Raw genomic sequence first — 113,160 nt, 5'->3', positions numbered from 1 at the left:
ACGCCGGGGGCCCGGCGGGGCGCACGCCGCCGAGCCGGGCGTCCGCACCGCGCGGTCCGGGCGCCCCTCTCAGTAGTTCAGCCGCTCGCTCCCGCTCAGCGGTTCAGTCGCTCGCTCACACCGCTCGCTCAGTCGCTCAGTCGCTCAGTCGCTCAGCGCCGGAATGATCTGCTCCCCGTACGCGTCGATGACGGCCTCCTTCGCGTCGTGCATGGCGTACAGCGCGAACTGGTCGACGCCCAGCTCCCGCAGCCGTTGCAGCTTCTCGATGTGGGCCTCGGCCGGTCCGAGCAGGCAGAAGCGGTCGACGACGGCGTCCGGCACGAACGCGGTGTCGGGGTTGCCGGTCCGGCCGTGGTGGGAGTAGTCGTAGCCGGCGCGCTTCTCGATGTACGCGGTCAGCTCCTCCGGTACGGCGCCGGAGTGCGCGCCGTACCGCTCGACGAGGTCGGCGACGTGGTTGCCGACCATGCCGCCGAACCAGCGGCACTGCTCCCGGGCGTGCGCGAGGTCGTCGCCGACGTAGGCGGGCGCGGCCACACAGACCGTCACCTCGGCCGGGTCCCGGCCCGCGTCCGCCGCCGCGTCGCGCACCGCCTTGACCATCCACTCGGTGAGGTAGGGGTCGGCGAGCTGGAGGATGAAGCCGTCGGCCAGCCGCCCGGCCATGGCCAGCGCCTTGGGGCCGTACGCGCCCATCCAGACGGGCAGCCGGCCGTCACGGACCCAGGGGATGCGCAGCCGGTGGCCGCCGATGTCGGCCTCGCGGCCCTCGGCGAGGTCGCGGATCACGCCGATCGCCTCGCCCAGCCGGGCCAGGGTGTTGGGCGGCCGCCCCGCGACCCGCATCGCGGAGTCGCCCCGGCCGATGCCGCAGACGGTGCGGTTGCCGTACATGTCGTTGAGGGTGGCGAAGGTGGAGGCGGTGACCTCCGGGGTACGGGTCGAGGGATTGGTGACCATGGGACCCACGATGAGCCGATCGGTGTGTTCCAGGATGCGGCTGTGGATGACGAACGGCTCCTGCCACAGGACGGCGGAGTCGAAGGTCCAGCCGTAGCGGAACCCCCTCCGCTCGGCCCGGCGCATCAGCCCCACCACGGACGATGCGGGCGGATCGGTCTGCAGAACGACTCCGAAGTCCACGCTGCGCTCCTTCTGTTCGGCGTACGGGCGGGCCCGGGAGCACCGGCCGGGCGGGGCCCGGCGGCCGTGCCACGACGGCACCGTCCGGAGCGGGTCCGCCGGGGCCGCCCGACGCGGACGGTGCCGGAATCCTTCCACACCGGGGCGTTTCGAACCCCGTACGACGCCACCCGCCGACGCCGGTCCACGGACCTCCGGGAGCGCGGCGAACCCCTGCCAAAAGCCGTGCGGAGCAAGGACGTTGGACCTCCGGTGCGGGTTGTCCACAGGCCTTGCGGCGCTCGGCGCGGGTGTGGGGTAGTGGGCCCATGAACGGGAACACCGATACCCCGTCCGAGCGGCCCTTCCCGCCGCTCGGCACCCCGCTGCGCCGGCAGCACCGGCTGTGGGGCCTGCTGCTGCGCCTGATCGGCGCGGCGCTGAACGCCGTCGCCGTGCTCGGGTTCATCGCGGGCGTCTCCCAGCTGGGCCGGGCGCGTTTCCCCGAGGACCTGCTCGGCACGCCGGGGTGGCAGCGGCTGCTCATCGCCGCCGTGGCCTTCCTCGCGAGCACCGGCGCCACGGTGGCCGGGCCCCGGCTGCGGCGCCACGGCCGGCGCCACTGCGCCCGCGTGCTGCGGACGCTGGACGAGGCCCGCGGGGCGCCGTTCGTGCTGTATCTGCGGCCGTTCGCGGCGGACCGGCCCGCGGCGTCCCTGCCGCCCCCGGCCGCCTGGCCGCACTTCGTCGACCGCCGCGGTGAGCAGCTGACGACGGAGGAGAACCTCGCCCGGATGTTCCGGGCGTTCGGCCGGGTGATAGCCGTCGGCCGGCCGGAGGAGCGGCTGCCGCAGCCCGGCGCCGACCGCCTCTACCTCCCGTGGGACGACTGGCAGCCGGTGGTCGCGCAGCTCATCGACGACGCCCGGATCGTCGTGCTGGGCACCGGCGTCGCCGAGGGCACGCTCTGGGAGCTGGAGCAGCTGATCCGGCGCCGCGCCCCGCACCACGTCCTGCTGCTGGTCTACTCGGACGAGGAGGAGTACGCCGCCTTCCGGGTCCGGGGCGACGCGATCCTCGCCCGGGCCGCGCACGGTACGAAGGGGACGCGGGCCGACAGCGGCGGGGAAGGTACGGCCATCGCAGGCGCAGACTCGGCGGGCGCGGGCACGACCACCGCGGGCACCGGCTCAGCCGACACGGGTACGGGTACGGGTACCGGCGCCGAGGCCCCCGACCCGCCGTCACCCGTCTTCCCCGACTGTCCGCCGCTGCGCCGTCCCGAGCAGGCCGGGGCGCCGCTGCTGCAAGGCGTCATCCACTTCGGCCCCGGCTGGATGCCGCACTTCACCCGGATCGACCCGACCGCGTTCGACGGCAGGCGCAAGCAGCGGGTCAGGCAGGCGGTCAGGACCCAGTGGATGCCCGCCTACCGGCACGTTCTCGACGGCGTCCGCGCCGAGGAGGAGGCCGCCGACCGCCGTGACGCGACCGGCTGCCCCACCCTCGCCGACCTGGAGGAGCTGCTGCGGACGGCGGAGCGGGAGGGAGCCGCGAGCAGGACGGCGGGCGCGGGTGCCGCGGACGGGACGCCGGACGGCCGGGACGGGGCCAGCGCGACAGGAAGCGCCGCGCCGGGCCCGGAAGGCACCCTGTTCCGGGTCGAGTTCACGCCCGGCGCCCGGATCCGGGCCGTCTCCCCCGCCGGGCCCAACGAACCGGCACTCGATCCGCACGGCCGCCTGGTCTCCCTCGCCGGGGCGGTCCGCACCCCCGGGCAGGAGCGGCCGGAGGGCCCGGAGACCGCGGGTGAGGGACCGTTCGCGCTGGACATCCCGTACGAATGGCTGAGCGCGCGGCTGCGCGCGGTGCGCGGGCGGGGCGCGGCCGATACGGACACCGTCCGCCTCGATCTCGGCCCGGCGGGCCGGCTGCACGGACTGGCCGGCACCCCGGCGGCGGACGCCCCGGCGCCCGGCGCGGAGATACGGACCGAGCCCTGAGCGCGCGCCCGCGGTCGGGCGGCCGGTACGGAACTCTCCCTTCCAGGGCGGGAGTTCGGCCACCATGACTCCGTGACAGGCATCGATGAGAACCTCTGGAACGCGGACATCGGCCCGTCGGACTACTCCGGCAGCGAGGAGACCTATCAAGGCGCGGTACTGGAGCAGTACAAGCTGTGCGTGGAGATGGCCGACCGGGTCAGTTCCCGGCGCAATCTCACCAACACCTTCTTCCTGACGCTCAACACCGCGGTGGTCGCCGCCGCGGCGGCGGGCGGCGGTGTCCACGGCTCGGTGTGGATCCGGCTGGCGGGGCTGGCGATCCTGCTGACGCAGTGCCTGGCGTGGTTCGTGACCATGCGTTCCTACCGCCAGCTCAACGCCGCCAAGTACGCGGTGATCGGCGCGCTGGAGCGAAGGCTCCCGGCGCTGGCCTACTCCGACGCCGAGTGGGGCGCGCTGGGCGAGGGCCGTGACTGGCGGCGGTATCTGCCGCTGACCTACGTGGAGCAGTGGGTGCCGCTGATCTTCGCCGCGGCCTACGTTGTAGGGTTCCTGGCCACCGTGGCGTAACGCCGGGAGGGGGCGAGGCGGAGATGCGGAGGGTCGCCGTGACCGGCCACATGGATCTGGCCGGGGGGACGGAGCAGTTGCTGCGGGACGCGCTGCCCGGGTTGCTGACCGAACTGGCCGCCGGCGCGGACGGTCTGACGGGGCTCTCCTGTCTGGCTCCCGGGGCCGATGCGGTCTTCGCGGAGGCGGTGCTCGCCGCCGGGGGCACCCTGGAGGTGGTCCTGCCGTTCCACGACTACCGGAGTTCCCTCGCCGCCCCGGCCGTACGGGGGCGGTTCGACCGGCTGGTGGCAGCGGCGTCCGAGGTGACGGTGCTGCCCTACCCCGAGGCGTGCCTGGCGGCGTTCGAGGCCGCCAACTCCGCGCTGCTGAAGCGGGCGGACGCCCTGGTCGCGGTCTGGGACGGGCGGCCGCCCGCGCGGGGCGGCGGCACGGCCACCACCGTCGCCGAGGCGCGCGAGGCGGGACTGCCGGTCCATGTGCTCTGGCCCAAGGGCGCTCGGCGGGACGGCGGGCGGTAGCCGGAGCAGAGCGCGACAGCCGAGGCGCCGGACGAAGGCCGAGGCGGCGGACGACAGCCGGGGCCCTGCGCGGCAGCCGGAGCGGCGGTCCGTGCCGCGCCCGCCCGCCCGTGGCGGCGGCGCCCGGCCCGGCGGCGGCCACGGAAGCCCGGTGCCTGCCGGCCCCGGTGCCGGGAAGCCCGGCCCGGCGCCGGCGCGCCACCCGGTTCACCCGCCGCGGCCAACGCCATCCGGTTCACACCGCCCCGGCGCGCAGCCCGGTACACGCCGCCACGGCCGACGCCACCCAGCTCGTGCCCCGCGCCCGACACCGCCCCGTTCACGCCCCGTCGCCCGGCGGGCGACCCGGCGCAGCAGCAGGGTCACGCCCGTGGTCGGCAGCAGCCCGGACCCGCCGGGACCCGGTGCCGGCCCGCACGCGGCCGAGGCCGGCGCGAAGAGCACCGTGGCCGGGCTCGGGGCACTGCTGCCGACCGCCCGGAACGCCCCGCTGATCAGCCCATGCGGGGTCGTCACCCGCCCGGTGCGGGACATCTCCCCCAGCCGCTTCGCGCCGGCCCGGCGCGTCGGCGACCGCAGCCTGCCGACCGCCGACCGCCGACCGCTGGTACGGGACTACGTACGCGCAGGTGAACCGGCGACCGGCGCACGGGGCTGAGCGGGGGCCCGGTGGGTCCGGTGTCCGGCGGGGCGCCGGGCGCCGGACCCATCGGGGTGTCAGCTCAGCCGTGCCGCGGCGTACACCTCCATCGCGTCGCGCTGGTAGGCGGCCAGCCCTTCCGCGATCCGGTCGAAGTTGGCGCGGAAGCGGGGGTCGTCGGCGTAGGTCGCCGCCAGCCCCCGGTACGCCTCGGCGTTCGGGGTCCAGAAGCGGCAGACGCCGCGGTAGTGGACATCGGTCTCGTCCTGGACCGCGGGGTCGGTGACGGGCGTGCCGGCCACCATGAACTCCGCCATGCGGACCATCTGCGCCGTGGCCTCCCGCTGCCACCGCTCGCTCTCCTCCTCGGTCATCGCGGCGGTGGCGCGCCGCGACTCCTCCCACGCCTGCGGCCAGCGCTCGCGGACCTCGGCGTCGGTCTCCGGGTCGTGCTCGAAGCCCTCGAAGAGGTTCTCGGGCCGGTTGATGCCGTTCATGTCGGGGTGTTCCCTGCCTTCCTCCAGTGCGGCGAGGGTGCGGCCGACCGTTGTGGCCAGTGTCGTCAGCCGGTCCCGCTCCGCCAGCAGCCGGGTGTGGTGCTCGCGGAGCACCGCGGCCCGGTCGGCGGGGCGCTCCAGCACCGCCGCGATCTCGCGGAGCGTAAGGCCCAGCTCCCGCATCAGCAGGATCTGCTGGAGCCGCAGCAGCTCGGCGGCGCCGTAGCGGCGGTGGCCGTTGCTCCCCGTGCCGGCCGGGGGCAGCAGGCCGATGCCGTCGTAGTGCCGCAGCGTCCGGGACGTCACCCCGCTCATCCGGGCGACCTCGGCGATCGACCAGGTCATGGCGGTATCCCTTCCTCGCCGGGCCGGTCTCTCCGGCCCTGGTGACGACCGTAGAAGTTGACGCAACGGCAACCGCAAGCGGCGATCAGCGCGCGTGGGGGCCGAGCCCCCGGGGCACGTAGACGCCGTGTCCGGCGCGGCCCGTGTGGCGGCGGTTCTCGATCACGACGGTGCCGCGGGAGAGCACCGTCTCGACCCGGCCGGTGATCCGCCGCCCCTCGTAGGCGGAGTAGTCGACGTTCATGTGGTGGGTGCGGGCGGAGAGGGTCTGCTCGGCGTGCGGGTCGTAGATGACGAGGTCGGCGTCGGAGCCGGGGGCGATGGTGCCCTTCTTGGGGTGGAGGCCGAACATCCGGGCCGGGGCGGTGCAGGCGATCTCGATCCAGCGGCGGCGGTCGAGGTGTCCGTCGACGACGGCCTGGTGGAGCAGGTCCATGCGGTTCTCGACGCCGGGCATGCCGTTGGGGATCTTCGAGAAGTCGCCGCGGCCCAGCTCCTTCTGGCCCCTGAAGCAGAACGGGCAGTGGTCGGTGGAGACCACCTGGAGGTCGTTGGTGCGCAGGGCGCGCCAGAGGGTCTCTTGGTGTTCGGCCGGGCGCAGCGGGGTGGAGCAGACGTACTTGGCGCCCTCGAAGTCCGGTTCGGCGAGGTTGTCGGCCGACAGGAAGAGGTACTGCGGACAGGTCTCGCCGTAGACCGGCAGCCCCTCGTCGCGGGCACGCATCAGCTCGGCGACGGCCTCGCGCGCCGAGACGTGCACGACGTAGACGGGGGCGCCCGCCACCTGCGCGAGCTTGATGACGCGGTGGGTCGCCTCGGCCTCCAGGAGCGCCTTGCGGACCTCGCCGTGGTGGCGCGGGTCCCGTTCGCCGCGGGCCAGGGCCTGTTCGACGAGGACGTCGATGGCGAGGCCGTTCTCGGCGTGGGTCATCACCAGTGCGCCGTTGTCCGCGGCGCGCTGCATGGTGCGCAGGATCTGCCCGTCGTCGGAGAGGAACACCCCGGGGTAGGCGGTGAAGAGCTTGACGGAGCTGACGCCGGCTTCGACGAGGTGGTCCATCTCCTTCAGGGAGGCGGCGTTCACATCGGACATGATCATGTGGAAGGCGTAGTCGATCGCGCAGACACCGTCGGCCTTGGCGTGCCAGGTGTCGAGCCCCTCCTGGAGGGAGCCGCCCTTGGGCTGGATGGCGAAGTCGACGACGGTCGTGGTGCCGCCCCAGGCGGCGGCGAGGGTGCCGGTCTCGAAGGTGTCGGACGCCTGGGTGCCGCCGAACGGCATCTCCATGTGGGTGTGGGCGTCGACGCCGCCGGGGATGACGTACTTCTGCGCGGCGTCGATGACGCGGTCGGCCTGCCAGTCGTGGCTGCCGTGCGTGGCGAGGGCCACCACCCGGCCGCCCTCGACGAGGACATCGGCGTGGAGTTCGTCGGAAGCGGTGATCACCAGGCCGCCGGTAATGAGAGTGCGTGTCACGTCCGGTCTCCCTCACTGCGCCACGGATGCGTGCCGTGCGGCGGGCGGCCCGGCGCGGACGGCCGCCCGTGCCGCGGACGGTGACCCGCGCCGGGCCGCCGTCCGCTTCCTTCCGCACGGGTGCCCGCGCGCGGCGGGCGGGCCCGTGCGGCGCCGGTTCCCGGGCGGGAAGGAGACCGTAGAAGCATGGCAGGGGCGGGGGCAATACCGTGTCCGCCGCCCGCGCGGGGCCGCTGTGTGGCGCCGCCGGTCATCCGGCCGGTTGAACGGTGCGGCGGGCGGGGCGCGCGGGGAGGTATGGACCAAGAGGGGTGCGGGGTGCGCGGAATGGGCAGGTAACCGACGCCGCCGGGGGACGCCCCTCACCGTCCAAGGGGAGCGGGGAGCAGGGCCGCCGGGGAGGCGTGGGCGCCACACGGCACGGGCGGCAGCAGCGGACCGACACCGGGCAGAGAGGCGACACGTCATGCAGCGGAGCACGCCGTGGGAGTTCTCCGACGACCGCGGACGTCTGGCGGTGGCCGGCGAACGGCCGTCGCGGATCATCGCGTACATCCAGGCCGGGGCGACGCTGTGGGATCACGGCGTACGCCCCGTGGGGCTCTTCGGGTCGCAGCACGACGGGGCGGTCCCGGACCGGACGAAGAGCGGGGAGCTGCCCCGGGAGGGCATCCCGTATCTCGGTGCGGGGGCGGCGCTGCATCCGGACACCGTGCTGGGGGCGGCACCGGATCTGGTGGTGGCCGTCACCTACGACGGCGAGGCGGTGTACGGCCTGGAGGCGAAGACGGCGCGGGAGTTGGAGGCACACGTGCCGGTGGTGGCGCTGGGCGTGGGGCCGGGCCGGGGGCTGGCCGTGGTGCGGGAGCGATTCGCGGCGCTCGCCGGGTCGCTGGGCGCGGGCGAGACGGCGGGCGCCGCCCTCGCGCTGGACGACGCGGAGGACGCGCTGCGCACGGCGGCGGGCGACGGGCCGCGGCCCCGGGTGCTCGCGGTGTCGGCGGCCGGTCCCGAGCACGCGTATCTGGCGCGGCCGGGGGCCTGGCCGGATCTGCGGACGCTGCGGGAGCACGGCGTGGCGCTGCTGGAGCCGGCCGCCGGGCCGGGCGCCAACTGGGCGACGGCCACCTGGGCCGAGGTCGCGGCGCTCCGCCCGGACATCGTGCTGAGCGACGTCCGGGCCAACGCCGCGCCGCCGCGGACGCTGCGCGGCGGCGCGCACTGGCGGACGGTGGCGGCGACGGCCCGGCTGGTCGGCTGGAATCCGGAGGCGCCGTGCAGCCGCCGGGCGCACGCACGGTTCTTCCGCGAGGTGGCGGCGGCGATCCGCGGCGCGGCCGGGCGGTGACCCGGCGCGGGCCGCGGGCGCCGGGCCGGGGGTGTCCGTGAGGTCCCGCCGTCCGCCCGGAGGGCGGGGCGCGCGGCGCGCGAGGGCACGTGCCGAGCGTCGTGCGCCGGGCGGGACGTCACGGATGCGCCCTACTCCGGCGGGGTCGGGGTGTCGTGGCTGCGGTACATCGCCTGGACGTCCAGCTCCAGCTTGACGGTGGGGCCGACGACGGCGATGCCGCGGGCGAGCATGGTGCGCCAGTTCAGCGTGTAGTCCTCGCGGTGCAGTTCGGCCTTGGCGAGGGCCGCGCAGCGCAGCTCCTGGCCGTAGCCGCCGTTGACGACGCCGAGGTAGGAGGTGTCGAGGGCGACGGTGCGGCTGACGCCGTGCATGCTCAGCGAGCCCTGGAGCTGCCACTGCGAACCGCCGCGGTGCACGAAGCGGTTGCTGGTGAAGTGGATGTACGGGTAGTTCTCGACGTCCAGGAAGTCCGCGGAGCGCAGATGGTTGTCGCGGGTCCGGTTGCCGGTGGTGATGCTCGATGCGTCGATGCGCACCTCGACGTGGGAGTGGGCCATGTCGGCGCCGACGCGGATGCCGCCCTCGAAGCGGGTGAACCGGCCGTGCACGTTGGCCATGCCGACGTGGCGGGCGATGAAGCGGATCGCGGTGTGCGGCGGGTCGAAGAGCCAGGTGCCGGCGGTGGGCAGCTCCAGGGCGCGGGCCTCGGTGAGCCGCACCGGCTCGGCCTGCGCGCCGTGTCCGGCGATGACCTCGACGGTCTCCTGGTGGGGCTGGAGGTGGCCGACCGAGATCATCAGGCTGTAGCGGCCGGGCGGCAGCGCCGCGGCGAACAGGCCGAACGGGTCGGTGGTGCCCTTGAGGACGACCTTGCGGCTGGAGACCGCGGTGACCGTGACCTCCGCGCCGTCGACCGGCCCTCCCGAGGGGTCGGTGACCGTACGGGCGAGACCGCCGGCGCCGACCGGCAGGGCCAGCCGGATGCCCGCTCCGCCGCGGGCGCGGTCGGACCGGCCACGCCGGAGGAAAGCGAGAGCCATGGGGTGTGCAACCTTTCATCGGCATGCGGGGGCATGGCGCCGGCGGCGCGGCCGGGCCCAAAAGGGCGGCGGAACGCGCCGCGCGGGGGCGGCACCGGCATCCATGATCTTGGAAGGTCCGGCGGGTGTCCGGGTGTCTCATTTCGAGACACCGGGCGCGGGAGCGGCCGGTGGTGCGGGGGCGCGGGCGGCCGCCGCCGTGGGCGGCTCAGTACGGTGGAGCGGTTGTGAGCCGTTCAGATTCCTTCCGTCCCGTTCCCGAACCGGCGCTGATCCGCGAGGCGCGGGCGCGGTTCCTCGCCGGGCGTCCGCTGCCCGACGGCGCGCCCGAGCCCCTGGTGTCCGCCTGGCGCCGGGCCGCGTTCTTCGGCGTTCCGCACGACCTGGGAGCGGCCGCGGCCTCGCGCGCGCCGGCTGACGGGCCGCTGGCCGCGGCCGCCCGGCCGGTGCTGGAGCGGCTGGCCGGGGCGCTGGACGACGGGGAGCGGCGGGTGATCGTCGCCGATGAGCGGTGCCGGGTGGTCTGCCGGGGCGGCGTGCCGTCGCCGGGCACGGTCCGCGACGATCTGTCGGAGGAGGTCGTGGGGCACAACAGCGCGGCGCTGGCGCTGCGCTACGGGCAGCGGTTCGAGACACACGGGCCGGAGCACTACCTCGACCTGTGGCAGGAGGTGTCGTCGGTCAGCGTGCCGGTGCGGCGGCCGGGCGCGGCGCGGGCGCTGGGCACCGTGACGCTCGCGCGCGGGCTGTGCGCCGGGGGCGGCGGGCATCCGGACACGGCGCTGGCGGAGGCGGTGGCCGCGGCGGTCGAGGCGGGGTGGGCGGCGCGGGGGCCGCGGGAGCCGGAGCGGCGGCTGCTGGCGGCGTTCGCGCGGGAGCGGGCGGCCGGGCGGGCGGTGCTCGCGTTCGACGGCCACAGCCGCCTGGTGAGCGAGGCGGCGGCCGGGCTGCTGTCGCCGGAGGCGGTGGACGGCCTGGAGCGGCAGACGGTGGCGCTGCTCGGGGCGGACGGTCCGGCAGGCCGCTGGGACGGGGAGCCGGCGGTGCGGTGGGGCGCCGCGGTCGCAGCCCGGCTGCTGCCGGTGCGGGAGGCGGGGGCGGTGACCGGGGCGCTCGCGGTGGTCGAGGAGGCGGACGGTGCGGGGCCGGAGCCCGGCGCGGGCGCCGCGTCCTGTGCGCCGCCGGGGAGTTCGGCGGTCTGGCGGCGGACCGTGGACCGGGCCGTGGAGCTGTTCGCCTGCCCGCGTCCGCTGCTGCTGACCGGGGAGCGCGGGACGGGCAAGACGACGCTGGGCCGGGCGCTGCTGCGCGGCCCGGACGGCGCCGCGGAGCCGCTGACCGTCGATGCGGCGTGCGCGCCGGACGGTGAGCTGGCGGCGCTGTGGCCCGCTCCGCCGGCGGACGGCGAGGGGCCGGCGCCGCTGCTGCTGCGGCACGCCGAGCGGCTCGGGCAGCGGGACGTGGCGGCGCTGGTGGCGCTGCTGGCGGAGCGGCCGCTGCTGCCGCTGGTGGTGACCCACACCCCGGGCACCGAGGTCGGGCCGTGTCTCGCCCGGCTGCTCGACACCCTCGGGGCGCGGTCGGTGACGCTCCCTCCGCTGCGGGAGCGCCCGGAGGACCTGCACACCCTGCTGACCCGGCTGGCCCCGCCGCCGTCGCCCGGCCGTCCGCCGCTGACCTGGACGCTGGAGGCGGTACGGGCGCTGGAGGCGCATCCCTGGCCGGGGAACGTCACCGAACTCGCCGCGCTGGTACGGGAGATGGCGCGGGGGCGGCGGTCGGCGGGGCCGGTGCGCCGCGAGGAGCTGCCGCGCGCCGTGCGCCTGCGGGTCACGGCGCCGCGGCCGGGGACCATCGAGCGCGCCGAGCGGGAGACGATCCTGGCGGCGCTGCGCGCCCACGGCGGCAACAAGGCCCGGGCCGCGGAGTCGCTGGGCATCGCGCGGGCGACCCTGTACCGCAAGCTGCGCGGGTACGGGTGAGGGCGGTGCCCCCGCCCGGCGGCGGGCCGTGCGCGCGCCCGGCGGTCCGCCGCACCGCCCCCGGCGCAGCCGCCGCGCGCCGCCGCCACGCCCCTTGACGATTACTGGCAACAAACCTAACTTTCACGCGTTCCTCCCACCCCCACACCGGGAGATCCCATGAGACGCGCCTCAACCCGCCCGCTGCGCCGGTCGGTTGCCCTATTGGCCGGCCTCGGCCTGATCGGCCTGATCGGCCTGTGGGCCGTCGCGAACGCCGCGGGCAGCACACCCCCGAGCGCCCCCGGCTCCACGGCCGCCGCCCCACCGGCCGCCCCCTCGCCCCGGCCGCCCGTCCACCGCGCCGCGCCCCTGTGGCGGGCCGATCCTGCGGTCGGCATCAAGGCGTTCGAGGGTGTGGAGACCAAGCCCGGGCAGGTCAGCGTCGTCGACGATCCGGCCGGGCGGTACGGGAAGACGTATGCGCTGCACACCTCGGGGCGCAAGGTCGACGACGCCACGCGGGTGCGGGTCGAGACGCGCGGACAGCGCACCTCGGGCGGACCGCTGCGCTTCGCGAAGGAGGGCGACGTCTTCTACGTCGGCTGGCGCTCGATGTGGGGCCCGCTGCCCACCCGGAAGGGCGAGTGGGTGACGCTCTGGCAGCTCAAGGACTACGGCTCCGGCGCCGCCACCCCGCCGCTGTCGCTGCGCGCCCGCGGCGACGGCACCGTCGACCTGGAGTACAGCGACCCGGAGCTGAAGACCACCCAGCTCTGGCACACCGGTCTGAAGCCGGGCTCCTGGCACTCGTTCGTCGTCGGTCTGAAGATCTCCAAGGACCCGGCGAAGGGCTGGGTGAAGCTGTGGCACAACGGCGCCGCCCAGAAACTGGCGGGCGGCGCCGCGCAGTACCGGGCGGCCACGCTGCGGGCCGGCTGGGTCACCGACAAGTGGGGCGTCTACCGCTCCGACGGCGTCACCGGCGCGGCCACCGCGTATCTCAACGATGCCGCGGTGGGCCGCGCGTACGGCGACGTGGCGCCCTGACGCCGTATCAGGCGGGGAGGCGGGCGCGCGCGTCGGCCAGCGCCCCGGCCAGCAGCTGCGCGCCCTCCTCCGCCTCGGCGACGTTCAGCGTCATCGGCGGGGCGATGCGCAGGCACGCGCCGCCCCGTCCGCCCTTGCCGACGAGCAGTCCGCGCTCCCGGGCCGCCTCCACGACCAGCGAGGCGGCCTCGGCGGACGGCTCGTCGGTGCCGGGCGCGACCAGCTCCACGCCGATCATCAGGCCCCGCCCGCGCACCTCGCGGACGAGGTCGCTGCCGGCGGCGACGGCCCGCAGCCGCTCGATGAGCAGTCCGCCGACGCGCCGGGCGTTGCCCTGGAGGTCGTGGTCGACGAGGTAGGTGAGGTTGGCGAGACCGGCGGCGACGGTGACCGGGCTGCCGCCGAAGGTCGAGATGGAGTGGGCGCTCATCGCGTCCATCACCTCGGCGCGGGCGACGACCCCGCCCAGCGACATGCCGTTGCCGATGCCCTTGGCGAAGGTCAGCAGGTCGGGCGGGCCGTTCCCGGCGTGCGCCTGCCAGCCCCAGAAGTGGTCGCCGGTGCGGCCCCAGCCGGTCTGCACCTCGTCGCTGATCCAGAGGATGCCGTGTTCGTCGAGGACCTCGCGGAACGCGGCGTAGAGCCCGTCGGGCGGGGAGGTGAAGCCGCCGACGCCCTGGACCGGTTCGGCGATCAGCGCGGCGACGCCGCCGGCGGTCTGCGCCAGCACGTCCTTCAGGTCGGCGACGCACGCCGCGATGTAGTCGGCGTCGCCGAGATGGGCGTACGGGCCGCGGCTGCGGACGCCGCCGTGGACGTAGAGCGTCTGGAGCGGCGAGAGGCTCGTCGGGGACCAGCTCGCGTTGCCGGTGACGGCGACGGTGGAGAAGGAGCGGCCGTGGTAGCTGTTGCGCATCGCCAGGACCTGGTTGGAGCGGCGGTACGCGGTGGCGAGCAACAGCGCGGCGTCGTTGGCCTCGGTGCCCGAGGTGGTGAAGAAGACCCGGGCGTCGGGGATGCCGGAGAGCGCGGCGATGCGCTCCGCCAGCTCCACCATGGGGCGCGAGAGGTAGAGCGTCGAGGTGTGGATGATGCGGCCCGCCTGCGCGGTGACGGCGGCGGTGACCTCCGGCAGGGCGTGCGCCGTCATGGTGGTGAGGATGCCGCCGAAGAAGTCGAGGTAGCGCTTGCCCTCGGCGTCCCAGACGTGGCGGCCCGCGCCGTGGGTCAGTTCGATCGGCCGCTCGTAGTAGAGGTCGAGCCAGGAGGGCAGCACCGCGCGGTGGCGGGCGAGCAGCGCCCCGGGGGCGCCGTCGGCCGTCACGGGCGCACCAGCCCCTCGTACGCGTCGGGGCGGCGGTCGCGGTAGAACGCCCACTGCTGGCGGACCTCGTCGATCAGAGCGAAGTCGAGGTCGCGGACGAGGAGTTCCTCCTTGCCGTCGTCGGCGACGTCCCCGACGAACTGGCCGCGCGGGTCGACGAAGTAGCTGCTGCCGTAGAAGTCGTTGTCGCCGTACTCCTCGGTGCCGACGCGGTTGATGGCGGCGACGAAGTACTCGTTGGCGACGGCGGCGGCGGGTTGCTCCAGCTTCCAGAGGTAGGCGGAGAGACCGCGGGAGGTGGCGGAGGGGTTGTAGACCAGCTGTGCGCCGCCGAGCCCGAGCTGACGCCAGCCCTCGGGGAAGTGGCGGTCGTAGCAGATGTAGACGCCGACCTTGCCGACGGCGGTGTCGAAGACCGGCCATCCGGCGTTGCCCGGCTTGAAGTAGTACTTCTCCCAGAACCCCTTGACCTGCGGGATGTGGTGTTTGCGGTAGATGCCGAGCACGGTGCCGTCGGCGTCGATGACGGCCGCGGTGTTGTAGTACACGCCGGACTGCTCGACCTCGAAGACGGGCGCGACGACGACCATGCCGGTCTCCCGGGCGAGGGCCCGCATCCGGGTGATGGTCGGGCCGTCGGGGACCGGCTCGGCCCAGCGGTAGTGCTCGGGCTCCTGTACCTGGCAGAAGTACGGGGCGTTGAAGACCTCCTGGAAGCCGATGATCTTCGCGCCCTGCCCGGCCGCCTCGCGGGCGTGGGCCTCATGCTTCGCGATCATCGATTCGGTGTCGCCCGTCCAGGTCGCCTGGACCAGTGCGGCTCGCACAACATCGGCCATGAACAGCTCCTTTGTCGGCGCGTCAGGCTGCGGGCCACGCGGTCTCGGGCGGGCCCTGCGCGCGTGGAGGCGACCGTAGGCCCCGCCGCGCACCGGGGCAAGCCCCTCTCCGGTGCGTCGCCGGGCGCGCCCGCCACGGACGCGGCCGCACCGCCTCACCCTCCGGCATATCGACAGGGAAACTTGCAAGTTTTCCTGTCGTCCTTCTACGGTGGCGCCATGGACGACGCGCAGAACCCGGAGCCCGGACCGCTCGCCTCCGATCTCGCGGCGGCGGTCGGTCTGCTCATGCGCCAGCTGCGGGCCGCGGCGCCGCTCGGCGGGGTGACCCCGACCCAGCGCGCGGTCCTGGCCCGCCTCGACCGGGACGGCCCGGCGACCACCGCCGCGCTGGCCCGCGCGGAGCTGGTCCGCCCGCAGTCGATGCGGCTGACGCTCGTGGCGCTGGAGGAGCACGGCGTCGTGGCGCGCAGCCCGCACCCGACCGACGGGCGGCAGGTCGTCCTCTCCCTCACCGACGAGGGCCGGCGGCTGATCGGCGAGGCGCGGCAGGCCAAGCGGGACTGGCTGACCGATGCGCTCACCGAGCGGCTGACCGCCGAGGAGCGCCGCACCCTCGCCGAGGCGACGGCGCTGCTGCGCCGGGTGACCGGCCCCTGAGCCGCCCCGCGACACCTCCCGACTCCCCCACGGCGCCCGCCCGTTGACGCCGCCGCATCCCCTTCCCCTGGAGACCTCATGTCCGCAACGACGCTCGACCCCACCTCCGCCCTCGTCGTGATCGACCTGCAGAAGGGCATCGCCGGGCTGCCCACCGTGCATCCGTCGGACGAGGTCATCGCCCGCTCCGCCCGGCTGGCCGCCGCGTTCCGCGCGCGGCGGCTGCCCGTGGTGCTGGTGAACGTCACCGGCGGCGCACCGGGCCGCACCGAGACCTCCCGCGCCGGCGGCACGCCGCCCGCCGACTGGGCGGAGCTGGTGCCCGAGCTGGACCGGCAGCCCGGCGACATCCTCGTCACCAAGCAGGTGTGGGGCGCCTTCCACGCCACCAACCTCGACCTGGAGCTGCGCCGCCGCGGCGTGACGCAGGTGGTGCTCACCGGCATCGCCACCAGCATCGGCGTGGAGTCCACCGCCCGCGCCGCGTACGAGCACGGCTACCACGTCACCGTCGCCACCGACGCGGTGACCGACCTGGACGAGGCGGCGCACCGCAACAGCCTGGAGAAGATCTTCCCGCGGCTCGGCGAGAGCGGCACCACGGCCGAGATCCTGGCCCTGCTGGGCTGAGGCCTCCGGGCGGCGTCGTTCCGGTTCAGGGCCGCTGCGCCGCTCCCGTTCCGGAGTCCTCCGTGAAGTAGCTGTCGTGCCGGATGCGGAACTCCTTGAGCTTCTCGGGGCCGCGCTGCGACATCTCCGCGACCCGCTCGAAGTACTCCTCGCGCGGTCCGCCCGGGGCGAAGAGCATCAGCATGGACACCGGGTCGTCGGTGGCGTTCTTGAAGGCGTGCAGACCGCCCGCCGGTACGTACAGGAAATCTCCCTCGCGGCCCGTGACCCACTTCTCGCCGTCGAAGAGCTCCAGTTCGCCGGAGAGGATGTAGAAGGACTCCGACATCGCCCGGTGGAAGTGGGTCTTCGCCCCGGCGGACCGCGGGCCCAGCACCCCTTTGTAGAGGCCGAATTCGCCGCCGGTCGACTCCTGCGTGGCGAGGTAGCTGGTGGACCCGCCGGGCGAGGAGACCTCCGGCGGGGTGCCGGCCGCACGGAAGGACGCGCTCACCTCGCCCTCGGCACCGTGGTAACGGGGCTGCGGGTACTGCATGTTCTCTACGTACGACATCGTGCGCTCCTTGTCGGCAGATCCACCACAAGGGTGCCCGTGGCGGCCGGGCACGGTATCGGGCCGGCGAAGGATCACCGCGGGCCCCGGGACGAGGTCCAGCGGCCTAAGCCCTGCCACCGCGTGCGCGAGCGGCGCCGTGGGAGCGGGGCCGTCCAGGTGTGGCTACGCACGCCCCGGCCGCGGCCCCGCCGCATCCACGGCCGGGCGGCGCTCGTGCCAGCGCAGGGTGTCCTGGAGCTGCGCGGTCAGCGACAGCAGCCGGGCGTCGCCGCGCGCGGGGCCGAGCAGTTGGGCGCCGAGCGGCAGACCGCCCGCGGTGAACCCGGCGGGGACGTTCACCGCCGGCCAGCCCAGGACGTTCCACGGCCAGGCGTACGGGCAGGCCGCGATCATGGCCTGATCGGTACGGCGGCCGCCGAGCCCGGCGAGGGCGCCGATCCGGAGCGGCGGGGTGGCGGTGGTGGGCGTCAGCAGCACGTCGTAGCGGCCGAACAGCGCACCGATCCGGCGCTGTTGGCGGGGCTCGGCGGCGCGCGCCCGGCGCAGCACCGGGCCGCTCAGCAGCCGCCCCAGGCGGGCCGCGCCGCGGGTGCGCCGGTCCAGCAGCGCCGGGTCGGGCACCCGGGCAGCCCACTCCCGCACCCCGTTGGTGGCGCGCGGCACGAACGCCAGGCCGATCAGCCCGTAGTCCGGGTCGGCCTCCTCGACGAAGTGGCCGAGCCCGGCGAGGGCGCGGGCCACCGCGGTCACCGCGCGCCGTACGTCCGGGTGGAGCGGGGTGGCGGTGGCGGTGAACGGCGGCTTGAAGGACAGGGCGATGCGCAGCCGGCCGGGGTCGCGGCGGACGGCCTCGCGGGCGGCGAGCGGCGGCGGCCGGTGCAGATCGCCGGGGTGGCTGCCGCTCGCCGCGTCCAGCAGCAGCGCCGCGTCCTCGACGGTGCGGGTCAGCGGGCCGATGCCGGTGATGCCCTGGAACGACTCGGCGTCCGGCCAGGTGGAGAAGGTGCCGCGGCGCGGTTTGACGCCGACCAGATGCGTCCAGGCGGCGGGGATGCGGACCGAGCCCGCGCCGTCGGTGCCGAGGGCCGCGGGGACCAGGCCCGCGGCGACGGCGGCGGCCGACCCGCCGGAGGAGCCGCCCGGGGTGTGGTCGAGATGCCAGGGGTTGCGGGTGTCCCCGAAGGCCGGGCCCTCGGTGAACGGCCACTGGCCCAGCTCGCAGGCGTTGGTCTTGCCGACGACGATCGCCCCGGCCGCCCGCAGCCGCCGCACCACCTCGGCGTCGTGCGCCTTGACCGGGAACTCCCCGGCGCAGCCGAACGCGGTGGGCTCGCCCGCGACGTCCATGTCGTCCTTGACCGCCACCGGCACGCCGAGCAGCGGCAGCCGCTCCCCGGCCGCGAGCCTGCGGTCGGCCTGTGCCGCCTCCTCCTCGGCGGCCCCGGCGCGCAGCCGGCGGAAGGCGTTGACGGTGGGCGCGGAGGCGGCGATGCGGTCCAGGCAGCGGCGGACGAGCGCGGCGGAGGTGGTCTCGCCGCGGGCCAGCGCTCCGGCCTGCTCGGCGAGCCCTTCCGGCGGCTCCCCGGCGCCGGGCGGGGCGGAGCGCCCCTCGCCGTCCTCGCGCCGCACGCCGTCCTCGTGACTCTCGTGGCTCTCGTCGATGCTCACGGCGTGCGCCTCCCGGGGCTGCGGCGGACCGGTGGTCCCCGGGAGGCTATGCGGCAGGCGCCCGCCCGGCAACGACGCACCGTGGCGGGGCGCGTCGTCGCCGGGCGGGCGCGGAGGGTCCGGACGGCGGGGCCCGGACCGGCTACAGGCAGGCCGGACCGGCTATGGGCAGGCCGGTCCGGCTACTTCGCGTCGACGACCATCGCCGAGCCGCCGCCGCGCCGTGCCTTCTCGGCCGCGGCCAGCCAGCGGCCGCCGGGCAGCGGCTGCACGCCGGTCGCCGCGCCGATCTCCTCGACCTGCGAGAACCGGTGGCCTATGCCCTCCAGCTCGCTGCGGAGCGGGCTGTTCCACAGCGCCGGTTCCAGCTCCGTCCTCGCCGCGTTGCGCTGGCTGGCGCGGGGCGCGGCGATGGCGTCGACCAGCGGCATCCCGCGGTCTAGGTGGTTGACGAGGGATTGGAGCACGGTGGTGATGATGGTCGCGCCGCCGGGTGAGCCGAGCGCCACCACGGGCTTGCCGTGCTTCAGCACGATCGTCGGCGAGATCGACGACCGCGGCCGCTTGCCCGGACCGGGCAGGTTCGGGTCGTGCACACCCGGGGTGATCGGCGTGAACGAGAAGTCGGTCAGCTCGTTGTTGAGCAGGAAGCCGCGCCCGGGGACGACGATGCCGCTGCCGCCGGTCTGCTCGATGGTGAGGGTGTAGGCGACGATGTTGCCCCACTTGTCGGCGACGGTGAGGTGGGTGGTGTTCTCCCCCTCGTACGTCGTCGGGGACGCCTTGCCGGAGCTGCCGCAGGGCTCGGGGTGGCGCGGGTCACCGGGCGCGAGGGGGCTGGTGAGGACCGCGTCGTCCTTGATGAGGCAGCCGCGGGCGTCGGCGAAGCGCTGCGAGGTCAGGCCGCGGACCGGCACGTTCTCGAACTTCGGGTCGCCGACCCAGCGGCCCCGGTCGGCGAAGGCGACCCGGCTGGCCTCGATGTAGCGGTGCAGGTACTGCGCCTCGCTCAGGTGCTTGACGTCGCTGCGCTCCAGGATGTTGAGCGCCTCGCCGACGGTGGTGCCGCCGGAGGAGGAGGGGCCCATGCCGTACACGTCGAGCCCGCGGTAGCGGGTACGGGTCGGGGCCTCGCCGAGCGCCTTGTAGTCCGCCAGGTCGCCCATGGTGAGGTCACCGGCGCGGACCTTGCGGTCGGCTCCGGCGCGCACCGGGGGCTTGCGGACGGTGTTGACGACATCGCGGCCCAGGTCGCCGTGGTAGAGCGCGTCGACGCCGCGGCGGCTCAACTCGTCGTAGGTGCGGGCGAGATCGGGGTTCTTCATGGTGGAGCCGACGACCGGCAGCTTGCCGCCGGGCAGGTAGAGGCCGGCGGTGGCGGGGAAGTCCCGGAACCGCGCCTCGTTCTGGGCGGTCTGCTTGCGGAACGTTTCGTCAACGGTGAATCCGCGCGCCGCGAGGTCGCGGGCGGGGCGCAGCACCTGACCCAGCGACCGACTGCCCCACTTGCGCAGCGCGGTGTCCCAGGTGGCGGGCGTGCCGGGGGTGCCGATGCTGAGGCCGCTGGTGACGACCTCGTCGAACGGCAGCGGTTTGCCGTTCTCCTGGAAGAGGCCTGCTCCGGCGGTGCGCGGGGCGGTCTCGCGGCCGTCCAGGGTGCGCACGGTGCGGGACTTGGCGTCGTAGTAGACGAAGTAGCCGCCACCGCCGACACCGGCGGAGTACGGCTCGGTGACACCGAGGGCGGCGGCGGTGGCGACGGCGGCGTCGACCGCGTTGCCGCCCTTCTTCAGCACCGCGATACCGGCGGCCGAGGCGTCCTGGTCGACGCTGGAGACGGCGCCGCCGGAGCCGACGGCGACCGGTGTCTTGGCCGGAACGGGCGCGGGCCGCGGGGCGCCGGAGCCCGCGGTGGCGGGTTGGGCGACGGCCGGAACCGCCACCAGTGAACCGGCCAGGGCGGCCACGGCCCCCAGGACGGTGAGACGTCGGGCACGGGACATAGGGGGACTTCCTCCAAGCGCAGGGAACGCAGGTGGCGGGAGCCTACTCGTGGTATTCGCGTCGTGACAGAGGGGTCCACCTGCTGATCTTCCCCGGCTTTCCCGTCGCACCGGCCGCCGGGAGCCGTGGCGTCCTCCGCCGGGAACGCGCCGGAACGCCGACCGCTCGTCATGGCGTCCACCGGGCCGCGCCGCCGCCCGCTCACGTCCGTTTCCGGCCACCGCCCCGCACCGGGTGACGGCACGCCGAAGGCGCACCCCGGGCGCCGCCGCGCCCCGGACCCACGGCATCGGATACCGGCCAACCACGCCGTACGAACCGGGACGAGCGCTCCCATCCCGCCCGCCCCGCTCGAACACACACCCGGACAGGGGTTACGCTCCCCCGCCATGAACGACTCCCTGCTCCTCCTGATCGTCGCCGCCGGTGCGCTCGTCGTCGGGGCGGCGGCCGGCTGGGCCGCCTCCACGGCGGCCGCCCGCCGGACGCTGCACCGCACCCAGCGCTTCTTCGGCCTCCCGGAGGGCTCGGAGTGCGTCCTGGTCACCCACCGGGACAGCGCCTCGGCCCACGGCAGCATCCCGCGCCACGACGCACTGGCGCTGCTCGGCCTCGCCGCGGTGGTCGAGAACTGCGGTGCCCACCCGGAGGTCGCGCCGCACGACACCGGGCTCCAGGGTTTCGGCGCCCGTACGGAGTTCTGCGTCGGCGATCCGACGGCCCACCGCCGTCTCGCCGCACACCTCACCTCGCTGCTGCCTGGTGTCGCGGTGCATCCGGGCGATGCGACCGGCGCGGACCGCGGGACGTTCACCATCGGCTCGACCGCGTACCGCATGGAGCCGGGCGCCGTCGAGTACGTCCTGCTGGCCCGGCTGACGGCCGGTGAGGGCGGCCGTCCGGTCTTCCTGGCGGCCGGCCAGCGCCCGGTCACCCACCGGGCCGCGGTCCGCCATCTGGTCCGCAACCATCCGCAGCTGGCCCGCAAGCACGGCGCCGACGGGCAGTTCTGCCTGCTGCTGAAGGTGGTCAATTCGCAGGCGTACGGGCCGGACGTGGTCGAGGTCGTCGCGGACGTGACCCGCACGGCGACCGCCCCCGCCGAGCCCCGGGGACACCGCGCCACGGCCTGAGCGAGGCGGGGGCGCGCCCGGAGCGGTACGGCGTCCGGCCGCGGGAACGGTGTGCGGCCGGCGCGATCCGAAGGGGCGCCCGGTGCCCCGTTCGCGACGGTCCCTCAGGGCGCGGGCCCGGCACCCGGCGGGCGGTCGCCGGCGCGCGCACCCGGGTGGGATCTGCCAAGCTCGTCAACATGATCGCCCGGATCCGTTCGACCGCCCAGCACTGGACCCGGGCGGTGCCCGTACTCGCCGTCGTCCTGCTGATCCTGGTCTGGGGCCGGTCCCTGCCGGGCGCGCTGGTCGCCGTGGTGACGCTCTTCCTGGCGGGGTCGGTGCTGGCCGCCGTGCACCATGCGGAGGTGATCGCCCACCGGGTCGGGGAGCCGTTCGGCTCGCTGGTGCTCGCGGTCGCGGTGACCATCATCGAGGTGGCGCTGATCGTCACCCTGATGGCCGACGGCGGCGACAAGAGCGCCGCGCTGGCCCGGGACACCGTGTTCGCCGCCGTCATGATCACCTGCAACGGGATCGTCGGGCTGTGTCTGCTGGTCGGTGCGTTGCGGCGGCGGGTGGCGATCTTCAATCCGGAGGGCACCGGCGCGGCGCTGGCCACCGTCTCGACCCTGGCCGGTCTCAGCCTCGTCCTCCCGAGCTTCACCACCAGCGGCACCGGCGCGCAGTTCTCCACCCCACAGCTGATCTTCGCCGCGCTGGCCTCCCTGGTGCTGTACGGCCTGTTCGTGACGACGCAGACGGTGCGCCACCGCGACTACTTCCTCGCCCCGGTGACGGCGACGGGCGATGTGCTCGACACCGACCACGCCGAGCCGCCGTCGCGGCGGACCGCGCTGATCAGCCTGGGCCATCTGGGGCTGGCCCTGGTCGCGGTGGTGGGGCTGGCGAAGGCGGTGTCGCCCGCGATCGAGTCGGGGGTGGCCGCGGCGGGGCTGCCGTCGTCCGTCGTCGGCGTGGTGATCGCGCTGCTGGTGCTGTTGCCGGAGACCATCGCGGCGGTCCGCGCGGCCCGCCGCGGCCGCATCCAGACCAGCCTCAACCTCGGTCTCGGCTCGGCGATGGCCAGCATCGGCCTGACCATCCCGGCGGTCGCCGCCGCGTCCGTCTGGCTGGCGGGCCCGCTGGAGCTGGGGCTCGGCCCGACCCATATGGTGCTGCTCGCCCTGACGGTCGCCGCGGGCACCCTGACCGTCATCCCCGGCCGCGCCACCCCGCTCCAGGGCGGCGTCCACCTCGCCCTCTTCGCCGGGTACATCGTCCTGGCCCTGAGCCCCTGACCGGCGACGACGGCACTGCGGCCACCGATCCGAAGGGCCCGGGCGCCCCGGGGATCCGGGCCTCGCCCGCCCGTCGGGCCCACCCGCTTCGACGGGATCAACGCACCGATCGCGCCCCAGGGGGCGTCACGGCCCCGCGAAGACGGACAAGACACCCCCCAGGTGATCGACTTCGGTCGCCGACCGTGAGACGCGCCACGTTGCGCCCCTTTGGGCCCCTTTTCGGGCGGATGTCCCCACCCAGTGGTTTATCGTTCAAGCGGAAGCGGGTGTCACTGCGCCGCCCGGGCCGCCGTCCCCCCGGTTGCCCGGAAGATCCGGCCGACGACGCCCGCGGGCCGGACGCCATGCGCGTACCAGGCCGCCCCGGCCGGATTCCCCCGTCCGGCCGGGGCTTCCCCTCCACTTCACGGCCCCGGCGCGGGCCCTTCCCCGGCGCGGATCCGGGGCCGCCCCTCACCGCAGATACGACGCCCCGTTCACGTCCAGCACCGTGCCCGAACTCCAGACGGCCTCCGGTGAGGCGAGATGGAGGACGGCGGCGGCGATCTCCGCGGGCTCGGCGACCCGCCCGAAGGGGCTCTGGTGCCGTACGTCCTCGGCGAGCCGGTCGGCGACCCGTTCGGTGGCGACGAAGCCCGGTGCGACCGAGGCGACCGCGATGCCGTAGGGCGCCAGATGGAGCGCGAGCGACTGCCCGAGCGCGTGCAGCGCCGCTTTCGACGCGCCGTACGCCGGGTGGTCCGGCTCGCCCCGGTAGGCGCCGCGGGAGCCGATGTTGACGATGCGGCCGGGGACCGCCCGGTCGATCATGTTCCGCGCGGCACGGTGGCTGACGTGCGCGGCGCCGAGCAGATTCACGTCCACGATCTCCCGCCAGGCGCCCTGCCACTCGTCGAACGAGGTGGTGGCCGCCGGGTGCGGACGGTTCACCGCCGCGTTGTTGACCAGGACGTCGACGCCGCCGAGCCCGTCGACGGCGGCGGCGACCACCGCGGCGGCGCCCTCCGGGGTGGCGAGGTCGCCGCGGACCAGGACATGGCCGCTGCCGTGCAGCCCGGCCAGGGCCTCGCGGGCCGCCTCCTCCCGCGCGCGGTAGTGCAGCGCGACCCGGTCGCCGTGTGCGGCGAACCGCTCGGCGACCGCCCGTCCGATACCGCGCGAGGCGCCGGTCACCAGCACCGCGCGGCTCATCGGGCACCTCCCGCGACCACGCCGGGACGGAACGCCCGGGCAGGGGCCGCGTGCCCCCGCCGCAAAGGCCGATCGGACAGCTGCACGGACACGCTCCACCTCGCCCCTCGCCCCGCCACGACCGCGGGATCGACCGTCAGTGATCGTAAAGGATCACCGTTGGCCGAAGCGGGGCGGGCCGGGGTCGTGACGAGGAAGGACATGGCCTTGACGGCTCCGCCGGGAGGCGGCCGCCGCCGGGCCCGCATGCGTCAACGGGCCCGGCGGTGCGGCCGGTTCAGCGCGCCTGCTGCACCAGCTTCTCCAGGTCCGCGGCGACCTGACCGACCTCCGGCAGGGCGAGCGCCGCGCGGTGCGCCCGGCGGACGCGGTGGGCGACGTCCCGGTCCGCCAGCAGCTCCTCACAGGCGGTGGCGACGGCGTCCGCCGTGTTCTCGGTGACGTGCCGGCCCAGGCCCAGTTCGGCCACGCGTGCGGCGTTGTGCGGCTGGTCGCCGAAGTTCGGCAGCACCGCCATCGGCGTGCCCGTCCGGATCGCCTCGCGGACGCTGTTGTAGCCGCCGTGGGTCACGAGCAGGTCGGCGCACTCCAGCAGCAGCGGCTGGGCGAGGCGCTCGACGAGCCGGACGTGCGGGGCGGGCTCGACGCCGTCGAGCGGTATGCCGCCGGTCGCCACGATCGCCGAGCAGTGCAGCCGCGACAGCCCCTCGACGGTCGCCCGCAGCATCTCCGCCGGGTGCGTCATCCCGGGCGGCAGCTGCAGACCGTGCTCCTGCATGCCGACGATCATGGGCAGCGCGGTGCCGGTGGCCGCGAACACCAGCGGCCGGTCCACCGGGAGTTCGGACACCCACGACGGCAGCCCGTCCGTGCGGTCCACCAGCGTGGTCTGCCGGTAGGCCCGCACGGGCGCGGGGAAGCGGGCGAACGCGTACTCCTGCGGCAGGTAGTCGAACCTGCCGTACGGGGTGAACGACCCGGCGTCCTCCTGCTCGGGCACGCCCACCTCCCGGCGCAGCCGGTTGAGGTCCGGCAGCAGCTGCGCCGGGTCGACCATGTTGACCAGTCCGGACGGGATCGGCAGCTGCGGAATGCCGAGCCGCTCGGCGAGCACGATCCCGGCCATGTCCATCCCGTCCCGGATGATCACATCGGGCCGGACCCGGTCCGCCAGCTCCGCCAGCACGTCGTACATCTCGCGGGCGTGATCGCCGGTGAGCAGGGACAGCACCAGCCGGACGTGCGCCTCCCCGGTGGGGTCGGCCTCCAGCTGCGCGTCGGATCCGGCGAGCGGATCGGTCATGGGCAGCCTCGCCAGGACGGGTTCGAGGGTGACGGCGTCGGCGTGGAAGACGGGCGCCAGCTCGGGGGTCGCGGCGACGGTGACCGTGTGTCCGGCCCCGGCCAGCGCGCGGGCCAGGGGGAGCATGGCCCGGCCGTGGGACGGCGAGCCGGTCGAGGTGCACAGAACACGCATGCGGGGATCCTCATTCTCTGGAGAGTGGCCACGAGCACCGCCGGTCGCCGTGGCCGCCGTACCGCCGGGCACCGCCGTGAACCGCGTCACGCGCACTCCCCCGCCGCGGTCCGCACCCCCACCGACCGACGCATGATCGAACGGTAAGGAGGCCCTGTTCACAGCGTCAAAGCAGTTCAGCGCGGGCCCACCCGGATTGAGCCACCCTTCTCCGGGCACCCTGTTCGAAATTGGAATTGGAGATGCCATTTATGTACGGTGAGGAACGTGCGACTCACCAAGAGCACCGACATCGCCCTTCGCATCGCCATGCGCCTGGCGGTCATCGGCGACGGCGGCGACGCGCCGACCACCCGGGAGGTGGCCGCCGCGGTCGACGTCCCGTACACCCACGCGGCCAAGGTCGTCAGCAAGCTCCAGCACCTCGGCGCGGTCGAGGCGCGCCGGGGGCGCGGCGGCGGCCTGACGCTGACCGATGCGGGACGCACCACCTCGCTCGGGCGCCTGGTCCGGGAGCTGGAGGGCGTCCACGACGTCGTCGGCTGCGAGGACGGAGCGGGCTGCCCGCTGCGCGGCGGCTGCCGCCTGCGCGGCGCCCTGCGCACGGCCCAGGAGGCGTTCTACGCCTCACTGGACCCCCTCACCATCGACGATCTGATCAAGGCCCCGACCGGCCCCTTGCTGATCAGCCTCTCCCCGCGACCACCGGACTGAGAACGGCCGGCACACGGAAGGCCGGGCGAGCGGGGCGTACGAATCCGGGGCGACCCACCGGCTCGACGACTCCCCGCGCCCGGCCGGACGTTGACCATGCCACGGCCCAACTCAGGCCCCAGCAACCAGACTTGACCACTCCTCCCTCATGCGCCACCACCCCCGCAGGCATCTTCACTTGGTCGAAAATATGCATCTCACATGCCTATTTGAGGTCCGTGAAGCCGCCCACCGACCATCCCTCCTCCTCTCCCGTCCCCTTCCTCCTCGCGGTTCCCCTCTGTCCCGCCCTCCCGAAAAGCAGGAGTCCTCCATGTTGTCGCCGAAATCGGCTGAGACCGTCCGCATCACCCTCCCCGCCGTGGCCGCCGCCATCGGCGAGGTGACCCCGCTCTTCTACGAGAAGCTGTTCGCCGCCCACCCGGAGCTGCTGCGCGATCTGTTCAACCGCGCCCACCAGGCCGACGGCAGCCAGCGCGAGGCGCTCGCCGGATCCATCGCGGCGTTCGCCACGCATCTCCTCGACCACCCCGACGAGCGGCCGGACGCCCTCCTCAACCGGATCGCGCACAAGCACGCCTCCCTCGGCGTCCGCGAGAACCAGTACCCGATCGTCCAGCGGCACCTCTTCGCCGCGCTGGCCGAGGTGCTGGGCGACGCGGTGACCGAGGGGGTCGCCGCCGCCTGGGACGAGGTGTACTGGCTGATGGCGAACGGTCTGATGGCCGCCGAACGACGGCTGTACGCGGCGGCCGGCGCAGCGGACGGCGACACCTGGCGGACCTATCGGGTCGCCGGACGGGTGGCGGAGACCGAGGACGTCGCGACCTTCTTCGTCCGGCCCGCCGACGACCGGCCCATGCCGCCGTCCCTGCCCGGGCAGTACGTCTCCGTCCAGGTCGAACTGGCCGACGGGGCCCACCAGATACGCCAGTACAGCCTCTCCGGGCAGCCGGACGGCGGGCTCCAGTTCTCGGTGAAGCGGGTACCCGGCGGTTCGGACGCGGCAGCCGGAACCGCGCACCCCGCGGGCGAGGTCTCCGGCCATCTGCACGACCACGTCCACGAGGGCGACACCCTGCGGGTGAGCGCGCCCTTCGGTGAGGTGGTCCTGGACGAGGGCGACCGGCCGCTGCTGTTCGCGACCGCGGGCATCGGCTGCACCCCGGCCATCGGCATGCTCTCCCACCTCGCCGCCGCCGGCTCCCCGCGCCGCATCATCGCCGCACACGCCGACCGCACCCCCGCCACCCACGCCTTCCGCGACGACCTCCGTCAGCTCACCGGCAAGCTGCCGAACGCCACGGCGGAGGTCTGGTACGAGCAGCCGGGGCCCGAGGCGACCGGCGCCCGGGCGGATGCCGCCGGCTCCGGTGACGAGCCGGCGCCGACCGTCCGGCAGGGGCGGATGGATCTCGGCGCGCTGGAGATCCCGCCCGGCACCGTCGCGTACCTGTGCGGGCCGGTGCCGTTCATGAAGGCGGCCCGTGCCCAGCTGCTGGCCGCGGGGGTGCGCCCGGCCGATCTGCACTACGAGGTCTTCGGCCCCGACCTGGGACTCTGACCGGACCACGGGCCCGGCCCGCTCCGTCTACCCCGGCACCACCCCCAGCGCCAGCAACGCACGGTGCGGAAGGACGAGTTGCCCGTCCGGGCCGGTGAACGAGGCCGCCAGACGCCGGAAATGACGGGCGATCCGGTCGGTGACCTCGGGGCCCTGGCTGATCACGGTCTGCCCGATGGCGGCGACCCCGGCGGCCGGGCCCCGCCACCACTCCTCCGGGGTGGCGCGGTGGTTCCAGGTGACGGGGCGGCAGGCCACCCCGGTGAGCCCGGCGCCCCGCAACAGCCCGGCCAGTCCCGGCACATCCCGCGGGAAGTCGTCCTCCGGCGCCAGGGCCGGCAGGCCGGCCGGGCGGGCTACCCCGGCCGCGGCGACGGCCCGGCCGAGGAGCGCCTGCCCGGGCGCGGCGGGCACCGCCCAGACGGTCAGGGCGATACGGCCCCCGGGCCGCACCACCCGGCTCAGCTCGGCGAGGGCCGCCCGGGGGCGCCCGACGTGGTTGAGGACGAAGTTGCCCGCCGCCGCATCGAACGCCCCGTCGGGGAAGGGCAGTCGGGGCAGCGCGGCCCGGTGCACCTCGGCGCCACCGGCGGACCCGGCGACCGCCTCGGTCCGGCGGACCATGTCGGACTCCGCGTCGACGGCGGTCACCCGCGCCCCGCGCGCGAGCGCCGCGAGCGTCACCGCGCCCGTACCGCAGCCGGCGTCCAGCAGCTCGGTCCCCGACCGCACCCCTGCCGCATCGAGCAGCAGCGGCACGGTATGCGCACAGAGCCGCCCGAACCCGGCCTCGTACGCCGCCGCCCGCCCCGCCCAGGCCCGACGCTCCCCCAGGTCGAAGGGGGTTTGGCCACCGCATGCGCTTTCGTGGCGACCGTCACCTTCACCGCGGCCACCACCTTCGCGGCGGCCTTCACCTCCCCAACGACCGTCAGCTTCACGGCGGCCTTCGCCTTTACGACGGTCGTCAGCTTCACGGAGGCCTTCGCCTTCACGTCGGCCGTCGGCTTCACGGCGGCTGCCGTCCTTCGCCTTCGCGGCGGCCGTCGTCCCGGGCGTCGTCGCCCCCGCCCCCTCGATGCCCCGCTCCATCGCCATGCCTTCCCGCCCTCTCGCTCGTCACCGCTCTCTCGGCCCACCTCGGACGTTACCCACACGTAACCTACCGGTGAGTTACCACCGGTAAGCCGCGCACCGTACGCTCCTGTTCACCTCGCACGCCGGGTGTCGCGTCGTGTCGGCAGGCGCTCGCGGGCCGCCCGCTCCTCCCCGTCGGAGGCGTCCGGGCCCCGCCGGACGGGCCGCGTCCGGCGGCACACCTCACGCTCTGGAGCAGAAGATGACCCCCTCCCGCACGGCGCTGCGCGCCGCGACCGCCGCCGTCTGCGCCGCGGTGCTCGCCACCACCGGTCTCACCGCGGCCCCGGCGGCGGGCGCGGCCACCGCCGGGCACGGGCGCGCCGCGGCGCCCGCCGTGCGGTTCGTCGACATCACCGGCGACGGCGGCGTCACGCTGAAGGCCCATGTCACCACCCCGGCACACGCCGACGGCTCCCGCCGGTATCCGCTCGTGGTGCTGCCGACGAGCTGGGCGATGCCGCGGGTGGAGTATCTGGCGCAGGCGGCGAAGCTGGCGGCGGAGGGCTATGTCGTCATCGGCTACAACGTGCGCGGCTTCTGGCGGTCCGGCGGGGAGATCGAGACGGCCGGGCCGCGCGATGTGGCCGACGCCTCCAAGGTGATCGACTGGGCCCTCGCGCACACCCCCGCCGATCCGGCGAAGGTCGGCATGGGCGGGGTGTCCTACGGCGCCGGCATCAGCCTGCTGACCGCGGCGCAGGACAGGCGGGTCCGGGCGGTCACGGCGCTCAGCGGCTGGGGCGACCTCATCGACTCCATCTACAGCGGACGCACCCAGCACCTCCAGGCGACCGCGCTGCTCGGCGCCGCCGGTGCGCTCGCCGGCCGGCCCGGCCCCGAACTCCGCGCCGTCCTCCAGGACTTCCTCGGCTCGAACCTCGCCAAGGAGAAAGACATGATCGCCTGGGGGAAGAAGCGCTCCCCCGCCTCCTACGTCGACCGCATCAACGCCAACGGCGCGGCGATCATGCTCGGCAACGCCTGGGGCGACTCCCTCTTCCCGCCCAACCAGTACGCCGACTTCTTCGAGAAGCTGAAGGGACCCAAGCGGCTGGAGTTCCGCCCCGGCGACCACGCCACGGCCGAGGGACTCGGGCTCTTCGGTCTGCCGAACGACACCTGGTCGCACGCCCGGGAGTGGTTCGACCACTACCTCAAGGGCGCGGACAACGGCGTCGACCGCGCGGCGCCGGTGCAGCTCAAGCCCCGCTCCACGGGCACGTACGAGGGCTACCACAGCTGGCGGGAGGTGGCGTCCGGGCAGCGGCGGATCGCGCTGGACGGCACCCGTACGCTGCGCACCGGCCTCGACTCCGGCGCCGACGGCGGCCTCGTCTTCCTCTCCAGCATGCTGGATCAGCTCCTCCATCTGCCGCCCACCGCCTCGATCCCGCTGCTGCCCCGCTCGCTCGCCGCCGTCTGGCAGTCCGAGCCCTACCGCACCGCCCAGCGCATCCGCGGCACGGCGAGCCTGCACACCACGCTGACCGGCACCGCGGAGAGCGGCACCGCCGTCGCCTACCTCTACGACGTCGACGCGCTCGGCATCGGCCGGCTCGTCACGCACGCGCCGTACACCTTCCACGACCGGACGCCTGGCGCCCCCTTCGGCGTGGACCTGGACCTCTTCTCCACCGCGTACGACGTGCCCGCCGGGCACCGGCTCGCGGTGGTCGTGGACACCGCCGATCCGCTCTACATCGCACACAATCCGCGCGGCGCGAAGCTCACCCTCTCCTCCCCGGCGTCCGCTCCCTCGTCCCTCACCGTGCCGGTCCGCGACTGATCCGCCCACCGCTCCGCTCCCCCCGTGGATCCCGGCCGCGCCCTTCCGACGCGGTCACTACAGAACGTTACAAGCGACCACTGACAGCACCCTCCGCGCGCTGCAACATGCCTGGTATGGCCGGAAGTTGGCTGTGCGGGCGGGGAAGGCCGCCGTACCTTTGACCCCGTGACCAGATGAGAAATCTGGTCACGACGGGGGACGGAGGTGCGGCGATGGAGCAGCCGGGGCGCGGGGAGCGGATTCTCCGGGTGGCGGGGGAGCTCCTGGTGGCCTGGGGCTACCGCAGGGTGACCATCGACGAGATCGCCCGTCACGCCGGGGTCGGCAAGGGCACCGTCTACCTGCACTGGAAGACCAAGGACGCGCTGCTGCTCGCGGTCCTCCTGGACAGCAAGAACGCCGCCCTCGCCGGGCAGTTGGCGCGGCAGCGGAAATGTCCGCTGGAGGTGCTGCCGAGCCGGATGGCGCGCGGCTATTTCCAGGACTTCCTGACGAGTCCCGTGCTGCGCGCCCTGCACACCGACGACACCAACATCCTGGGCCGCCTCAACGACATCGCCGCCACGGAACTCTCCGACCTGATGGACCGCACCAACCGGGCCGTTCTCCGTCACCTGGAGATCCTGCGCGGCCACGGTCTGGTCCGCGAGGATCTGGCCACCACCGACCAGATGTACACGTACACGGCGGTCATCAGCGGCTTCTTCACCACCGAGGTGCTGCTCGACAACCGCATCCCGGAGCCCGCCGAGAACCGCGCCGATCTTCTCGCCCGCACCCTGCGAGCCGCGCTGGAGACCCCGGCCGGCTCCGTCACCGACCCGGGCGACCTGCCCGGCGTCCGCGCAGCCGCGACCCTGGCCGCACCCGCGGTCATCGCGCTGTACGAACACATCGCCCGGCTCAGCGCCGAGGAAATGCGCCGTCAACTGCGCGATTGACTCCCGACCGGAGGAGAACACGATGTCTGCGAAGCCGTCCACCGACCCGAACGCGGTGCCCGCCGCCTTCTCCGTGCACGTCGGCAAGCACCCGGGCGAGCCCAACGTCATGGACCCCGCGCTGCTGACGGACCCGTTCGGCGGCTACGGCGCACTGCGCGAGAAGGGCCCGGTCGTCCGTGGCCGCTTCATCGACGACTCGCCGCTCTGGTTCATCACCCGCTTCGACGAGGTCCGCGAGGTGCTGCGGGACCCGCGGTTCGCCAACGACCGCATGCACGCCCGCGGCAACGCCGAGGGCGAGGACCCGCTGTCCAATGTGCTGGAGACGTTCGGCATCGCCGAGGAGATGAACAAGTACTTCACGGACTCCATCCTCAACAAGGACGCGCCGGACCACACCCGGCTGCGCCGGCTGGTCTCGCGCGCCTTCACCGCGCGCCGGATCAACGCGCTGCGGCCGCGGGTGGAGGAGATCACGGACGAGCTGCTGCGCCGGCTGCCCGAGCACGCCGAGGACGGCGTCGTCGACCTCATCGAGCACTTCGCCTACCCGCTGCCGATCACCGTGATCTGCGAACTGGTCGGCATACCGGAGGAGGACCGGCCGCAGTGGCGCGCCTGGGGCGCCGATCTGGTCTCGATGGATCCGGAGCGGCTGGGGCGCTCGGTGCCGCCGATGGTCGGGCACATCCACGAGCTGATCGGGCGCCGCCGCGCGGCGCTCACCGACGATCTGCTCAGTGATCTGATCCGGGCGCACGACGAGGACGGCGGCAAGCTCAGCGACGTCGAGATGATCACCATGGTGTTCACGCTGGTCCTGGCCGGCCACGAGACCACCGCCCATCTCATCGGCAACGGCACCGCCGCTCTGCTCACCCACCCCGACCAGCTGCGGCTGCTGCGGGAGGACCCGGAGCTGGCGCCGCGCGCGGTGCACGAGCTGATGCGCTGGTGCGGCCCCGTCCAGGGCACCCAGCTGCGGTACGCCACCGAGGACGTCGAGCTGGCCGGCGTCCGGATCGCCAAGGGGGACGCGGTCCAGGTCATCCTGGTCGCCGCCAACTATGACCCGCGCCACTACGACGACCCCGAGCGGCTGGACCTCACCCGCCACCCGGCGGGCCAGGCCGAGAACCACGTCGGCTTCGGCCACGGCATGCACTACTGCCTCGGCGCCACGCTGGCCCGGCAGGAGGGCGAGGTGGCGTTCGGCAAGCTGCTGGCGCACTACCCGGACCTGGCGCTGGCCGTCGCGCCCGAGGAGCTGGTGCGCCTGCCGCGGCCCGGCAACTGGCGGCTGACGACGCTCCCGCTCCGCCTGCGCTGAGGCGCCGCCCGGCGCCGTCGCGGTCACCCCCGCGGCGGCGCCGGGTGCTGTCCGGCGCCGGGCAGCAGCGTGCCCGGCTCCGGCGGCCCGACCTCGGCCGCCTCCACCTTGGGGTTGCGCCGCTGCCGCCGGGAGACCCAGGTGGCGAGCGCGGAGAGCAGCATGCACAGGCCGATGTAGATCGGCGAGATGATCATGACGACGGGGATGAACGGCAGGTCGTAGTCGAGGTTGGACGCGATGAGCTTGCCCGCGTGCAGGAACTCCTCGTAGGTGATGAGGAAGCCGAGCGAGGTGTCCTTGAGCGCGACCACCAGCTGGCTGATGATCGTCGGCAGCATCGCCCGGACCGCCTGCGGGACGAGCACATGCGTCATGACCTGCGTCTTGCGCATCCCGAGCGCATGCGCCGCCTCGCCCTGGCCGCGTTCGACGGCGTTCACGCCCGTACGGAAGACCTCGGCGAGCACCGAGCCGTTGTAGAGCGTGAGCCCGCTGACCAGCGCGACCAGCGGCTCGGCCTTCAGCGCCACGTACACGAAGAAGATCATGACGAGGACGGGCATGGCGCGGAAGAACTCCACCAGCAGGGTGGCGACCCAGCGCACCGCGCGGTGGTCGGAGAGCCGTCCGGACGCCAGCACCGCGCCGAGCACCAGGGAGAGCACCGCCGCGTACGCGAACGCCTTGAGGGTGTTGCCCAGGCCCGTCAGCAGCAGTTCCTGGATTCCCTGGTAGAGGAAGGGCGTCCACTTCGCGGCGGTGAACTGGCCGGTGTCGAAGAGGAGGTAGAGCACCCAGCCGATCAGCGCCAGCAGGACGGCGGTGGCGGCGATGCCGTAGGTGCGGTGGCGGCGCCGGGTGTGCGGGCCGGGGACGTCGTAGAGGGCGGTGGTCATCGGTGGACTCCCCAGCGCTTCTCCAGCACGTTGAAGAGCGCGCTGATGGTCAAGGTCACGAGCAGATAGCCGACGGCGATCCAGACGAACGACCAGACGATGCTGTAGCCCAGCTCGTTGAGGGTCTTGTAGGTGCCGAGCAGTTCGACGACGCTGAACGATCCGGCGATGGCGGAGTTCTTGGCCAGCGCGATCAGGGTGGAGCCGATCGGCGGGATCACCGAGCGGAACGCCTGCGGCAGCACCACGTCGCCGAGGGTCTGCGGGAAGGTCATGCCCAGGCTGCGGGCCGCCTCGCCCTGGCCCTTGGGCACGGTGTTGATGCCCGCGCGGACCGCCTCGCAGATGAACGCCGAGGTGTAGCAGCCCAGTGCGAGGACGGCGAAGAGCTGGAACGGCAGCACCAGCCCGAAGCGGGGCAGGCCCAGCACCACCGCGAAGAACAGCAGGGTCAGCGGGGTGTTGCGCAGCACCGTCACCCAGACCGTGCCGAAGACGCGGAGCGAGGCGACCGGCGCGACCCGGAAACCGGCCATCACCAGGCCGAGGGCGAGCGCCAGCAGCGAGGCGTAGACGGTGAGTTCGACGGTGCCGAGGAGGCCCTTGCCGTAGAGCGAGAAGTTGTCGAGGAGCACGTTCATCGGTCGGTTCCTTCTCAGCCCGGGTAGCGGTCGATCGGCGGCGGCTTCGGCGCCGGCACGCCGGAGAGGCCCAAGGTCGCCTCGAACGCCCTCTTCCAGTCGCCGTTGCGCTGCCGGGCGGCGAGCGCGTCGTTGAGCGCCATCCGCAGCGCGGTGTCCTCGCGCGGCACGCCGATCCCGTAGGGCTCCTTCGAGAAGGGCTTGCCGACGACCTTCAGTTCGTCGGGCGCCTTCGCCGCGTAGCCCAGCAGGATCGCGTCGTCCGTGGTGACCGCGTCGACCTGGTAGGTGAGGAGGTTGTCGACGCAGATCGAGTAGGTGTCGTACGCGACGAGGACCGCCTCGGGGTAGTCGGCCTTGATGCGCTGGTAGGGCGTGGAGCCGGCGGCCGAGCAGACGCGCTTTCCGGCCAGGTCCTGCGGTCCGTGGATGTTCTCCTCGTCGGCGCGGACCAGCAGCCCCTGCCCGGCCATGTAGTACGGCCCGGCGAAGCCGACCTGCTTCTTGCGCATCGCGTTGATGGTGTACGTGCCGACGTACAGGTCGATCTGGCCGTTCTGCAGGGCGGTCTCGCGGTTGGCGGAGGCGATGGTCCGGAAGTCGATGGTGGCGGGGGCGAAGCCCAGGGAGGCGGACATCATCTTGGCGATCTCGATGTCGAAGCCGGAGTAGACGCCGCTGGAGGGGTCGCGTTCGCCCAGGTAGGGCTGGTCCTCCTTGACACCGATGACGAGGTGGCCGCGGCGCTCGGCCCGTCGCCAGGTGGGCGACTCGGGCAGCTCGAAGCCGGTGTTCACGGCGTAGTGCGGCAGTTGCTCGGCGCTCGGGCCCTTGGCGGGCGGGCTGCCCTCGCGGCCGCAGGCGGCAGTGGCCAGGGCGAGGACGGCGAGGAGCAGCAGAGCAGTGACGGTGCGGCGTGGGCGCCGCCGGTGGGAATTCGGCATCTTCGCGCCCCCGTTCAGTGCTTGAGGATCTTGGAGAGGAAGTCGCGGGCCCGTTCGCTGCGCGGCGCGGTGAAGAAGTCCTCGGGCGTGCGGTCCTCGACGATGCGGCCGTCGGCCATGAACACCACGCGGTTGGCGGCGGAGCGGGCGAAGCCCATCTCGTGGGTGACGACGACCATCGTCATGCCGTCCCGGGCGAGCTGCTGCATGACCTCCAGGACCTCGTTGATCATCTCCGGGTCCAGCGCCGACGTCGGCTCGTCGAAGAGGAGCGCCTTGGGGTCCATGGCCAGGGCGCGGGCGATGGCGACGCGCTGCTGCTGGCCGCCGGAGAGCTGGGCGGGATATTTGTCGGCGTGTGCGGCGAGGCCGACGCGGTCCAGGAGTTCACGGGCGCGCCGGGCGGCGTCGTCCTTCTTCTGCTTGCGGACCTTGACCGGAGCCAGCGTGATGTTGTCGAGGACGGTCTTGTGCGCGAAGAGGTTGAAGGACTGGAAGACCATGCCGACTTCGGCGCGGAGCCCGGCGAGCGCCCGTCCCTCCTCGGGCAGCGGGGTGCCGTCCAGGGTGATGGTGCCCGACTCGATGGTCTCCAGGCGGTTGATGGTCCGGCAGAGCGTGGACTTCCCGGAGCCCGAGGGGCCGATGACGACCACCACCTCGCCGCGGCCGACGGTGAGGTCGATGTCCTGGAGGACATGGAGTTTTCCGTAGTGCTTGTTGACCCCGCGCAGTTCGATCAGCGCCTCACCGGCCATGCAGTCTGCTCACTCTCATCCGTACAGCGGAGAATGTGCAACTTACCGGGACATATCCGACAGCTCTCCGCTGACACGCACGGGGGTGGCGAGGAGAGTGGAATCGGCGGGGCGGGCGCGGGCGCCACGCGGGCGGGGCCCGTCGCCGGACGGCGACCCGGGCCGGGGCGCGCTCGCCGGCGGGGCCGCCGGACGGTCGCCGCGCGCCGGGCCGCCGGACCGCCGGGGCGAGGCCGCGGGTGGCGCCGGGCCCGGGGCGGTCAGCTCTCCGCGACCTCCGCGTAGACCTGGGACAGTTCCGGCGCCCCGTCGTCGGCCCATTCGTGCCCGGCGGCCGCCACATCGATCTCCCGGCCGGACGCCAGGCACACCACCGGCTGCCCGTCCGGCCACACCCGCCACCGCGCGCCGGGGACCGTGCGGACCAGGACCGTGCCGAGGTAGAGCCCGGCGTCGTTGCCGAGCCAGGGCAGCACCTCCGGATCGTCCCGCCACACCGGCTGGAGCTGGTCGAGCGCCTCCAACGAGGCGGCGGAATCGTCCAGTTCGACGCCGGCGTTCCCGGCCTCGGCCCGCAGCAGCTCGCACTCGGACAGCAGCTCGGTGATGGCCCCGGGATCCTCGCGCACCGCGTCCGCGAGCGGCGTCGCCGTCCGGTGCGCGCCCGAACCCTTGCGCCACTTGTCCAGAAAATGCATGTTCATGGGGTGCAGGGTCCCACCCGTCCGCCGGGCCCGGCCACAGGCGCGCGGCAACCGCCGACCGCCGTTCGTCATCCCGACGCCCCCTTCCCTTCTCCTCCCGTTCCCGACGCTCCGGTCCGATCTCCCGGAGCCGGCGCCGCCGCTTCCCGCCGGAACGACCGTTTCCGCAGGGGAAGTCCGCACCGCCGTGCCGCCCACCGCCGTACCGGGCGGGCGGCGCGGGCACCTCTCGCACCCATGCCTCACGGAGGGAACGACCGATGCGCATACGACATCTGTGCACCGCCCTGGCGCTGCTCACCACCGCGGCGACACTGCCCACGGCCACGGCGAGCGCGGCCGCGACGGACCCGGACGCCGCCCAACGGGCCCGGCGCGCCCAGCCGTTGACGCACCTCTACGACAACACCGCGATCGGCGGCGGCGCCAGACCCGGCGCCGCCGACTTCGACGGTGCGGGCAACGCCCTGGCCGCAGCCGATCTGTCGGCGGCCGGCTGGACGCCGGGCCGCGCCCTGGACCTCGACGCCACCTCCCTGACCTGGCCGCGCGCCACCGCGGGACGGCCCGACAACGTGGTGGCCGACGGGCAGACCATCGCGGTGCGCGGCACGGGCGGCGCGCTGACCTTTCTGACCGCCGCGACCGGGACCGGCGCCCCCGCCACCGGGAACGGCACCGTCCGCTACCGCGACGGCTCGGTGAGCGGCTACCGGCTGACCGCCCCCGACTGGCGCTCCGGCCCGACAGCCACCAAGGCGGTGACGCTGCCGCACCTCGTCACCCCGCACGGCACCGCCGCCGGACCGGCCCGGCTGTACGCGGTGACCGTGCCGCTGCGGCCGGGCCGCGCCGTCGCCTCCGTGCGGCTGCCGCGGGCCACCGCCTCCGGCGCGGCGCTGCACGTCTTCGCGCTGGGGGTGCGGCGCGACGACCGCGGCTGGACGGGGAGTTGGGCGACCGCCAGCTCCGGCTACGCGGCGGTCGGGCCGTGGCGGGACCGGACGCTGCGGCTGGTGGTGCACGCCGGTGCGGGCGGGCAGCGGGTCCGGGTGCGGTTCGCCAACACCTTCGCCGACGCGCCCGTCACCCTCGGCGCCGCGAGCATCGCCGTCCGCGGGGACGGGGCGGCGGCCGGCGGCGCGCCGCGGCGGCTGACCTTCCGGCACGGACAGCGCGGGGTGCGCGTGCCGGCCGGGGCCGAGGTGGTCAGCGATCCGCTCGGCTTCGCCGTGCCCGCCGGACGGGATCTGCTGGTCAGCATCCATCTGCCGGGGACGGTCACGGCGGCGCCGGTGCACCGGAACGCGGCCCAGACGTCGTACCTCAGCGCGTCCGGCGCCGGTGACCGCACCGCCGACACGGGTGGCGGCGCCTTCCCCGAAACCCTCACCACCTGGCCGTTCCTGACCGGGGTGGACGTCACGGGCGGGCCCGGGTCGATCGTCACGCTGGGCGATTCGATCACCGACGGGGACGGCTCCACCAGCGGCGCCAACCGCCGCTGGCCCGACGTCCTCACCCGCCGCTTCCAGCAGCAGCACGCCCTGCCCCGCTACGGCGTCCTCAACCAGGGCATCTCCGCCAACCGCGTGGTCAGCGACCGCTACACCGGCGAGGGCGTCAGCACCGACCTGGCCGGGGTGAGCGCCGGGCACCGGCTGCAGCGCGATGTCCTGGCGCAGACCTCGGTCCATACCGTCGTGGTCTTCGAGGGCATCAACGATGTGCGGTGGGGCACCTCGGCGACGGAGGTGGTGGACGGGCTGCGGGCGCTCGCCCGGCGGGCGCACGCCCAGGGGCTGCGGGTCGTCGCGGCGACGCTCGCGCCCTGCGAGGGCTACCGGGACTGCACCGCGGAGGTCGAGGCGCGGCGGCAGGCGGTCAACGCGGCGCTGCGCGAGCACGGCGAGGCGTTCGACGCGGTGCTGGACTTCGACGCCGTGCTCCGCGACCCGGCCCGTCCGCAGCGGATGCTCCCCGCCTACGACAGCGGCGACCATCTCCACCCGGGCGACGCGGGCCTCGCGGCGCTCGCCGCCTCGGTGGACCTGCGGAAACTGGTACCGGAACAGGGGTGAGGCGTATGGGGCGGGGGCGCGCGCTCCCGCCCCGGGCCGCTCCCACCCCGGGCCGCTCCGGGGCCGGGCCCGGTCAGAGATCCAGATCGACCACGACCGGCGCGTGGTCGGACGCGCCCTTCCCCTTGCGCTCCTCGCGGTCCACATAGGCGTCCGACACCGCGGCCGCGAACGGGGCGTTGCCGTAGACCAGGTCGATACGCATACCGCGGTTCTTCGGGAAGCCGAGGGCGCGGTAGTCCCAGAAGGTGAAGGGGCGGTCGTACTTGAGGGCGCGGGGCAGCACATCGCTCAGGCCCGTCTCCCGCAGGGCGGCCAGCGCCGCGCGCTCGGCGGGGGTGATGTGCGTCTGGCCGACGAAGGCCGCCGGGTCCCACAGGTCGTCGTCGGTCGGCGCGACGTTGAAGTCGCCGAGGACGGCGAACGGGCGGCCGCCCGCCGCGTCCTCGGCGACCGCCGTCCGCAGCGCCGCCAGCCACTCCAGCTTGTAGGCGTAGTGCGCGTGGTCGACCTCGCGGCCGTTGGGGACGTAGACCGACCAGGCGCGGACCGGGCCGCAGGTGGCGGAGACGGCGCGGGGCTCCTGGGCGCCGTCGTACGCCGGGCCGCCGGGCAGCCCGGAGACGACGTCATCCAGGCCGACCCGGGAGATCAGCGCCACGCCGTTCCACCGGCCGGTGGCGGTGACCGCGGACTCGTATCCCAGCTCCCGCAGCTGGTCGGTGGGGAACTGCTCCGGGGAGCACTTGGTCTCCTGGACGCACAGCACGTCCGTGCCGGTGCTCTCCAGCCAGGCCAGCAGCCTCGGGAGGCGGGCGGTGATCGAGTTGACGTTCCAGGTCGCGATGCGCATGCCGGTAAACCTACAGCGCACCACCGACAACGGCCGCGGAGCGTCAGAGCGGCCCGGTGGCGGTGCCGGGTGTCATCCGGCCGTGGTCGGTGGTGGTGAGGTTGCCGATCAGCCCGTCGTAGATCGGCCGGGCGTGATCGCGCAGCAGGCTGTCGTGGATGTCGACGGCCCGGCGGGGTGCGACCGCACGGACGTAGTCGATGACCTCGGACACCTTGTTCCAGGGGGCGTGCACCGGCAGCAGCAGCGTGTCGACCTGCCGCCCCTCGGGGACGGTGAGCGCGTCGCCGGGGTGGAAGACCGTACCGTCGACGAGGTAGCCGACGTTGGTGATCCGCGGGATGTCGGGGTGGATGACGGCGTGCAGCTGGCCGTGGACCTCGATGTCGAAACCGGCGGCGGAGAAGACGTCGCCCTCGCCGACGGTGTGCACCCGGCCAGGGAACGCCGCCGACAACTGCTCGGCGACGGCCGCCAGCGTCCAGATCTCGGCGGCCGGATTCGCCTCCAGGCCCGCGCGCAGCCGCCCCTCGTCGAAGTGGTCGGGGTGCTCATGGGTGACCAGCAGGGCGTCGGCCCCTACGGCCGCGTCCTGTTCGCTGAAGCCTCCGGGATCGATGACGAGCACCCGCCCGTCCTTCTCCAGCCGGACACAGGAATGGGTCTTCTTCGTCAGTTGCATGACGCCATCCTGCCGCTCCGGCCCCGCCCGCGCCCGGCTCAGCCCTCCGGCGTGGTCTCCTCGCGGATCACCCGCTGGGCGACGGTGAAGGCGGCGTTCGCCGCGGGGATGCCGCAGTAGACGGCGGTGTGCAGCAGGATGTCCTTGATCTCGGTGGGCGTCAGGCCGTTGCGGAGGGCGGCGCGGGTGTGCGCGGCGATGTCGCCGTGGTGGCCGCCCGCGACCAGCGCGGTGAGCGTGATGATGCTGCGGGTGCGGCGGTCCAGGCCCGGCCGCGTCCAGGTCTCGCCCCATTCGTAGCGGGTCACCAGGTCCTGGAACTCACCGGAGAACGCGTCGGTGGCCTCCTCGACCGCGTCGACGTGCGCATCGCCCAGCACCTCGCGGCGGACCTTCGCACCGCGCTCGTACGCGCTGCCGCGGACCGCCTCCGGCTGGGCGAGCCCCGCCTCGATGGCGGCGGGCGCGGCCTGGGCTGCGGCGGCCAGCTGCGGCTTGGGCGCCGCGGCGCCGATGGCCGGCTGACCGCCCGCGGACGGCTTGTCATGCCAGGCGCTGCTGAAGTGCCGGATGAGGAGTTCGGTGACGGCCGCGGGCTGCTCGACGGGGGCGAGGTGGGAGGTGCCGGGCACCAGCGCCAGGCTCGCGTCCGGGATGCCGGCGACCAGACTGCGGGCGTCGGTGGTCGGCGTCGTCTGGTCGTCCGAGCCGACGACGACGAGCGTCGGCACCCCGACTCTGCCCAGCGACGATCTGACGTCGTACGAGGCCAGCGCCTCGCAGGCGGCGATGTAGCAGCCCGGATCGGTGGTGCGCACCATCTGTACGGCCCATTCGACGATGGCGGGCTGGGCGGCGGCGAACCCCGGGGTGAACCAGCGCTCGGGCGCGGTGCGGGCGATCGGGTCGAGGCCGTTGGTGCGGATGACCACCCCGCGCTGACGCCAGGAGTCGGCGGTGCCGTACCGCGGTGAGGAGGAGACCAGGGCGAGCGAGGTGACGCGCTGCGGGCGGGTGAGCGCCAGTTGGGTGCCGATGGCGCCGCCGAGGGAGCAGCCGCCGTAGCCGAACCGGTCCACGCCGAGCGCGTCGAGGGTGGCGGCGACCCGGTCGGCCAGCTCGGCGACCGAGGAGGCGGGGTAGGCGGGCGAACCGCCGTGACCGGGCAGATCGAAGCGGATGACCCGCCACTGCCGGGTCAGCTCCGGGATCTGCCTGTCCCACATGTGCCATGTGGTACCCAACGAGGCACCAAGGACCAGGGCGGGGGCGTCTTCTGGCCCGTCAACGCGGTATTGGAGCATCTGCGTCCGTGTCTCACTCACGCCCGCACCGTCTCACATCTCACGTTTTCTCACGCGCTCGGGTGGGATCTCCATGCAATCCAGTCCAGGTTTCGGCGGCTTCGCGAAGGTCCTCCACATCAGGCTTGACGTACCACCTCTTGGTGGTACTCACGTTCTTGTGCCCGGCCCAACGCGCAAGGATGTGATCGGGAACACCGTTGTTGGCCAGGTATGTAAAGCACGAGGCCCGAGAGTCATAGAGCCGAACGCGCCGTAGCTTCAAGATCTCCATCAACCGGTACGCGTGGCGACGAAGCTGCTTCACCGTGTACGCGAGCCCCGTCTCGTGCACCACAACATATCCGGAGTCCACGTACCCATCTCCTCGCGCCAGCTTGTCTCTAGCCTGTAGCGCCTTGAGCTGTTTCAGTGCGGCATGGACAGGGGCAGGCAATGGCAAGTCCCGTTCGCCAGCTAGAGACTTGGTGTCCTTCTCCACCACATACCTGTTTCCCATCATCGTGCGCGTGTTAGCGATGACGATCGTAGATTTCTCCAAGTCGACGTCCCTCCACCGAAGTCCACATACTTCAGCCGGACGAAGCCCCATGAGAGATAGCAGGAGCGGAGCATAGAGCCTTTCACCCTCAATCCCACTTATGAATGTTCGAACCTCACGAATGTTCCAGGGAACGACTTCCTCTTTCCTTTTCCGCTCCTCCTTTCGCGCCTTACGAGGAATGACCACATGCTCGGCGACATTCATGGAGACCAATCGACGTGTCACAGCTCGACCGAGCGCCTCTTTCAGACGCGCCAGACTCATTTCCACACTGGTAACACCCAGCGGAGCCCCCGCCTTGCGGCCATGGCCGGACCGAAGGGCCCAGCGCACCCACTCTTCCACTTCCTGTTCAGTCAACTCCTGAAGGCGAATCCTCCCCAGCCTCCCCCGCACACGATCCAAGGTGATCCGGTAGCTGTAAATGGTAGTTTCCTCCAGATCTTCAGCCTTCAGGGCAAGCCACCGATCAAGCCACTCATTCACCGTGATCTTATTGGGTGGCACGAACGTCCCTTCGTGGCGCTGATTGGCGATACGCGCATACTCAACCCTGGCCTCTTTCAAGGTGTCGCATGTTCGCGTTACCTGTTTACGCTTCCCGGTTTCCGGATCAACTCCAACATCAATCACAAACCGGTATCGAATCTCTCCCTTCAAATTCGGCGGAAGCTTCTTTATCGGGGCAACCATTACCCTTACCACCTTTCCTTAGGCAGGACCCCAAAGGGGCACCCAGATTTTCATCATTTCGAGATGACAGTCAACACCAAAGCGGAATTTTAAAGATTCATCCCCTAGCGGCAATCGAATATGAAAACACGAAAGGATCCCGCAGAATCACCAGCTCGATTGGCCGGCGCATGATGGGATTCCTTGCTGAGGGGCGAAGAGGAGGTAAGGAATCGGCAGCATCACTCACTCAATCCGCGCCAGGAAGGCCGCCCGCCGGCGGCACACACTGCCTACGGCTGAAACGTCGCTGCAGAACCACCTCACTCTTTCTCATGCCGGGAGGCTGCCTACATCCGTCAAGGCTCCACCGCCAAGCGCAGCCGAAAGGCGAACACCTCAATGGTCGCGATAACCGGCGGTTGGCCCAACCGTCGATCGTCGGCTATGTTGCGCGCGGCATCGCATGGAACGAGCCTCTCTGCGTCTGCCCCTCTCAGGGAGCCAGGCCATACGAGCACTCGGCCGACGTCACCCCTTCCCCAATGAGCACCAAGAGGCCGTCCTCTACGAGAAGGTCAAGGTTTCGGGCGACGACTCGCTCGGATACCCAGATACTGGTGGCAACAGATCGAGACGAGGTCCCCGGGTGTGCCGCGACGAAAGCGAGAACTGTGCGGTCACGCCGGTACTCACGTTGCGGCAGAGTCTTACGGAAAAGACCCGCCGCGCAAACACATACGCATAGCCCCGTGGAAACTGCGGCGTAGTCGCCCTCCACGCCCCCGTGCCAGGAATTCAGCGCTCCGAGAGCAAAGAGGATGGGGGATGTGAAGCAGGCAGTAGTCGCGGAACCCGACAGGAAGACCTCCAAAGTAGAAACCATGCCAGCCTGACAGCATCACGTGTCTGACTTTCCGGGGTGCTGTACATTGACATGCCTTCGGCGAAGGTTTCCACTCTTCGGGAGTTCTTTCTCGTCTGCCGTGAGCGAATCCCCCATCCTCACGCCCAAACCGCATCTGAACGCGCGAAGAGCGCAACCCCGGTCGTCCTCGAAAACCAAGAGTCCTCGCGGCTGGGTGAGGCTGCGGCGATCACCGCAGACCCGGGTAGCAGCACGGCGAGAGCCAGCCGGGTGCAGGAACCGCCCAGCTCCTTCGCGATGGTGAGCCTGCTACCGGGCCGCCCCCGCACAACGCAGTCACCGTTCCGGCTCGCCTAGCCGTTGAGGATTCCCCCCACGCTCGCGCAGGTTCGCGACCACCCGTTCAGCCACCTCTGGGAAGCCAGCAGTCCATCTCGCCGTAGATTCCGCCGCGCACGTACCGTCCGAGCTGAATACGGCGGCCGCGACACGGAGCGCATCTCCCTCAATTTCGGCGTGCACAGAGCAAGCGGCACGGCAATGAAGCGCTAAGAGCGCTGAGGACTGCACGCTCGATGTGCAGGAGCTGTGCCGCGACCGGACCGTTGACGGATGCGAGGAGCCGGGCCACGATTGCGTCTCCGGCGCGATGTTCAGCGATCACGAATCCGGCGCCCGCGGCAGGGCGGAAGGCGTCGGTGGGAATATTTCTGCGGCACGATGGGCCTGCCCGATGCCCTGCAATCCCGCGTACGCGACCCCGGGGGCGTCCAAGCGGGGGGGGCGACGCCGTGATAGCCAAGGTGGGCGAGGCGCGCCGCAAGGTCGCCATGGGCCTGGGTGATGCTCAGTTCCGCGCGGAGGGCCTGGAGCTGGGCGGCTCGTCGCGGAGCGCTAATGCCGACGACGGCGCCCGATGGCAGGGACGCAAGGTTTATCGGCGGCGCGCCGGCCAGGAGCACCAGGGCATCGCGGCGAGCGAATACGGAGCCGATCTCGATGAGGCGGCCGCGTTCGTGGGAGCCGGGAGGTCCTTGGCGTAGGAGACGGTGATATCGGTGTCCCCCGAGGGGGAGCTTGGTCGAGTTCGCGGGCCGCGGCGGATTTGCCGCCGTGGGATTCGTCGCCCCCGGTACCGGTGGCCGGGGGCGCGACCTCAAGGAAGTGGGTGGCAAGCCCTGAGTTCGCGCGCCGGAGGATGCTGGCAACGTGGGCGGCCTGAGCGGGTTCGGTCGAGCGGGTGCGCTTCTTCACGGCAGGCCGCGAGCCGCGCCCGCAGCCTATGGCTGCGGGGCGCCGGAACTCGTTTCTGACAGAGGCCAGCCGTACCCCGCGCCTCGCTCAGGTCACGGGCACGGCACCATCACGCCGCGCGGGCAGCGGGCCCTGCTCGCTCACCGCCCGTCGGTCCCTCGGCCGACCAGCGACCTGGCAAGTTTCGTCAATTTTTCGCATTCTAGGCCTCTCGCCACATAACACCCCTAAATGCATCGGATGCCCTCCTGTCGGCACCCGTGGTGAGAAGGGGGTCCGGTGAGGTAGGAAGAACTGCTCGCCGCCAAGGCGCTCTCCCATCGATCGCGGCCAGCCTATGAGCGCACCCCGCGCCGGCACTTCGTCCTGCTCGCCCGCGCGGACGACGTTGGGCTGATCGACTGGCGGGTGGCGGGTGGCGGTGGACTCCACCATCACCCGGGCCCATCACCACGCCACCAACACCCGCCGCCCCGAGAAGTGCCCCGCAGCCCGGGGGCAGGGACTCTACGCCCACCGAGAGCCCACCGGGCACGCGATCGGCCGTTCCCGCGGCGGGCTGACCACGAAGATCCACCCCGCCGTGGACGGTCAGGGCCGACCGCCGGCCGCCGTCGTGACGCCCGGGCAGGCGCACGACAGCCAGTCCTTGCCGTTGCTGCCGGACGAGCGCGGCGTTCCCGGATGCCGTCATCGGGCCCGTGCCACCATTGGGCCATGGGGGACTACAACGACGGTGAATCGAAGAAGCCACCCGCGGCTACACACAACGACGTCAGCGGCCGGGTATACGGATCGGTGGTGCAGGCCGGCTCGATCACCGGCGGTGTCAACATCACCCCCGGGCCCGCTCCCCGGCAACGCCGGTGGGGTACGCGAGGCTCATCGCCCCGCGGTGGGCCGTCCGATCTAGACGAGTGGGCCGAGGGCCTGGCCGAAGGCGTCAGGACGTTGTGGGAGAGGGAAGAGGAGCAGCGGCGGGTACACGATCCAGTGGCATTGCCGGTGCGCTGGCACCCGGCTGCCGAGCTGGCCGATCACCCCGCCAACATCCGTCGTCTTCAGGCCGGTGACGCCGGCGAACCCTTGGCGCTGGCCGGGCGCATCGAGCAACTGAGTGAGATCTATCGGTCCGTCCCCTCCGGCCGGCTGGTCATCCTCGGCCCCGCCGGCGCCGGGAAGACCGTGCTGGTCGGCCGCCTGGCGCTGGGCCTGCTGGAGAAGCACCGGCCGGGACGGCGGGTGCCGGTCGTCGTCAACATCGGGGCCTGGGACCCAACGGCCAGATCGCTGCAGGTCTGGCTGGTTGAGCAACTCACGCGTGACCACCCCGGCCTGGCCGCTCCCGCCGGACGGGGCGGACCGAGCCGGGCCCGCGCGCTCATCGAGGCCGGCCGGGTGCTGCCCATCCTGGACGGTTTCGACGAGATCCATACCGGGCTGCACAAAGACGCACTGCGCGAGCTCAACGCTGCCCCGGACACCCCGATGGTGATCACAAGCCGGGCACCGGAATTCACCGCGGCGGTACACGACGTGGACGTGCTGACCGCGGCTGCCGTAGTGGAAATCGACGATCTGACGGTGGAGGATCTGGCCGACTACCTGCCCCGCACCGTGGCCGGGCGCCGCACCGGAGTCTGGGACCCGGTCCTGGAGAAGATGAACACCGCACCGGTCGAGCCGGGCCCAGCCGCGCTGCGCCGCGTGCTGACCAACCCTCTGATGGTCTTCCTGGCCCGCACTATCTACAGCGACAACCCCCGCCAGGAGCCCACCGAGCTGCTCGACACCAACCGCTTCCCCACCAGGACGGCCCTACAGGACCATCTGCTGAAAGAGTTCCTGCCCGCCGTCTACCGGTCCGGCCGGCCGGACCGCCCACCGCGCTGGCCCGAAGACCGCGCACGCCGCTACCTCACCCACCTCGCCGGCCACCTCCGCCAGGCAGGCACAGTCGATCTGGCCTGGTGGCAGCTGCGTGACACCATCCCGCGGTGGAAACGCACCCTCATCCTCGCCATGGTGGACGGACTGCTGGTGACTGTGGCGCTCGGGCTCATGGATACGCCCACAGGGCTGGTGCCGGCCTTCACCAGATGGGGGTCGGCCCCGGATTGGCCGGTGTACGCGCAAGAGCGGGTGCTCGCGCTTGTGCGAGGGGCGATGAACGGGCTTCTGGTCATGCTGAGCAGCGGGGTCGCAGTCGCCCTGACGGCCGGACTCGGCAGATGGCTCCACATAAAACGTCTGCGTAGGTTCACCGTTGCCCTCGGGGCCGGGCTCGGGACCGCAGTCGCTAGTGGGCTCGCGTTCACGCTTGTGGCCGGGGAGGTGAGGGAGGGGCTCAGTGCGGGTCCGATTCTTGGGCTCATAGCCGGTCTTGTGGCGGGACTCGTCGGATTGCGCGGCGCGGGCCCTCAACCGACCGGCACGCGCCTTCAGATCCGTGGCCGGGTCCGGTTCATCTCCGGCAGGTTCGTGGCGGGGATGCTCTTCGGGCTGCTGCTGGGGCTTGTGAACGGGTTCGCCAACGGGATATTCAGCTTTGGGCGCGGCACCGCTGCCCGGGTAGCGGAGGGGCTCTCTCTCGGGGGAACGGATGTGCTCGGAGACGCGTTCGTGATCTTGTCCGTGGTGGGGCTCGTGCTTGCTCTCGTAGCCGCGCTCGCGTTCGGGCTTGAGGCACCCGCCCATCCGGCCGATGTGGTCGGTGCGGCGGAATCGCTGGCCCGGGACCGGCGAAACGCCATCCGTAAAGGGCTCGTGGTAGGACTGGCGGTCGGCCTTATGGTTTCTGCCATGTACAGCCTCCCGTTCGGGATCGCGGCCGCGGTGCTGGCGGGATTCGTGAGTGTGCGTGCCACGAGCGCCTGGGTTCACTGGCTGGTGCTGGTACGTGGATGGCTGCCGGTCACCGGCCACCTGCCGTGGCGTGTCCAGGCGTTCCTCACCGATGCCTACCGCCGCGGCGTGCTCCGGCAGACCGGGGCGGTCTACCAATTCCGCCATGCCCGCCTTCAACAGCACCTCCTGACCACCTGCCGCGGGCCTGAACCGGACGCGGCCACCGAGCAGCCGCGCCCGGTAAAGCGCAGTTGTTGATCGTCGACCGGCACCTTCGCCGTGTGGCGGCTTGTCCGGCGCTCACGGTGCTCGGTGCCGTCCTCTTGGTGGAAAATCAGGCCTTCCTCTACTTCCGGCAACAGGTCGGTTGCGAGCGGGAGTCGATCCAGGAAGCGACCAGGTCCAAGACGTCCTACGCGTGTGGTCTCGAGCGACTTTCCGCACCTCCAGGAAGAACGAGCTCAGCGGTTCTGCCGGACGCATGTCGAGATCCAGGAAGGGGGGCGTGTCCTCCTTCCTACCCACCGTTTCCTCACCCGACAGCCATAGACGCCCCCGTCACTGGCCCCCTTCAACCGAGCGAGACGGCTCAGCGCCGGCGCCGCGGGGGGGGCTTTGTGCCTTCTGGAGGACCGACGTGCCGACCTATCGCCTGTCTGTCCTCCCCACCCGCCGTTACACCTGCAGGAGAGGGACGTCCGGCACGTCCGCGAACACGTCCCCCCTTGTGTTGAGCGGATACGAGCGCGGCTGATGTCCCGTCTCAGCGAAGTTAGTCGGACGGAAGTCGCTGCCCTGGAGGGACTCGATTGGTGGAGACAGGAGTCTGTTGGCATCAGTCCATCAGCGGCTGGTCGTGGACATAACGTCTGATGATGCCGTAGGAGATCGAGGTGTCGTGTTCGTCCATGAGCTACGCCCAGATCTGCGTGGGACCGTGACCGGCCTCGATCACGGAGTCGATGAGTGGCTGAACGGGATCGATGGCGGCCGGCCGGCGAGGAAGTGGCTTGCGGGGGCGGGCATCGTGACCGTCCAACGCGGCCCGGACGGTTCGCCAGGTGACGCCGTGGCGTCTCTCCAGTGCCCGTGCCGAGAGAGCTTCCGTTTCAGCGTCGTGGCGGATGCTCTGGTAGAGCTCCTTCTTGTCGACCTTCTTCGTCGGCGTGGAAGGTGGACCTGGCTTGCGACGTCGGCGGGATTCTCGACGACGGCCGAAGTCTGCCCCTCTGACGGCACGTGAGTTCTAGGGCTTGTCTGGCAAAGGATCTTGGGTGGCTCGGAGCCAGAGGATGAGTGAGGCCAGGTGGACTCCGGCCCGGTAGCGGTGGGCAAGTTTGTCGAAGCGGGTGGCTATCGCGCGGAACTGCTTGAGACGGCCGAAGCAGCGTTCGACGACGTTGCGGGCCTTGTAAAGCTCGCGGTCGAAGGCTGGCGCAGGGCCTGGCGGATCGCCCGTGACGAGTACGCCGTGTCCGCGAGCACCACGTCCGGTCTGCAGCGGGGACGTCCGGCACCGGTCCGGGGCACTCGCAGCTCGCCCATGACGGTGTCGAAGACGGTGGAGTCGTTGATATTGCCCGGCGTGACGACGACGGCCAGGGGAAGGCCCCTGCCGTCGCAGGCGAGATGAACCTTGGTGGTCAGCCCCCCGCGGGACCGGCCGAGCGCCTGGCGAGCTGCCGAGCGTGCCGGATATTCCAGTTCGCCCGACACCGCCCCCCTTTTCCCGGGCACCGGCGGCGTGCTGGTGGGCTCGGTTGACTGTGGAGTCGACCGACACGGTCCACTCCACGGCCCCGACGGCGTCGTCCCGGACCTGAACCTGCTGCAGCAAACGGGCCCAAGTGCCGGCCGCCTCCCAGCGGGCGAACCGCTCATAGACCGTCTTCCACGGCCCATAGCGTTCCGGCACGTCACGCCACGGAGCACCGGTCCGCAACCGCCACAACACCCTGTTGATCACCTGACGATGATCCCGCCACGGCCGCCCACGGCCATCAACACCAGGCAGCAGCGGCACTATCCGCTCTCACGCCGAATCCGTCAGCTCACCACGACCCACCACAAGATCAATTATCAGACAGAACCTAGCCCGTTCCCGCCACACCTCCGCCCGCTCCCTGGAGCGATACGCACGGCCCGGCGTCGACTCGGTCGCCCGACACATCGCCGAACACGACCCCGCCGCACGTAGAGCCGAGCGGATCAGGGCTTCAAGATCGTCCCCTTGCCCCTTTGGCGCGTATCTCGGTCACATCCTTTCCGGGGGCGCTGGTCTAACGCCTTCAGGAGGACGAGAAGCGAACAGGTCGAGCTCGATCTGGATCATTTCTCTCGCGGACCGAGGTTGGCACGACCTGGGCCTTCTCGGCGGCGGTACATCAGATCGAGGCCAGCCGTCAACGGCGGGCCTCCATCTATGGACGGCCTCACCCCGCCAGGCGTTACATCGAGAACTTATGGAGCCCGCATCAGGTCCGATCGGTTCTGCCTCGGTCCCGTTAAGTGGGCGTTGAGGTGGCGCGGCGCCCGAGGGAGTTCCTAGTGTGCGCCCGCAGATGAGTGGTCATCGGTGACTGCTCTGCGGCGAGGGGAGAGCCTTGAACGGCTACAGCACGGTCGGCAAGCTGGTACGGGACCGCATCCCGCAGATCATCCGGGCGGACGGGGCCGAGCCGATCGTCCGGACCGCGGGCCCGGAGGAGTACCGCAGGCGTCTGCGGGACAAGCTCGGCGAGGAGATCGCCGAGTTCCTCGCAGCGGATGAGACCAGGGCGTTGGAGGAGCTGGCGGACGTGCTGGAGGTGGTACGCGCGCTCGCCGTCGATCTGGGCGTCGGCCCGGGTCAGTTGGAGAAGATCCGCGAGGCCAAGGCACGGGAGCGGGGCGGGTTCGCAGGCAGGATCGTGTGGATGGGCAACCGCCAGCCCCGCGCTGCGGGAGCTCACGACCGACCCGCCTGAGCGAAGAAGCTCTCCAGGAAGGTCGTGCGCCCGCGTACCTGCGTAGGTGGAGCTGCTGTTGTTCGAGTCGGTCAAGATGCTGGAGCGGGTGCTGGCCCGGCTCGACGCGGCGACCGCGAAGCTTCAGGCGGCCTGCCTGAGGAGCGCGCCGGGCCTGCGCTCATGCCCGGGGTGGCTCTGCCGATGACGAAGAGCAGTGTTTCGCGGGCAGTTCGGGAGGCGTGGCCTCGTCGAATATCGATGGCTTCGGACAGCAGCTCGGTGCCGACCGGCAAGACCTCGTGTGCCGCTCGTTCGGGGCCCGGGATAAAAGCGCTGGTTACGGGCGCGGGCGGCGGCCGCCATCTCGGACTCGCTTACCAGGTCAAGCAGGGGTACTGGCTACTCGGTAATGCCGGGCAGCGCACCGGCGGACAGGCCGGCGTCGTGCATCTCCTGGATGCATTTCATCTGCCAGTCCTCGTAGACGCCGAGGTGAGAGGTGTAACCGAAACACAACAGATGCGCCAGCTTGTGCAACTCGTTCACCTGCTCGTAGAAGTTGACGTTCTTCTGTGTGGGGCGGGCTGGAGCACGGTTGGGTACGCGCCCGACGACGGCGTAGCGGAATGTCTCCCCCGTCTTGTCCTCGCTGTCCAGCCAGTTCAACTGCTGCCAGGACTCCGGGTCGATGCGCTGCTCCGGCGCTGGGAGATCCAGCAGTGCAAGGTACCGATTGAGGCAGTCCGCCAGCTTCCTGATGTTGTGCGTGTGCAGGCGGTTGTCCAGCTTCCCGGGGCTCAGGTCCTCGGCACCGTTGTAACCACCACGGATCGCGCAGCGGGCAGCCGTCCGGATCAGCCACTTCAGCGACAGCTCGATGCTGTGCCGGTAGTTGTAGAGGATCGGGATGGGCAGCCGATCATTTGGCCCGTGGTCAATCCAGTGCCGAGCGGCCATCTCAGCTACGTCCAAGTAGCCCCTCGCGATGGCGAGATCGTCTTCGCTGGCGCCTCCCCAGACCGCGATCTCATACTGCGACCACGGAGGACGTGGCAAGCTCAACTGGTCCTTTGCACCTTTCACCGGACCAGGATGGCAAACGTACAGGGCGCTCACTACCGATTTCCCGTGTCTCGTGAGACACGGATCGCAGCCCGTTCTCGTCGACATCGAGACCGGGCTCGGTGAGTGCCTCCCGAGGTCGTCGACAACTGCTGTCTTGTGTCGTGGATAAAGCCACCCGGGGACTGTCCTGTCTGACTCAATCGGGTCGCTTTCTCAGCGAACCTGGTCGCATTGGTGAGGGGACTGGGGTGCTGAATGGCGGTGGCCGGGCGCCGGGCTCGGGGCGGGGCCCAGAACATGCGGGGGTGTCGAGCTAGTCGCCCCGTAGCCAGGACCCTGAATGTGGCGCGGCGCCGCGGCGCTTCATCGTCGGGGGCGAACACGTTGGCGCGAAATGCTGGCCAGCACCTATTGCTGCAGCCGCTACTGTCCGCATATGACGTGGCTATCACTGCTTGGACCGCTTGTGGGGGCCGCCATTGCCCTCGCCTCGGCTCTCCTGGTCGAGCGCCGGCGCGAGCGGAGAGAAGAGCGAGCTGAGCGCCGCACGGCGAGGCAAGAGGTGTATGCGCGCTACCTCGCCGCTCACGCCGAGGTCCGGACGCAACTGAGGGTCCTTTCTGTCGCCACCGGCCTCACCGACGAGGAACGCGGGCACCGGGCATTCACCGCATACGCCGCCTGCTACGCCTCCCGTTATGAACTCGCCGTGCTGGCGCCACAGTCCGTAGTGACACCCGCGAAGAGCCTTGACCGGCACGCTCGGGATCTTCGCGATGTCGTAATCGAAGGTACGCACGTCGAAGTCCCAGGTGGACGAATGAGGGAGTACCTGGACGCCTTGGAAGTCGTGCACGCAGCGATGCGGGCGGATCTGGGCGCTGACATCACCAGCTGATAGAAGTGCATCCCCGCGAGTGCCGTATCAGGCAACGTTTGCCCTCTTGCGAGGAATCCCGGCAACCTTCCCTCGGTGTTCTCCCCCGCCCCGTGCTTGCCGCCCGACTACTGTTGGCGGCCCTCGACCGCCGACCACTGTCGTGTCTCAACGAAGTTGGTCGTTCACGAGGCTCTGATCTGCATGGGCCGAGTTGCGTGCTCCAGCCACGGCTCGAAGCCGACGTGCTGTCGTGCCGTCGCCGCCCAGTACCAGCCCGTTAGGTGACGCTCGCCCCGCGACCAGCGGAACGTACGTACCGGAGCGACATCCTCAAACCGGCTCGTCACACAATCCCGCAGCGGACGCCGATGACGCCCGTGAATCGGATCCACGTACGACAGCTCAACGCGCAGCCCTGCCGGATCTACGCCAGCCGGTACAGTCATTCAGCACCCCAGCCCCCTCACCAATGCGACCAGTTTCGCTGAGACAGAACTCCAGACGACTCGGTTCGCTGAGAAAGCGACCCGATTGAGTGAGACAAGACAGGGACCATCTACTGGCGGCGGTGCCACTTGTGCTCGTCGCCGTGCAGGATTGCCGCCCTGGCTGCCCAGGCCAGGATGCTCTGTCCGCGCATGGACAGTCCGAGCCGGTTCCAGTGGAAGATCACGTGGTAGCTGAGCACCTGCCGCAGCCCGCGGTCGAGGGTTCCGTCTTGGACAGCGTGGTAGAGCGCCTGGCCTGTGTCGTGGAAGGCGGCGGCCCACTCGGCAACGGGCTCCAGCGGACCCCCGGAACGCAGCAGGGCGTCGGTGTCGGCGAGGAGCAGGGGACGGATCTCCTGGGCTCGGGCGTTGAGCCGTTCCACCGGGGCATCGCTGATGGCCGAGCGGTGTTCCTTCGTGATGACGCGGTGCCAGACATCGCCCTGCTCGTACCACTCCAGTCTGGCGGCGCGCATCATGATCGTGCACAGGAGGACGGACAGTTCCCGGGGCCCCACAGCGAGGTCACCGCGCCGCCGCAGCTGCTGGGTCTCCCGGCTGTCGGTGACGAACAGGGCGTGCGCGGCCGTCATGCTGGCCTTCCCTCCGAACGCCGCGGTCTCCGGCTCGTAGATGCCGGGCCACCAGCGTTGGAGGTGGCCCTCAGATACGAGCCGGTCGAAGTCGTTGCCGACAGTCGACTTGGCGTCGGCCGCGGGCTGAAGGCGGATGCGCAGGCGCCAGCAGGGGTGCTTTCTGGTGTACCACCAGCCGTCGATCGCGCCGGTGGTCTCCGCGTTCCGCAGCACGGGAAGGACGTGCGTGGTGAAGGTGGTGTCGGCGTTCGCCCAGTCGGTGAAGTGGAGGTATGTCTGCCACCAGTCGGTGGTGACGGTGTGGCGGTCCAGGGCTTTCCGGCCGGCCTGGTCGTAGACCACGATCGCGTCGGAGAGGACGACGGGGTCCATCTGGTACTGGTGCGCGGCGTCGGCGATCGGCAGGCCGGTCAGTACGGCGAGGACGGCACGCTGGGTCGGGCTCGGCTCGGTTTCCTGAGTCAGTTGATCAAGAGGCATGAGTCCCATCCGGTGGTCGGCGTCTGCTGCGAGGTGATGGTGGTGAGGGCGAGCGCGGTGCCGGCGGCGCCGTTGAGCAGTCCGGGGGGCGGCGGGTCACCGGGCTCGGCGTGCGTGGTGAGGGCGTCACCAAGGCGTTCCGGGAGGGTGCGGAGCCGCGGGTCGAGTGTGTCTGCGGCGGCTCGGTGAGCAGTCTGGTAGATGCCCGCCCATCCGTGGCAGAGGCCGCTGTCGGTGACCTGGGCGAGCTGCGCGGGATCGGTCAGGGCCCGGTACAGGGCGTCCTCGTAGAACTTCTGGAGCGAGGGGGAGCGCAGGGCGATCCCGGCGAGTTGACCGGCGCGTGCGATGCCCGTCGTGCCGTAGCACCAGCTCGGCCGCGCTGGGGCGTGGTGGTGGGGGCGCCCGCGGTCGAGGTCGTGGTGCGCGATGTGCTCGGGCCACCAGGGGCCGGAGTCGCTGTGCTGGCACCAGGCGTCGAGGTGGGCGCAGATGGTGAACATGGCGTCTCGGTGGCCGCTGATGGTGATGCCTCGGCGCAGGGCCTGGGCCAGGAGGAGAAGCGGGCCGGTGATGCCGTGGGCGGCGCCGAAGTTGCCGTGTCCGCCGGGGAAGTAGGGGGATTCGCCGCGGGCGGGGTCGTGGTGGACCCACCAGCCGGGAAGTCCTCGGCCTGCGGGAGCGAGGGGGCGGGTCAGGGCGACGAGGTAGTGCAGAACCCGTTCCAGGGCGGGGCCTTCGGGGTCGGTGCGCAGGAGGTAGGCGCCGATTCCGGTGAGGCCGTAGAAGAGGTCGTACTCCGAGAAGGTGGGCAGGTCGCGTCTGTCGATGCGGGCGAGTGCGGCGTCCACGCGGCGGTGCGCGAGGTCGGTGATGTGCTGGTGCAGGGTCGCGCGTGCCGCGGCGTACAGGTGCTGGTAGGCCGGGGGGACGGTGGTGAGGAGGAAGCCGACGGCCGGGGCCCCCAGGAACAGGCCCGTCTGGTCGGCGGCGCTGACGGTCCCGGAGGCCGCGGCTGTGATCCATCGGTGGGCGGCGCGCCAGGCGCCGCCGTACCGGCTGGCGATCTCGGTGTGCAGCAGAGCGATCCCGGCGGCGCCCTCGGCGAGGGATTGCGCCGCCCAGGGCTCGTTCTCCGACGCCGGGACGGGCTCTGCCAGGTGCGTGGCGTACTGGTCGAGGAGGGCCGATGCCGTGGCGGGCAGGGCGGTCATCGGCTGGCCTTCTGGTGCTGGAGGGCCGCGGTGCGCACGAGCCGCAGCGTGATGTCCTCGGCGGTCGGGCTGACGCCCAGGGCCCGGACGTGGTGCTGATGGAGCAGCGATCGGGCGGCCCGCATCGGGTCGGCGCCGGCCCGGCAGAGCCGGTAGGCATCGAGGGCGGCAGTGCGGGCCTGCCACGCCCGGGTGACGACGTCGCCCCCGGGAAGCGCGCCCAAGGCGTCCCGGCCGCCGGGAGAGGTGAGTTCGAGCATCTGGTCGCGCAGGCGGGGGTCGAGGCGGCCGGTGGTCTGCGGCAGCCGCCGGACCATCCAGTCCGTGGCCTGGGTGGTGGAAGGGGCGAGGTGCTGGACGAGATCGTAGGCGCTTGCGGCGGCGAGGGCCTGCGGGGCGACGGCGTCGGTCTGGTGGGTGAGCCGGATCTGCGCGAGGGCGGCGGCGGAGTCGGCGGCGAACACCCGGTGCGCGGCGTCCATCGCATCGCCCTGCCCGAACCGGCCGGTCTGCGGCCGGTAGTCCCCCAGGGTCAGGCCGGCCGCCAAACCGACGCGATGAAGGGCATCCGCCCAGTCGTGCACGTTCTCGGCTGCCGCGCCGTAGGCGCCGGGAGCAAGGTGGAGGACGAGGTCGAGGTACTGGTCGGCGTCGGGGCGAGCCGTCTGGCGGTGCCGAGTGAACCACCACAAGATCGGGTGTTCACCGAACTCGGTGAACAAGGGATCGAGGTGCTGGGTCAGGATTTCGTCGTACCGGCCGGGGTGGGCGTGCAACCGTGCGTACAGCACGTCGCCGGAACCCGGCAGGTGGAACGGCACCGGTCCGGCTGCGGCCGGGATGGTGCTGCTGTTCTCGGGGTGCTGCGGCGGCGCGGGGTTGCGGAGGGAGACCCACACCTCGTGGGCGCGGCCGATCCAGCCGTGCGCGTCGGCCGGCGGCGCCTCGCGCAGTTCCAGGCGCCGGTTCTGGTCGAGCTGGGATCGGAGCAGACGGCGGTGTACGGGGTGGGTCAGGTCCAGCGGAAGGCGCTGGTCGTACTCGACCATGCTGACCGCGTCCGGCATACGCAGCCGGGTACGCCACGCGTCGAACGCCTTGTCCCAGCAGTCCTGTTCGGCGGTGCGGCGGGGAAGCTCATCGGCGGTGAGCAGCCAGCGGGCGGGGGCCAGGATGGTGCGGCGGTAGCGCACGCGGGGCAGGTACGGCAGGCGGGCCGCGGCTCCGAAGTCGAACGGCTTGTACGCGGCGTACCGGGCGCCGGCGACCTCGGCGAGGAACCGGGCCAGCGCCGGGGTCTGGACGCTGGCTTCGAGGGCGTGCAGGACCCGCACGTCCAGGTGGCGGCCGGTGGAGTGCTGGATCAGGTGGAAGTGGCGGGCGTCGGCGGTGACGGCGATGTCGTCCAGGCTGAGCGTCCCGCCGCTGGTGGCCGGGTTCTCGCCCACGGCGATGACGTGGTCCAGGAGCCGCGCTGTGCGGATGACGTTCTCGTTGCGGCGTTTGCGGGGCGGGAAGCTGAGCTGCGCGGTGAGCGCGTTGGGGTCGGTCCGGTAGCCGGCGGCCAGGTCCTCTTGCTGCTCGGGGGCCAGCAGGTGGGCGAAGCGGCCGGCCATGCTGCTGCCGGGCCGTGGGACGGCGGTCAACACGATCTCGAAGGCGCCGCGCGCAAGGTCCGCCGGGAACGGCGCGCGGATCTCGAAGGCGGTCTCCACCCGAGGGACGAAGTGCGGTTCGGTGCCCGCGGCGGCCGCCAGGGCGCTGATCGTCTTGTCGGTGAGGACGAGTTCGCCGCCGTCCATCAGCACCGGTTGCAGCAGCGCGAGCAGCGCCTCGTCCCGGTCGGTGAGCAGCTTCGGCGGTCGGTCGCGTTCCGATCCGAGGTAGCCCGCGGGCAGGCCGAGCCCGCTGTCGGAGACCAGCTCCAGGACGGGGACTCGGGCGCCGGCGCCGTAGCGGGCGCGGAAGCGGCGGTGGTAGTCGCGCCAGTGCTGGTAGCCGTAGGGCTGGGAGGTGGTGCGGTACAGCGCGGTGACCGCGGCCTGTACTTCCTCCAGGACCGCGGCGGGTATCTGCACGTCGCAGTCAAGGGCGGTGTCGATGACCAGCGGGGTGGGGGTGGCCTCGGACAGTGCGCGCATCCTCGCCGTCAGGCGGCCGGGCGTCGCGCTGGTGGTGGGCTGGGTGCCGGCGATCTCGTCGCGTAACTCGTAGAGCTCGGTGACCAGTTCGTAGAGGTCGGGGATCGAATCGGCGGACACCCGCTCCAGCTCTGTGCACAGGTGGCCGAGGGCGTCCATGGTGGTCATCGGCGCCCACAGGCTGGTCAGCAGGATCTGCTGGGTGATCAGGTCGCCCAGCAGCCGGTCGATCAGGTCGGGCCCGGCCTGCGGGAAGAGCGTGCGCAGCTGTACGTGCAGGTCGTCGTAGACGACTGGTCGGCGCGTGGCCTCGACCGCGGCGGCGACCGGGCAGGCGTGGCGTACGGATACCTCGACCGGCGCCATGAGCTCGGCGTACGCGTCGGCGGGCGGTCCAACGGCGACCAGTCGGCTGCCGCGCTGCCGGGCGGTGTTGTTGGCCACCAGCAGCAGCCGCTTCAGCAGCTCCGGGTTCGCTTGGAGGCGGAGGATGAGGTCGGTGACCCATTCGGCGTCCGCGCGCAGCAGCGCCCGGTGCTTCTCGCGCCACTGGACGTGCGCCGTCTCTGCGACGGTCACGGCGGCGGTGCCGGCGAACAGGCCGTGCGGGGTGGGGCGGTTCTGCCACCGCAGCAGGTAGGAGATCGTGGACAGCGCGATCCGCCGGATCTGGCGGGGCTCGGTCTGGCGCCCGTCCACGGCAGCTTGGACCGCTTCGGTGAGCACCGGGGTGGCCGCGGACAGGGCGGCCTGGAAAGCCGGGTGCTGCCAGGTCCGGTGCAGCCACGCGCGGGTGGCGGCCGCGTCGTCCAGGTCGAGCGTGGCGGGCAGTTCCACGGGGGCCTGGCTGGTGGTGGCCCGCAACAGTGCGGGGCCCTGCCAGCGGTAGCTGACGGCCGAGGGGGTGGCCATGGGGCGTTCCCTTCCGGTACAGGCGCATCGATGGCCGGTGGGCCGAGCGGGACGTACATCACGCCCGGCCCACCGGGTGGAGGAGCCTGGGGATCAGGCGGGGTCCTCGATGAAGGAGCTGCACGCGGAGGCGCCGTTGGCGCAGGTGCTTCCGCAGCCGTCGTTGGTGCCGCACATCAGCTTGCCGTGCGGGTGGGAGGCGACGACGACCTTCACGTCGAGCGGCGCGAAGTCGTCCTCCACGGTCGCCAGCGCGGCCGTCGGCGCGGTCGCCGGGGCCGGAGTGGTGATGCTCATGGTGGTGCCCTTCCTTCCGATATGGATGGTGCGGGAACCCTGGCCTGCGGCTACTGCTTGGCGGGCCAGGAGAGCGAGATCCGGCTGTGGACCTTGTCGATGACCCGGTCACCGGGGACCTGGTCATCGGGGGTGCCGGCCGGATAGACCCGGATGACCGGGCTGGGGCCGCCGCGGTGTTCGCCTGCCCAGTCGCGCAGGTGACCGGCGATGGTCTCGGCGAACGCGGCGGCGTCGGGGCCGAGGGCGTGCACGCCGAACTCGACGTGCTTGTTGTCCTCGGTGCGGCGGGTGGTGAGGTAGGCGAAGGTGCGACCCTCGCTGTCCACGGCGGCCAGGGTGAAGCCCTTGTGGTTCGGGGCGACGATGCCGGAGTCCAGCTCCGGGTCCACGGCCATGATGCAGAAGCCCGGCAGCCGGATGGCCAGGTGCATCTGGAGGGTGTCCAGCAGCTCGCTGACGCCGATGGTCACGCCGGTCCACGTCTCGAACCGCGGGAAGGTGACGGCGTTGTCGAGCAGGCTCGGGTCGGAGGGCAGGCCGTCATCGAACCGCAGCCCGATCTCCGGGGTGCCGTTGACCAGCAGCAGATCCTCGTCGTGTGCGCTGGAGCCCTGCATGGGGACGAACCCGCAGATTTTCGCGGACTCGCTCTCCAGGTGGTCACCGACACGGGTGAACGCAACGGAGCGGGTCAGGCCACGCATCCGCAGCGGCACCACCAGGCGCCCGCCCTCCTTGAGCTGGTCGATCCAGGCCGGCGGAATGTCCCAGGCTCCGACGGTCACGAGCACGACATCGACCTTCCCCAGCCCGGGGATCGGCTCGGCGGCGTCGCCCGTGCAGACGGTGACCCGGCTGTAGCCGTGCTGCTCCAGCAGCCGACTGGCCCGGTCGGTGACGACGGGGTCGATGTCCACCGTGGTGACCTCGCCGTCGGAGCCGACGAGTTCGGCGAGGTAGGCAGCGTTCAGCCCGCCCGACCCGATCTCCAGCACGCGCATCCCCGGGCGGACCTGGGCCTGCTCCAGCATGAGGGCCTGAATCTGCGGCGCCGATACGGAGCTGAGCTGCACCCCGTACTCATCGGTCTTGGTAATCACCGCCGCGTACGGCTCGTACGCCTTCTCCAGGCTCGCTTCGGGGGCGAACCCGTGGCGCGGCACCTTGCGCATGACGGCCTCGATCTCGGCAGAGGAGATCGTGCCGTCCGCGCGCAGCTCGTCCACCACCTTGTTGCGCAGGCGGGTTGCCTCGTCGGGCTCGACGGTCGTGTTCGGCATGAAGTTCCTTCGGTCGTACATGTTCGGGGGATGCCGGCAACAGAGTGCCGGAGGCTATCGGGGACGTACTTCATTCCCGCCAGCTCACGTGGCCAACGGTGTCTGCTGATAGGGGGGAGAGACCCGCCTGTAGGGCCGGTGCCCGGGCTGCCTGTCAGGTCGCGCCATTTCGCAGCTTCAGACGCACGGGGGTGATGCCGTGGAGGGATATGAGGGCTTGGTGGGCGACGACCCACGGGGCCCGGGGGCTGCGGTAGCGGACGGCGGTCAGCCTGTTTGCCGCGAGGTGGAGTCGCAGAGTGGTGGGGTCGTAGAGGGCGCCGGCAACGCCCCAGGGGCGGACTTCGTCGACGACGACGGCGGTGTAGCTGCGCTTGCGGCCGCTGCGGGTGCGTGCGACGTGGGGTGCGCACTGGTGGCACACAGGTGGTGTGGCTGTCACGTACCCCTCGTGTACCTCGGCGGTGTCGAGGAGGAACAACGGCTGTTCGGGGTGGGGTGGGTCGTCGTGGAGCGCGTGTCCGCCCAGGGTGGAGGAGGCATCGGCGTGGCACAGGAGGTAGGCCATTGCGGTCCGTTGCCGGTAGGAGTGGACACGATCTTTCAGGGGGTGCCCGCGGCCGGCGGAAATGGTTTGGCGGCGCCACAGAATGCCGTGGTGGTCGCGGTCGTGGGGCAGTTCGCCGCGGAAGGCAAGGCGGAGGGAACCATCGGGGGTGACGCGGACGGTGACGGAGGGGGTGGCGTCGGTCTCCTGGGACCACGCCACCACGTACAGGGGCTCGGGGAGTGTCACGGGGTGAGGGCTCCCAGGTTGAGGGTGGCGATGTCGGGGAGGTGGTCGCTCACCGTGCAGGCAACTTCCGAGTCGCTAACGCTCCAGCCGGTCAGGACCGGGGCGAGCCCCTCGGAGAGGAGCACGAAGTCGGACCAGTGCGGCCATTGCCGCGGCTCCGACTCGGGCCCGGGAGGAGCGGGCCGGGAGAAGGGGATGCGGTGGGTCACTGTGCCTCCGAGCGGGTTGCGGTCCAGCTGTGGAGCCCGGCGTGGTCGAGATACAGCACGCACGGCTCGCCGTCGGGGGCCGCGTCGGGGCAGTTGCGGCGGACCTCGAACCAGCAGCGCCGCCACCGTCCGTCCTCGTGATCGGTCCAGCGGACCCAGAGGGCGTAGCCGTCGGACAGCTCGGTCAGGCACAGGGCATGGGCGCATTCGGACGATTCCTCGTGGTCCGCGACGAGGATGCAGAAGGCTCGGCGTAAGACAGCTGCGGCCAGGGGCGCGAGTTCGGGCCGGCTGGTGCGGAGCTGGTCTTCCAGGGCCTCCCGGGACGGTGCGAGGACGTAACAGAACTCTGGGGTCACCGTGCCTCCGTGAGGTCGGCGCGGTCGTTCAGGTCGACGACGGCGTACTTCGTCAGCTCACGGACAAGCAGTTGCGCGATGGTCCAGCGCGCGTCGTAGGTGCCGTAGGGCACGGGTACGTCGGTCGGCTGGTCCTGTTGGACGCGGTGGCCGGCCCAGCGGTACGGGGTGCCGATGATGCCGTGGAGGCGGTGGCGGGTGACCAGAAGCGCGGTGTAGCCGTGCTGGAGGGCGGCTGCCTCCCGGACGGCGACGGGAGCGTGGGCCAGGCACACCGGCGGCAGCACCGTCCGCACCGGCTGCGAGGTGTCCACGCCGTCGGGGACGAGGAACAGCGTCCCGGTCCCGAGCCGGGGGCGGCGGGAGCTGCGGACGGGCCGGACGGGCATCTCGCACAGCGCGCACGTCAGGTAGAGCATGGGCTGACGCTGTCCGTCCGGGGCTGTGCGGTCCCACAGGACATCGCGAAGATCCCGGTCGCCGGGGTGCTCGGTGACGTAGCTGAGGCGGAAGTGCCCGGCGGGGCCTCGGCGGACGCACAGCGGCGGTCTGTCGTGCTCCCCGGCCGTCGGAGCGAGAAGAAGCTCTGCGGTGGTCACGCGGCGACCGCCAACCCGGCCGACGGGCGGCGAGGCCCAATGACCTCGCCGTCCGGCAGCAGCTCGCCGGTGTCCTCGAAGAGCAGAACACCGTTGCACAACAGGCTCCAGCCCTGATCAGGGTGGCCGGCCACGGTGTGCGCGGCGTCGCGGTCGGCGGCATCGGCGGAGGGGCACGGCGGGTTGTGAACGCACATGGCAGGGGCAGATTCCTTCCAAAGGGCGGCGGGTCAGAGCGCGACGGGGTGGCGGGAGGGGTGAACCGGGCGGGAGGTGCGGCGGCGGTAGGGGATGCCGAGCTGGCGGGCACGGGTGATGAGGTGCGCGTCCGTCGCGGCGCCGGTGACCTCGCACAGTGCGCGGATATCGCGCTCGACCGCGGGCAAGGACTTGGTGGTGCGGCCGGAGATGGCCCCTGCGGTCATGCCCTGGGACAGCAGCCGTATGAGGGAGACCTGCCCCGGGGAGAGCCGCACGGCGACCTGGCAACGGGGCGCCTCCGGCGGCGGGGCGGGCAGCGCACCGGCGAGGTAGGCACGCTCGACGGCCGCGGCGTCGCTCATGTCACGGTGGCCCAGCCGGTCCTTGGCGCTGGGCAGCAGCCGGTCTCGGACCGTCTTCACCCGCATGGAGGTCTGCGCCGCGATCTCCACCACGGAAAGACCGTGCGCGATGCCCAGCAGGGCCGTTACCTCGGGGCCCGACAGCTCGACCTTCAACATCGAAAACTCCGTGTAGGTGAGGCGGTCAGGGGCGGGTGCTGTCCTGCTTGGGGCGGCGGCGGCTCAAGGCGCCCTTGGCGAAGGGCAGGGACGCGTAGTCGTGGTCGAGCACGGTGAAAGTCCTTTCGAGCTGGGCGAGTTGGTTACGAGAGAGACGGGAGGGGGAGGACTGCGCCGCCGCGGTGCCGCCGAAGCGCAGTGGCAGGCGGCGGCGCGGGTGCAGAGCACCGGCAGGTCAGCGGCAGAGGAACTCCGACGGGAGCGGCTCTCCAGGACCAGCACCCGGACGGCGTCGTCACGGTGAAGTCCACGGGACTCCCCCGCCGGAGGCCGGCCGTGGCCCGGTCGGCGGCGCGGTGATCACCCAGCCACGCCCACGCGGCCCCGAAGCCGGCGTGATCGAGGTCGAGCAGCGCGGCGCGGACCGATTCGCGCAGCCACTCCATGGCCAGGTCAGGGCTCGCCGCGACGAAGCTGTGCAGCACCGGCCGACCGTCGACTTCGAAGCCGACCGGCCGCCCCTTCTCGTCGATGCGGTCCAGGTACGCCCAGTACGCGGACGGCGGGGTCACGCACACCGCAACTCCCGGACCCAGGGGCGAGGTTCGAACGTCGGCAACGGCCCGGCAGCGTCGTCCGGATCGAGCCTGTCGATCAGCTCCTGGGCGGCCATCGCCATCCGACGCACCTGCACGACACCCGCGGTGGCGGCTGCGGCCGGACCGACACGGAGCTTGTCAGCACGCTCGATCGCCACGTCGAACCCCGGCTCCGAACAACGGTGCACGGCGGCACGGGCCCTGTTCACGAGCTGCCCCAGCAAGCGGTCCAACCGCTGCGCACGCAGACCCGGCTCCGAGTCGAGGCCCGGCTCCTGGACGGCAGGGGTGCTGCGGCGACGCATCAGTCCCGACGCTCGGTGGCTCCCGGCGATCCCCTCCGGGCCAGCCGGCGCACCGAGTACCGCATCAAGGTCTTCGTCGAACTCAGCCAAGTACGAGTCGTGAACGCCAGCCAGAACTCGCAGCATCGCGGTGACGCTGGCATCAAAACGCCTCTCGTCCAGAAGCATCTGTTGAGGTGCGGGCTCCTGCGCTTCTGCGGGAAGCCCGGCGGGCTGTGCTGCCCGGAGGTCGGTGGTCGGTTGCACGGGGGACTCCTGATCGTCGTCCGTTGCGCTGCCCTCCGAGACCCCTAACCAGCCTCGAAGGGAAGTGCACCCAGGTAACCGCCCACCCAGGCCTGCTTGACAGGCAATTCGGGCTTGCCTCATGAGGTGTTCAACCGGAAATTTTTACCCTCGTGAGTGTTCAGCGCTCGTGTCGCGGCTATCGTGAGGAGCATGAGCGAGAACCGAGAGCTGGCGGCGTACATAGCACGCGCAGGCTTCACTCAGGCGGGCCTCGCGGACTCTCTAAACATCCGATTGGAAGTTCTGACCGGAAGTCCGGGGAAGTTGACTGATCGCCATGTCCGAAACTGGTTAACCGGGAAGACTCGCTGGCCTCATGCGAAACAACGCCTGGTTCTTGAACAAGAGTTTCGCTGTACGGCAGTTGACCTTGGATTCTCCCCTCCCACTCCCAGCGAGCAAGCCCCCTCGGAGGCTCCTATGTTGCGACGCGATTTCGCGACAGCTACGGCTTCTATCACTGCCGCTTCACTGCTTTCTTCATCGCCCGCCACTGGGCTGTCACGAGTGGGGATGTCAGACGCTGATCGCCTTGAAAGGAACTTCCACGAACTCGTTCGGGCAGATAACGAGGGCGGAAGTGAAGTTCGCCTGGAGACTCGCGCGTTGGCCCACGCGAAACATGCGCTAGATCTCCAGGATGCAGGGCAGGCGTCTACTCGGGTGAGGAATCGGTTGTATTACCTGGCATCTGCTTTCACTGGCACTGCACTCTGGGCGGCAGTGGATGGGCAAGAGCCCAAGCGTGCCCAGAGGCATCTACAACGAGCTATGCAGTTGGCGGGCATGGCTGGTAGCAGTGAAATGCAGATGCGCCTATGGGGCCACGCAACACTTCTCTCTTTTCAGGAGCAACACTTGAGGGATGCGCTTGCCGCAGCTGAGGCTGGGCGGCGATCCCATGCTTGCAGGAAAGACCCTCTTTATCGGGCGCTGGCGAATGCACGACTAGGAGGGATCCAGTCAGCTATCGGCGACGAACGTGCGACTCTGCGGGCTTTCGATAACTCTGTTCAAGCATATGAAATCGCTGACCCGCAGGCAGAACGGCCTTCTTGGATTGGATTCTTTGACCGGGCCGAACTCGAAGGGCTGTCGGCGTTGGCAAAGGCGCGGCTTGGTCGTCACGCTGAGAGTGAAGCCCACCTGTACAGGGCGTTGGGGAAACTGCGGCCGGAGTACAGAAGGAACCGAACTTACTACGGAGTGCACCTGGCGCTCGCGCAGCTAGCGCAAGAAGAAGTCGAGCAAGCTTGCGCTACCATCGCCGCGTTCCTTCCAGGGACAGGGGAGCCGAAGCTCTCCGGGCGCACTTTTCGCTGGGTGAGGAAGTTCGACCTCAAGCTGTCTCGCTTGGCGCCTGGGTCTAAGTTCGCTGCTGAAATGAAGGACCGCCTGACTGAAGGGGAACGGAAATCGTGACGGTCAACGTGAAGCACTTCGTTTCTGAAGATCTCTCGGAGATTCGGCAGCAGATACTCGACATCCATGCCGAGGTGCGGCGCCGAGATTTCGGACTGACTGGCCCATTCTATGACGTTGACCGCTTCGATGAAAGGCTGTCTCGGTACGCTTCTCGCCCAGGCTGGACCGCCGTTTTGGGATATGAAGGTGATCAGCCTGTGGGATTCTGCTTCGGGACTCCCCTCGGGACTGATACTCGATGGTGGAACAGCATGAAGGTGCCGCTTCCAGGGGATATGGCACGGGAAGACGGAAGGCGCACTGTGGCCTTGAACGAGATCGTAGTGAGAAAGGAATGGCGTGGCCGCAGTATTGCGTGGCAGCTTCACGAGGCGTGGCTGACCCATCGACACGAAGAGCGTGTGACGCTGCTGGTAAATCCCGCAAACGGCAATGGGGCTGTGCAGGCCGTTTATGAAGCATGGGGATATAGGAAGGTGGGAGATCAGCAGCCTTTCCCTGATTCTCCTGTATTTGCGGCGATGCTGCGCGCTGTTAAGCAGTAAGCGGTAGACAGCATGTATCCGGTTAGCCGTTGCGGCATTCGTGTGGAGCTGCAAGAACTTGCGTCCCGTGACGTCAATGCGGTATAGGCTCGCGACGGTACTCGCCTACTCCGGGGCGACCTGCGTGGTCGTTCAGCTCAGGGTGTGCTCGGGTAGGGGAACTCTCGGAACGCCTCAGCAAGCGTCATGAGGTACGGCGTGCCCGTACTCAGGATCATTCGGCACCTGGGTTCACGGTCGGGTGCGGGTCAAGCAAAGCTTCATGGGCCGCAAGTTGTTCGGGCGTTCCCACGAATGCCGGGCCGGCGTTGGCCGGCAACTTCGCGACGACCACGGCGATGGCGTCTTCTACGGTTGCGGCCGAGCCGACTGATTCGGTACGTAGCGGGCCTGAAACCCAGTAGCCACCGCCCTTGGCGGGCTGGATGTAGGGGATGTCCCATGTCCAGCTGGGTTCGGTGCAGCGGCTGAAGTGCAGTTCCCCCATGCCCGTCCAGGGGAAGAGCTGCCGAAGGCGAGGCTCCCGGCAGGCGGCGTCGATGAGATCGTCGCGGACTCGCCCGTCTCGGCGAACGGCCTGCCAGCCTGCTTCCGTGATCTCGTGGCCTGTGGAGGGATGGGCATGCGTGCCCTGATCATCGAAGGGCATGAGTGTCTTCCTCTTTCGCCTTCCTCTCCTGTCGCCCAGTCCTGTCGCCCAGCGGTGACCTTCTCCGTTCCGAACGCTGCCACGCTCTCCCCTACGCCGGGCCACCCAGCGCCAAGGCCTTGTTCGCCGAGAAGTCCTCTAGCTGATCACGGCACGTTCCCCTACGTGCCTGATATGCAGAAAATAGACTAGTCGGGCAAGATTTCCACATGGATGGGCGAATATGCGACGGCCTCGATGCAGTAGTAGACGTCGCGTGCCGCCGCCTCGCTCAGGGCGATGTGGACGCTCCGCCCGAGGCCGTACCGAGCGGGCCGGGCGCCGCGCGCGCCGTCATGGCGGCGGTGCGTAGCCGGATCGGAGGCCCGTTGGCCTACGGCGGGGCGGTGCGGGGCCTGTGCGTCCGCTGGGCAATGGATGACCGCGTGCTAGCACTGTCCGGGCCCGCCGGCGACCTGCAGCTGTCGGTGCGGCCTGAGCGGTACCTGGATCGCACCGATCGGATCCCCTTCGATGCCGCGTCGGCGCCGGTCGACTTCGAGCAGCTGCCGTACGTGTGGTTGATCCTTCCGGGCCGGCCTATGTGGCCTCCGCCGCCGCGCGTACCGATCGCGACCAGTTGGTCGGCCTTGGAAACTTCTCTGAGCGCCGTGCTGTATAGCTGTATGACCCAGGCATCGCACCTGCTCTACAGTCAAACCCATTTCGGTTTCAACATCACCGGCGGGCCGCGGGCCGTGGCGGCGGCGTGCGACAGCCAGAGCCTGAGCGTGCTGGTCGATGATCGCGGCCCCTCGGAGCCGACGCCGCCCGAGGAGATGATGCGACGCGGGTGGGATCGACCTCTCGTGGGCTGGTGGGAGCACACCCTCCTCGCGCCCGATCAGGCCGCCGCTGCAGCCACCATGCTCGTCGGGGAACTGCGGGCCGGCGATGCGACTCCGTCGGCGCTGCGGGCCGACGACGTTTCGAGCAACGGCGGAACGCTGCTCCTACCCGGTCTCGCGGTGCGGTGACACCAATGCGCCGCGAGACCGGGTAGACGAGGGGTCCGATCTGCGGTCAGGCCGCGCAGCCCGCCACTCCGGGAAGTTCGTGGTCCGCATCGCAGTTGCCGACGGCCGGAGCGTCATCGTCCTCGACCCACAGCAGGATGACCATGCGGTGCGAGGGCGCCTCCGCGGGGAATAGCGTCACACACTCCAGGGTGACAGGCTGACCGTCATGGATGTTGGGCACTTGGGCGCGGTACCGGAGCGGGCCCCGCCCCTCCGTGACGTCGACCCGCTCTCGCCAGAGCCGGCCAAGGAAGGGGTCGGAGGCCACAACGTCGGAGACCAGCGCGCGCACGGCCGGGTCATCCGGGTACTGGATCATGGTGAAACGCAACATCGCCAGATAGATCTCGGCCTGCGCCTCCCAGTCGAGGAGGACGTCGCGACCTGCGCCGAGACCCCATCGCATGAGGTTCGCCCCGGGCTCCATCACCCAGGGCGACCATTCGGCCATGGCTCGGTTATACCCGACCACGTTCCACGCGTGATCCAGCAGCCAGGCCGGGTGGGGCATCTGCTGGTCCAGCATCATCTGCAGCGATCGGCGGGCATGAACACTGAGCCCCGGGGCGTTGCCCTGCGGAATGGCGCCGCCCATGCCGTAGGCCCGGAGGGCCTGGAGTCCGTCGCGGTCCAGGAGGAGCGTCCGGGCTATCGCCTGGCACTGAAACCCGTCGAGCCGAGCCTTCTGGCCGGCCTCCACGCGGGCGTACCAGCGCCCAGATCGGCCCGCAGCCTCCCCGACCTCCTCCTGGGTGACCGTGCGCCCCAAGCGACGGCTGGCTTCGGCCCGCGAGGCCCGCAGAAACCCGCCTAGCCCCACCGGGTACCCGGGGAGCGCCCCGATGCGATCCACGCACAGGTCTGCGTCCGTGGGGGACGTCATGTTCGTTCCTTCCTGCCGCTGCTACGTCTTCCGCTCCCCCGAGCGGCGGGCCCTATTTCCTGACCCGCCAGTAGCACCACGACCTTACGTAACGAGAATTCGATCTTGAATCGCGCCTCAGGGCCTGGCGCCTACGAACCGCTTCACCTGGAAAGCCGCCCCGAGTTCGGATCAAGCGGCCGCCGAGACGAAGGGTGCACAGGGCCGCGATTCGGGCATTACGTCGGCGTTTTTGTCACACTCGAGAAATCGGCAAAAATGTCAGGTCGCGAATAAACCCGCCCTTCTCTGGGGTGCTCGCAATGAATGTCGAGTCCGCCCGAATTTCAGAGAAGATCAACGCGGCCGTCCTGCTGGGAAATTGACGTGGCATCACATCATCAAGCGCTCCTCATTCAAGGAATCTACGCGCATAGATGAAGCGCCTTTCTCTCGTTGACTTGATACAGCTAATGCGCTTTAAATCTTCCCTACCGGCCGGTTCGATGACCTCCGCGCACCATCCGCCTGCGCGCCCGCGCACCGCTTCGCGGTGAGAGGCATCTCACGCCGAATCACATGTAACGCCCGCCTCGGCGACCTCTGGGGAGGTTGTGAACCAAGTATGGACTTGACGGAGCGGTCGCCATATGTTCTTGGTCCCTCGCCTCGTGATCAGCGCGGCGGGGAGAAAGAAAGGTGCGACGTGCAGCACGACCACGCTTAACGGTTCACGCGACCAGAAAAACGCGGCCGGCACCCGGGAGTTGCAGCTCCCCGGCACCGGCCGCGAAAGAAACACCGGCCCAGAGGGCCGGACCGTCACCACGCCGACCCTTGCGACGGGACATCACGGCGTGGAGCACAGAAGAGAGTTTCGCATGCCCACAGCCCTGCGCATAGGGCCTAAGGTCCCAGTCACCCACCGGAGCGGCCGATGAGCCGCGATGCCCGCGCCTGGGTGTGGGACCACAGCTCCAGCCGAGGCACCGCGCGCCTGGTCCTGCTGTCGATCGCTGACCGGGCAGCCGACGAGCAGTGCATCTCCTGGGCCTCGCTCTCCAGCCTGGCCACCCGTACGAACGCCTCCGTCTCCACGGTGCGCGAAGCCATCGACCGCCTCCTCCGCTCCGGCGAGCTGGAGCAGCTCGATGACCTCACCGGCCCGCAGCGCAGCACGGTCTACCGCCTCCCCCTCGCCGCCAGGGCTGCGGCGGCGAGGGCCGAGGACGAGGAAGACGGCGAACAGGTCTCGGAGATCGGCCCCGAAGCCACCCCGGCACTCCGAATCTCGGCCCTGCGCCGGTACGGCATCCGCCCGCGCGAGGTGCCGGAATCCCCGGCGAGGCCCCGGAAACCGGCAGTACCGAAATCCAGCAGGTCCCGCCGGAAACCGGCACCTCGACGTACCGGAAACCAGCACAGCGATGTACCGGAAACCGGCACACAGAACCGTAGTGAACCTGGTTTGAACCGGAGGTACAGCAGTGGTGCCGCCGTCCTCTCGGCTGCCGAGTGGCAGGTCGACACCGCCACCCGCACCTGGGCCCGCCAGCAGGGGCACCTCGACCGCCTCGGCGAGCAGGGCTTGCAGGAAGCCGACACGAAGTGGCGCGCCCACCGCGCCAACTTCGAGCCGCGGCCGGCGGATGCCTGGGCGGTCGACTGGCGCTCCTGGGTTGCCCGAGAACACGCCCCTGGCCGCCCGAACCTCTACGCCGTGCCCGGCAACGCCCCGGCCACGCCGGGCGGCATGACGCGAGCCGAGGCCCACACCGCCGCCCTGCTCGCCGCTCTCGACGAGTCGACCGGAACGGAGGGCTGACCGTGGACCGCCGCGAAATCGCCGCGCTGCTGGCTTACATCGGCCGACTCGACCCCCGCCTGATCCGGACGACCGAACGCGAGGCGGCCGACCAGCTCGCCCAGTGGCACGAGCTGCTCGACGACGTGCCGATGGCCACCCCGTACGGCTGGGATGCCCGCGTCGCCGCTCGTCGGCACATCCGCACCTCGCCGTTCCAGATCTTGCCCACGGACCTGGCCCGTCCCTGGGAGAGCTACCGGCGCGACCGCCTGGCCCGGCACTCCGACCCCACACCGTCCGTCGACCCGGACGACCAGGCCGCCTGGACCGCCGAACTGGCCGGCGCGCGCCGTGCCGTCGCCAGCGGCGCCGCGCCGCCCGCGCAGGCCAAGGCGATCACTGCCGGCCGTGCCGGGATCGACCCGAAGCTGGAGAGCCGTCTGCGGGAGATCGGCTCCTGCATACCGCCCGCCGCCCGTGCCGCCCTCGCCCCCTACCGGCCGACCCGGGCAGCCCGCGAGGCAGCCGTCGCGCAGGGCCTGCCCGATGCGCTGGGCGTCCGGTGCGAGTGGTGCCTGGCTCAGCCCGACGAGCCATGCCGTCGTCGCCGGATCGGTCCCGACGGCGGAGCCCGCGGAACCGCCCCGCGTGCCACCCCACACCCCTGCCGCCTCGACCTCGCCGCCCAGCAGGTCCGGCATTCCGCCGTGTCCTGACCGGCGCGCCCGGTTCGACCGTCTCGTCCGGGCACCACCAGCCACCACCGTCCCGCCCCGGCTGCGGCGCATGCCCTAGCGCCGCAGCCGGCACCCGACGCCGCATCCGCACGGCCCCGCCCGGGCACGCCGAAGCGGCAGCATCGGAGAGATCCTTGCGCTACATCACCACCCACGACGCGCCCGCCACGGGCCTGCGCGGCATCGGAGACACCAGCTGGCAATCCCGCGGGACGTGCTACGGCATGGACGCCGAGGACGCTGATGCCGTCTTCTTCCCGCTTCCCCGCAACCACGAAGCCATCGCTGAGGCGAAAGAGCTGTGCGGCTGGTGCCCCGTACGCCGCGAGTGCTTGGACTTTGCCTTGGAGAACGCCCTCAAGGAGGGCATCTGGGGCGGTCTCACCGAAGCCGAGCGGCGTCCTCGGCACGACGGCCTGCCTCTACGGGTCGACTACCGACGCGTTGCGGCCTTCTTCCGGGGACGCGACGTGCACCTGACCGAGGCCGAGCGACAGGTCGTCGTCGACCATGCCTACGTCCGGGGTTGGCGGCCCGACCGCCTCGCCGCAGCTCTGCAGTTCAGCCGCAAGCACGCCGGTGACCTGCTCCGGAAGGCTGCCGACAAGGTCTCCGAACGCGACCGCGCCTACGGCATGCCACGGCCCAAGAAGAAGCGAAAGAAGACCGCTCCGGCAGCATCCGCAAAGCCCGGGAGACACCAGCCGGTGGTCCACACGGCGGCGCCGGCTCCGACGCCCGGCCCACTCGGGACGGCTGCATGACCTACTCCCCGCTCCTCCTCGTCATCGGCGTGTCCGGCGTTCTCCTGCCGGTGCTGGTACTGACCGCTTGGATGAGGCGACACCGGGACGCCCGTCCGCAGAAACGTCTCGGCACCCCGGCGGTCAAGGTCGCCGCACTGGCCGCCCTCGGCTGTACCGCTTACAGCGCCGACACCTCGTGGCGCTTCGCGGCCGACTACCTCGACATGGCCGGCACCGCCGAGCGGGCCGGGATGTTCGCCGCCGCCGAGCTCGGCCTCTTCGCGACCGCGCTGATGGCCCGGCAGAACCTGGCCACCCAGAAGTCCCCCGGCCTTCCGGGCACGCTGGTCTGGGTGATCACCGGAGTACAGGTGATCCCTGCCTATGCCGAGAGCGGCCTCGTCGGCGGCACGGTCCGGGCTTTCGTCGGCCCGGTGCTGGCGGCGGTGCTGTGGCACCAGGCCATGGGAATCGAGCTGCGCGTCCGCACTCCGGACGCCGCCTCCCGCGGGCTGATCGCCGTCCTGGGGCGGGAGGCACGCGAACGTCTTCTGTCCCGCCTCGGCATCGCCGCACGAGACCGCGACGCCGCGCAGATCACCCGGGACCGGGCCACCACCCACGCGGTCGCCCTCGCCGATCGCCTCGGCGAAGGCACCCCCGAGCAGCAGCAGAACAGGCGCGGCCGTCGGCTCACACGACGGCTGTCGAGAGCAGTGGACAAAGCCTCGGTCGGTACGGACCCCGACCAGCGTGCGAAGCTGCTCGCCCAGCTCGCCGCTCGTCGGCACGCCCGCGCGCTCGCGACGATCACCCTTCCCTCTCCCTGGTGCCCGGCGCCGGGCACCGCAACGGCTGCCACGGTCCCCTCACCTCCGGCAGAGAGCACGCCGGCCCCCACCCCCGGTCCCCACGAGTCGGCCGCGGGCCTTCGGCCGGGCAAACCGAGGGGACCGGTCTCCGAAAACGCGGCCCCGAAAGCGCCGTCAAGCACGGGGACCGAAGACGGGAAAGAGGGGACCGAGGCAACAGAAGCATGCGTGAAAGCGGGGACCGGTCCCGCTGCTGCGAACACGGGGACCGGCCATGTTGTGCGGGAAACTCCTGCTCAGGGCCCTGGTTCGCATCGGGGACCGGCCTTCGTCGACATGGGGACCGAGACCACCGGGGACCGGGGACCGACCCCCGCCAACACGGGGACCGAGACCACCGGGGACCGGGGACCGACCTCCGCCAACACGGGGACCGAGACCACCGGGGACCGGGGACCGACCCCCGCCAACACGGGGACCGAGACCACCGGGGACCGGGGACCGACCCCCGCCAACACGGGGACCGAGACCACCGGGGACCGGGGACACAAGGCTCCCCTCCGTCGGAAGGCGGCAGCCAAGCCGCGGACGAAGAACAAGGGGAAGCGCAGTCGCCCCCGCACCCCTCAGGCACAGCGCCCGCCGCACGAGCCGGAGCAGTCGGTGGATCAGCTCGTCCAGCAGGTCCTCCCCCATGTCCCCGCGCTGCTCGAACGCGACGGCAACGAGTTCGTCACCCGGGTCCAGCTGCGGGAGATCCTCCGCCGCGAGGACCTCAAGGGCGGACGGAACGAACGGCTGAGCCTCGTCCTCCAGAAGCTGCGGAGCGACGACATCACGAAGACAAGGAGCACCGCCCGATGAAGACCTGCCACCAGTTCGCCACCGTCCGTGCGGAGTACGAACGGGAGATCGGCTACATGCTTGCCCACGCCAGCCGGCACGCGGGCAGGCCGGCGGGGAAGTCCAGCGCGAAGCAGGCGTCTTCGACGAGACAACGGATGGCCCGCGCGCTCAACAGCCACGTCGCCCGCTGTCCCGAGTGCGGCTGAACCGGCAAAAGCCCAGCTCAACGCCCTACCCCCAACGGTGGCCCGGCCATACGCCGGGCCACCGCCCCTTCAGGGGACACGTGGTGATCCCGCGCCCCTTCGCTCATCCGAGCCCGCATCCATCGAGGCCAGCGCCTGGAGGGTGTCCTGGCCCGCCGGCGAACCGCCTTCCGCCTGCCGACCGGCGGTGGCTCCTCCACGTCAGCAGCCCTGCCCGCATCCTCACGCGACCGGCCGTCGTCGCGCCGGCCACGACCGCTCATCCCCGTACCCGCACTATGAGGAGGTCCGAATCCCGATGATGGACCCCGTCCAGAACGACACCACCCCGGAACATGACCTTGACTCCAACTCGGTCTCGGGGCGAGCAAGTTGGGGCGGAAGCGTAGCTTCCGCCGAACCCGTCCCCGAGGGGACGAGAGAGGGCCTGCACCGGGGGGCGCAGGTCCTTCGGGCTTCGACCGGGGGCGGATCGAAGCCCGGGCAGGAAGAGAAGCAGAGCGCGTCGCGCGCCCGCCGACGCCGCGCTCCTCGCGCCCGCCAGCGTCCGCGCCAGTCGCCCGAGAAGAAGCGCCTGCACCAGCCCAACACGCGTTTCAACGAGGATGAGTTCGTCCTGATCAAGTCCGCCGCTGCCCAGTGCAATCTGTCCGTGGCCGGGTTCCTCGCCCGCTCCGCGCTCGCCGCCGCCCGCGACCTCGATCGCACCAGTGTCGAGATCGCCGACGAACGTGAAGTGATCACCGCCCTGTTCGACAGCCGACGTCGGCTCGGCTGGGCCGGCAGCAACCTGAACCAGGCGGTCAAGGCTCTCAACAGCGGCGCGGACGCTCCTCACCTCGAAACAGCGGTTGCCGCTGTGCGACGGGCCGCCGACACCGCTCATGAAGCCGTGGCGCGGCTCATCGAGCACCGCAGCTCGTGATCCCCAGCGTCAACAAGTCCGGTTCCCGGACCATCGGGCTCCTCGTGTACCTCTACGGACCAGGGCGCAGCGAAGAACATGTCGACCCTCATCTCGTTGCCTCCTTCGACGGCATGTCCCCCGACCCCGGCCGCGACCCCAACGCCACCCTCAAGGACCTCCAGCAGCTCCTGGACCAACCTGTGATGGCCCTTGCCGAGCACGCCCGCCCGTCCAAACACGTATGGCACACCTCGGTTCGTGCCGCACCCGGCGACCGGATCCTGTCCGACGAGGAGTGGGCCGACATCGCCCGCCGCATCGTCGCCGCCACCGGGATCGACCCCGGCGGCGGACAGCCCGGCTGCCGCTGGGCCGCCGTACGCCACGCCGCCGACCACATCCACATCGTCGGCACCCTCGTCACCGAGGACGGCCACCGCCCCGACGACTTCCGCTCCGGCGCCCGCGCCCACGCCGAAGCCCGTCTTATCGAGAAGGAACTGGGTCTCCACCAGGTCGCCCCCGGCGACGGCACAGCGGCCAAGCGGCCCACCAGCGCCGAGCGGCACAAGGCCGAACGTCGAGGCCGTGCACTCACGGCCCGCGAGGAGCTGCGCGAAACCGTACGACGCGCGGTGGCCGGTGCGAGGACCGACGAGGAGTTCTTCGACCGGCTCACCGCCAGCGGCCTTGTGGTCCGCAAGCGCGCCGCGCCTTCCGGCGACCTCCTGGGATACAAGGTCGCCCTGCCCGGCGACCTGAATAGGGACGGTGAGCCGGTGTTCTATCCCGGCTCCCGCCTGGCCCCCGACCTGTCGCTGCCGTGCATCCGCGAACGCTGGTCCGGTGACGACCAGGACGCTCCGGCTGCCCGGCGGGAAGAAGCGATCCGTACAGGCCGGGGCAGTCCTGCCGCCGCGCGCCGCGGAACGGCATCGGCGCTGTGGCAGGCCGTGCTCGTCGTCCCACACGGCGAGGATCCGGTCGTCGCAGCCCACATCGCCGCGGCCGGCGAGGTCCTGGACGCCCTCGCCAAGACGTCCGCCGCCCACACCCGCCGCGAACTGCGCGCCGCGGCAACGGCCTTCGAACGAGCCTCGCGCTCTCATGTCCGCGCCGTCCGCGGGCACGACCGAGCCCTGCGGCAGGCCGCCCGCGACCTGGTCCAGGGCGGTCTGGCCCTCGGCCGCGGGGAAGACGGCGCCACCACGGCCATGGCCATCGACATGCTGTTCTTCCTCGTCACCGCCGCCGCGCACTGGCACGCCAGAAAGGGCCACGCCCAGCAAGCCGAGGCCGCCACCCGGGCCGCCGAGCACTTGCGCACCGCCTACCGGGCCGCCGCCGCACAGCCCCTCGGCGTCCTCCAGCAGCGCGGCCGACGTCTGAGCCGGCCCATGCTCCAGCGGCAGACCGTGCTGCTGCGCGAGGCGCTTCCGGAGCTGGCCGAGCAGATCCTCGCCGAACCCGGCTGGCACGCCCTGGCCGCGACCCTCGCGGATACCGAAACCTCCGGTCACGACCCGGCCGCTCTCCTCTCCGACGTTGCTGGGCGCCGCGAACTCGGCAGCGCGGACTCCATCAGCGACGTGCTCGTGTGGCGGATGCGGCGGGCGGCCGACCTGCCCGCCGATGCTTCCCCACTGCCCGAGGCCAGCACCGCGGGGAACCGGTCCGCGACGCGCAGAACGCCGTCCAGGCCCTCCGCAACCGGTCGGCGGCGCAGCGGAGAGGAGACATCGCGTAAGGCCCTGTGATCACGTCGAGCCGACTGTGGACTTTACGAATTGAAACCACCGGAGGCGTAGGGCATGGTCGTGAAGCGCGCAGGACGAGATGACGAGGTAGAGGGGGACGCCAGGGTGTTTCACCGGATACGCCGCCGGACCAAGGGGTCGAACGAAGCTCAGAGGCAGTTCGACGAGCTGCATGCGCAGCTGCAGGGCCAGGTTCCGCCCGGCTTCGGAGTGCCGGCAACCGAGCCGATGCCCATCGAGCCGACCACCGTCGTGGACGACTTCCTTCCGCCCGAGCTGCGCGTGCCGAGCCACGACCAGGTCGACGGCAAGATGATGCCGTGGGGACAGCCCCTCGTCCTCGATGGCGAGATGGTCGCCTGCGCCGAATGCGGCGCGTACCGGGACTGGCTCATCCTCTCCACCCGCGGCCAGATCTGGCTGCGCTGCCGGATCGGCCACCAGCAGCTGGAGACGCGCCTCGACACCGCCTGGTACAACCGCAACAGCGGACCGGCGGACGCGACGTTCGACACGTTCGAGGACTGCCTGCGCCACCTCGGACGCTGACCACCACTCCTACGACCCACCGGGCCCGCGGGCCCGCACTGACCACCCGTCGCCTAACACCAAGGGGTCAGTTCCGCATGCGCGTTCGCGTCGCCACCACCGCACTCGGCATCACCGTCGCTCTCCTCTCCCTGCCCGCCTGCTCCACCGATGCTCCCGGGGCTGAGCACCAGCCTCCTTCCTCCGTGCGGACCGGGAATTCGGTCGATGCCGTCCAGAAGCCGGCCCCGCTCTCCTCGGCCGCGCTCGGCTCCCGCCTGCTTGACCAAAGCGACCTCGGCAGCGGCTACCTGCCCAAGCAGCAACGCCCGGTCCGGCACGACGACGTCACGGTCTTCGGCTGCCCGGAGCTGAGCAAGCTCGGCGGAGAGGCAGCGACCGGCGGCACCCTCGCCTTCCCACACAAAGCCAAAGCCGCCTTCACCTACGGCGGCAGCTCCTCGGAGATCTCCGAGGAGCTGTACAGCGCCAGCGCGGAGAAACTCTCCGACGATGTCGAGCGGATCTTCGGCGCCATGACCGGCTGCCCGACCTATCAGGTCGTCTCCGGCGGTACCCCGGTCGACGTGGCCTCGCAGAAGCTGTCCACTCCCCACGACCTCGGTGACGAGCAGTGGAGCCAGCTCCTCACGCTCACCGCGGGGGGACGGAGCACCGTGGTCAAGCAGACCGCGATCCGCGACGGCAGCCTGCTGCTGATCGTCTCCGGCTCCCCCGCTCTCGTGGACCGCCACCTCGCTCGTGCCCTCGCCAAGGCCACCGCAACGAGCTGACCGACCCGCCCATCGCACTGCTGCCTCCGGCCACCATGGGTCGGAGGCAGCAGTGCGTTCCTGGTCAGTCACCACAGGCAGCAGACCATCCTGGGTGTCGAAGACCGCACGACCAGTTCGCCGGAAATCAAGAAAGTCCGGCCCCCTCCACGGGGAGGGTGCCGGACTGCGGTCGTCGAAAGTTGTGCGGGATGTCAGAAGGCCGGCGTGCGCAGGAGGTACTCCTGCGTGGCCTCGGGCAACACCTTCCGCAAGACCGGTGCGGTCGAGCTGAGGGAGGCGGCGAAGGTGGCGACGAGATCGTGCGGGACGCTGGCCGCGAAGGATGCCGCCCACAGCCACGGTGCGCCGAGCACGGGCTCGGCACCCGCCTGCCACCCGGCCGGTCTCACCTCATCGGCCTCGGCGGCAAAGGAGCGCGGGTCGGCGTCCTGGATGAGAGGCGGCACCTCGCCAAGGCTGATGCGCGAGGTGAACGTCGGGTCCGTCGCCGCCGTCTGGAGCTGGTCGCTGTCGCGGAACCATCCGTGAGCGGCGACAGCGTCGAGAACCAGTTCGGGGCCGGCCAACGGCACGGCGGGCTGATCGCGGGCGTCGAGCGCGACGAGGAAGTCGGCCAGCGCCTCGCCGGGAACCTCGCGGGTGAAGTAGGCCGACCACTGCGCTGGGCTGCTCGCCTCGGCGCGGGCGGATATCTGCCAGGCGACCGGTAGGTCTCCCAGGAGCATCGGCTCGTCCGCCAGGGTCCACTGGGCCCAGCGCAGTGCGTCAGGGCTGATGTGCAGGACGGTGCTGCGCAGCACCTGACGGTTCTCCGGCGCCTCGTCCGGTTCGTGACGTCCGCGGACGATCGTCAGACTCGTCCAGCCCAGGCCGGCGAGTGTGTCCGCGACGACGTCGTAGAGGCGTCCGTCGTCACCGGCCAGATACCGGGGACCGACCCAGAAGGCGGGCGGGCCACCATGCGAGGTGGACGGGTCGGGCGGGGAATCGGGATACAGGAGCGCCTCCAGGGGTTCGGTGCGGGTCTAGGCGCCAGCACGGCGGCGGGGGCGGCGCGGGGGCGCCTGGACGGGGCCCTGCCACGTCAGCTTGATGGCAACCTCCGGCGGCAGGTGGCCGAGTTGCGCGCCCTCGTCCGGTCCTTCGGCGAGGTAGACGACGGTCCGGCCGGTTTCGTCCACCGACTGCAGGACCTGCGCCAAGCGGTGTGCCATCGGGAAGAACGGGTTCATGGCCTGGCGGACCGGAGCGCTCCGGTCGCAGCCGGACAGCAGATCGATGAGATTTTCGACGGTCATCTCCGGGGACGTCACGAACAGCCTCCTGGGGCGGGGAAACGGGCGACGGTGGAACGGGTCGGCCTGCGGTACGGCCAGCGAGTCGCAGGGCAGGCACTACCTGCCGGTGTCCGCTCAGTCAGATGCGGTGTGAGGTCTCCAGCACGCGTGCTACGGCAGCGGCGACGATGTCGGCCGGCGTCTCGGTGTCGAACGACATGTAGTAGCCACGGACTTTGGCAGTGCCGGTGACGGCGATCGTCCATCCCTCACCGTCCGTTCCGGGGCGACCGTTCGGAAACCAGCCGAGGTAGAACCGGCCATCCTTGGAACTGACGTGCACATCCGCACGATCGTCAACGATCAAGTGAAAGTCCTCGGCGGAGAACTGGTCCATGACCAGCGTCGGCTGGCCGGGGCCAAGCAGCCACTCCCGCAGCCGCAACGCTTCGATCGTGGTGGAGAAACCGGGGCCACTAGGGGCTACAGTCACAGGCAATCACCTCTCTGACCTGGGGTTTCTTGCAAGGTCGTCTACGTTGACATGGCCTCGCACCCGTTGGCCAGTCCTTCCGCCGCCTTTCCTGTCTGCCCCCGGCGAACTGTCATCCTTGCCAGCCAATCAAGGTGTTTGACGGCGAACTCAGCCGCTTCGGCCTCAGTGAATCCAGTCGTGAGGAGTGAGTACGCTCCACGCGGTCCGTACGTCGGCCCGTCCACCGAACCAGGCGAGCACCTGCGCCCGTTGTCAGTGCGCCATGCGACCCTCGACCTCGTCTAGGCACTCGCGCAGTCGACGCGCCTGTTGAGATGGGGGACGAAATGAGTGAAGGCATACGGACAGGCGGGGCTTCGCCGGAGGACGCGCTGCGCTCTGTCCGACTGCTTGCCCGTGCTGAGGCGGCCGTCATGTCGCTCTTCGCCACGCGGGCCTACGAGCTGGGCTGGACGGTACGGAGCAAGCCGAGCGGCATCTTGGACCACGTGACCCTGTCCTGCGATGCGGGACATACGACTCAGGTAACTCCCGTGACTGCGCTGCACCCCAAGCTCGGCAGCACGATCGTCCGGGCGCCCGAGGGGAGCACGTTCCTCCTGGATGCAGGGATGAAGCACATGGCACTGCCGGGAGCGACAGACCTGGCAGCCTTCCCCATGGCGCTGGAGGAGTGCGAGCACTGCGCGGAGAAGCGGTGGGAGGAAGCCGCCCGTGCGTCGTTCGCTGCCTACGTCATCGAGGCCGATCTCCGCATCCTGACCGATGCCACATCCCCCAATGGGTACCCAGCGAAAAGGGTTCGCTGCCTCCACGGGCATGAGTTCATCATCACCGCGATGGATCCACGTACTCCTATGCGCGTCCCGGATAGAAAGTTCGGGCCTGGATGGACCTGGCGTGATTTCACCATCTCCGCGATGGATTCGCCCACCCCTGGGCGCTTGCCGGAGGGTGTCTACGGATTCGCAAAGGGTCCAGGCAGTGCGGGCAACCCCTGCGTTACGTGTCACAGCATCTCTCAGAAACCCAAGCTAGTTGAGTTCAGGCGCCGCGCTCGCGAGCAGAACGTGATGCTCCTGGACGTCATGTCGGACCGGGTCATCCAGACTGTGCGCCTGTGCTGCGTTGCCGGTCACCTGACCTCGGTGAGCATCAACATCGGCTTGAAGCGCGAGTTGCTGTGCGCCCGATGCAGCAGAGCGGGCGCTCGCCCCGAACCAACCGTGTACTACGTAGTGGCCAACGGGGCAATGGTCAAGCCCGGAATCTCCTCAGGCGACGGACGAGGGCGGCTTGATACCCACCGCACCCAGCACGGTCTGGGGCAAGTACGCAGGCTCATAACCGACCTGCCCGTCGGCGCAGCTCACGATGTCGAGCGGCACGTCCTGGACTGTCTGGCTGGCCAGGGCATCCGCCCGGTGATGGGCTCCGAATACTTCGATGCCGCGCATATTGACCGCGTCCTGGAGCTGGCTGACGGGTGGTTCGCAGCGAACCTGCCGAACTTCTCGTGGACGGTGAATTCTTAGCCGTCCCTCTGTCCGCTGACTTCCCCGTTTCGCCTGGAGTCCGGCAGAACCACGCCAACTTCGAAGATATCGCCGAACCGAGAACGAGAAGGGGCACCGCCCCACCCCAGGGGTTCACTGGGCTCCTGGAGTGCCCGCCTCACCCACCGGCGAAGCCGGTCATGAAGCGTCGGCCCGCCAGGACGCACCAAGATCGGCAAGATGCCTGCGGAGTGCGCTGCGCTGCTCCTCAAGATCCTCCGAGGCAGGAGACAGGAGATAGACGTTATCTCGGAAGGGTCGGAATCCCACGCGCTCCCACCCTTTGGCGATCCTGGCGTTCACGCGGCCCCACTCGGCCCTGTCAGTCAGCCGTCGGCTGCTGAGGTCGGTGATACCGGGCGAGCAGGCGATAGCCCGACAGCCCGCCATGAGCCGGGTGATCGCCTCGCAAGCGAGTACGGCTGCCAGGCCGTGCCCGCGCCACGGGGGATCCAGCGTCACCCGATCCATGATCAGAAGCGCTGAGCCGACGTACTCCAGCCGTTCGCTGACCTCGTCGGTGAAGGAGCCCGTCTGGGGATCGAGGAGGACCTGGGCGGTCTCGTACAGGTCCTCGGACTCTTCCTCCAAGGCCCAGAAGGCGTTGCGGCCTCGGTCGAGGTGCACACGGTAGAAGGTCATGGATCCCACGGGAGCTTCTTCGACCGTGTCGGGGGAGGGTTCGGGGGCCACGGATCCGGTGGGGCCGGCCAGCTCGTGACCTGCGGCACTGGTGGGTCGGCGGTGCAGGACGGTTACATCCCAGCGCTCCAGCGTGTCAGCCTGCGGAGTGTCCCAGAGTTCGTCGTCGTAGGAGATGCGCAGGCGTAGCTCGGAGGGGTCGCCGGGGAGCGATGAGGGGTCGTTCACTGCGGCAGCGTAACGAGGTACGCGCGCATTCGTGTACGACAGAGCCCCCGGATTCCGGGCTGGGGAATCCAGGGGCTCTAAGTCGTGGAGAAGGGCGGAGTGCGGTCAGCTTTCGGTGGGGCTGTCCGTGCGGCTGCGGCGGGCCACGGCTAGGGCGCCTCCGCCTGCTGTGATCAGCGCAGTCGCGCCGGCGACCAGCCAAGGGGTGGCGTCCGCTCCGGTGTGGGCGAGGGAACCCGTCGGTGTTTTCGGCGTGGAGTTGTTGACAGAGGTCGCGGCAGCGCGCGAGGAGCCGGGTTTCGGTGTGTCGCTCCCCGGGGCGGAGCGCGTGGCCCATCCGGTACCGCTGCTCGGCTTACCCGAACTGGACGGAGCATCGGTGTTCTTGTGCGTCGGCTTGCTGGAGGGTTCGCGCTTCGGGTCGCTGGCCGTCTTGGGGTTGGTGATCGTCACGGTCACCGGGGTGCCGGGACTCGCGGTAGCGATCTTCGTCGGCTTGTAGAGGTCGTATCCGGCGGGGGCCTGGATCTCCTTAACCCAGATCTGTGTCCTGCGGCTGGTCACGGGCAGATTTCCGGAGGCCGTTCCCTTTGCGCCCGTAGTCAGGGTGAGCAGCGGCGAGGTGCTGGCGCCAACGTTTACGGTCGCGCCGGGCAGGGGCTTTCCGGTCTTGCCGTCCTTGACCTGCAGGAGGACGGTGGCGGCCTTGAACTGGTCGATGATTGTCAGCCGTGTGGTCTCACCCGGGGTGACGATGACGTCCTGGTCGGCAGCTACCTCGTGGAGCGGGCTGCCGGAAGTTTGCTTGAGCCGGTAGACGCCCGGCGCGAGGTCGGGGACGGTCAGCGTCCCCTGGGCGTCGGTCTGTCCGCGGCCGGCGTCCTGGCCGTCGGCGTCGAGCAGCAGGAGCACGGCGCCAGGCAGGACGTCCCCGGCCGTGTCCTTCACCCTGATCTCGACGTTGCCCGCGTCTGGGACCGGTGTTTCGGCGGAGGTCGAGGGGGTCGGTTCGGAGGACTGGGCGCTCGCGGCCGGCGCGCAGGTGAGGGTACCCGCCACCGCAGCGGCGACGGCAGCGGCGGATCGGACGAGACGTGCACGCACGGAAGAGGGCTCCTTGAGAGAGGGGACGAGGAAGGTCAACGGGTGTGGCCAGAGACGAGAGAAGGAGGTGGTGGGCGACGGGTGTGGTGCCGTGCAGTTGCTTACCAGCCGGCAGGGCGGGCGGGGTTTACCGGCATGGGCCGGGCAGGGCCGGTCGGACCGTTGTGCTCCCGCACGGTGAGGCGGCCGCGGGGAGCGCGGGTGTAGGGCGGAATGCAGCGGCACGCTGCACGTCTAGCGGGGTGGGAGCTGGCGGGCCGGGCGGCTGGATCGGGGTGAGCTGGGCCATGCCCTCGATGTAGCTGAAGGTGTCCTCGCGCCACCGGGGCAGCGGGGTCGGATCGGCGGCGCATTCGGTGAGCGCGGTGAGCAGGGGGACGGGGGTATTCGTGCTGGCCGTCACGTACCAGGCGGGCCGGTCGATGGACTCTCCCGCCCACAGTTGCCAGCGGGCGTCGCGAGTGGTCAGCTCCCCTTCCGGATTGAGATCGATGTGTCGCTTGACGAACTCCAGACCGGCGAGCCCGTCCGGGGCCCGCAGCGCGTTGACGCCCCAGCGGGGGTGGTCGAATTTCCAGCCCTGTATGACAAGGGGGGCGAGGACCTGGAAGGGGTCGTGGTGGTCGTCGGCCCCGGGCACGCCGGGGCGGGCGAGGTAGGCGTCCGGCCCCTGCTCATACGCCCTGGCGAGGGCCGCGGTGAACACCTGGACGAACTCGGTGGGGGCACTCTCGCTGAAATAGGTGCCCCACGTCGGCGGGCCGGCTGGGTCCTCGTAGGCGTTGATGTGCCAGGGCGCGTCATCCTTGCCTTCGGGCACGTGGCGCAGCTGGACTCGCCGGTCGGGAGCGTCGAGGTAGATGTTGCCGAGGTCGTCGTACTGGTGATCCCAGCGGAGACCGTGCAGGGGGCGAGTGCGGGGGCGGTGGCCCCGGTGGAAGCGGCGAGGTAGCGCGGCGAGACGTAGACGTCACCGACGGTGTCGTGGCGCGGGCCGGGCTGGTGGGTCATCGCTGCGCCCGGACGGTCACGGTGATCTCGTCGGCGGCGGAATCGAGGCGCTCCTCGACCTCGGCGGTGTCGCGTCCGGTGACGAGGTAGAACCCGGCCCGGGCCGTGAACAAGGTGCCCTCGGGCGGGAGTACGAGTCGGTCGCCGATTTGGCTGGTCCACTGCACCTGCCGCAGCCAGGGGGTGCCGTCGGCGAACTGCTCGTTGATCTGTCGCTGGGTGAGGGTGCCGGAGGCGGGCGGGTACAGCATGCGGATGCCCGCGGCCTCGCGGCGGGTCGGGGTGAGGTCTGGTGCCGTGCCGCAGGCGAGGTCGGCGGCGGCCCTCGGCAGGTCGATGCCGGTGGCGAGGTGGACGAGGCGGCCGATCATGTCGCCGCCGATCCTGCCGTTGACCTCGATCAGCCGTGGCCGTCCGTCGACCAGACGCATCTCGACATGCTGCACACCGTCGGTGATGCCCAGGGCCTTGATCGCAGCGGCGGCGACCGGGGCGACCTCGGCAAGGAGCGGGTCGGTGGCGTCGACAGTGTGGCCGACCTCTGAGAAATACGGGCCCAGTTGCTTGCGGGTCACAGCGACAGCGACGGTCACACCTCGGTGGGTGACGCACTCCACGCTGACCTCCGGCCCGTCGAGGAACTCCTCGACCAGGACGCTGGTGTCCGCGCGGCTGCGGCGCGCACCGGCCATGGCGAACTCGAAGGCGCCTGGGAGCTCTTCGGGGCGGTCGACGCGGACCACACCGATGCTGCCGAAGTACGAGGCGGGCTTGATGACGGCGGGGTAGCCGAGGGTCATCGTCGCAAGCCCGGCCTCCAGCAGGGTCGTGGCCGTCATCGAAGCGGCTGACGGCACCCCGTGGCGAGCGAACAGGTCGCGAGCGACCGTCTTGTTCCGACAGGCCCGCATCGCCGCGGCGGAGGCCGCGGGGAGTCCAAGGTCGCGAGCCAAGTGGGCAGTCCGTTCTAGGTGTTGCTCGTCCCAAGTGACGACGCCGGCGATGTCGTGCCGGGCGGCCAGAGCCCGGCCGGCGGCAAGCAGCGTGGCGGCGTCATGGAGATCGGCGACGGCGTGGTCGACGATGTGCGGCACCTCCCACGTCGGCTCCGTGCCGGTCAGCAGGACGACGTCGTACGCAGCAGCGACCTGCTTCAGGCAATAGCCGCGGAGGGCCTGATTGCCCGGCGAGACGACGAGGACGAGCGGACGAGGGGGCAAAGGGGTCTCCGATTCGACAGGCAGCAGGGCAAGCGGGATGGAGCAGAAATGATCGGGCGGGCAGCGGCTCAGCGATGGGCACGGGCAGGGCCGACGGTCGGCGTGGGCGGGGGCGTTGCGGTTGTCCAGCGCGGCACGCTGCGTGTGGTCGGCACCGGAGGTGTGGAGGTGGCGCGCCGGAGGTCGAGGGGCGTGGGCGTCGCGGGTCGCGGCGGTCGGGCCGGGGTGAGCTGGGCCACCTTCGCCAGCCGAGGGTGAAGGGTCGCTCGCTCGCGGAGAGCGGGGATGGGGTTGACGAACTCGGCGGCCATGGCCGCGATCAAGCGCTTCGGTGTCCGTGCACTGAAGTGCGCTTCGGCCCGTGTCCCCCACCCCGGAGGCCCGGCCCACAACGTCACCGCCTCCGCGGAGGGATCGGTACTGACGACATCGATCGTCGCGCCCGCCAGATGGTCCGGGGCGACGATATGCCGCTCACCACGCGACAGCGGTCCGAGCTTCCACTCGGCGTCGAGCAGGGGTTGCACCGCGTCGGACCATCGGTAGGACGTGTCCGCGACGACGTTGTCGGAGTCTTCGTGCCACTCCGCGGCGAGGGCACTTACGAGCCCGCCCACCAGCTCGGGCGGCGTATTTTGATTGATGCGCGCCGTCCACGTTGTCGACGACAGGGCATCCTCGGCGACGCTGATCCGCCAGACATCGTAGTCGTCGCCGGCCCATCCGATACGGACGCGGTAGTCCGGCGACGCGACGATCAGCTGGACCGGCCCGTCATCGAGATGGTGGTGAGGCCAGTGGGCGACGGGGGCGAAGGACGCCCCGGCGTGACCGGGCAGCCCCGCCAGATAGCGCGGCGAGACATAGACGTCGTCGGTCGTGTCGATCAACAGGAATCCAAGAAGTAGTTCAGCTGGCGTCGGTCTCGCCGGGAAGGGCAGCCCGGCGCATGCGGAGGCGAGCGAAAGCGCAGGCAAGACCGATGGCCTGGAGGACAGCGCAGGCGATGATCGCGGGGCCGAGGCCGCCCACCGGCACGAGTGCGACCAGCACGCCGGCAAGGGGGTACGGGGCGAGGAGCAGCAGCACGGTCGCGGCGAGCGTGCTGGCGTAGACCGAAGCGGGGATGAGGTGCGAGCGCACGGTCCGCAGGACGACGGCCAGTCCGCCGTCGGCGGCCATGAGCACGGTGGTCGCGGTCAAGTACGACCCGTAGGTGGGGACGGTCGCCACCGCGACGCAGGCACCGACCGCGATCGGTGCGCAGGCGGCACCGACAGGCCACAGCCCGAAGCGGTCGATGGCCCGGCGGCACGCCGCCACCGCTGTCAGGGACACCGCGGCCGCAACCGTCCAGACCAGACCGACCGAGGCGGTGGACTGGCCGAAGCGGTTGACGACGATCACGGGGGCCGCGGCCTGGAGCATGCCGACGGCCACGTTGGACGCCGCCACCCCGGCCACGAGCCAGGCCAGCGCAGGGATGGCCCGCAGCGTGGACCATCCCACGCGTATCCCGCCCCGGCCCCGCTCCGGTGCACTCGTCGAGGCGGGCAAGACGGGCGTACGGGGTGTCAGCAGCGCGCCGAGCAGCGAGACGGCGGCGAGCGCCATGAGCATGCCGTCAGGGCCCACCCAGTGAAGGAGCGCGGCGCTGAGTGCGGGGCCGGCCAGCAGGGCCGCCTGATCGAGCCCCAAGAGGGCGGACTGCACGCGGTGGCCGCCGCCCCCCGCGGCACGAGCGGCACACGCACCCTGCGTTTCGGAGGCGATGTAGGAGCACTGCGTGAGCAGGCCGAGCGTGGCGGCCAGCACCAGCACGGTGGCCGTGGTCCCAGGGCCACCGCCGAGGATGTGCAGCATCACGGCGGCGGCGAGCGCGGCCCCTGCCCGGGCGAGCGTCGCGAGTCGGAACACGACGGCGGCCCCGTAGCGGTCGGCCAGAGCCCCGGCCCCCGCGATGGCACTCAGGCGTGGCAGCCACTCCAAGGCGAACGCAAGACCGGTCAACGCTCCCGAGGACGTGGTGGCGAGCACCAGGAGTGGCACACCGTAGGTTGCCACGCTCCCGGCGACGGCGTCTGCGCTGCGGGGGAGATAGATGCCGCGCATCAGCCTGGCGGTAGGGCGCGCGTGCCGGGCTCTGGCCGCTGGGCTCACGCGGCCCGCTCGAACTGGGATGCCAGGGTGGCCTGGCGGTTACCCGCCAGCCACTGGCTCAGGAGAGCGCGGGTACGGGCAAGGCCCGCCTCAGCCTCTGCGCTCACCTGGCGCACGGCGGGCTGCGAGCCGCCGTCGGCGTGCTCGGTCATGAGCGAGGGCGTCAGGAGGTCGAGGACAGAGCGGATGCGGCTGCTGAACGCGCATACCGGGGCCGGGTAGGCGTGGCGGCGGGCCCAGCGGGCAGCCGCGTCGTACAGGTCGGCCAGTTCCGAACCGGTCTCGGTGAGTTCCAGACCGGTGCCGGGAGTGGTCCGGACGAGGCCGTGGGCGCGGGCCTCTTCGGTGGCCCGGCGCAGTTGGTGCGAGGAGAGGTCGGGGAGGGTACCGGCCAGCTGCCGCGGTGGTATCGATCCGTTGTCGTCGATCTCGGTGATGAGGCGGATCAAGGAGGGCGAGGCCAGCAGATCGACTGCGCGGTGTACTTCGGCAGGAGTGAAGAGGGCGATCATCGGCGCGGGCCTCCCGCCGGGGCCGCCGCCTTCGGGTGGGCGGGCGTGGCGTGGGAGAAGAGCCCATGCCACGCCGGAGAGGGCTCGCCTGTCCGGGCCTGCGGGGGCGCCGCGGGAACCGGCCGGGGCTGGCTGCTGATCCACGGTCTCGGCGCGGGTGTCGCCCGCGGATGCCCCCAGACCGGGTGCTGGGCCGCCTGGTTGAGGGGCTGACCGGCGGACCACGCGGACAGGGCGCCGAGAACGCTACCGAGGCCATCGCCCGCGGTGGAGAGCCGATAAGGTCGGCCGATGCCCTCGGTGTCGACCAGGCCGTCGGCGACGAGCTGCCGCAGCGGTGGGTACACGTTGGTCCACTCGCCGCTGGGCATCACGATTCGACCAAGGGCCCTCGCGCTGGCTTCCTCGCGGGACTTGAGCACCCACAGGATGGCGGGGGCGTGCCGCCGGGTGAGCAGGGCGAGGCTGTCCTCGATCTGCTCGATCGCGGGCAGCGGGCGGTCCGGCTTCTCCAAGTGTTCCTCGGCCCAGGTGACGATCACCGGCAGGACCGGCAGGAGGGCGGCGCCGCGTTCGGTATGGCCGTAGGTGACGTGCCGTGTGGTGTGTTCGGTGCGCTCGACGAGGCCGGCGTGGCACAGGGCCGTGAGTTTGGGGTGGAGCTGATTGCCATTCAGCCAGGGCATCTTGGCCGCCAGCTCGCTGTACCGTAGCGGCGGGCCGGAGAGGGCCAGCATGATCCGGACGGTCCAGCGCGGAGTGATCATGGCGAGGGCCTCGGTGACCCGGGCGAGGTCTGCGTCGGCGTCAGGGGGCAGAGCGGTGATGGCCAAGGGATGCTCCTGGGTGAGTAAGGGCGAATAGCCGGCGGATCAACGGCTGGGGGCTGTGCTCGGGGCCGGGACGGGCGGCGAGGAAGTCGGCGGGGATGGCGCCGGGGCCGGAAGGCGAGTCAGGCTCCGCAGAACTGCGGCCACCGCCTCGGCCTGAACGTCGCGGACCGCGACTGCCTCAGCGAGCCGGCGGGCGCCATCGAGAAGGTGGGAGACTTCTTGCCGCCCGATCTGACGCGCAGGGTCGATGAGCTGGGCGAAGTGACCGCGGTGGAGGTCGATGCTGCGCTCGGCGAGGGCGAGAGCCTCGTGCATGCCGAGCAGGGCGGAGAGCATGCCGGGCGGCTGGTCCTCCTGGCCCTGTGCGTGAGCCTTGAGGACGGCGAACGGCGCGCCGTAGAGGTCCTCGATTCGTCCGGCTACCTCGGTGGACGTGGGGTGGGACAAGCGGGCGCTTTCACGATCGAGGGGCCCGGGCCGCCCCGGCACGCGGGGGTGCCGGGGCGGCGGCCGGGGGCAGGGCGGCAGTGGCCGTGAGCTGCGCCGTGCGGACGGGCCGGGCCCGGTGTTCGGGCGGAGGCATGGTGCGCAGCAGCTTGCCGAGGGCGGCACGGTAGCCGTCGCGGGCCTCCAGCGCCGCCTCCAGCCACTGCGCGTCGAAGCGGAGCTTGTCCGCCGACAGCGCGTCCATGTCGCGGTCCGGATCCGTGTCCGCGTGCACTCGGTCGCGGACGCGGGCTACCTGCTCCTCGGTCAGGGCTAGGAAGGAGCGCAGTTCCAGGGCGCGGGCGAGGGCGGGCGGGGCATCGCGCTCGGCAGCCGCCTCATACAGTTCGGGCACCGGGCTCCCGAAGATCTTCTGCAGGTCGGCGTCCATGGTGCTGTTCTTGTCCCGGCTCATCGGCCGGGCCTTGCTGCCCACCGTGCCGACGCAGTGGCAGGGGTACCCGCCGGCCGGTGGGGAGCGCTGGCCGGCACCGCAGGACCGGTTCGGCGGCGAAGGCGGGCGAGCCGTTCGGCGGCGAGGCCCTTCTTTCCCGGAGCGTCCGGGTCGAGGAGCCACCGGACGACACCGGCACGGCCGTCGCGTACGGTGACCGCCGTGTTCACGCGGTGGGCAAGGCCCATTGTCGGGTCGTCGACCTCGCTGGCCTGGGTTTCCAGCGCGGCGAGGAGGTCGTCCTCCGCGCGCTCCAGCACGGACTGCGCCTGTACGAGGAGGCCGTGCCACTTGACGATGTCGGCGGCGTCCGGGTTCGCGGTCGGCGCGGCGGCGACCGCGGCCTTCAGCTGGCCCATGTCCATCGAGTAGTGCGCTTCGATCCGTTCCGTGAGCACGCCCACGACATCCTCGGCGCCATCGGATGTGCCGTCGGACAAGGGAAAACTCCTGTTCTGAAAAGGCCGTTGCATGGCGGAATGTGGGGCGGCCGTACTCGGCGGCTCAGCCGCTTATCGCTGCTGCATTCCTGTCAGTGCAGGCACATGCGGATATCGCGGTAGACGTACTTGGCGGATACCCAGCCCTTTACGCCGGTCTTCTTGTCCTTGATGTAGAGCCAGTTGCCGCTCTTCTTGGACACGCTGAACTTGTGGCTCTTGTAGAGCACGCCGAGCGCGGTGGACTTCGCACTGGGCTTGGACCGGATGGTCACGGCCTTAGTGTGGACGGCGTACGGGAGCGGCGGGAGGCTCTGGCAGCTGACGGCGGGCACGGCCGTTGCCGCGGTGGACGCGGTCGCCGCGCTGGCGGCGGGGGCGGACAGGGTGGGCAGAGCAAATGCGCCGAGTATCGCGGCGGAGATGGCAATTCTGTTGAATCGCATGCGGAAGAAACCTCCGTGGAGACATAGGGGTGGCATGGAGTGACGCCGCGGGATTTGTTCCGGCGGCTGTATAAGAGTCCGGAGAATCGGCGGTTGGCCCAACCGCCGATCGTCGGCTATGTTGCGTCGCCCGCGACGGCCTCAGCGTTCAGCGCGAACGGCCGTGCGGCCGCGGAACGGGGACCTTGGCGATACCGGGTGGGCGGCGGGCAGTGGCTGCCGGGCGGACCGGCGGGAGCGGACCGGCCTCGCCGGTGAGGCGGTCGTCGCACCACTGCAGGGCTTCACCGGCTGTGTCGAAGGCGCCCTCGCGCAGGGTGTGCGTCCACGCTTCGGTGTCGACTTCCTCGACCACCACGCGGAACTGGCTGGGCACTTGCTCGCCCAGGGCGCGCAGTGCCACGACGACGACCATGTCGTCCGGGTCGTCTTTGGTGTAGGAGTAGCCCATGGCGTAGTGGTCGCCGTCGCCGGCGAGGCGTCGCTCCAGCGCCCGCGTGGTCTCGTCCGCGGGTGGGGGCCCCATCTGAGGGTCCAGGCCGATGCCATCGTGCGGGCAGCCGCGGTGGATGAGCCAGGACTGCGCCATCGCGGGGAGCGGCATGGTGGCGTGCTCGAAGGAGAACGCCTTCTTCTCGGGGTCCCGCTTCAGGTGAACGGCGACGTACTGCGGATCGCCTGGGTGCCCGTAGGTGGCGGAGCGGTCGAAGAGGACGTAGTAGCTGTGCGCGCCGACGTGATGTTGGGCGAGGGGGACGAGCTCGGGCTCGTGGATGCCGACCTCGCGGTAGAAGTCGCGGGACACCTCCTCGTCGGCATTGAGGCCGTCCAACTCGAAGTCGACATGAGGGTGGGCACTCTGGAACGGAACCCATTCAGCGGGGGGCAATTAGTGCCTTTCGGTGGAATTCAGCGCCGCTGCGAGATGGACGGCCATGCGCCGGGTCGGGCCGGGGCCTTCGGGGCCTGGGTCGTGGGCGTTCGGCGGGCGGCGAACAGCGCGGCGCGGCCGGTGTCGCTGAGGGAGACCGGCTGGCCGGCGTGCACGGGGTGGTCGGTGTCCCGGACGACGAGGCCGGCGGCCTCCAGCCGTTGCAGCTTGGCGTGAGGGATGCGGGTGCCGGAGGCAGCTGTGACGGACGTCCGGCCGGTCAGCAGGTGTTCGTGGATTTTGGCCCCGCCGGCGATGGCGAGCAGCGCCGCCTGGTCGTCCGTCGAGAGCTGCTTCGCGTCGGATGCGGCGGCCGTCACGGTGGCCTCGATGGGCTCCAGTGCGGCAAGTACCTCCCGGGCGGCGGCGTCCCGGGCGGCCCTTGCCTCCTCCAGCTGTTCCACGGTGCGGTCGATGCGCGTGAACAGGGCGTCATCGACGTCGAACTCGCCGTTGGAAAGGCGGTTGAGGAGTTTGAGGTAGAAGGTGACGCCAGTCTGCGCGTTGGCCAGCTCACGGTGCCGGTCGACCAGGTGGGCATGCTGGTCGTCAAGGATGCCGCGGTCGCGGTAGGCCCACAGGGTGTCGATGTCGTGGCCGGTGACGGCTTCAAGGCGGTAGTCGAGTGGGGAGACCGCACGCCGGGCGGTTGTCGGCGCGGGTTCAGGGGGCATAGGCGATGCTCCGTGCGTTCAGCGGGTGCGGACGGGGTTCTGTACGGGGCGGGCCGGAAGTGCCGTGGGCGGTGGACCGGGCCGGGGCACGGGGCCGCGGGCGGTCAGCTGGGGGGAGCGAGAGCGGGCCGCGTGCGTGCTGGCACTCCGCGGCCGGCGGGTCATCCCCAGTCGGCGGCCGACCTCGTCGTAGACGTTGTTGCCCGCACGCGGTCGGACTGCGACAACGTGGATTTCTCGCTGGTGCACGGCGCCCGTCGGCGCCGGGCGGACGCCGTAGACAACGCGCCAGTCCTTGCGTGCGTCCACGAACAGCTTGCGGAATCCCTCCAGGTCACCGTCGAGGCGTAGTCCGAAGCGCTGCGCGTTCACGACTTCCTGCAGGTAGGCGAGGGTGATGTCGCGAACTTCGCTGGGAGCCTGGAGAAGATCGGTCAGCGCGCGGGGGTCGAAACTCAGCCCGAAGGCGGGCCGCTCTTGCCCTCCCGCGGTCATGACGCCGTCTCGTCCGGCTCGGCGGTGTCTGCCGTGGTCGCCGTCTCCGTGCGTACGGACGGCGGCGGGCCGGGCAGAAGGCGGTGTGCGGGTCGGGCGGGGTCCGTCATGCAGGCCGACAGCGGGCCTCCCGGCGCACGGATCACCGCGACGGCGTGGGTGAGGAAGTCCCGGTGCCACACGAACATGCCGGCAAGACCGGCGTCGGGCTCTTTGTGTTGCTGGTAGGCCATCCACAGCGCGTGGAGCCACGCCAAGACGTCGGTGTGCTCCTGCCACTGAAGGCACCAGGGCGCCGCGGTGGTGACCTCGGCCCCGTAGACCGGGAGGAAGAAGTCATCGACCCAGTCCGACAAGGCGTCCACTTCGTCCTCGCGCTCCTCTCCCTCCAGTTCCAGGATCGGACGAGGCTCCGGCGGAGCGGCGGCAGGCGGCCCGCCGAGCCCCGGCATACCGAACGCGGCGAACGGCGATCGAGGGTTCTCCGGGGCGGACGCGAGATGGTCGATCTGCTGGGCCTGTTGCGCCGACTGCTCCACGAGCCGTCGGACACTCGCCTCGATTCCCTCCAGCTGCGCGTCGGGTACGCGTACCGGCTCCAACTCCCCGTCATCAGACGGCTTTATGGATTCAGGCATGGAAAGTAGGGCCTCCTACGGAACGCGGAATGAGAGGTGAACGAAGACGGCGACCACAGAAGGGGCGGTGAAATACTTATCAATTTCATCGGGTCGCCGATGCAGAACGCGAAAGCCTTGACGGGAATCGCAGGCTTGGATCAGGCAGTGAGAGTCACATCTTCTTGCGCAAGGATCGCGCGGTTCGTCTCGGTAAGCCGTTCAGTCGCGATGGACGCATAGTGCTTCGTCTTCTCCACGCAGATGGCATCCCGGCTCTCCAGCAGGGCGGCTACGCCTGTGGATCCGGATCCAGCGCAGAAATCGAGCACCGTGCCGCCCGGCGGGCAGATCTTCACCAGCTCACGCATGACCTCAGTGGGCTTCTGCGTGATATGCCGGCGCTTCGACCCCGAAGGCTGCGACGCGGAGTACATGCCGGGCAGATAGACCGGGTTCCGGGAAGCATCGATCGGCCCGTTGCTGGCCCAGACGATGAATTCGCAGTTTTGTGTAAACCTGCCTCGCTGGGGCCTTGCCTGCGGCTTGTGCCAGGCCAGCACGCCGCGCCATAGCCATCCCGCCGCCTGGATCGCGTCCGTCGTGGCCGGCAGCTGGCGCCAGTCGGTAAAAAGCAATGCCGTGCCGCCGACCTTGGTCAGCCGGTGAGCTTCGGTCATGATCTGCGTCAGCCAGAGCGTGTAGGACCTCTGATCCATGTTTTCGCCCGTGAAGTCGGACAGGTCATTCTTGGAATCAGCTGAGGTGTACTTCTGCTTGGCGGATCGACTGGTGCGCTCCTTCGCCGTTCGGCCCCCGCTGTTGTACGGCGGGTCCGTGATGACGGTGTCGACGCAGTCGTCCGGAAGACCGGATAGAACGCTGAGGGCATCGCCCTGGTGCAAAGAAAAAGGCAAAGAGAAATCCCATTCGGGTGGGGAATCGCGGAGGGAACTAACCGCCTCGCACGGGGGTCCTCACGGGCTGGAAGAGGGCATGCAGAAGCCCAGGGCCGCAGGCCGGGGGGAGCGAGGGGAGTTCAAAAACTGTAGACGCGAAACCGCCGACGGCCAAGAAGGGCGTTGTCGGGGTGCCGGATTCCGCTACCCCACGCCCGATTTTTTGGTCAACCGCCACTTCGCGCCTACTGTTTTTGAACCGCACGGCGCACACCACCGCCGACTATCCCCGCCGCAGCGGGTCGGCACCCGTGGCCGTCACATCTACTTCCCGGTCCGGCCACGTTGAGCGAGTGCCTGCTCCACCGCCCCGGCCTTTCCTGGTTCCCCACCTCGGCCGCCGCGCCCCGAGGCACCTCGCGCACGTGGCACGCCGGACACCACACCCGAAGGACACGTTCATGACGCCGCACTACCCACCCACGGCCGAAATCTCTGACCGGCAAGCAGTACGCCCAGGTTGAAGTGGCTCGCCGCCGGCCTCGGCGTCGTCTTCCTCTCTCCGATCCTGATCGGCGGCACGGGCATGGTGCTCGCCTCCTCCGCCGACGCCGTGCAGAACAGCGGCTCCCCCAGCAGATGCCTGACCGACCTCGACACCGCCTCAGTCGCCAGGCAGGTATCCAAGATCCTCGACGGTGTCTCCGGCAAGAACGTGCGAATCGAGGGCCTGGACCTGCCCGCCGAGCAGGTCCCCAATGCCCAGACGATCGTGGCCACCGGCCTCTCCCTCGATGTCCCCAAGAAGGGACAGGTCGTCGCACTCGCCACGGCGATGCAGGAGAGCCGACTGCGCAACTTGAACTACGGGGACCGCGACTCCCTCGGACTGTTCCAGCAACGTCCTTCCCAGGGCTGGGGCAGCGCCGAGCAGATCCGCGACCCCGCGTACGCGAGCGAGCAGTTCTACAAGCGCCTGCTCACGGTGCGCGGCTGGCAGCAGATGACCGTCACCCAGGCCGCCCAAGCCGTCCAGCGGTCCGGCCTGCCGGACGCGTACGCGCAGTGGGAGCAGCTGGCCACCGCGCTGCAGTCCGCCATCGCCAAGTCCTTTCCCGGCGGCGGTGACACGGACGGCAAGGACACGGACCGGGGCACGGGGCAGTCGGCCACGACCGGCTGTGCGCCGAGCCAGGACGGTTCCGGGTTCGGTCGCATCCCCGAGGGCAGCGTCCCGAAGAGGTACTCGATCCCCAAAAACGCCGACCCGAAGGCCCGCAAAGCCCTCACCTGGGCGATGCACCAGCTCGGCACGCTCTATCAGTGGGGCGGCACGTGCGCCGCGCCGCACGGCCCCGACCCGATGGGCCGCTGCGACTGCTCCAGCCTGATGCAGCAGGCGTACGCGCATGCCGGCGTGACACTCACCCGCACCACGTACACGCAGGTCAACGAGGGCAAGGCCGTATCGGCAGCGCACCTCGAGCCCGGTGACCTGATCTTCAGCCGCGGCAGCGCCGCACGGCCTGAGCACGTCGGCATGTACATGGGCTCGGGCCTCGTCATCGAGGCGCCGCGCACCACCAAGCCGGTCCGGATCACTCCGCTCAAGGACTGGACGATCCTCGCCGCCCGCCGCGTCATCTGACGCCGCACTCGCCCGGCACCGCCCCGGACGCCCCTTTCCCGTGGCCCCTTCCGCGCCTTTCGCGCGCCTCCTCCCCTGCTTCGCCTTCCCGCCGGCCCTCGCTGGGCCCGCGTACGCAAGGAGCTCCACCACCCCTATGTCTGTCCCCCTCGCAGACCGCGTCATCCAGCTCGCCTACGACCCGGGAATCTCGCCCAAGGGCGGTGGCCTGCCCGGTCTGAGCGTACTGAAGAACGTCGTCTCCTCGATCAACATGTTCGGCATCATTGCGACTGTCGGCGCCCTCGCCGTCTCTCTCGGCGTATGGGCCTGGGGCCACCACACCGGTGGTCATCAGGCCGAGGCCAACGGGAAGAAGGGCGCCCTCGTCGCCGGCGGCGCCGCCCTCGGTCTGGGTGCCGCGAACGGCATCGTGGCCTTCTTCTCCGGTCTGGGCTCGCAGGTCCACTGATGCGGAAACGATCCTCCTTCACCTCACTGTCCTCGCACGGCACGAGGTGGCCGGCCAACCGGCGCATCGCGATCGTCGCCGCCGTCGCCGCCGTCCTGCTCACCATCACCGGGATCGTCGCCCTGCTGACCGGCAGCAGGAACAGCCACGAGGATCCGGATACCGCGGCGCCCGTACCGACCAGCAGCCCGTCCGCCTCCGAGGCCGCGTCGAAGCCTTCCTCCGGATCCGGCTCGGTTCCCAAACCTCCGCAGCTCTCCGAACCCGTCGCCTACGCCAGGGCGGCCGCCCAGATGTTGTGGTCCTACGACACCCGCGATACCAGCCGCGATCAGCAACTCGCCGGTATGCGGGCCTGGATGAGCACCGAGAGTGAATACGCCGACTGGGCCTCGGTCTTCGGCCAGGTGCCCGACCCGGTGTTGTGGTCGCGGATGGCCGACCAGGACCAGCACGCCAACGCCCGCATCACCGAGGGGCACTACCCCGGCGCGTTCAAGCAGGCGCTGGCCAAGGACCCGTCCGCGATCACCGAGGCGTACCTCTACGTCGTCACCGTCAACGGCAAGCAGACGCTCAGCTGGAAGAAGGGCGGCAGAGGAGCCGAGGAACGGGCCGTGACCCTCGCCGTCCAGTGCCGCCCGAACCACGACTGCACCCTGGCCGCCATCGCACCGAGCGTCACGCAGTGACCTGCGCCTGATTCAAGAAAGGAGGAGTAACTCCGCGTGGGCTTCTGTGATTTCCCCCTGGCAGAACAGCTGTGCGCCGTCGGCGACGCAGTCGACTTCGTCTCAGACCCCGGCAAGGCCATCGGTGATTGGATGGCGAAATCTTCCGGCGAACTAGCTGCCGCCGCAGCAGATTTGGCCGCAGATGCAGTCGACACCACCACGAAGGTGGATCTCGGCGCGAAGTGGTTCGTCGACAACTACGAGATGCTGCTGCCCCTGGGCCTGGTCCTGCTGGTCGCCACGTTCTGCGCCCAGCTGGTGCGGGCCGCCGTCCGGCGCGACGGACAGGCCCTGAGTCAAGCGTTCACCGGCACCATGGGCGGCGTCCTGTTCGCCTTCGGCGCCATCGCCTTCACCACGGTCGCCATCGAGGTGGTCGACGCAATCAGCGACGGCCTGCTCAAGACGGCACACCTGAACATCAGCTCGGCCGTACGCCGCATCGTGAAGGTCCACCAGCTCGCCGCCTTGACCGGACTGGGATGGCTCGTACCCGTCGTCACCGGGCTCGGCGCAGCCATCGGCGCCTTCCTCTACTGGTGCGTCATGCTGGTCCGCAAGATCGGCATTTTGATCATGGTCACCTTGGCCGTTTTCGCATCGGCCGGCGGCGGCTGGGAAGTCGCCAGGCGCTGGCGCAAGGGCTGGATCGAAGCCACCGCCACCCTCGTCGTCTCCAAGCTGCTGATGGCCGTGATCTTCATCCTCGGCATCGCCGCCATGGGTAAAACCGAGGCCAAGGACGGCATCGCCGCACTGGCCGACGTCATGTCCGGCACCGTGATCATGATCTTGGTCTTGCTGTGCCCCTACGCCGTCTTCAAGTTCGTGCACTGGGCGGCCGATGGCACCGACGGCGAGTCCCTCCACCGCGCCGGCGGCGCCGGAGCGCAGATCGCCAAGGCCCACGCCGAGAAGGCCGCCCGGAAGGCAGCCTCCGCTGCGACCACCGCTGGAACCGGTGGTGCTGCCGCTGGAGCAGGTGCTGCACCGCAGGGCCCGGATGCCGGCGGGGGCGGTTTCCCTGGTGACGCCGCTGCCAATCCGACCGGCGGAAACGACACAGGCAAGGAAGGGCCGCAGAGCGGCGGAAGGAGCACCTCGCCCGCCGCCGGTGCCGTCAGGTCCGCTCTGGAGAAGGCAGTTCAGCCCGCGCCGACGAGCGTGTCCGATGACACGAGCGGTCAGATGGGCGGCAGCCCGGGGCCGGGTGGATCCGGAGCGAATGCCGTGTCCGGCCAGGGCGGCGGGTGGCAGTCCACTCCGCCGACCACGACCCCGCCGCCGCAGGGCGCGCCCCCGTCCTCCGGCTCGCCGCACGCCACATCCGGCGGGGCGAGCGGACCCCCGCCGTCTCCGACCGGCCTGTGATCCCCTGCCCGACTTCCGGGGTGGGAAGTGCACACCACCTCCCGCCCCGGGTTCCAACCGCGCCACCAGGACCCTCCCTTGACTGACCTCTCCGTCGCCCCGGTCACGGTGAAGTTCCCGCACCGGAGCCGACGCGGCATCCTCCTCGGCCTGTCCCTGCCCCAACTCATCCTTGTTGCTGGCACGTTGGCACTTCTGCTGATGACGGTGGTGTCCACCGGCCTGCTCGGAGCTATCGCTCTGGCCCCACTGTGGGCCACGTCCGCGGCCCTCGTCGCGATCCGCCGGCACGGCCGCTCCCTGATCGACTGGGCGCCGATCGTTGCCCGCTACGCATATCGCCGCCGAGCGGGCCAGGCCCTCTGGCTCGCCCGGCCTGTCACCCGCCCCCGGCAGGACGGGGTTCTCCACCTGCCCGGCACTGCTGCCTCTTTGAAGGTGGTGACGCCCGGCGACTCCGCCACCGGCGCCGCGGCCGTGCACGATCCGCACCAGCAGACCCTGACCGCCGTCGCGCGCGTCAGCGCGCGTGCCTTCGCCCTCCTCGACCCCGCGACTCAGAACCACCACGTGAGCAGTTGGGGGCGCGCGCTGGCGGGTATCGCCCGCACCGGGCACGTCGCCACCGTCCAGGTGTTGGAGCGCACCGTCCCCGACAGCGGTGACACCCTCACCCGCCACTGGGTCCAGAACGGGCAGCCCCAGACCCCGGTCGCCGGGCAGATCTACTCCGAACTGGTCGCCTCGGCCGGCCCTGCCGCTGCCCCGCACGAGACCTACCTCGCCATCGCCCTCGACCTCAAAGCCGCCCGTCGCCTGATCGCGCAGGCCGGCGGAGGGCTGCCCGGGGCGTTCACCGTCCTGCAGCAGACCACCGCGTCCATCGCCCAGGCCGCCCGTGGCGCCGGTCTTCAGGTCACCGGGTGGCTGAGCTCGCGAGAGATCGCCGCCGTCGTCCGCACCGCCTACGACCCCAAGGCGCTCGCCTCGCTCCAGCAGTGGTCCGAGACCGGCCGCGCCGAAGCAGACCCCGCAGCCGCCGGGCCCGTCGTCCAAGTCGAGGACTACGACCGCCTCGCCACCGACAGCGCACGGCACGCGACGTACTGGGTCGAGAACTGGCCGCGCACCGAAACGGGAGCCGGGTTCCTGCACGGGCTCATGTTCACAGCCGGCGTCCGCCGCAGTCTCTCCCTGCTATATGTGCCGCAGGGGCTCGAGTCCGCGCTGCGGGACGTCCAGCGGAAGAAGGCGGCGATCATCTCCGACGCCAACGAACGGGCACGCAGGGGACAGGTCGACTCCGAAGAGGACTCCGTCGAGTACGCGGACGTCAAAGCACGCGAGCGTCAGCTCATCGCCGGGCACGCCGACGTGGCCCTGACCGGCCTGGTCACCGTAACCGCCGAGACCGACGCCCTCCTGGACGCCGCCTGCGCACAGGTCGAGACTCACGCCGTCACCTCCGGCGTCGACCTCCGACGTCTCAACTACCAACAGCCGCCGGCCTTCGCTCTCGGCGCGCTCCCCCTCGCCCGGACCGCCCTGTGAGCTGGTCCTGCCCCCTCCCACCCGTACCTTGGACCACTGTTCTTCGAGCCTCCGCGACGGACCACCTGTCACTGCCCCTGCCGTCCGGCAGGAAGGATCACCGATCTTGACCTCCCTCACGCGTCCGGACGACGCGCACCCCTACCTCCGCGCCGCAACCGCCGGAGTCCGCCACCACACCCGCCCCCTGGCACCATCAGCTGAGCACCCGCCCCGGTCTGCGGACCGCCTGCACCTAGACGTGCTGCACGCCCATCTGACCGCCCTGCACCAGCTCTTGGACCGGCTCGCCGAGACCACGCGGTCGCCACACCCCACCGCCAGCCGCCACCTCGCCACCGCGCACACCCGCCTCTGGCAGGCCACCAGCGAGGTTCACTCCGCCTTCCACCTTCTGCCCAGCACAACGGCCGGGACCGAGGCAACTGAGTGCCGGCCCGAACGGTTGCCCGAGGGACCGCCTGTGCTGACGATCTGCCAGCGCCACCTCGCCACCGGCCACGTCATCCGCCGCAAGACCACCCCCACCGACCTCCGCCCGCACGCCACGGCCTGCGTGCGGTGAGTACAACCCGCAGAATCGACGGCCTTCGATGAACCACCGGCCCGCCCGGCGCGCCCGCCGCGCGTCCGCAAGCCCGCTCTTCACCCCCCACGGCACCGACCGCGCCAGCCGCAAGGCCGCCCGCCGTCAGCTCGCCCAGGTCACCGCCAAGGTCCGCGCGGAAGCCATCGCCCACCAGGCCGAAAGCGCGCCCGCCGAGCAGGAGATGCCCGCCGCGCTGTACCCGCCGAGCGGGCGTCCCGGGTCCGCCTCCGCGCGCAACCACCGGCTGAAGCTGCCTGCCCACCGCATGACCACGGCGACCGCGAGCGGGGCGTACCCGTTCTTGGCCGAGGGCGGACTCGGCGCCGAGGGCATCTACATCGGGCGCGACGTTCACGCCGAGGCGTCGTTCGTCTTCGATCCGTTCGCGCTGTACGGCAAGGTCGAGGGCTTCACCAACCCCAACCTTTTGCTGGCCGGGGTGATCGGCCAGGGTAAAAGCGCGCTGGCCAAGAGTTTCGCGCTACGTTCGGTGGCCTTCGGCTACCGCGTCTACGTTCCGTGCGATCCGAAGGGGGAGTGGACGCCGGTGGCGCAGGCCCTCGGCGGCCGGTCCGTCGCTCTCGGCCCCGGGCTGCCCGGACGGCTGAACCCCCTGGACGCGGCTCCACGCCCGGAGAGCATCTCCGAGGCCGACTGGGCGGGCGAGATCCGCAAGAGGCGTCTGCTCCTGCTCGGCTCCCTGGCCCGGACCGTTCTGGGCCGGGACCTGATGCCCATGGAGCACACCGCCCTGGACGTCGCCCTGGACGCCGTCGTCACCTGCGCCGCGGACACCGGCCGCGCCCCGCTCCTGGGCGATATCGCAGCCACCCTCACCAACTCGAGTGCGCTCGACGAGGCCGCAGGGACGGTGTCGGGCCAACTTGGTGATGCCGCCCGTGACCTGGCGCACGCGATGCGCCGACTCGTCCACGGTGACCTGGCCGGCATGTTCGACGCCCCCTCCACCGTCGCCTTCGACCCGACCGCGCCGATGCTCACCATCGACCTGTCCCGGCTCGGCGGTTCCGGCGACGACACCGCCCTTGTCCTGGCGATGACCTGCGCCTCCGCCTGGATGGAGTCCGCCCTCTCCGATCCGGGCGGCGGACGGCGCTGGATCGTGTACGACGAGGCGTGGAGACTGATGCGGCACATCGGCCTGCTGCAGCGCATGCAGAGCCAGTGGAAGCTCTCCCGCGGCCTCGGCGTCGCCAACCTCATGGTGATCCACCGGCTGTCCGACCTGCTCACCGCCGGCGACGCCGGGTCGCAGGGACGGGCTCTGGCCGAAGGACTCCTCGCCGACTGCAGCACCAGGATCATCTACCGCCAGGAGACCGACCAGCTCCACGCCGCAGCCTCCCTGCTCGGCCTGACCTCCGTCGAAATGGAAGCCATCTCGCACCTCAACCGAGGGCGCGGCTTGTGGAAAGTCGCAGGTCGCAGCTTTATCGTCCAACACCTTCTACACAGACGCGAGTTGTCGCTCTTCGACACCGACGCCCGAATGCACTGAAACAGCAGGAGGTTCATGAATCCCAACATCCAGCGTGAACTGATACCGCGCGAGGACGTCATCCGCCTGATCGACACGCTCAACCCAGCGAGCGACAAACTGCTCGACGCCGCCCAGCAGTGGGAGCTGCTGGACGAGAGCGGGCACGTGCCGGACGCTCCCTCCTACTCCGCGCTGCTCCAGCACGCCACCGATGCGCAAGATCTCTCCCGTGACGTCCTCCGGATGACTGCAGGCTTCGCCCGACACCCGCACAGCACCTCCCGCGACGGCACCGCCGTCCTGCGCCATCTCGCCATAGCGGCCACCATGGCGACCCGCGCAGCGCCGCACTTCACCGAGACCGCGGAGTGCGCCCTGGCCTTGACACGGTCCTCCAGCCCGTACGACCTGGACTACCTCAAGAACCGGATGGTCATCGACCACGCCTCGGCGCGCGCCTTCCTGCGGCGCGCGTCGGAATCCCTTCGCGACGCGGTCAAGGAACTCGACAATCACCTCGAATTCCACCGCTTCCTCGCAGCACTCACGCCCCGGGAGACCCCGGCACCCCCGCCGCCCAAGCCGAGCGGTCGCCACCGCTAGCCCGTGTCGAAGAACCAACGTCACCTCTTCAAGGAGTCCCCTGAACCGCCCCGCTCATATCAGCGACGCCGACTGGGCCGAGTACCAGCAGCGTCAGAACGAACACGAAGATCTAATGGTCCAAGTCGCCGAGCGCGAAGCGCAGATGGAACACGACCTGATCTCCACCTACGACGAGTACGAATTCGACTTCACTCCGGTCGCGGAGCCCGCCCCCTCCGTCCGGACATCACCCCCGCACCGTCCGCCCGCCTCCCGTAGGAGGAGCCGTGGGCGCTGACGACGGCTGCCGCACTGACCTGTCCGTCTTCGTGGCTGGCCTGGGCGCCCGTCTGCCCGGTACTTGGACCAGCGAGTACCTGCGCCACGCTCGATATGCGGATCAGTTCCCTCATGCCGAACAGCTCTGGGACATCGGCCACGTCAACCACGTCGTCCACGAGTACGTCCTCACGCACCACGCCGTGCTCCACGGACCGGCCGAACAACGGCTGTACGTGACCGACCGCCCCCTTCGCCCGCACCAGTTCGTCGTCGCCCCGCTCGCCCCCTATGCCCCTCACGTCAAGCCCCACCACTTCGTAGGGGTCGAGGAACCCAACGGCATCGCGGTTCCCAAGGATCCCGCGCGGGCAGCAGCGCGAGTCGCCCGGCGGGTTCTGCCCCGCTACCAAGCAGCCCTGCAACAGGTATTCGACAACGCCGAGGCCCAGCCCGATCCTCCGCACCGGCCCGGCCCGCCGCTGATCGATGGGGTTCTCACCCTGACCCTGTACGACGACGGGGCCCTCGGCTCGCCGTACGAGAGCGTGCCGGTCGATGCCCGCACGACGCTGTACGCACACGGGTTCCAATACCACCCGCACCAGGCAGCGTTCCTCCTACCCGCATCGTACGGAGACAGTGATCGTGCACTTCGCGTCCATGGCGTGGTCCAGCAGCTCACGGCCAAGGGCATCCGTGTCAACTTCCGAGACTCGGCGCCCACCACCACGGCCCCTCCGCCGGCAGCGCCGAAGACCTCACCGATGCACCACCGCACGCGCTGACCCCGCTTCCGCAGGCGCCACTGCTCACGAAGCCGCTCTCTACAGCAGTCCCGCCTCCTTCACCTCGTAGTTGAGGCCACTCGTTCAGCTGCCGAAGCTCAACCCACCGGAAGAACCATGCCCGACGCCCACGCCCAGGACGCGCCCCGGGAGAAGGTCCTCATCTCTCCCCGCTACCTGGCCGCCAGCTTCCCCAATGACCACCGCCAGCTCCTCGACACTTTCGCCGACGAAGTCGCCTGGAACGCACACATCGACGCGTCGTCCTTGACCGTCACCAGCCCCTGCCGGCGCATCACGATCCGCCATGACCCCACAGCATTGGGCCAAGGCCCACACATGGTGATCACAGCCCGTACCGACGAAGAAGCGCCGGAGCGCTGGCGTGCGGATATCGCGGGTAACGCGCCCATCGAGTTCGTCGCCGGGCTCTTCAGCACCCTGGCAGCGGAACTGGCCACCGATCCGGATCACGTCATCTACGGCATCGGTGCCGAGCCCGGCCTTCTGGAGCTCTACGTTGACGTTGACTCCTGGGCCTACTTCGACGAGATCGGGCTCTCCGGATTCGTCTCGCGCGACGGACACGCCGCCGTGATCAGTCGGCCCGTGAACTCGTCGGCACCGCCCATCCGTGGAGACGCATCCGTCACCTGGCAGGTGGGCGCTTCCCCGGAAGACCTTGGTCGCCTGTGGGACATCTCGTTCACGGACAAGACGCCAGCCATTCTCATGCACGCGGTCGTCGCCGAGACGCTCGATCCACAGCCCACCCTGCGCTCCACGGCCTTCCCGTTCCCTGCCGCCGTCGTTCCGCTGGTGACCATCGAACGCCTCTCAACGCCATCGCGCCACATCCCGGCGGCCCCTCCCCCCGGCGGACCCGCACGCAGCGCCGAGCCCAAGCGCACCCCGAAAACTCGCTGAGCCCTGCCCCTCCAGGCGAACTCGCCCCAAGTCTCGACACCAGGACCTCGATGCCCGCCCCGACCTCCGAGATCAACCTCGCCACCAGCCGTTCCCTGGGCCTGGTCGCCATCACGCACGGCGAGAAGTACCAGCAGGCCAACCGGGCACTGGAAGAGGCCGGGTTCGCGCGCCTTCCCAACGGGGCCTTCACTGCCCCGATGACCGATCCGCAGGTCGCTCGGCGCACCGCCAGCGCCCTGGTGAACCGCGCCCACGAGCATGGCGCCACCATTACCACCAGCACCCGGCCCTACCTCGGCGACATCGGCACCGAGATCGCCGCCTTGCTGCCCGGCCCGTGGAACGCCGGACTGCAGATTTACGCCCATCCGCTGTGGCAGGAAGACCTCTTCCCCATGCTGTGGGAAGCGGGCGAGATATATCGGGCTCTCGAAGATCACCGCCTCCCCTTCGCTTCCGTCCTGAAGAACGGTTCGGGCACCGAGCTGCTGCTGGTCGAGCGCCCCGGTCACCGCAGCGGCTACCTCCTGGGCGCGCTCACCGACCGTGAGCAGGAGGACCCTCACGACGATCCCACCACGCCGCACAGCATCGTGCTGCCCTCCGACCCTCGCCTCGCCGCCCGCGCCGTCACGCACACGTTCCTGCCCGCCTACCATCGATCCCTGCACCACCAGGACCTGAACACCGTTCTGCACGCCCTGGAGCGCATCCGGGAAGAACACGAGACCCTCCAGACGATCAAGGACTCCGGCAGGTACAGCGACGGAGTCCCGCTCCGCAACTCCCGCCTGATCGCCGGAATGGAACGGGACTTCGCCGACCACGCCTGGCTGTCCTACAGCGACGTCCTCGAACACGCGCCGGTCCTGCTCACCCGCTGCCGGCCCGCCGCCACCCCCTGGCCCGAAGACGCCGCGGTCCTGACCCGTCTGCGCGAAGCGCTCGCCCACAGCCAAGACGCCTGGCACGAATGGAACGATCTGGGCGACAACCTGTACTCGGTCCCCCGCACGCTGCCAGACCACGAATGGAGCCAGGTCCGCGGGCAGCTCGGCCTCGCCGTCCTGCCCGCGATCGAGACGTGGCTCGCCCACACCAAGGTGTTCGAGCGCCAGGCCCGAGCAGCCGAACCGGGCGGGCCGGCCACGCTGTCCGCGCCCAGCCCGCGGCTGCTCACCACCAGCCCGACGCCCCCGTCAGCTTCCCGCTCTGCGCCAGTGCACCGCTGACCACCACAGAACAGAAAGGACCGCCTCTGTCTGACCACTTTCGCTTCGGCTCCCATCCCGAGCACGGCTTCGTCGCCGCCGCCACCGCGAACATCCCCGCGCACGTCGCCGACTGGTTCCTGGTTCGCGAACAGTTCGAACCCGTCCCCGACGCCCCGGGCCTGTACCGGCTCACCCACCCCGAGCAAGACGGGGTCCGCCGCACGCGCCAGGCCATCCACGATCTGCGCCGCCACGGTTACACCGTTCAAGCCGATGTCCGCCTTGCCCCATCCCGCTCCGCCGACCCGCCACGCCCCGTCCGGCCCAACGGACTCCAGGAGCGCCGCAGCCGTCTCGCCGACGCCGCCGCCATCCGCACGACGCAGCATTCCTCGCCGTTGGCCGCCTCCACGCCGGCGGCCCGGCCAACGCCGCCGAAGCCCACCTACGCACCGACCGTCCACTTGACGGCCACGGCCGGTGGGCGGTCCCGATGACACCCACAGATGGCCCAGCCGTCAACGGTCCTGCGCCGCCAGTGCCCGAAGCCTCTGCCGGGGCGCGCCGCTTCCAGCTGCGGATGGCGGTCATCGGCCGCGAGACCGATGCCGCGCTCGACATGACACGCGACCACTACGGCCGCACCGTCCACACCGACGTCGCAAAAGCCGCGCGGGCCAACCGCGACAAGGCGGCAGTGGAGGCGTACACCACCCACCTCGCCCCACATACCGGGGCTCTCCTCGACGCCGCCCGCCGCGTGCTCGACAAACTCCCTCCTGCCCCGCACCTGGCTGGATGGCGGGCCGTACTGGATGAACTGGCCGCCTCCGCCGCCGAAATTCGCCAAGCCCTCGAACGACCGGTTACCCCCGGCTCCCGCTCCGAACGTGCTCAGCACGCGGCTCTGTGGCCGCACCTCGCCATCTGGGCAGACCACAGCTTCATCGCCAGCCACCTCGCCGACCAGCGCGATGGCCAGCACCACAAGGCTCCGCTGACCGACGAGGAACAGCAGCATTGGACCGGGTTGGCCCAAGCCGCGCGGAGACGAGGCGATCTGGAACTGGTTGAGTCGTGGTACGCCGCCGACGGGCAACAGATCACCCTCGCCTACCTGGCCAAAGACGACGACTCGACGGTGGTCGCGCTGCGCGGCGACCTTGGCGCTCCGGGCTGGCAGGTGATCGGGCGCTACGCCCACGAATACGAGGCGGGGGCACTGCCCTCCCCGGTTCCGCCCGGCGTGCTGCGCTCGGATGTCTCCCGGTTCGACCGCCCGGCACCGGCTCCGGAGGTGTCACTGCAGGAGCTCCTTCGCAATGTCGTCGAGGGCCAGACCGCCGGTGACGCATCAGATGCTCTCCTCGGCGCCGTCCAGAGCGGCTACTGCGCGGGCCCGATGGTCCGCCTCCAAGAACTCCTGGAAACGAGTGCGCAGTTCGCCAGCGCCCTGGAGACCGTGCAGGGCCGGCAGATCGCCGCCCGCCTCTCGGCGCTGGGCCGGCAGATCAACTTCCTCACGCGCGAAGTCGAAAAGGCGGCCAAGGACCTCGGCGCAACGGTCGCTGTCCTGCCCCCGCACCGCACTCCGGTGGTGCGCGCCCGCCCACGGCCGACCGTGGACACCGCGCCGCCCGCTCCGCCGGGCCGCGCCCGCACGACCACGCGCCACCACACGTAGCAGCACGGGCTCGGGGGACTGCTCAACGCCCTGTACAGGCTGTCCTCCTCGATGGTGCAACCGGCCACGGACCGCCCGCCGGACGATGCTGCGCTGGCGACGCCGTCCGGCCCGACACCGAAGCAAGATGTCCTCTCTGTGCAATCTTGCCCCGTTCCCACGCTTTAAGGAGATCGACTTATGGCCGTGCGTACGCACTGGACCGTGGAGCACGCCTGCTCCCACCAGGTAGATCACGACCTGTCCAACCGCCCTGCTGACAAGCGGGCGGGATTTGCCCGCTGGCTCGCCTCGAAGGACTGCACCGACTGCTGGAAGGCGGCGCGCGACGCCGACTCCGAATCGAAGGAGGAGTGGCTCGCGACGAAACGCGCCGAGGAGCAGGAGGCGGCCGTGGCGTGGGCCAAGCAGTTCGACATGCCGCAGTTGGAGGGCCCGGAAAGAACCCTTGACTGGGGTGAACGCTCCCGCCACCAACTGATGACGGCCGCGCACACCGCCCTCGTCATCGAGGGGGGTTGGGACGAGGCGGACTGGGCGGAGCTGGAGGAGAAGGCCCGCGCCATCACCCGTGCCGGATGGTGGATAGATCAGCGCGACACCGAAGGAGCAGACCTGCTCGAACTCCTCGACGCAGCCTCTGCGACGGACCGTGGGACGGAGAACCCGTTCCGTTGACGGCGGGGCAACATAGCCGGAAAACGTCCGTTTGGCCAACCGCTGTTTCTCCGGACTATTGATGTTCCCCCGCCAGCGACTGCGTGGAAGGAACTCATGTCCCAACCCCCGCCCACCTCGGCGTTCGCTCCGACGCCCGATCCGCTCACCCTCGATCGGGAGATCACTCACCAGCACTTCCAGGCCGGCGACAACGTCGTCGTCCTGAAGGGGATCACTGGCAAGGAGCTATGGGGCGACCCTATGCGCGTCGTGGCCCCGTCCTGGCACACGCCGACCGAGGAGAACGGCTGGCGCCTGCACCACCCCACCGGAGGGGAACAGAGCTTCATCACCGCCCACCCCCGCTACCTCGTACATGTCAGTCTTCACTGCCCGGACTGCCTCATCCACCTGCGTGCCATGGAGGACCTTCTCCTGCCCCGGTTCGCCGGACACGACGGTGTGCTGATCGATTGCGGCTGGTACACGGTCACGGCTCTCGGCCAGCTCGTCCACGTCGCCGACGTGCGGGCCAGCCGATGAACCGGCCTCACCGCCGCCCCGGACGTGCCCTCGCTCTCCTGCACACCCGCTCCCGGGCAACGGAGGACCCGAGCGATCCGTCGTGGCCGGGCCGCCTCGCGGCCGACCTACACGGCCTCGACGCCGACTGGCGGGAGTCGGCGGAGATCTGCGCGGACGCCGCCTGGGCGGCACGCGCCGCCGGCCACAGCGTCCTGAGCGTTCTCACGCCGGACCAGGTCACCGCGCCCAGGCTCGATCCGATCACCTCACGCACGTACCTGCACCTCACCGGCAGCGGGCTACGGTTCGACTTCCGGTGCCGGTCCCTCGAAAGACTTGTCGAGCAGCTCCCGCCGCGCACACGGGCGGCGATGGACTGCTACAGCCGCGCCTTGCACGCCTTCGCGCTGCTGGGGCAGTCCCGCCCGGAGGGCCTGGCCGCCATGGACGATGTCCTCGCCGAGTGCGGAGACCATCCGAAAGTCGTGCATGTGCTGCTGCACGGCCTGTGGCTGGGCCACCACCTGGACCGCGGCCCGGAACGCCTCCTAGACCTGGCCTCCCGGGCCCCGGCCCGGGACCCGATCGTGCTCTTCCGCGTGGCAGGCGCACTGCGCCGCCTCAGCCGTTACGAGGACGGACTCGCGGCCATCGACCAGGCGCTGGAGCTCCTGCCGCCGGGCGCCCCGGCCGTCCACGCCGACCTGGTCCGCGAGCGCCAGATGATCAGCGCCGCACACGACCTCTATCGGCACACCCGTACAACCGAAGCAACGCCGTGATGTTCCGCCTGCACGAGAGCCCGCCGGCCACAACCCGCTCGAAATGGCGCGAGGGCGGCTGGTCTCGCTGAACGTGGGGCTGACGGAGTACACGGTCGTCGCTCACTGGCCGGGCCTGGCTTTCGCCCTCTCCCGGACACCGCCCGCCGACCATCGTAGGAGAAACGTCTCCTTGCCCCCTACCGACCGCTTCCTGGAAATCCGACGCGACCTGCACTCCGGCGAACTCCTCGCCCGAGGCGGTGACTCCGAAGCGCACAGCATGCTGCAGCGCGCCGGTTTCGTCGCCGTGGTCCGCGTCCACGAGACCTACCACCGCGCCCCCGCCGACCTGGCCACCGATGACGAGTCCCGTCTCGCCACCGATGCCGTCGCCCGACTCCGAGCCGTCGGGTACCACGTCGACTGCGACGAGGGCTTCGACACCGACTCGCGTCCGGCCAGCTTCCTGCCGCTGGGTGCTTCGGTCGCCCACCTCGCCGACCGGATCCGCGAGGCCGCCACGACGGACGAGGTGGCCGGCACGCTGACCGAGCTGACCGCCGCCCACGACGGCGTCCTCGCCGCGCTGGACGAAGTCCTCGACGCCACCGCCGACTTCTACAACGGGCTCGGCAAGGCGGCCGATCCCTACGTCGCCCAGCGGCTGCGCTACCTCTCCGACGAGCACCTTCACGCCATCCGTACCGATCTCTCCTACATCCGTAATCAGCTCGCCGACCGGCATGCCCCTCACCCCGGCCGCAGCACCTGCGCCGCGGAAGTCCCGCCAACCGAACAAGAGCGGTCCGCCGTGTGCGCCTGCCCACCCCCGCCGCGCACGCTCCCGGCCCCGCCGCCGATGGCCGCCGGGCTGCGCCGCTGAACACCTCTTCGCTCAAGGAATCCATGCACGACCACGACACCTCTGCGAGCCTCGCCTCGTACGCCGATGTCCTCGCCGACGAGCTTCCCGGCGCTTGGAGCAGCTCTCATCTCCCGGCCGACGCCAAGGACGATCTCGCCGAACTCGCCGACCGTATCTGGGACCTGGACCTGGTCGCCGCCGCCCTCGCCGAGCGCCCCCTGCGGCAGGCCGCTGTCCTGAGCCGTCCGGGCGGCTCGCAGCTCGTCCTTCTGGACCGACACGAGCGCGACGGCTTCCTTGTCGCGGCCGTCGCTCCGCGCGCCCTGCCTGATGAGGCATACCGGGATGTCCCCGAGCCCAATGGCATCGCGCTGGCCGACGACCCGTTCCTGAGTGCCGAGCAGATCGCCAGCGATCTGCTCGCCCGCTACGACAGCGCCCTCGCGCAGGTCCGCCACAACGCCCTGGGCACTATCCAGCCCTCCCAGCCGGGCCGGATCGTCCTGACCTGGCAGCCGGATGGCAGCGTCGCCACCGTGCCGGCCGACGACCGCCCCGGCGCCGTCCTCGTGGCACACGGTTTCGACCTGGACCCGCAGAGCGGCATCTACCGTCTCAACGGCGACGACACGCAGGCCCAGGCCCGTGCCCTGCGCGAAGTCGGCCCGCAGCTCGACGCGCTCGGCATCGGCACTGCTCTCCAGCACCCCGCGGCCCGAATCACGCCCCCGGCCGCCCCGGCATTCACGCCGCCGGCCCCGACCGGCAGCCGTACGCCGGCCATCAGGTCTCGATGACGCAGGAGCCCGACTTCTGGGTGCTGGAGTACGTCACCATCACCAAGGACCCTCGCACCGGCCTGGTCGTCGCCATCGGCGGAACCGAGCAGGCAGCGGACCTCCTCCAACGGGCCGGTGGCTTCCTCTCCGCAGCCGGGCCTCGCGGGGACTACCACCGGCTTCCGCACGGTCTGCCCGTCGAGCAGCAGCGTCTGAAGGCGACCGCCGCCGCGCATGCCCTGGCCACCGCCGGTCACAGCGTCCACCTCGACCCCGCCCTGAACATGCTGGCCACACCGGACGGCGAACGTGAGGCAGCCCTGCGCTACGTGGCGAAGCTCGCCGAACGGGTCGCTACCGCCGAGACCAGCAGCGAGGTGGCCGAAGTCCTGGCCGAGGTCGCGTCCCCCATCCACGGGCTGCTCCCCCTCACCAGGGAAGTGATCGTCCGTGCCTGGATCACCGCCAGCGACCTCCAAAATTCCGAGCCCGGCAAGGAACCCGAGCCCATCGCACGGCTCGGGAACACCACCGACTCCCTGCTCCGGGCCGCCCACACCGTCCTCCGCGCCCGCAACCACATCGCACGCACAGCTCAACAGCCCGCCACCGCACCGCCACCGGGCCTCCGCACCCCGCCTTCAACTTCGCGTACCCACGGCCATGGGTAACCGCGCTGAAGAACTCGGCCTCGACGCCGCGATCTTCCGGCCGGCCCCCGGCCGCCCCGTCCGCGTCGACGTCCCCGCCGATGCCCCGCAGAGCTGCTCTGACTGCTCGGCCATCTCGGATTCCGGCGCGAGACCGTAGCCGCCACGGAGCGGACCGCCATCTGGTTCGACATCCCCCGCGTCAGTGGCGAGGAGGAACGAAGAGCCCGGGCCACCGGCGCCATTCCTGTACTTCTGGCCGCCGGGTTCAGTGCCCGCCTCCTCGTGTTTGCCTCCCCGGAAGCCACTGCCCTCCCGCCTACGCCGCCCATCACTGCGGCTCAGGGCCCTACCCCGTGATCTGCGTGGTACCGGCCCGACAGGCCGGTACCACGCCGCCCTACCAGGAGTTCTTGTCACCCCCGCACATCGATTCCCCCACCCGATCCACCGCGACCGCGGTCCTCGCCTTGCGACCTTCATCCTGCGCCGTTACCTGCGCGCCTGCATCGTCGGCGACCGCGAGCGCTCCACCCTTCTCGCTGCCAGCCGGCCTGAATCGGTCCTCGACGAATCCCGTCGCCTCGGCCGCCGCGGAGGAACATGACGTACGCCTCGACCTCCCCCGTACGCCTCGCCGACGACATCGCCCGCCTCATCACCACGCTCGACGACCACCTCCTGGTCGCCGGCCCCAAGCAGGGTGCCGAGATCCTCCGCCACGTGATCGACACCGAGGACGGAGTCCTCGGGCGGATCACCGGGGTGCTGATCACCGCCGCGCACCGCGCGAAGGTACAGGCCGAGGACGGCACGGCGTCGCCCGAGCTCGCCCTCGCCCTGGGACGTGCGGCGAACACACTCAACGACGCCGCACTGGACCTGAACGACCACGCCGACGAACTCAAGCGTCTTGCCCAGCCTTCCGGCAGCCCGGCAGCTGTCGCCCGGCCAGCGGCCAGCGCCATGGTCGCAAGGCGCCGCCGATGAAGAAGACGCCACCTCAGTGGGCACGTTGGGGCCCGGACCAGCCCGAGCAGCACTACCTCATCGAGCCGCGCTACCTCGCCGGCGGCGGCGACCTGCGCCACGTTACCGAGTACCTGCGAGCCTCCGGCTGGATCGACAAGACCAAGAGGGACGGCCCCCTCGTCTTCGTGAGCCGCGACAAATCCACGCAGGTCGCCTACGACCCGTACGCACAACCGGGCGGATGGCGCATCCAGGGCGCCGCGACGGCGCACCAGGACGCCTGGCACGTGACCTTCGACCGGCACACGCCGGTCGAGATCGTCGCCGGGATGACCGATGCCCTCACCCGCCCCGCAACAGCACACGCGCCGAACGTGTGGGGACCGCTGCAGCAGC

Annotated in this window: 114 protein-coding genes and 2 pseudogenes (1 of these 116 cut by a window edge); 57 read left to right on the top strand and 59 right to left on the bottom strand. The window is 71.0% G+C overall.

What is annotated here, in order from left to right; genetic code table 11:
* Window positions 1-144: 144 nt before the first annotated feature.
* Window positions 145-1,146, bottom strand: coding sequence for a TIGR03842 family LLM class F420-dependent oxidoreductase (locus tag ABT345_RS17440; RefSeq protein WP_345077040.1), 1,002 nt, complete (start codon window positions 1,144-1,146; stop codon window positions 145-147).
* A 308-nt stretch (window positions 1,147-1,454) separates the two neighbouring features.
* Here ABT345_RS17440 and ABT345_RS17435 point away from each other — a divergent pair, with 308 nt between their 5' ends.
* The 4 genes from ABT345_RS17435 (at window position 1,455) to ABT345_RS17420 (ending at window position 4,880) form a co-directional block, all read left to right on the top strand.
* On the top strand, window positions 1,455-3,128 hold the full coding sequence (locus tag ABT345_RS17435) for a hypothetical protein (RefSeq protein ID WP_345077043.1): 1,674 nt from the start codon (window positions 1,455-1,457) through the stop codon (window positions 3,126-3,128).
* Window positions 3,129-3,200: 72 nt separating this feature from the next.
* Window positions 3,201-3,701 (top strand): RipA family octameric membrane protein, encoded by a 501-nt coding sequence (locus ABT345_RS17430; RefSeq protein WP_345077046.1) that lies wholly within the window; start codon window positions 3,201-3,203, stop codon window positions 3,699-3,701.
* Window positions 3,702-3,724: 23 nt separating this feature from the next.
* Entirely contained in the window at window positions 3,725-4,222 is a 498-nt protein-coding gene (locus ABT345_RS17425) for a hypothetical protein (RefSeq protein WP_345077048.1), read from the top strand.
* Window positions 4,223-4,592: 370 nt separating this feature from the next.
* On the top strand, window positions 4,593-4,880 hold the full coding sequence (locus ABT345_RS17420; protein ID WP_345077050.1) for a hypothetical protein: 288 nt from the start codon (window positions 4,593-4,595) through the stop codon (window positions 4,878-4,880).
* Window positions 4,881-4,939: 59 nt separating this feature from the next.
* Here the strand turns inward: ABT345_RS17420 and ABT345_RS17415 are convergent, their stop codons facing one another.
* Both ABT345_RS17415 and hydA read right to left on the bottom strand, forming a co-directional pair.
* On the bottom strand, window positions 4,940-5,704 hold the full coding sequence (locus ABT345_RS17415; RefSeq protein WP_345077054.1) for a MerR family transcriptional regulator: 765 nt from the start codon (window positions 5,702-5,704) through the stop codon (window positions 4,940-4,942).
* Window positions 5,705-5,789: 85 nt separating this feature from the next.
* Complete coding sequence (gene hydA / locus ABT345_RS17410) at window positions 5,790-7,181, bottom strand: dihydropyrimidinase (RefSeq protein WP_345077057.1); 1,392 nt, start codon at window positions 7,179-7,181, stop codon at window positions 5,790-5,792.
* 466 nt (window positions 7,182-7,647) lie between these two features.
* On the opposite strand from hydA, the gene ABT345_RS17405 reads away from it, so the two are divergent.
* Window positions 7,648-8,529: a substrate-binding domain-containing protein gene (locus ABT345_RS17405; protein WP_345077060.1), complete on the top strand. Its 882-nt coding sequence runs from the start codon at window positions 7,648-7,650 to the stop codon at window positions 8,527-8,529.
* Window positions 8,530-8,660: 131 nt separating this feature from the next.
* Here ABT345_RS17405 and ABT345_RS17400 read toward each other — a convergent pair whose 3' ends face one another.
* The gene (locus ABT345_RS17400) at window positions 8,661-9,572 is read right to left on the bottom strand and encodes a YceI family protein (RefSeq protein WP_345077063.1); all 912 of its coding nucleotides are present in this window, start codon (window positions 9,570-9,572) and stop codon (window positions 8,661-8,663) included.
* 227 nt (window positions 9,573-9,799) lie between these two features.
* Here ABT345_RS17400 and ABT345_RS17395 point away from each other — a divergent pair, with 227 nt between their 5' ends.
* Window positions 9,800-11,554, top strand: a complete 1,755-nt coding sequence (locus ABT345_RS17395) for a helix-turn-helix domain-containing protein (RefSeq protein WP_345077065.1) — start codon at window positions 9,800-9,802, stop codon at window positions 11,552-11,554.
* 159 nt (window positions 11,555-11,713) lie between these two features.
* Complete coding sequence (locus ABT345_RS17390; RefSeq protein ID WP_345077069.1) at window positions 11,714-12,583, top strand: heparin lyase I family protein; 870 nt, start codon at window positions 11,714-11,716, stop codon at window positions 12,581-12,583.
* 7 nt (window positions 12,584-12,590) lie between these two features.
* Here ABT345_RS17390 and ABT345_RS17385 read toward each other — a convergent pair whose 3' ends face one another.
* Window positions 12,591-13,907: an aspartate aminotransferase family protein gene (locus ABT345_RS17385; protein WP_345077072.1), complete on the bottom strand. Its 1,317-nt coding sequence runs from the start codon at window positions 13,905-13,907 to the stop codon at window positions 12,591-12,593.
* Complete coding sequence (locus ABT345_RS17380; RefSeq protein WP_345077075.1) at window positions 13,904-14,746, bottom strand: nitrilase-related carbon-nitrogen hydrolase; 843 nt, start codon at window positions 14,744-14,746, stop codon at window positions 13,904-13,906. The genes ABT345_RS17385 and ABT345_RS17380 overlap by 4 nt, the downstream gene beginning before the upstream one ends.
* 219 nt (window positions 14,747-14,965) lie before the next feature.
* On the opposite strand from ABT345_RS17380, the gene ABT345_RS17375 reads away from it, so the two are divergent.
* Window positions 14,966-15,406, top strand: a complete 441-nt coding sequence (locus ABT345_RS17375) for a MarR family winged helix-turn-helix transcriptional regulator (protein ID WP_345077077.1) — start codon at window positions 14,966-14,968, stop codon at window positions 15,404-15,406.
* Between the two features lie 78 nt (window positions 15,407-15,484).
* Window positions 15,485-16,036, top strand: a complete 552-nt coding sequence (locus ABT345_RS17370; RefSeq protein ID WP_345077080.1) for an isochorismatase family protein — start codon at window positions 15,485-15,487, stop codon at window positions 16,034-16,036.
* A gap of 25 nt (window positions 16,037-16,061) precedes the next feature.
* Here the strand turns inward: ABT345_RS17370 and ABT345_RS17365 are convergent, their stop codons facing one another.
* From ABT345_RS17365 to ggt, 3 genes are all read right to left on the bottom strand, one after another.
* Entirely contained in the window at window positions 16,062-16,589 is a 528-nt protein-coding gene (locus ABT345_RS17365; protein WP_345077084.1) for a cupin domain-containing protein, read from the bottom strand.
* Window positions 16,590-16,754: 165 nt separating this feature from the next.
* Window positions 16,755-18,221, bottom strand: coding sequence for an amidase (locus ABT345_RS17360; RefSeq protein WP_345077256.1), 1,467 nt, complete (start codon window positions 18,219-18,221; stop codon window positions 16,755-16,757).
* A 221-nt stretch (window positions 18,222-18,442) separates the two neighbouring features.
* Window positions 18,443-20,263 carry a gamma-glutamyltransferase gene (gene ggt / locus ABT345_RS17355; protein WP_345077087.1) on the bottom strand — a complete coding sequence of 607 codons (1,821 nt, stop codon included), beginning with the start codon at window positions 20,261-20,263 and terminating at the stop codon, window positions 18,443-18,445.
* 390 nt (window positions 20,264-20,653) lie between these two features.
* Between ggt and ABT345_RS17350 the strand changes: the two genes are divergently transcribed.
* Both ABT345_RS17350 and ABT345_RS17345 read left to right on the top strand, forming a co-directional pair.
* Window positions 20,654-21,397 (top strand): hypothetical protein, encoded by a 744-nt coding sequence (locus ABT345_RS17350; RefSeq protein ID WP_345077090.1) that lies wholly within the window; start codon window positions 20,654-20,656, stop codon window positions 21,395-21,397.
* 179 nt (window positions 21,398-21,576) lie between these two features.
* Window positions 21,577-22,677, top strand: a complete 1,101-nt coding sequence (locus tag ABT345_RS17345; RefSeq protein ID WP_345077093.1) for a calcium:cation antiporter — start codon at window positions 21,577-21,579, stop codon at window positions 22,675-22,677.
* 456 nt (window positions 22,678-23,133) lie between these two features.
* On the opposite strand, the gene ABT345_RS17340 is transcribed toward ABT345_RS17345, so the two are convergent.
* Together ABT345_RS17340 and ABT345_RS17335 are read right to left on the bottom strand one after the other, a co-directional pair.
* Window positions 23,134-23,871, bottom strand: a complete 738-nt coding sequence (locus ABT345_RS17340; RefSeq protein ID WP_345077096.1) for an SDR family NAD(P)-dependent oxidoreductase — start codon at window positions 23,869-23,871, stop codon at window positions 23,134-23,136.
* A gap of 277 nt (window positions 23,872-24,148) precedes the next feature.
* Window positions 24,149-25,348, bottom strand: coding sequence for a glycosyltransferase (locus tag ABT345_RS17335; RefSeq protein ID WP_345077098.1), 1,200 nt, complete (start codon window positions 25,346-25,348; stop codon window positions 24,149-24,151).
* Window positions 25,349-25,615: 267 nt separating this feature from the next.
* Between ABT345_RS17335 and ABT345_RS17330 the strand changes: the two genes are divergently transcribed.
* Together ABT345_RS17330 and ABT345_RS17325 are read left to right on the top strand one after the other, a co-directional pair.
* On the top strand, window positions 25,616-26,062 hold the full coding sequence (locus ABT345_RS17330; RefSeq protein ID WP_345077101.1) for an RrF2 family transcriptional regulator: 447 nt from the start codon (window positions 25,616-25,618) through the stop codon (window positions 26,060-26,062).
* A gap of 313 nt (window positions 26,063-26,375) precedes the next feature.
* Window positions 26,376-27,626: a globin domain-containing protein gene (locus ABT345_RS17325; RefSeq protein WP_345077104.1), complete on the top strand. Its 1,251-nt coding sequence runs from the start codon at window positions 26,376-26,378 to the stop codon at window positions 27,624-27,626.
* Window positions 27,627-27,653: 27 nt separating this feature from the next.
* Here the strand turns inward: ABT345_RS17325 and ABT345_RS17320 are convergent, their stop codons facing one another.
* The gene (locus ABT345_RS17320) at window positions 27,654-28,460 is read right to left on the bottom strand and encodes a class I SAM-dependent methyltransferase (RefSeq protein WP_345077259.1); all 807 of its coding nucleotides are present in this window, start codon (window positions 28,458-28,460) and stop codon (window positions 27,654-27,656) included.
* Window positions 28,461-28,965: 505 nt separating this feature from the next.
* On the opposite strand from ABT345_RS17320, the gene ABT345_RS17315 reads away from it, so the two are divergent.
* The 3 genes from ABT345_RS17315 (at window position 28,966) to ABT345_RS17305 (ending at window position 32,829) form a co-directional block, all read left to right on the top strand.
* Window positions 28,966-30,552: an alpha/beta fold hydrolase gene (locus ABT345_RS17315; protein WP_345077107.1), complete on the top strand. Its 1,587-nt coding sequence runs from the start codon at window positions 28,966-28,968 to the stop codon at window positions 30,550-30,552.
* Between the two features lie 215 nt (window positions 30,553-30,767).
* Window positions 30,768-31,496, top strand: coding sequence for a TetR/AcrR family transcriptional regulator (locus ABT345_RS17310; RefSeq protein WP_345077110.1), 729 nt, complete (start codon window positions 30,768-30,770; stop codon window positions 31,494-31,496).
* A gap of 22 nt (window positions 31,497-31,518) precedes the next feature.
* On the top strand, window positions 31,519-32,829 hold the full coding sequence (locus ABT345_RS17305; RefSeq protein ID WP_345077113.1) for a cytochrome P450 family protein: 1,311 nt from the start codon (window positions 31,519-31,521) through the stop codon (window positions 32,827-32,829).
* Window positions 32,830-32,852: 23 nt separating this feature from the next.
* On the opposite strand, the gene ABT345_RS17300 is transcribed toward ABT345_RS17305, so the two are convergent.
* The 5 genes from ABT345_RS17300 to ABT345_RS17280 all read right to left on the bottom strand — a co-directional run bounded on the left by ABT345_RS17300 (window position 32,853) and on the right by ABT345_RS17280 (window position 36,775).
* The gene (locus ABT345_RS17300; RefSeq protein ID WP_345077116.1) at window positions 32,853-33,728 is read right to left on the bottom strand and encodes an amino acid ABC transporter permease; all 876 of its coding nucleotides are present in this window, start codon (window positions 33,726-33,728) and stop codon (window positions 32,853-32,855) included.
* Window positions 33,725-34,369, bottom strand: a complete 645-nt coding sequence (locus tag ABT345_RS17295; protein WP_345077119.1) for an amino acid ABC transporter permease — start codon at window positions 34,367-34,369, stop codon at window positions 33,725-33,727. Before ABT345_RS17295 ends, ABT345_RS17300 begins: the two co-directional genes overlap by 4 nt.
* Window positions 34,370-34,383: 14 nt before the next feature.
* Window positions 34,384-35,313, bottom strand: coding sequence for a glutamate ABC transporter substrate-binding protein (locus ABT345_RS17290; protein WP_345077122.1), 930 nt, complete (start codon window positions 35,311-35,313; stop codon window positions 34,384-34,386).
* A 14-nt stretch (window positions 35,314-35,327) separates the two neighbouring features.
* The gene (locus tag ABT345_RS17285) at window positions 35,328-36,071 is read right to left on the bottom strand and encodes an amino acid ABC transporter ATP-binding protein (protein ID WP_345077125.1); all 744 of its coding nucleotides are present in this window, start codon (window positions 36,069-36,071) and stop codon (window positions 35,328-35,330) included.
* A 260-nt stretch (window positions 36,072-36,331) separates the two neighbouring features.
* Window positions 36,332-36,775: a DUF6278 family protein gene (locus ABT345_RS17280; RefSeq protein WP_345077128.1), complete on the bottom strand. Its 444-nt coding sequence runs from the start codon at window positions 36,773-36,775 to the stop codon at window positions 36,332-36,334.
* Between the two features lie 260 nt (window positions 36,776-37,035).
* Here ABT345_RS17280 and ABT345_RS17275 point away from each other — a divergent pair, with 260 nt between their 5' ends.
* Window positions 37,036-38,856 (top strand): SGNH/GDSL hydrolase family protein, encoded by a 1,821-nt coding sequence (locus ABT345_RS17275; protein ID WP_345077132.1) that lies wholly within the window; start codon window positions 37,036-37,038, stop codon window positions 38,854-38,856.
* A 73-nt stretch (window positions 38,857-38,929) separates the two neighbouring features.
* On the opposite strand, the gene ABT345_RS17270 is transcribed toward ABT345_RS17275, so the two are convergent.
* From ABT345_RS17270 to ABT345_RS17250, 5 genes are all read right to left on the bottom strand, one after another.
* The gene (locus ABT345_RS17270; protein WP_345077135.1) at window positions 38,930-39,709 is read right to left on the bottom strand and encodes an exodeoxyribonuclease III; all 780 of its coding nucleotides are present in this window, start codon (window positions 39,707-39,709) and stop codon (window positions 38,930-38,932) included.
* Between the two features lie 43 nt (window positions 39,710-39,752).
* Complete coding sequence (locus ABT345_RS17265; RefSeq protein WP_345077138.1) at window positions 39,753-40,391, bottom strand: MBL fold metallo-hydrolase; 639 nt, start codon at window positions 40,389-40,391, stop codon at window positions 39,753-39,755.
* Window positions 40,392-40,429: 38 nt separating this feature from the next.
* On the bottom strand, window positions 40,430-41,716 hold the full coding sequence (pcaDC, locus tag ABT345_RS17260; RefSeq protein ID WP_345077141.1) for a bifunctional 3-oxoadipate enol-lactonase/4-carboxymuconolactone decarboxylase PcaDC: 1,287 nt from the start codon (window positions 41,714-41,716) through the stop codon (window positions 40,430-40,432).
* 19 nt (window positions 41,717-41,735) lie between these two features.
* A complete protein-coding gene (locus ABT345_RS17255) occupies window positions 41,736-42,932 on the bottom strand; it encodes a tyrosine-type recombinase/integrase (protein WP_345077144.1) in 1,197 nt (398 codons plus the stop codon).
* Window positions 42,933-44,432: 1,500 nt separating this feature from the next.
* On the bottom strand, window positions 44,433-44,741 hold the full coding sequence (locus ABT345_RS17250) for a hypothetical protein (protein WP_351322628.1): 309 nt from the start codon (window positions 44,739-44,741) through the stop codon (window positions 44,433-44,435).
* 707 nt (window positions 44,742-45,448) lie between these two features.
* Between ABT345_RS17250 and ABT345_RS17245 the strand changes: the two are divergent.
* The 3 genes and pseudogenes from ABT345_RS17245 to ABT345_RS17235 form a co-directional block, all read left to right on the top strand.
* Window positions 45,449-45,694, top strand: a pseudogene (locus ABT345_RS17245) (transposase); the annotation flags it as partial.
* Between the two features lie 56 nt (window positions 45,695-45,750).
* Window positions 45,751-48,138 carry an NACHT domain-containing protein gene (locus tag ABT345_RS17240; protein WP_345077150.1) on the top strand — a complete coding sequence of 796 codons (2,388 nt, stop codon included), beginning with the start codon at window positions 45,751-45,753 and terminating at the stop codon, window positions 48,136-48,138.
* A 640-nt stretch (window positions 48,139-48,778) separates the two neighbouring features.
* Complete coding sequence (locus tag ABT345_RS17235; protein ID WP_345077155.1) at window positions 48,779-49,123, top strand: hypothetical protein; 345 nt, start codon at window positions 48,779-48,781, stop codon at window positions 49,121-49,123.
* A gap of 3 nt (window positions 49,124-49,126) precedes the next feature.
* Here the strand turns inward: ABT345_RS17235 and ABT345_RS17230 are convergent.
* Window positions 49,127-49,906, bottom strand: a pseudogene (locus ABT345_RS17230) (IS5 family transposase).
* 577 nt (window positions 49,907-50,483) lie between these two features.
* Here ABT345_RS17230 and ABT345_RS17225 point away from each other — a divergent pair.
* Together ABT345_RS17225 and ABT345_RS17220 are read left to right on the top strand one after the other, a co-directional pair.
* Window positions 50,484-50,846 carry a nucleoside triphosphate pyrophosphohydrolase gene (locus tag ABT345_RS17225; RefSeq protein WP_345077158.1) on the top strand — a complete coding sequence of 121 codons (363 nt, stop codon included), beginning with the start codon at window positions 50,484-50,486 and terminating at the stop codon, window positions 50,844-50,846.
* A gap of 46 nt (window positions 50,847-50,892) precedes the next feature.
* Window positions 50,893-51,033, top strand: coding sequence for a hypothetical protein (locus ABT345_RS17220; protein ID WP_345077161.1), 141 nt, complete (start codon window positions 50,893-50,895; stop codon window positions 51,031-51,033).
* 194 nt (window positions 51,034-51,227) lie between these two features.
* Here the strand turns inward: ABT345_RS17220 and ABT345_RS17215 are convergent, their stop codons facing one another.
* Window positions 51,228-51,911 (bottom strand): hypothetical protein, encoded by a 684-nt coding sequence (locus ABT345_RS17215; protein WP_345077164.1) that lies wholly within the window; start codon window positions 51,909-51,911, stop codon window positions 51,228-51,230.
* A gap of 418 nt (window positions 51,912-52,329) precedes the next feature.
* Here ABT345_RS17215 and ABT345_RS17210 point away from each other — a divergent pair, with 418 nt between their 5' ends.
* Complete coding sequence (locus ABT345_RS17210) at window positions 52,330-52,791, top strand: hypothetical protein (RefSeq protein ID WP_345077167.1); 462 nt, start codon at window positions 52,330-52,332, stop codon at window positions 52,789-52,791.
* Between the two features lie 538 nt (window positions 52,792-53,329).
* Here ABT345_RS17210 and ABT345_RS17205 read toward each other — a convergent pair.
* The 13 genes from ABT345_RS17205 to ABT345_RS17145 form a co-directional block, all read right to left on the bottom strand.
* On the bottom strand, window positions 53,330-54,337 hold the full coding sequence (locus ABT345_RS17205; RefSeq protein WP_345077170.1) for a thiopeptide-type bacteriocin biosynthesis protein: 1,008 nt from the start codon (window positions 54,335-54,337) through the stop codon (window positions 53,330-53,332).
* The gene (locus tag ABT345_RS17200) at window positions 54,319-55,551 is read right to left on the bottom strand and encodes a lanthionine synthetase C family protein (protein ID WP_345077173.1); all 1,233 of its coding nucleotides are present in this window, start codon (window positions 55,549-55,551) and stop codon (window positions 54,319-54,321) included. Before ABT345_RS17200 ends, ABT345_RS17205 begins: the two co-directional genes overlap by 19 nt.
* Window positions 55,548-58,604, bottom strand: a complete 3,057-nt coding sequence (locus ABT345_RS17195) for a lantibiotic dehydratase (RefSeq protein ID WP_345077176.1) — start codon at window positions 58,602-58,604, stop codon at window positions 55,548-55,550. Before ABT345_RS17195 ends, ABT345_RS17200 begins: the two co-directional genes overlap by 4 nt.
* A gap of 93 nt (window positions 58,605-58,697) precedes the next feature.
* Window positions 58,698-58,901 carry an FxLD family lanthipeptide gene (locus ABT345_RS17190; protein WP_345077179.1) on the bottom strand — a complete coding sequence of 68 codons (204 nt, stop codon included), beginning with the start codon at window positions 58,899-58,901 and terminating at the stop codon, window positions 58,698-58,700.
* Between the two features lie 50 nt (window positions 58,902-58,951).
* Entirely contained in the window at window positions 58,952-60,184 is a 1,233-nt protein-coding gene (gene fxlM / locus ABT345_RS17185) for a methyltransferase, FxLD system (protein ID WP_345077182.1), read from the bottom strand.
* A 154-nt stretch (window positions 60,185-60,338) separates the two neighbouring features.
* The gene (locus tag ABT345_RS17180) at window positions 60,339-60,980 is read right to left on the bottom strand and encodes a hypothetical protein (protein WP_345077185.1); all 642 of its coding nucleotides are present in this window, start codon (window positions 60,978-60,980) and stop codon (window positions 60,339-60,341) included.
* Window positions 60,977-61,189, bottom strand: a complete 213-nt coding sequence (locus ABT345_RS17175) for a hypothetical protein (RefSeq protein ID WP_345077188.1) — start codon at window positions 61,187-61,189, stop codon at window positions 60,977-60,979. Before ABT345_RS17175 ends, ABT345_RS17180 begins: the two co-directional genes overlap by 4 nt.
* Entirely contained in the window at window positions 61,186-61,548 is a 363-nt protein-coding gene (locus tag ABT345_RS17170; protein WP_345077191.1) for a hypothetical protein, read from the bottom strand. Before ABT345_RS17170 ends, ABT345_RS17175 begins: the two co-directional genes overlap by 4 nt.
* The gene (locus ABT345_RS17165) at window positions 61,545-62,147 is read right to left on the bottom strand and encodes a hypothetical protein (RefSeq protein WP_345077194.1); all 603 of its coding nucleotides are present in this window, start codon (window positions 62,145-62,147) and stop codon (window positions 61,545-61,547) included. The genes ABT345_RS17170 and ABT345_RS17165 overlap by 4 nt, the downstream gene beginning before the upstream one ends.
* On the bottom strand, window positions 62,144-62,344 hold the full coding sequence (locus ABT345_RS17160; protein ID WP_345077197.1) for a DUF5999 family protein: 201 nt from the start codon (window positions 62,342-62,344) through the stop codon (window positions 62,144-62,146). Before ABT345_RS17160 ends, ABT345_RS17165 begins: the two co-directional genes overlap by 4 nt.
* Window positions 62,345-62,377: 33 nt before the next feature.
* Entirely contained in the window at window positions 62,378-62,869 is a 492-nt protein-coding gene (locus ABT345_RS17155) for a hypothetical protein (protein WP_345077200.1), read from the bottom strand.
* Between the two features lie 143 nt (window positions 62,870-63,012).
* A complete protein-coding gene (locus ABT345_RS17150) occupies window positions 63,013-63,441 on the bottom strand; it encodes a hypothetical protein (RefSeq protein WP_345077203.1) in 429 nt (142 codons plus the stop codon).
* Window positions 63,438-64,019, bottom strand: a complete 582-nt coding sequence (locus ABT345_RS17145) for a hypothetical protein (RefSeq protein ID WP_345077206.1) — start codon at window positions 64,017-64,019, stop codon at window positions 63,438-63,440. Before ABT345_RS17145 ends, ABT345_RS17150 begins: the two co-directional genes overlap by 4 nt.
* 192 nt (window positions 64,020-64,211) lie before the next feature.
* Here ABT345_RS17145 and ABT345_RS33255 point away from each other — a divergent pair, with 192 nt between their 5' ends.
* Complete coding sequence (locus ABT345_RS33255) at window positions 64,212-65,483, top strand: NsdA family TPR-like regulatory protein (RefSeq protein WP_486389284.1); 1,272 nt, start codon at window positions 64,212-64,214, stop codon at window positions 65,481-65,483.
* Window positions 65,480-66,031: a GNAT family N-acetyltransferase gene (locus ABT345_RS17135; protein WP_345077212.1), complete on the top strand. Its 552-nt coding sequence runs from the start codon at window positions 65,480-65,482 to the stop codon at window positions 66,029-66,031. The genes ABT345_RS33255 and ABT345_RS17135 overlap by 4 nt, the downstream gene beginning before the upstream one ends.
* Before the next feature lie 214 nt (window positions 66,032-66,245).
* Here the strand turns inward: ABT345_RS17135 and ABT345_RS17130 are convergent, their stop codons facing one another.
* Window positions 66,246-66,680 (bottom strand): DUF6193 family natural product biosynthesis protein, encoded by a 435-nt coding sequence (locus ABT345_RS17130; protein WP_351322542.1) that lies wholly within the window; start codon window positions 66,678-66,680, stop codon window positions 66,246-66,248.
* Between the two features lie 209 nt (window positions 66,681-66,889).
* Between ABT345_RS17130 and ABT345_RS17125 the strand changes: the two genes are divergently transcribed.
* Complete coding sequence (locus tag ABT345_RS17125; protein ID WP_345092695.1) at window positions 66,890-67,696, top strand: hypothetical protein; 807 nt, start codon at window positions 66,890-66,892, stop codon at window positions 67,694-67,696.
* A 46-nt stretch (window positions 67,697-67,742) separates the two neighbouring features.
* Here ABT345_RS17125 and ABT345_RS17120 read toward each other — a convergent pair whose 3' ends face one another.
* Window positions 67,743-68,621 carry a helix-turn-helix transcriptional regulator gene (locus ABT345_RS17120; RefSeq protein ID WP_345092698.1) on the bottom strand — a complete coding sequence of 293 codons (879 nt, stop codon included), beginning with the start codon at window positions 68,619-68,621 and terminating at the stop codon, window positions 67,743-67,745.
* 916 nt (window positions 68,622-69,537) lie between these two features.
* On the opposite strand from ABT345_RS17120, the gene ABT345_RS17115 reads away from it, so the two are divergent.
* From ABT345_RS17115 to ABT345_RS17075, 9 genes are all read left to right on the top strand, one after another.
* Window positions 69,538-70,425 (top strand): helix-turn-helix domain-containing protein, encoded by an 888-nt coding sequence (locus ABT345_RS17115; RefSeq protein WP_345092701.1) that lies wholly within the window; start codon window positions 69,538-69,540, stop codon window positions 70,423-70,425.
* Window positions 70,426-70,427: 2 nt separating this feature from the next.
* On the top strand, window positions 70,428-71,123 hold the full coding sequence (locus ABT345_RS17110; RefSeq protein WP_345092704.1) for a zinc finger domain-containing protein: 696 nt from the start codon (window positions 70,428-70,430) through the stop codon (window positions 71,121-71,123).
* A gap of 155 nt (window positions 71,124-71,278) precedes the next feature.
* Window positions 71,279-71,908, top strand: coding sequence for a WhiB family transcriptional regulator (locus tag ABT345_RS17105; RefSeq protein WP_345092707.1), 630 nt, complete (start codon window positions 71,279-71,281; stop codon window positions 71,906-71,908).
* The gene (locus tag ABT345_RS17100) at window positions 71,905-73,566 is read left to right on the top strand and encodes a hypothetical protein (protein ID WP_345092710.1); all 1,662 of its coding nucleotides are present in this window, start codon (window positions 71,905-71,907) and stop codon (window positions 73,564-73,566) included. The genes ABT345_RS17105 and ABT345_RS17100 overlap by 4 nt, the downstream gene beginning before the upstream one ends.
* On the top strand, window positions 73,563-73,754 hold the full coding sequence (locus tag ABT345_RS17095; protein ID WP_345092713.1) for a hypothetical protein: 192 nt from the start codon (window positions 73,563-73,565) through the stop codon (window positions 73,752-73,754). Before ABT345_RS17100 ends, ABT345_RS17095 begins: the two co-directional genes overlap by 4 nt.
* Before the next feature lie 298 nt (window positions 73,755-74,052).
* Entirely contained in the window at window positions 74,053-74,679 is a 627-nt protein-coding gene (locus tag ABT345_RS17090; RefSeq protein WP_345092716.1) for a hypothetical protein, read from the top strand.
* Window positions 74,676-76,418: a relaxase/mobilization nuclease domain-containing protein gene (locus ABT345_RS17085; protein WP_345092719.1), complete on the top strand. Its 1,743-nt coding sequence runs from the start codon at window positions 74,676-74,678 to the stop codon at window positions 76,416-76,418. Before ABT345_RS17090 ends, ABT345_RS17085 begins: the two co-directional genes overlap by 4 nt.
* A gap of 105 nt (window positions 76,419-76,523) precedes the next feature.
* Window positions 76,524-76,967 (top strand): hypothetical protein, encoded by a 444-nt coding sequence (locus tag ABT345_RS17080; protein WP_345092722.1) that lies wholly within the window; start codon window positions 76,524-76,526, stop codon window positions 76,965-76,967.
* A 77-nt stretch (window positions 76,968-77,044) separates the two neighbouring features.
* Complete coding sequence (locus tag ABT345_RS17075) at window positions 77,045-77,740, top strand: hypothetical protein (RefSeq protein ID WP_345092725.1); 696 nt, start codon at window positions 77,045-77,047, stop codon at window positions 77,738-77,740.
* Window positions 77,741-77,934: 194 nt separating this feature from the next.
* Here ABT345_RS17075 and ABT345_RS17070 read toward each other — a convergent pair whose 3' ends face one another.
* The 3 genes from ABT345_RS17070 to ABT345_RS17060 all read right to left on the bottom strand — a co-directional run bounded on the left by ABT345_RS17070 (window position 77,935) and on the right by ABT345_RS17060 (window position 79,513).
* Window positions 77,935-78,753: an SPDY domain-containing protein gene (locus ABT345_RS17070; RefSeq protein WP_345092967.1), complete on the bottom strand. Its 819-nt coding sequence runs from the start codon at window positions 78,751-78,753 to the stop codon at window positions 77,935-77,937.
* A 15-nt stretch (window positions 78,754-78,768) separates the two neighbouring features.
* The gene (locus tag ABT345_RS17065; protein ID WP_345092728.1) at window positions 78,769-79,056 is read right to left on the bottom strand and encodes a hypothetical protein; all 288 of its coding nucleotides are present in this window, start codon (window positions 79,054-79,056) and stop codon (window positions 78,769-78,771) included.
* A 103-nt stretch (window positions 79,057-79,159) separates the two neighbouring features.
* A complete protein-coding gene (locus tag ABT345_RS17060) occupies window positions 79,160-79,513 on the bottom strand; it encodes an SPDY domain-containing protein (protein ID WP_345092731.1) in 354 nt (117 codons plus the stop codon).
* A 416-nt stretch (window positions 79,514-79,929) separates the two neighbouring features.
* Between ABT345_RS17060 and ABT345_RS17055 the strand changes: the two genes are divergently transcribed.
* A complete protein-coding gene (locus ABT345_RS17055; protein WP_345092734.1) occupies window positions 79,930-81,051 on the top strand; it encodes a hypothetical protein in 1,122 nt (373 codons plus the stop codon).
* A gap of 159 nt (window positions 81,052-81,210) precedes the next feature.
* Here the strand turns inward: ABT345_RS17055 and ABT345_RS17050 are convergent, their stop codons facing one another.
* From ABT345_RS17050 to ABT345_RS16970, 17 genes are all read right to left on the bottom strand, one after another.
* Complete coding sequence (locus ABT345_RS17050) at window positions 81,211-81,942, bottom strand: hypothetical protein (protein ID WP_345092737.1); 732 nt, start codon at window positions 81,940-81,942, stop codon at window positions 81,211-81,213.
* 105 nt (window positions 81,943-82,047) lie between these two features.
* Window positions 82,048-83,046 carry a SpaA isopeptide-forming pilin-related protein gene (locus ABT345_RS17045; RefSeq protein WP_345092740.1) on the bottom strand — a complete coding sequence of 333 codons (999 nt, stop codon included), beginning with the start codon at window positions 83,044-83,046 and terminating at the stop codon, window positions 82,048-82,050.
* Window positions 83,047-83,173: 127 nt separating this feature from the next.
* A complete protein-coding gene (locus ABT345_RS17040; RefSeq protein WP_345092743.1) occupies window positions 83,174-83,866 on the bottom strand; it encodes an SPDY domain-containing protein in 693 nt (230 codons plus the stop codon).
* 187 nt (window positions 83,867-84,053) lie between these two features.
* Window positions 84,054-85,277 carry an ATP-grasp domain-containing protein gene (locus ABT345_RS17035; RefSeq protein ID WP_345092745.1) on the bottom strand — a complete coding sequence of 408 codons (1,224 nt, stop codon included), beginning with the start codon at window positions 85,275-85,277 and terminating at the stop codon, window positions 84,054-84,056.
* Between the two features lie 68 nt (window positions 85,278-85,345).
* Window positions 85,346-86,167 (bottom strand): SPDY domain-containing protein, encoded by an 822-nt coding sequence (locus tag ABT345_RS17030; protein WP_345092748.1) that lies wholly within the window; start codon window positions 86,165-86,167, stop codon window positions 85,346-85,348.
* Window positions 86,168-86,186: 19 nt separating this feature from the next.
* On the bottom strand, window positions 86,187-87,389 hold the full coding sequence (locus tag ABT345_RS17025) for an MFS transporter (RefSeq protein ID WP_345092751.1): 1,203 nt from the start codon (window positions 87,387-87,389) through the stop codon (window positions 86,187-86,189).
* Between the two features lie 44 nt (window positions 87,390-87,433).
* Window positions 87,434-87,949 carry a regulator gene (locus ABT345_RS17020; protein WP_345092754.1) on the bottom strand — a complete coding sequence of 172 codons (516 nt, stop codon included), beginning with the start codon at window positions 87,947-87,949 and terminating at the stop codon, window positions 87,434-87,436.
* Complete coding sequence (locus ABT345_RS17015) at window positions 87,946-88,782, bottom strand: winged helix-turn-helix transcriptional regulator (RefSeq protein ID WP_345092757.1); 837 nt, start codon at window positions 88,780-88,782, stop codon at window positions 87,946-87,948. Before ABT345_RS17015 ends, ABT345_RS17020 begins: the two co-directional genes overlap by 4 nt.
* Before the next feature lie 39 nt (window positions 88,783-88,821).
* A complete protein-coding gene (locus tag ABT345_RS17010; protein ID WP_345092760.1) occupies window positions 88,822-89,229 on the bottom strand; it encodes a hypothetical protein in 408 nt (135 codons plus the stop codon).
* A 10-nt stretch (window positions 89,230-89,239) separates the two neighbouring features.
* The gene (locus tag ABT345_RS17005) at window positions 89,240-89,683 is read right to left on the bottom strand and encodes a hypothetical protein (RefSeq protein WP_345092762.1); all 444 of its coding nucleotides are present in this window, start codon (window positions 89,681-89,683) and stop codon (window positions 89,240-89,242) included.
* Window positions 89,680-90,162, bottom strand: coding sequence for a hypothetical protein (locus ABT345_RS17000; protein WP_345092765.1), 483 nt, complete (start codon window positions 90,160-90,162; stop codon window positions 89,680-89,682). The genes ABT345_RS17005 and ABT345_RS17000 overlap by 4 nt, the downstream gene beginning before the upstream one ends.
* 92 nt (window positions 90,163-90,254) lie before the next feature.
* A complete protein-coding gene (locus tag ABT345_RS16995; protein ID WP_345092769.1) occupies window positions 90,255-90,608 on the bottom strand; it encodes an SH3 domain-containing protein in 354 nt (117 codons plus the stop codon).
* Between the two features lie 148 nt (window positions 90,609-90,756).
* Window positions 90,757-91,497, bottom strand: a complete 741-nt coding sequence (locus ABT345_RS16990; RefSeq protein ID WP_345092772.1) for a hypothetical protein — start codon at window positions 91,495-91,497, stop codon at window positions 90,757-90,759.
* Between the two features lie 20 nt (window positions 91,498-91,517).
* On the bottom strand, window positions 91,518-92,213 hold the full coding sequence (locus tag ABT345_RS16985) for a hypothetical protein (RefSeq protein ID WP_345092775.1): 696 nt from the start codon (window positions 92,211-92,213) through the stop codon (window positions 91,518-91,520).
* 18 nt (window positions 92,214-92,231) lie between these two features.
* The gene (locus ABT345_RS16980) at window positions 92,232-92,708 is read right to left on the bottom strand and encodes a hypothetical protein (protein WP_345092778.1); all 477 of its coding nucleotides are present in this window, start codon (window positions 92,706-92,708) and stop codon (window positions 92,232-92,234) included.
* On the bottom strand, window positions 92,705-93,247 hold the full coding sequence (locus ABT345_RS16975) for a DUF4913 domain-containing protein (protein WP_345092970.1): 543 nt from the start codon (window positions 93,245-93,247) through the stop codon (window positions 92,705-92,707). The genes ABT345_RS16980 and ABT345_RS16975 overlap by 4 nt, the downstream gene beginning before the upstream one ends.
* A 239-nt stretch (window positions 93,248-93,486) precedes the next feature.
* Window positions 93,487-94,242, bottom strand: coding sequence for a DNA-methyltransferase (locus ABT345_RS16970; RefSeq protein WP_345092781.1), 756 nt, complete (start codon window positions 94,240-94,242; stop codon window positions 93,487-93,489).
* 502 nt (window positions 94,243-94,744) lie between these two features.
* Here ABT345_RS16970 and ABT345_RS16965 point away from each other — a divergent pair.
* The 21 genes from ABT345_RS16965 to ABT345_RS16865 form a co-directional block, all read left to right on the top strand.
* Window positions 94,745-95,872, top strand: a complete 1,128-nt coding sequence (locus tag ABT345_RS16965; RefSeq protein ID WP_345092783.1) for a C40 family peptidase — start codon at window positions 94,745-94,747, stop codon at window positions 95,870-95,872.
* Window positions 95,873-96,008: 136 nt separating this feature from the next.
* Entirely contained in the window at window positions 96,009-96,323 is a 315-nt protein-coding gene (locus ABT345_RS16960) for a DUF6112 family protein (protein ID WP_345092785.1), read from the top strand.
* The gene (locus ABT345_RS16955) at window positions 96,323-97,015 is read left to right on the top strand and encodes a hypothetical protein (protein WP_345092788.1); all 693 of its coding nucleotides are present in this window, start codon (window positions 96,323-96,325) and stop codon (window positions 97,013-97,015) included. The genes ABT345_RS16960 and ABT345_RS16955 overlap by 1 nt, the downstream gene beginning before the upstream one ends.
* 36 nt (window positions 97,016-97,051) lie before the next feature.
* A complete protein-coding gene (locus ABT345_RS16950) occupies window positions 97,052-98,428 on the top strand; it encodes an SCO6881 family protein (protein WP_345092791.1) in 1,377 nt (458 codons plus the stop codon).
* A 78-nt stretch (window positions 98,429-98,506) separates the two neighbouring features.
* Complete coding sequence (locus tag ABT345_RS16945) at window positions 98,507-99,979, top strand: SCO6880 family protein (RefSeq protein ID WP_345092793.1); 1,473 nt, start codon at window positions 98,507-98,509, stop codon at window positions 99,977-99,979.
* 106 nt (window positions 99,980-100,085) lie between these two features.
* Entirely contained in the window at window positions 100,086-100,544 is a 459-nt protein-coding gene (locus ABT345_RS16940) for a DUF6238 family protein (protein ID WP_345092796.1), read from the top strand.
* A 28-nt stretch (window positions 100,545-100,572) separates the two neighbouring features.
* Window positions 100,573-102,087, top strand: coding sequence for a VirB4 family type IV secretion system protein (locus ABT345_RS16935; RefSeq protein WP_345092799.1), 1,515 nt, complete (start codon window positions 100,573-100,575; stop codon window positions 102,085-102,087).
* A 15-nt stretch (window positions 102,088-102,102) separates the two neighbouring features.
* Window positions 102,103-102,672 carry a hypothetical protein gene (locus ABT345_RS16930; RefSeq protein ID WP_345092802.1) on the top strand — a complete coding sequence of 190 codons (570 nt, stop codon included), beginning with the start codon at window positions 102,103-102,105 and terminating at the stop codon, window positions 102,670-102,672.
* Between the two features lie 269 nt (window positions 102,673-102,941).
* Window positions 102,942-103,721, top strand: a complete 780-nt coding sequence (locus tag ABT345_RS16925; protein ID WP_345092805.1) for a hypothetical protein — start codon at window positions 102,942-102,944, stop codon at window positions 103,719-103,721.
* Window positions 103,722-103,838: 117 nt separating this feature from the next.
* Window positions 103,839-104,648, top strand: coding sequence for an SPDY domain-containing protein (locus ABT345_RS16920; protein WP_345092808.1), 810 nt, complete (start codon window positions 103,839-103,841; stop codon window positions 104,646-104,648).
* A 50-nt stretch (window positions 104,649-104,698) separates the two neighbouring features.
* Window positions 104,699-105,883, top strand: coding sequence for a hypothetical protein (locus ABT345_RS16915; protein WP_345092810.1), 1,185 nt, complete (start codon window positions 104,699-104,701; stop codon window positions 105,881-105,883).
* Between the two features lie 26 nt (window positions 105,884-105,909).
* The gene (locus ABT345_RS16910) at window positions 105,910-106,362 is read left to right on the top strand and encodes a hypothetical protein (RefSeq protein WP_345092972.1); all 453 of its coding nucleotides are present in this window, start codon (window positions 105,910-105,912) and stop codon (window positions 106,360-106,362) included.
* Complete coding sequence (locus ABT345_RS16905; RefSeq protein WP_386461579.1) at window positions 106,359-107,549, top strand: hypothetical protein; 1,191 nt, start codon at window positions 106,359-106,361, stop codon at window positions 107,547-107,549. Before ABT345_RS16910 ends, ABT345_RS16905 begins: the two co-directional genes overlap by 4 nt.
* Window positions 107,550-107,729: 180 nt before the next feature.
* Window positions 107,730-108,227, top strand: coding sequence for a hypothetical protein (locus ABT345_RS16900; RefSeq protein ID WP_345092815.1), 498 nt, complete (start codon window positions 107,730-107,732; stop codon window positions 108,225-108,227).
* A gap of 96 nt (window positions 108,228-108,323) precedes the next feature.
* Window positions 108,324-108,752, top strand: coding sequence for a hypothetical protein (locus ABT345_RS16895; RefSeq protein WP_345092818.1), 429 nt, complete (start codon window positions 108,324-108,326; stop codon window positions 108,750-108,752).
* A complete protein-coding gene (locus ABT345_RS16890; protein ID WP_345092821.1) occupies window positions 108,749-109,516 on the top strand; it encodes a hypothetical protein in 768 nt (255 codons plus the stop codon). Before ABT345_RS16895 ends, ABT345_RS16890 begins: the two co-directional genes overlap by 4 nt.
* A 172-nt stretch (window positions 109,517-109,688) precedes the next feature.
* The gene (locus ABT345_RS16885) at window positions 109,689-110,381 is read left to right on the top strand and encodes a hypothetical protein (RefSeq protein ID WP_345092824.1); all 693 of its coding nucleotides are present in this window, start codon (window positions 109,689-109,691) and stop codon (window positions 110,379-110,381) included.
* 23 nt (window positions 110,382-110,404) lie between these two features.
* Window positions 110,405-111,160, top strand: coding sequence for a hypothetical protein (locus ABT345_RS16880; protein ID WP_345092827.1), 756 nt, complete (start codon window positions 110,405-110,407; stop codon window positions 111,158-111,160).
* A complete protein-coding gene (locus ABT345_RS16875; protein WP_345092830.1) occupies window positions 111,157-111,813 on the top strand; it encodes a hypothetical protein in 657 nt (218 codons plus the stop codon). Before ABT345_RS16880 ends, ABT345_RS16875 begins: the two co-directional genes overlap by 4 nt.
* Window positions 111,814-112,395: 582 nt before the next feature.
* Window positions 112,396-112,782: a hypothetical protein gene (locus ABT345_RS16870; protein ID WP_345092833.1), complete on the top strand. Its 387-nt coding sequence runs from the start codon at window positions 112,396-112,398 to the stop codon at window positions 112,780-112,782.
* Window positions 112,779-113,160: the 5' portion of an SPDY domain-containing protein gene (locus tag ABT345_RS16865; RefSeq protein WP_345092837.1), read on the top strand. The gene runs 419 nt beyond the window's last position; 382 of the gene's 801 nt are visible here — the first part of the coding sequence; its start codon is at window positions 112,779-112,781; the stop codon falls past the right edge of the window. Before ABT345_RS16870 ends, ABT345_RS16865 begins: the two co-directional genes overlap by 4 nt.

The sequence above is a fragment of the Streptomyces sp. NPDC000404 genome (assembly GCF_040300365.1).
Lineage (GTDB): Bacteria > Actinomycetota > Actinomycetes > Streptomycetales > Streptomycetaceae > Streptomyces > Streptomyces ramulosus.
Note: the sequence above shows the minus strand (reverse complement) of the source record. Positions and strands in the feature narration are given on the sequence as shown.

Coding starts and splice junctions, on each gene's coding strand:
- ABT345_RS17435 (WP_345077043.1), top strand. CDS start 1,455: ATGAACGGGAACACCGATACCCCGTCCGAGCGGCCCTTCCCGCCGCTC.
- ABT345_RS17425 (WP_345077048.1), top strand. CDS start 3,725: ATGCGGAGGGTCGCCGTGACCGGCCACATGGATCTGGCCGGGGGGACG.
- ABT345_RS17415 (WP_345077054.1), bottom strand. CDS start 5,704: ATGACCTGGTCGATCGCCGAGGTCGCCCGGATGAGCGGGGTGACGTCC.
- ABT345_RS17405 (WP_345077060.1), top strand. CDS start 7,648: ATGCAGCGGAGCACGCCGTGGGAGTTCTCCGACGACCGCGGACGTCTG.
- ABT345_RS17400 (WP_345077063.1), bottom strand. CDS start 9,572: ATGGCTCTCGCTTTCCTCCGGCGTGGCCGGTCCGACCGCGCCCGCGGC.
- ABT345_RS17390 (WP_345077069.1), top strand. CDS start 11,714: ATGAGACGCGCCTCAACCCGCCCGCTGCGCCGGTCGGTTGCCCTATTG.
- ABT345_RS17380 (WP_345077075.1), bottom strand. CDS start 14,746: ATGGCCGATGTTGTGCGAGCCGCACTGGTCCAGGCGACCTGGACGGGC.
- ABT345_RS17375 (WP_345077077.1), top strand. CDS start 14,966: ATGGACGACGCGCAGAACCCGGAGCCCGGACCGCTCGCCTCCGATCTC.
- ABT345_RS17370 (WP_345077080.1), top strand. CDS start 15,485: ATGTCCGCAACGACGCTCGACCCCACCTCCGCCCTCGTCGTGATCGAC.
- ABT345_RS17365 (WP_345077084.1), bottom strand. CDS start 16,589: ATGTCGTACGTAGAGAACATGCAGTACCCGCAGCCCCGTTACCACGGT.
- ggt (WP_345077087.1), bottom strand. CDS start 20,263: ATGTCCCGTGCCCGACGTCTCACCGTCCTGGGGGCCGTGGCCGCCCTG.
- ABT345_RS17350 (WP_345077090.1), top strand. CDS start 20,654: ATGAACGACTCCCTGCTCCTCCTGATCGTCGCCGCCGGTGCGCTCGTC.
- ABT345_RS17345 (WP_345077093.1), top strand. CDS start 21,577: ATGATCGCCCGGATCCGTTCGACCGCCCAGCACTGGACCCGGGCGGTG.
- ABT345_RS17340 (WP_345077096.1), bottom strand. CDS start 23,871: ATGAGCCGCGCGGTGCTGGTGACCGGCGCCTCGCGCGGTATCGGACGG.
- ABT345_RS17335 (WP_345077098.1), bottom strand. CDS start 25,348: ATGCGTGTTCTGTGCACCTCGACCGGCTCGCCGTCCCACGGCCGGGCC.
- ABT345_RS17325 (WP_345077104.1), top strand. CDS start 26,376: ATGTTGTCGCCGAAATCGGCTGAGACCGTCCGCATCACCCTCCCCGCC.
- ABT345_RS17315 (WP_345077107.1), top strand. CDS start 28,966: ATGACCCCCTCCCGCACGGCGCTGCGCGCCGCGACCGCCGCCGTCTGC.
- ABT345_RS17310 (WP_345077110.1), top strand. CDS start 30,768: ATGGAGCAGCCGGGGCGCGGGGAGCGGATTCTCCGGGTGGCGGGGGAG.
- ABT345_RS17305 (WP_345077113.1), top strand. CDS start 31,519: ATGTCTGCGAAGCCGTCCACCGACCCGAACGCGGTGCCCGCCGCCTTC.
- ABT345_RS17300 (WP_345077116.1), bottom strand. CDS start 33,728: ATGACCACCGCCCTCTACGACGTCCCCGGCCCGCACACCCGGCGCCGC.
- ABT345_RS17295 (WP_345077119.1), bottom strand. CDS start 34,369: ATGAACGTGCTCCTCGACAACTTCTCGCTCTACGGCAAGGGCCTCCTC.
- ABT345_RS17290 (WP_345077122.1), bottom strand. CDS start 35,313: ATGCCGAATTCCCACCGGCGGCGCCCACGCCGCACCGTCACTGCTCTG.
- ABT345_RS17285 (WP_345077125.1), bottom strand. CDS start 36,071: ATGGCCGGTGAGGCGCTGATCGAACTGCGCGGGGTCAACAAGCACTAC.
- ABT345_RS17280 (WP_345077128.1), bottom strand. CDS start 36,775: ATGAACATGCATTTTCTGGACAAGTGGCGCAAGGGTTCGGGCGCGCAC.
- ABT345_RS17275 (WP_345077132.1), top strand. CDS start 37,036: ATGCGCATACGACATCTGTGCACCGCCCTGGCGCTGCTCACCACCGCG.
- ABT345_RS17270 (WP_345077135.1), bottom strand. CDS start 39,709: ATGCGCATCGCGACCTGGAACGTCAACTCGATCACCGCCCGCCTCCCG.
- ABT345_RS17265 (WP_345077138.1), bottom strand. CDS start 40,391: ATGCAACTGACGAAGAAGACCCATTCCTGTGTCCGGCTGGAGAAGGAC.
- ABT345_RS17255 (WP_345077144.1), bottom strand. CDS start 42,932: ATGGTTGCCCCGATAAAGAAGCTTCCGCCGAATTTGAAGGGAGAGATT.
- ABT345_RS17240 (WP_345077150.1), top strand. CDS start 45,751: ATGGGGGACTACAACGACGGTGAATCGAAGAAGCCACCCGCGGCTACA.
- ABT345_RS17210 (WP_345077167.1), top strand. CDS start 52,330: ATGACGTGGCTATCACTGCTTGGACCGCTTGTGGGGGCCGCCATTGCC.
- ABT345_RS17205 (WP_345077170.1), bottom strand. CDS start 54,337: ATGCCTCTTGATCAACTGACTCAGGAAACCGAGCCGAGCCCGACCCAG.
- ABT345_RS17200 (WP_345077173.1), bottom strand. CDS start 55,551: ATGACCGCCCTGCCCGCCACGGCATCGGCCCTCCTCGACCAGTACGCC.
- ABT345_RS17195 (WP_345077176.1), bottom strand. CDS start 58,604: ATGGCCACCCCCTCGGCCGTCAGCTACCGCTGGCAGGGCCCCGCACTG.
- ABT345_RS17190 (WP_345077179.1), bottom strand. CDS start 58,901: ATGAGCATCACCACTCCGGCCCCGGCGACCGCGCCGACGGCCGCGCTG.
- fxlM (WP_345077182.1), bottom strand. CDS start 60,184: ATGCCGAACACGACCGTCGAGCCCGACGAGGCAACCCGCCTGCGCAAC.
- ABT345_RS17160 (WP_345077197.1), bottom strand. CDS start 62,344: ATGTGCGTTCACAACCCGCCGTGCCCCTCCGCCGATGCCGCCGACCGC.
- ABT345_RS17155 (WP_345077200.1), bottom strand. CDS start 62,869: ATGTTGAAGGTCGAGCTGTCGGGCCCCGAGGTAACGGCCCTGCTGGGC.
- ABT345_RS33255 (WP_486389284.1), top strand. CDS start 64,212: ATGAGCGAGAACCGAGAGCTGGCGGCGTACATAGCACGCGCAGGCTTC.
- ABT345_RS17130 (WP_351322542.1), bottom strand. CDS start 66,680: ATGCCCTTCGATGATCAGGGCACGCATGCCCATCCCTCCACAGGCCAC.
- ABT345_RS17125 (WP_345092695.1), top strand. CDS start 66,890: ATGGATGGGCGAATATGCGACGGCCTCGATGCAGTAGTAGACGTCGCG.
- ABT345_RS17120 (WP_345092698.1), bottom strand. CDS start 68,621: ATGACGTCCCCCACGGACGCAGACCTGTGCGTGGATCGCATCGGGGCG.
- ABT345_RS17115 (WP_345092701.1), top strand. CDS start 69,538: ATGAGCCGCGATGCCCGCGCCTGGGTGTGGGACCACAGCTCCAGCCGA.
- ABT345_RS17100 (WP_345092710.1), top strand. CDS start 71,905: ATGACCTACTCCCCGCTCCTCCTCGTCATCGGCGTGTCCGGCGTTCTC.
- ABT345_RS17095 (WP_345092713.1), top strand. CDS start 73,563: ATGAAGACCTGCCACCAGTTCGCCACCGTCCGTGCGGAGTACGAACGG.
- ABT345_RS17090 (WP_345092716.1), top strand. CDS start 74,053: ATGATGGACCCCGTCCAGAACGACACCACCCCGGAACATGACCTTGAC.
- ABT345_RS17075 (WP_345092725.1), top strand. CDS start 77,045: ATGCGCGTTCGCGTCGCCACCACCGCACTCGGCATCACCGTCGCTCTC.
- ABT345_RS17055 (WP_345092734.1), top strand. CDS start 79,930: ATGTCGCTCTTCGCCACGCGGGCCTACGAGCTGGGCTGGACGGTACGG.
- ABT345_RS17025 (WP_345092751.1), bottom strand. CDS start 87,389: ATGCGCGGCATCTATCTCCCCCGCAGCGCAGACGCCGTCGCCGGGAGC.
- ABT345_RS17020 (WP_345092754.1), bottom strand. CDS start 87,949: ATGATCGCCCTCTTCACTCCTGCCGAAGTACACCGCGCAGTCGATCTG.
- ABT345_RS17005 (WP_345092762.1), bottom strand. CDS start 89,683: ATGAGCCGGGACAAGAACAGCACCATGGACGCCGACCTGCAGAAGATC.
- ABT345_RS16995 (WP_345092769.1), bottom strand. CDS start 90,608: ATGCGATTCAACAGAATTGCCATCTCCGCCGCGATACTCGGCGCATTT.
- ABT345_RS16985 (WP_345092775.1), bottom strand. CDS start 92,213: ATGCCCCCTGAACCCGCGCCGACAACCGCCCGGCGTGCGGTCTCCCCA.
- ABT345_RS16980 (WP_345092778.1), bottom strand. CDS start 92,708: ATGACCGCGGGAGGGCAAGAGCGGCCCGCCTTCGGGCTGAGTTTCGAC.
- ABT345_RS16960 (WP_345092785.1), top strand. CDS start 96,009: ATGTCTGTCCCCCTCGCAGACCGCGTCATCCAGCTCGCCTACGACCCG.
- ABT345_RS16955 (WP_345092788.1), top strand. CDS start 96,323: ATGCGGAAACGATCCTCCTTCACCTCACTGTCCTCGCACGGCACGAGG.
- ABT345_RS16935 (WP_345092799.1), top strand. CDS start 100,573: ATGAACCACCGGCCCGCCCGGCGCGCCCGCCGCGCGTCCGCAAGCCCG.
- ABT345_RS16930 (WP_345092802.1), top strand. CDS start 102,103: ATGAATCCCAACATCCAGCGTGAACTGATACCGCGCGAGGACGTCATC.
- ABT345_RS16920 (WP_345092808.1), top strand. CDS start 103,839: ATGCCCGACGCCCACGCCCAGGACGCGCCCCGGGAGAAGGTCCTCATC.
- ABT345_RS16915 (WP_345092810.1), top strand. CDS start 104,699: ATGCCCGCCCCGACCTCCGAGATCAACCTCGCCACCAGCCGTTCCCTG.
- ABT345_RS16905 (WP_386461579.1), top strand. CDS start 106,359: ATGACACCCACAGATGGCCCAGCCGTCAACGGTCCTGCGCCGCCAGTG.
- ABT345_RS16900 (WP_345092815.1), top strand. CDS start 107,730: ATGGCCGTGCGTACGCACTGGACCGTGGAGCACGCCTGCTCCCACCAG.
- ABT345_RS16895 (WP_345092818.1), top strand. CDS start 108,324: ATGTCCCAACCCCCGCCCACCTCGGCGTTCGCTCCGACGCCCGATCCG.
- ABT345_RS16890 (WP_345092821.1), top strand. CDS start 108,749: ATGAACCGGCCTCACCGCCGCCCCGGACGTGCCCTCGCTCTCCTGCAC.
- ABT345_RS16880 (WP_345092827.1), top strand. CDS start 110,405: ATGCACGACCACGACACCTCTGCGAGCCTCGCCTCGTACGCCGATGTC.
- ABT345_RS16875 (WP_345092830.1), top strand. CDS start 111,157: ATGACGCAGGAGCCCGACTTCTGGGTGCTGGAGTACGTCACCATCACC.
- ABT345_RS16870 (WP_345092833.1), top strand. CDS start 112,396: ATGACGTACGCCTCGACCTCCCCCGTACGCCTCGCCGACGACATCGCC.